The 115,343-nt window shown below is 62.2% G+C and carries 87 protein-coding genes and 1 tRNA gene (1 of these 88 running past the window's edge); 33 read left to right on the forward strand and 55 right to left on the reverse strand.

Annotated elements, in window-relative coordinates; all coding sequences use genetic code 11:
- Nucleotides 1-665: 665 nt before the first annotated feature.
- The 9 genes from JAO73_RS15730 to rpmH all read right to left on the reverse strand — a co-directional run bounded on the left by JAO73_RS15730 (nt 666) and on the right by rpmH (nt 9,210).
- Entirely contained in the window at nt 666-2,024 is a 1,359-nt protein-coding gene (locus JAO73_RS15730) for a serine hydrolase (RefSeq protein WP_317191234.1), read from the reverse strand.
- An 82-nt stretch (nt 2,025-2,106) separates the two neighbouring features.
- Nucleotides 2,107-3,375 (reverse strand): hypothetical protein, encoded by a 1,269-nt coding sequence (locus JAO73_RS15735; protein ID WP_198978106.1) that lies wholly within the window; start codon nt 3,373-3,375, stop codon nt 2,107-2,109.
- Between the two features lie 55 nt (nt 3,376-3,430).
- Nucleotides 3,431-4,771 (reverse strand): APC family permease, encoded by a 1,341-nt coding sequence (locus JAO73_RS15740; RefSeq protein ID WP_198978107.1) that lies wholly within the window; start codon nt 4,769-4,771, stop codon nt 3,431-3,433.
- A 137-nt stretch (nt 4,772-4,908) separates the two neighbouring features.
- Entirely contained in the window at nt 4,909-5,436 is a 528-nt protein-coding gene (locus JAO73_RS15745; RefSeq protein WP_198978108.1) for a DUF2480 family protein, read from the reverse strand.
- Between the two features lie 88 nt (nt 5,437-5,524).
- A complete protein-coding gene (gene tsaB, locus JAO73_RS15750; RefSeq protein ID WP_198978109.1) occupies nt 5,525-6,217 on the reverse strand; it encodes a tRNA (adenosine(37)-N6)-threonylcarbamoyltransferase complex dimerization subunit type 1 TsaB in 693 nt (230 codons plus the stop codon).
- Complete coding sequence (locus tag JAO73_RS15755) at nt 6,198-6,719, reverse strand: hypothetical protein (RefSeq protein ID WP_198978110.1); 522 nt, start codon at nt 6,717-6,719, stop codon at nt 6,198-6,200. Before JAO73_RS15755 ends, tsaB begins: the two co-directional genes overlap by 20 nt.
- 71 nt (nt 6,720-6,790) lie before the next feature.
- Entirely contained in the window at nt 6,791-8,485 is a 1,695-nt protein-coding gene (locus tag JAO73_RS15760; protein WP_190928469.1) for a S41 family peptidase, read from the reverse strand.
- Between the two features lie 25 nt (nt 8,486-8,510).
- Entirely contained in the window at nt 8,511-9,002 is a 492-nt protein-coding gene (locus tag JAO73_RS15765) for a ribonuclease P protein component (protein ID WP_198978111.1), read from the reverse strand.
- A gap of 49 nt (nt 9,003-9,051) precedes the next feature.
- Nucleotides 9,052-9,210, reverse strand: coding sequence for a 50S ribosomal protein L34 (gene rpmH / locus JAO73_RS15770; protein ID WP_190928465.1), 159 nt, complete (start codon nt 9,208-9,210; stop codon nt 9,052-9,054).
- A gap of 142 nt (nt 9,211-9,352) precedes the next feature.
- On the opposite strand from rpmH, the gene JAO73_RS15775 reads away from it, so the two are divergent.
- A complete protein-coding gene (locus JAO73_RS15775; protein WP_198978112.1) occupies nt 9,353-11,086 on the forward strand; it encodes a M61 family metallopeptidase in 1,734 nt (577 codons plus the stop codon).
- A gap of 70 nt (nt 11,087-11,156) precedes the next feature.
- On the opposite strand, the gene JAO73_RS15780 is transcribed toward JAO73_RS15775, so the two are convergent.
- The 3 genes from JAO73_RS15780 to JAO73_RS15790 form a co-directional block, all read right to left on the reverse strand.
- Nucleotides 11,157-11,429 (reverse strand): hypothetical protein, encoded by a 273-nt coding sequence (locus tag JAO73_RS15780; protein WP_198978113.1) that lies wholly within the window; start codon nt 11,427-11,429, stop codon nt 11,157-11,159.
- A gap of 101 nt (nt 11,430-11,530) precedes the next feature.
- Complete coding sequence (locus JAO73_RS15785) at nt 11,531-12,466, reverse strand: PfkB family carbohydrate kinase (protein WP_198978114.1); 936 nt, start codon at nt 12,464-12,466, stop codon at nt 11,531-11,533.
- Between the two features lie 111 nt (nt 12,467-12,577).
- Nucleotides 12,578-12,653, reverse strand: a tRNA-His gene (locus JAO73_RS15790).
- A gap of 236 nt (nt 12,654-12,889) precedes the next feature.
- Here JAO73_RS15790 and JAO73_RS15795 point away from each other — a divergent pair.
- Complete coding sequence (locus tag JAO73_RS15795) at nt 12,890-14,299, forward strand: DEAD/DEAH box helicase (RefSeq protein WP_198978115.1); 1,410 nt, start codon at nt 12,890-12,892, stop codon at nt 14,297-14,299.
- 87 nt (nt 14,300-14,386) lie between these two features.
- Here JAO73_RS15795 and JAO73_RS15800 read toward each other — a convergent pair whose 3' ends face one another.
- Nucleotides 14,387-14,839, reverse strand: coding sequence for a small multi-drug export protein (locus JAO73_RS15800; protein WP_198978116.1), 453 nt, complete (start codon nt 14,837-14,839; stop codon nt 14,387-14,389).
- Between the two features lie 121 nt (nt 14,840-14,960).
- Nucleotides 14,961-15,677 carry a uracil phosphoribosyltransferase gene (upp, locus tag JAO73_RS15805; RefSeq protein ID WP_198978117.1) on the reverse strand — a complete coding sequence of 239 codons (717 nt, stop codon included), beginning with the start codon at nt 15,675-15,677 and terminating at the stop codon, nt 14,961-14,963.
- A 258-nt stretch (nt 15,678-15,935) separates the two neighbouring features.
- On the opposite strand from upp, the gene JAO73_RS15810 reads away from it, so the two are divergent.
- The 6 genes from JAO73_RS15810 (at nt 15,936) to JAO73_RS15835 (ending at nt 23,540) form a co-directional block, all read left to right on the forward strand.
- Nucleotides 15,936-17,816 (forward strand): capsule assembly Wzi family protein, encoded by a 1,881-nt coding sequence (locus JAO73_RS15810; RefSeq protein WP_198978118.1) that lies wholly within the window; start codon nt 15,936-15,938, stop codon nt 17,814-17,816.
- A 6-nt stretch (nt 17,817-17,822) separates the two neighbouring features.
- Entirely contained in the window at nt 17,823-19,667 is a 1,845-nt protein-coding gene (locus JAO73_RS15815; protein WP_198978119.1) for an ABC transporter ATP-binding protein, read from the forward strand.
- 105 nt (nt 19,668-19,772) lie between these two features.
- Entirely contained in the window at nt 19,773-20,279 is a 507-nt protein-coding gene (locus JAO73_RS15820; RefSeq protein WP_198978120.1) for a hypothetical protein, read from the forward strand.
- Between the two features lie 16 nt (nt 20,280-20,295).
- On the forward strand, nt 20,296-20,883 hold the full coding sequence (gene lpcA, locus JAO73_RS15825; protein WP_198978121.1) for a D-sedoheptulose 7-phosphate isomerase: 588 nt from the start codon (nt 20,296-20,298) through the stop codon (nt 20,881-20,883).
- 80 nt (nt 20,884-20,963) lie between these two features.
- A complete protein-coding gene (locus JAO73_RS15830; RefSeq protein WP_198978122.1) occupies nt 20,964-22,499 on the forward strand; it encodes a YifB family Mg chelatase-like AAA ATPase in 1,536 nt (511 codons plus the stop codon).
- A gap of 6 nt (nt 22,500-22,505) precedes the next feature.
- Nucleotides 22,506-23,540 carry a quinone-dependent dihydroorotate dehydrogenase gene (locus JAO73_RS15835; RefSeq protein ID WP_198978123.1) on the forward strand — a complete coding sequence of 345 codons (1,035 nt, stop codon included), beginning with the start codon at nt 22,506-22,508 and terminating at the stop codon, nt 23,538-23,540.
- Here the strand turns inward: JAO73_RS15835 and JAO73_RS15840 are convergent.
- Nucleotides 23,482-24,168, reverse strand: a complete 687-nt coding sequence (locus JAO73_RS15840; protein ID WP_198978124.1) for a DUF2306 domain-containing protein — start codon at nt 24,166-24,168, stop codon at nt 23,482-23,484. The two genes, JAO73_RS15835 and JAO73_RS15840, sit on opposite strands and share 59 nt — an antisense overlap.
- A gap of 127 nt (nt 24,169-24,295) precedes the next feature.
- Nucleotides 24,296-25,420 carry an acyloxyacyl hydrolase gene (locus JAO73_RS15845; RefSeq protein WP_198978125.1) on the reverse strand — a complete coding sequence of 375 codons (1,125 nt, stop codon included), beginning with the start codon at nt 25,418-25,420 and terminating at the stop codon, nt 24,296-24,298.
- A gap of 179 nt (nt 25,421-25,599) precedes the next feature.
- Here JAO73_RS15845 and JAO73_RS15850 point away from each other — a divergent pair, with 179 nt between their 5' ends.
- The 5 genes from JAO73_RS15850 to JAO73_RS15870 all read left to right on the forward strand — a co-directional run bounded on the left by JAO73_RS15850 (nt 25,600) and on the right by JAO73_RS15870 (nt 29,343).
- Nucleotides 25,600-26,190, forward strand: coding sequence for a porin family protein (locus JAO73_RS15850; RefSeq protein WP_198978126.1), 591 nt, complete (start codon nt 25,600-25,602; stop codon nt 26,188-26,190).
- Between the two features lie 167 nt (nt 26,191-26,357).
- Nucleotides 26,358-26,939: a porin family protein gene (locus JAO73_RS15855; RefSeq protein WP_198978127.1), complete on the forward strand. Its 582-nt coding sequence runs from the start codon at nt 26,358-26,360 to the stop codon at nt 26,937-26,939.
- Nucleotides 26,940-27,060: 121 nt separating this feature from the next.
- Nucleotides 27,061-27,843, forward strand: a complete 783-nt coding sequence (locus JAO73_RS15860) for a porin family protein (RefSeq protein ID WP_198978128.1) — start codon at nt 27,061-27,063, stop codon at nt 27,841-27,843.
- Between the two features lie 181 nt (nt 27,844-28,024).
- Complete coding sequence (locus tag JAO73_RS15865) at nt 28,025-28,606, forward strand: porin family protein (RefSeq protein WP_198978129.1); 582 nt, start codon at nt 28,025-28,027, stop codon at nt 28,604-28,606.
- A gap of 143 nt (nt 28,607-28,749) precedes the next feature.
- A complete protein-coding gene (locus JAO73_RS15870; RefSeq protein WP_198978130.1) occupies nt 28,750-29,343 on the forward strand; it encodes a porin family protein in 594 nt (197 codons plus the stop codon).
- Between the two features lie 69 nt (nt 29,344-29,412).
- Here JAO73_RS15870 and JAO73_RS15875 read toward each other — a convergent pair whose 3' ends face one another.
- The 5 genes from JAO73_RS15875 to JAO73_RS15895 all read right to left on the reverse strand — a co-directional run bounded on the left by JAO73_RS15875 (nt 29,413) and on the right by JAO73_RS15895 (nt 38,629).
- Nucleotides 29,413-30,777 carry a dipeptidase gene (locus tag JAO73_RS15875; protein ID WP_198978131.1) on the reverse strand — a complete coding sequence of 455 codons (1,365 nt, stop codon included), beginning with the start codon at nt 30,775-30,777 and terminating at the stop codon, nt 29,413-29,415.
- Between the two features lie 62 nt (nt 30,778-30,839).
- A complete protein-coding gene (locus JAO73_RS15880; RefSeq protein ID WP_198978132.1) occupies nt 30,840-31,595 on the reverse strand; it encodes a hypothetical protein in 756 nt (251 codons plus the stop codon).
- Between the two features lie 65 nt (nt 31,596-31,660).
- Nucleotides 31,661-32,242: a hypothetical protein gene (locus tag JAO73_RS15885; RefSeq protein WP_198978133.1), complete on the reverse strand. Its 582-nt coding sequence runs from the start codon at nt 32,240-32,242 to the stop codon at nt 31,661-31,663.
- 51 nt (nt 32,243-32,293) lie between these two features.
- Nucleotides 32,294-32,938 carry a glycerol-3-phosphate 1-O-acyltransferase PlsY gene (gene plsY / locus JAO73_RS15890; RefSeq protein ID WP_198978134.1) on the reverse strand — a complete coding sequence of 215 codons (645 nt, stop codon included), beginning with the start codon at nt 32,936-32,938 and terminating at the stop codon, nt 32,294-32,296.
- A 141-nt stretch (nt 32,939-33,079) separates the two neighbouring features.
- On the reverse strand, nt 33,080-38,629 hold the full coding sequence (locus tag JAO73_RS15895) for a hypothetical protein (protein WP_198978135.1): 5,550 nt from the start codon (nt 38,627-38,629) through the stop codon (nt 33,080-33,082).
- A gap of 411 nt (nt 38,630-39,040) precedes the next feature.
- Here JAO73_RS15895 and JAO73_RS15900 point away from each other — a divergent pair, with 411 nt between their 5' ends.
- Nucleotides 39,041-40,081 carry a Gfo/Idh/MocA family oxidoreductase gene (locus JAO73_RS15900; RefSeq protein WP_198978136.1) on the forward strand — a complete coding sequence of 347 codons (1,041 nt, stop codon included), beginning with the start codon at nt 39,041-39,043 and terminating at the stop codon, nt 40,079-40,081.
- Nucleotides 40,082-40,096: 15 nt separating this feature from the next.
- Here the strand turns inward: JAO73_RS15900 and fbp are convergent, their stop codons facing one another.
- From fbp to JAO73_RS15985, 17 genes are all read right to left on the reverse strand, one after another.
- The gene (gene fbp, locus JAO73_RS15905; protein WP_198978137.1) at nt 40,097-41,110 is read right to left on the reverse strand and encodes a class 1 fructose-bisphosphatase; all 1,014 of its coding nucleotides are present in this window, start codon (nt 41,108-41,110) and stop codon (nt 40,097-40,099) included.
- Nucleotides 41,111-41,205: 95 nt separating this feature from the next.
- Complete coding sequence (locus JAO73_RS15910) at nt 41,206-41,670, reverse strand: nuclear transport factor 2 family protein (protein WP_198978138.1); 465 nt, start codon at nt 41,668-41,670, stop codon at nt 41,206-41,208.
- Between the two features lie 72 nt (nt 41,671-41,742).
- Nucleotides 41,743-43,107 (reverse strand): MFS transporter, encoded by a 1,365-nt coding sequence (locus JAO73_RS15915; protein ID WP_233169243.1) that lies wholly within the window; start codon nt 43,105-43,107, stop codon nt 41,743-41,745.
- A 72-nt stretch (nt 43,108-43,179) separates the two neighbouring features.
- A complete protein-coding gene (locus tag JAO73_RS15920; protein WP_198978139.1) occupies nt 43,180-43,836 on the reverse strand; it encodes a beta/alpha barrel domain-containing protein in 657 nt (218 codons plus the stop codon).
- Nucleotides 43,837-43,897: 61 nt separating this feature from the next.
- Nucleotides 43,898-44,908 (reverse strand): sugar kinase, encoded by a 1,011-nt coding sequence (locus tag JAO73_RS15925; protein ID WP_198978140.1) that lies wholly within the window; start codon nt 44,906-44,908, stop codon nt 43,898-43,900.
- A gap of 125 nt (nt 44,909-45,033) precedes the next feature.
- A complete protein-coding gene (uxaC, locus tag JAO73_RS15930; protein WP_198978141.1) occupies nt 45,034-46,467 on the reverse strand; it encodes a glucuronate isomerase in 1,434 nt (477 codons plus the stop codon).
- Nucleotides 46,468-46,719: 252 nt separating this feature from the next.
- Nucleotides 46,720-48,372, reverse strand: coding sequence for a UxaA family hydrolase (locus tag JAO73_RS15935; protein ID WP_198978142.1), 1,653 nt, complete (start codon nt 48,370-48,372; stop codon nt 46,720-46,722).
- Between the two features lie 26 nt (nt 48,373-48,398).
- A complete protein-coding gene (locus JAO73_RS15940; RefSeq protein WP_198978143.1) occupies nt 48,399-49,934 on the reverse strand; it encodes a tagaturonate reductase in 1,536 nt (511 codons plus the stop codon).
- Between the two features lie 63 nt (nt 49,935-49,997).
- The gene (gene pelA / locus JAO73_RS15945; RefSeq protein ID WP_198978144.1) at nt 49,998-51,125 is read right to left on the reverse strand and encodes a pectate lyase; all 1,128 of its coding nucleotides are present in this window, start codon (nt 51,123-51,125) and stop codon (nt 49,998-50,000) included.
- Nucleotides 51,126-51,193: 68 nt separating this feature from the next.
- Complete coding sequence (locus JAO73_RS15950) at nt 51,194-53,095, reverse strand: RagB/SusD family nutrient uptake outer membrane protein (RefSeq protein WP_198978145.1); 1,902 nt, start codon at nt 53,093-53,095, stop codon at nt 51,194-51,196.
- A 27-nt stretch (nt 53,096-53,122) separates the two neighbouring features.
- Nucleotides 53,123-56,410: a SusC/RagA family TonB-linked outer membrane protein gene (locus JAO73_RS15955; RefSeq protein WP_198978146.1), complete on the reverse strand. Its 3,288-nt coding sequence runs from the start codon at nt 56,408-56,410 to the stop codon at nt 53,123-53,125.
- A 38-nt stretch (nt 56,411-56,448) separates the two neighbouring features.
- Complete coding sequence (kduI, locus tag JAO73_RS15960; protein ID WP_198976350.1) at nt 56,449-57,279, reverse strand: 5-dehydro-4-deoxy-D-glucuronate isomerase; 831 nt, start codon at nt 57,277-57,279, stop codon at nt 56,449-56,451.
- Between the two features lie 87 nt (nt 57,280-57,366).
- Nucleotides 57,367-58,137: an SDR family oxidoreductase gene (locus JAO73_RS15965; protein ID WP_198978147.1), complete on the reverse strand. Its 771-nt coding sequence runs from the start codon at nt 58,135-58,137 to the stop codon at nt 57,367-57,369.
- Between the two features lie 503 nt (nt 58,138-58,640).
- Nucleotides 58,641-59,597 (reverse strand): pectinesterase family protein, encoded by a 957-nt coding sequence (locus JAO73_RS15970; RefSeq protein WP_198978148.1) that lies wholly within the window; start codon nt 59,595-59,597, stop codon nt 58,641-58,643.
- A 351-nt stretch (nt 59,598-59,948) separates the two neighbouring features.
- Nucleotides 59,949-61,640 carry a sodium/sugar symporter gene (locus tag JAO73_RS15975; protein ID WP_198978149.1) on the reverse strand — a complete coding sequence of 564 codons (1,692 nt, stop codon included), beginning with the start codon at nt 61,638-61,640 and terminating at the stop codon, nt 59,949-59,951.
- 253 nt (nt 61,641-61,893) lie between these two features.
- Complete coding sequence (locus JAO73_RS15980) at nt 61,894-63,822, reverse strand: glycoside hydrolase family 88/105 protein (RefSeq protein WP_198978150.1); 1,929 nt, start codon at nt 63,820-63,822, stop codon at nt 61,894-61,896.
- 149 nt (nt 63,823-63,971) lie between these two features.
- Entirely contained in the window at nt 63,972-66,335 is a 2,364-nt protein-coding gene (locus JAO73_RS15985) for a glycosyl hydrolase family 28 protein (RefSeq protein ID WP_198978151.1), read from the reverse strand.
- A 402-nt stretch (nt 66,336-66,737) separates the two neighbouring features.
- Here JAO73_RS15985 and JAO73_RS15990 point away from each other — a divergent pair, with 402 nt between their 5' ends.
- Nucleotides 66,738-67,751 carry a T9SS type A sorting domain-containing protein gene (locus JAO73_RS15990; RefSeq protein ID WP_198978152.1) on the forward strand — a complete coding sequence of 338 codons (1,014 nt, stop codon included), beginning with the start codon at nt 66,738-66,740 and terminating at the stop codon, nt 67,749-67,751.
- A gap of 271 nt (nt 67,752-68,022) precedes the next feature.
- Nucleotides 68,023-71,361 carry a pectinesterase family protein gene (locus JAO73_RS15995; protein WP_198978153.1) on the forward strand — a complete coding sequence of 1,113 codons (3,339 nt, stop codon included), beginning with the start codon at nt 68,023-68,025 and terminating at the stop codon, nt 71,359-71,361.
- Between the two features lie 101 nt (nt 71,362-71,462).
- On the opposite strand, the gene JAO73_RS16000 is transcribed toward JAO73_RS15995, so the two are convergent.
- Nucleotides 71,463-73,979, reverse strand: coding sequence for a TonB-dependent receptor plug domain-containing protein (locus tag JAO73_RS16000; RefSeq protein ID WP_198978154.1), 2,517 nt, complete (start codon nt 73,977-73,979; stop codon nt 71,463-71,465).
- A 378-nt stretch (nt 73,980-74,357) separates the two neighbouring features.
- Here JAO73_RS16000 and JAO73_RS16005 point away from each other — a divergent pair, with 378 nt between their 5' ends.
- Nucleotides 74,358-75,389: a LacI family DNA-binding transcriptional regulator gene (locus JAO73_RS16005; RefSeq protein WP_198978155.1), complete on the forward strand. Its 1,032-nt coding sequence runs from the start codon at nt 74,358-74,360 to the stop codon at nt 75,387-75,389.
- A gap of 107 nt (nt 75,390-75,496) precedes the next feature.
- Here JAO73_RS16005 and JAO73_RS16010 read toward each other — a convergent pair whose 3' ends face one another.
- The 6 genes from JAO73_RS16010 to uvrA form a co-directional block, all read right to left on the reverse strand.
- Nucleotides 75,497-77,266 carry a T9SS type A sorting domain-containing protein gene (locus JAO73_RS16010; RefSeq protein ID WP_198978156.1) on the reverse strand — a complete coding sequence of 590 codons (1,770 nt, stop codon included), beginning with the start codon at nt 77,264-77,266 and terminating at the stop codon, nt 75,497-75,499.
- 185 nt (nt 77,267-77,451) lie between these two features.
- Entirely contained in the window at nt 77,452-78,282 is an 831-nt protein-coding gene (prmA, locus tag JAO73_RS16015; RefSeq protein WP_198978157.1) for a 50S ribosomal protein L11 methyltransferase, read from the reverse strand.
- 81 nt (nt 78,283-78,363) lie between these two features.
- The gene (locus JAO73_RS16020; RefSeq protein ID WP_233169244.1) at nt 78,364-78,747 is read right to left on the reverse strand and encodes a 7(1) septoil knot domain-containing protein; all 384 of its coding nucleotides are present in this window, start codon (nt 78,745-78,747) and stop codon (nt 78,364-78,366) included.
- A 90-nt stretch (nt 78,748-78,837) separates the two neighbouring features.
- The gene (tpiA, locus tag JAO73_RS16025; RefSeq protein ID WP_198978158.1) at nt 78,838-79,605 is read right to left on the reverse strand and encodes a triose-phosphate isomerase; all 768 of its coding nucleotides are present in this window, start codon (nt 79,603-79,605) and stop codon (nt 78,838-78,840) included.
- A 68-nt stretch (nt 79,606-79,673) separates the two neighbouring features.
- The gene (locus JAO73_RS16030) at nt 79,674-80,555 is read right to left on the reverse strand and encodes a TspO-related membrane protein (protein WP_198978159.1); all 882 of its coding nucleotides are present in this window, start codon (nt 80,553-80,555) and stop codon (nt 79,674-79,676) included.
- 160 nt (nt 80,556-80,715) lie between these two features.
- Nucleotides 80,716-83,568, reverse strand: a complete 2,853-nt coding sequence (gene uvrA / locus JAO73_RS16035) for an excinuclease ABC subunit UvrA (RefSeq protein WP_198978160.1) — start codon at nt 83,566-83,568, stop codon at nt 80,716-80,718.
- A gap of 164 nt (nt 83,569-83,732) precedes the next feature.
- Between uvrA and JAO73_RS16040 the strand changes: the two genes are divergently transcribed.
- The 7 genes from JAO73_RS16040 to JAO73_RS16070 all read left to right on the forward strand — a co-directional run bounded on the left by JAO73_RS16040 (nt 83,733) and on the right by JAO73_RS16070 (nt 92,963).
- On the forward strand, nt 83,733-85,121 hold the full coding sequence (locus tag JAO73_RS16040) for an alpha/beta hydrolase family protein (protein ID WP_198978161.1): 1,389 nt from the start codon (nt 83,733-83,735) through the stop codon (nt 85,119-85,121).
- A gap of 174 nt (nt 85,122-85,295) precedes the next feature.
- Complete coding sequence (locus JAO73_RS16045; protein WP_198978162.1) at nt 85,296-86,771, forward strand: alpha/beta hydrolase family protein; 1,476 nt, start codon at nt 85,296-85,298, stop codon at nt 86,769-86,771.
- Nucleotides 86,772-86,968: 197 nt separating this feature from the next.
- A complete protein-coding gene (locus JAO73_RS16050) occupies nt 86,969-88,024 on the forward strand; it encodes a ComEA family DNA-binding protein (protein WP_198978163.1) in 1,056 nt (351 codons plus the stop codon).
- A 153-nt stretch (nt 88,025-88,177) separates the two neighbouring features.
- Complete coding sequence (locus JAO73_RS16055) at nt 88,178-88,813, forward strand: (2Fe-2S)-binding protein (protein WP_198978164.1); 636 nt, start codon at nt 88,178-88,180, stop codon at nt 88,811-88,813.
- Nucleotides 88,814-88,870: 57 nt separating this feature from the next.
- Nucleotides 88,871-89,854 (forward strand): FAD binding domain-containing protein, encoded by a 984-nt coding sequence (locus tag JAO73_RS16060; RefSeq protein ID WP_198978165.1) that lies wholly within the window; start codon nt 88,871-88,873, stop codon nt 89,852-89,854.
- A gap of 139 nt (nt 89,855-89,993) precedes the next feature.
- Entirely contained in the window at nt 89,994-92,327 is a 2,334-nt protein-coding gene (locus tag JAO73_RS16065; protein ID WP_198978166.1) for a xanthine dehydrogenase family protein molybdopterin-binding subunit, read from the forward strand.
- 3 nt (nt 92,328-92,330) lie between these two features.
- Nucleotides 92,331-92,963, forward strand: a complete 633-nt coding sequence (locus JAO73_RS16070) for a nucleotidyltransferase family protein (protein ID WP_198978167.1) — start codon at nt 92,331-92,333, stop codon at nt 92,961-92,963.
- A gap of 24 nt (nt 92,964-92,987) precedes the next feature.
- Here the strand turns inward: JAO73_RS16070 and JAO73_RS16075 are convergent, their stop codons facing one another.
- Entirely contained in the window at nt 92,988-94,262 is a 1,275-nt protein-coding gene (locus JAO73_RS16075; protein WP_198978168.1) for an MFS transporter, read from the reverse strand.
- 129 nt (nt 94,263-94,391) lie between these two features.
- Between JAO73_RS16075 and JAO73_RS16080 the strand changes: the two genes are divergently transcribed.
- From JAO73_RS16080 to nth, 3 genes are all read left to right on the forward strand, one after another.
- Nucleotides 94,392-94,796: a hypothetical protein gene (locus JAO73_RS16080; RefSeq protein WP_198978169.1), complete on the forward strand. Its 405-nt coding sequence runs from the start codon at nt 94,392-94,394 to the stop codon at nt 94,794-94,796.
- Nucleotides 94,797-95,087: 291 nt separating this feature from the next.
- Nucleotides 95,088-95,726, forward strand: coding sequence for an RNA polymerase sigma factor (locus tag JAO73_RS16085; protein WP_190928332.1), 639 nt, complete (start codon nt 95,088-95,090; stop codon nt 95,724-95,726).
- Nucleotides 95,727-96,103: 377 nt separating this feature from the next.
- Nucleotides 96,104-96,781, forward strand: a complete 678-nt coding sequence (gene nth, locus JAO73_RS16090) for an endonuclease III (protein WP_198978291.1) — start codon at nt 96,104-96,106, stop codon at nt 96,779-96,781.
- Nucleotides 96,782-96,891: 110 nt separating this feature from the next.
- Here nth and JAO73_RS16095 read toward each other — a convergent pair whose 3' ends face one another.
- Nucleotides 96,892-98,094, reverse strand: a complete 1,203-nt coding sequence (locus JAO73_RS16095) for a glycosyltransferase family 4 protein (RefSeq protein ID WP_198978170.1) — start codon at nt 98,092-98,094, stop codon at nt 96,892-96,894.
- A gap of 76 nt (nt 98,095-98,170) precedes the next feature.
- Nucleotides 98,171-99,196 carry a gliding motility protein GldB-related protein gene (locus tag JAO73_RS16100; protein ID WP_198978171.1) on the reverse strand — a complete coding sequence of 342 codons (1,026 nt, stop codon included), beginning with the start codon at nt 99,194-99,196 and terminating at the stop codon, nt 98,171-98,173.
- 79 nt (nt 99,197-99,275) lie between these two features.
- Here JAO73_RS16100 and JAO73_RS16105 point away from each other — a divergent pair, with 79 nt between their 5' ends.
- Nucleotides 99,276-99,959, forward strand: a complete 684-nt coding sequence (locus tag JAO73_RS16105; protein ID WP_198978172.1) for a porin family protein — start codon at nt 99,276-99,278, stop codon at nt 99,957-99,959.
- An 86-nt stretch (nt 99,960-100,045) separates the two neighbouring features.
- Here JAO73_RS16105 and JAO73_RS16110 read toward each other — a convergent pair whose 3' ends face one another.
- The 3 genes from JAO73_RS16110 to JAO73_RS16120 all read right to left on the reverse strand — a co-directional run bounded on the left by JAO73_RS16110 (nt 100,046) and on the right by JAO73_RS16120 (nt 103,403).
- Complete coding sequence (locus JAO73_RS16110; protein WP_198978173.1) at nt 100,046-101,653, reverse strand: Rne/Rng family ribonuclease; 1,608 nt, start codon at nt 101,651-101,653, stop codon at nt 100,046-100,048.
- A 341-nt stretch (nt 101,654-101,994) separates the two neighbouring features.
- Nucleotides 101,995-102,954, reverse strand: a complete 960-nt coding sequence (locus JAO73_RS16115) for a tetratricopeptide repeat protein (protein WP_198978174.1) — start codon at nt 102,952-102,954, stop codon at nt 101,995-101,997.
- A 140-nt stretch (nt 102,955-103,094) separates the two neighbouring features.
- On the reverse strand, nt 103,095-103,403 hold the full coding sequence (locus JAO73_RS16120; protein ID WP_190928317.1) for an HU family DNA-binding protein: 309 nt from the start codon (nt 103,401-103,403) through the stop codon (nt 103,095-103,097).
- 234 nt (nt 103,404-103,637) lie between these two features.
- On the opposite strand from JAO73_RS16120, the gene mutY reads away from it, so the two are divergent.
- The 4 genes from mutY (at nt 103,638) to recG (ending at nt 108,103) form a co-directional block, all read left to right on the forward strand.
- On the forward strand, nt 103,638-104,675 hold the full coding sequence (gene mutY, locus JAO73_RS16125) for an A/G-specific adenine glycosylase (protein ID WP_233169245.1): 1,038 nt from the start codon (nt 103,638-103,640) through the stop codon (nt 104,673-104,675).
- A 159-nt stretch (nt 104,676-104,834) separates the two neighbouring features.
- Complete coding sequence (locus JAO73_RS16130) at nt 104,835-105,263, forward strand: single-stranded DNA-binding protein (protein ID WP_198978176.1); 429 nt, start codon at nt 104,835-104,837, stop codon at nt 105,261-105,263.
- A gap of 144 nt (nt 105,264-105,407) precedes the next feature.
- Complete coding sequence (gene gldD / locus JAO73_RS16135; protein WP_317191235.1) at nt 105,408-105,992, forward strand: gliding motility lipoprotein GldD; 585 nt, start codon at nt 105,408-105,410, stop codon at nt 105,990-105,992.
- 11 nt (nt 105,993-106,003) lie between these two features.
- Nucleotides 106,004-108,103: an ATP-dependent DNA helicase RecG gene (recG, locus tag JAO73_RS16140; protein ID WP_190928310.1), complete on the forward strand. Its 2,100-nt coding sequence runs from the start codon at nt 106,004-106,006 to the stop codon at nt 108,101-108,103.
- A gap of 71 nt (nt 108,104-108,174) precedes the next feature.
- Here recG and JAO73_RS16145 read toward each other — a convergent pair whose 3' ends face one another.
- Nucleotides 108,175-108,402, reverse strand: a complete 228-nt coding sequence (locus JAO73_RS16145; protein ID WP_198978177.1) for a hypothetical protein — start codon at nt 108,400-108,402, stop codon at nt 108,175-108,177.
- Nucleotides 108,403-108,722: 320 nt separating this feature from the next.
- Here JAO73_RS16145 and JAO73_RS16150 point away from each other — a divergent pair, with 320 nt between their 5' ends.
- Nucleotides 108,723-110,195 (forward strand): hypothetical protein, encoded by a 1,473-nt coding sequence (locus tag JAO73_RS16150; RefSeq protein ID WP_198978178.1) that lies wholly within the window; start codon nt 108,723-108,725, stop codon nt 110,193-110,195.
- 71 nt (nt 110,196-110,266) lie between these two features.
- On the opposite strand, the gene JAO73_RS16155 is transcribed toward JAO73_RS16150, so the two are convergent.
- The 3 genes from JAO73_RS16155 to JAO73_RS16165 all read right to left on the reverse strand — a co-directional run.
- Nucleotides 110,267-112,057, reverse strand: a complete 1,791-nt coding sequence (locus JAO73_RS16155; RefSeq protein WP_198978179.1) for an acyl-CoA dehydrogenase FadE — start codon at nt 112,055-112,057, stop codon at nt 110,267-110,269.
- A 170-nt stretch (nt 112,058-112,227) separates the two neighbouring features.
- Nucleotides 112,228-113,412, reverse strand: a complete 1,185-nt coding sequence (locus JAO73_RS16160; RefSeq protein ID WP_198978180.1) for an acetyl-CoA C-acyltransferase — start codon at nt 113,410-113,412, stop codon at nt 112,228-112,230.
- 121 nt (nt 113,413-113,533) lie between these two features.
- Nucleotides 113,534-115,343, reverse strand: the 3' portion of a protein-coding gene (locus JAO73_RS16165; protein WP_198978181.1) for a 3-hydroxyacyl-CoA dehydrogenase/enoyl-CoA hydratase family protein. Its footprint extends 599 nt past the window's final position; 1,810 of the gene's 2,409 nt are visible here — the last part of the coding sequence; the start codon falls outside the window, past its right edge; it ends in the stop codon at nt 113,534-113,536.

Raw genomic sequence — 115,343 nt, forward strand, 5'->3', positions numbered from 1 at the left:
CATTGTAAAAATTTCTACACTCACCCGAAGATGAGCTGATGTCGAGTGCGAATCCGACCCGCTTTAACGAGCTATATGTATTCGTGTTACGCTTGTAATTTCACCGCACTTCTTGCGAAGCCGCGTCCTTACTATTTGTCTTTTCCAAACATTCAAAGAACGTGTGCAACACCCAGTTGGTGAAGCAGTGAGGCTTATTGTGAGCCTACTTTTCTTTTTTTTAAACCCCTTTCTTGCGATTGGGAGTGCAAAGGTAAGAGGAACCTTTGAATCGACAAGCAAAAGGTGAAAATTTTTATTTTTTCTTCTTCCGCTTTTCAAACTCTTTCCGCCTCCAATCGAAGCGGGGTGCAAAGGTAAGGCACTTTTTATGCTTTTGCAAGGCCTTACGAAAATTAATTTTTAGGACTTTGCGAAGCGGGCACGAGAGACGATACAAATACGGCAAGCGTGAAGTTCCGAACCTTTCAATTTTTCTACACAGCAGTTGTTGTGGCAGAACCCGTAGCCCTATTGGCGATTGGGAGTGCAAAAGTAGGAGGTTTTTTTTGGGATAGCAAGGGCTGTATAAAAACTTTTACTCGGGGCAACCGTAACCAAGCCGCTTTTTGTACGCCGGGGTATTTAATATCAAATACTTAGGATACCGGGCCTACTGCACAATTTTAGCGGGTGAGTTCAGAGATAAAGAATTCGGCGAGGTTCGGACGGTATAAGCGGGGGCGTTGGCCGTCGTATTGATGAATCTGACGGCCTAACTGGGCGAGAAAGGGCTGGCCTATGCTGTCGTATTCGTAAACGCCGTCGTTGATGATGCCGTCTTGGTTGACGTAGAGCACGGCGCTGAGGAGGAATTCGGACTGGTGGAGAGAATCGGCGAAGTAGGCAACATCGGCGAGGTAGCCGTGCGACATGCCGACGATGTTGTAGATGCGGAGGTTGGATTGGCGGGGAGTGGTGGGGTTGCGGCCGTAGTAGAGGTACTTCTTGTAGGCGTCGAAGTAGCGGGCAGGGCCGTAGGCGTGGAAGCCGGACTCGTGGGGTGTGGCGTGGAGGTAGCGGCGGAGGAAGGCGTAATCGGTGGGCGTGAGACGGAGCCGCTGGGCAGTGGGGACAGATTCGGGGAACAGAATGCTTTGGAGGAAGGAGGAGATATCGGCGAGCGGGAGATGATTGGCGGTGGTAAAATCGTAGGGTTCGGGGATGACGCGGCGGCCAGCTTGGTATGCGCGGCCTTTAAGGACGCGGCCGAGTGGGCTGCGGTAGGCGGTAGGGTTGTACTGGGCCGGTTGCTTATATAGAGTATCGCCGCGGGAGGTGTGAAAGCTGATGGGATTGGTGTGGCGGTTGGCGGCGGTGTCGCAGGGGGCAAAGCGGCGGGTGATGCGGGCACTGGGATGGCCGATTTCCTGGAGGCGCTGGTTGAGAGGACGCTGGCCGAGGAATTCGTAGAGGCGGTTGTAGGCGACGTTGTCGCTTACGAGGAGCATGCGCTTGATGTAGTTGCCAACGGTGGCGGCGCGGTCGCTGTCGGCAGGAGCCGCGAAGGGGACGGGGGTTTGGCAACGCCAGGCGGTGCCAGTGGCCATAATGGTGCGACGGGTTACCCCTGGCTTATTGAGGTCGTTGAGTTTTTCGAGAGAAAGAGCGACGACGGGAAGCTTGACTAAGCTGGCGGGGTTGAAGTATTGTCCGGGATTGAGGTGGTAAGTGTGGGGAGTGAAGCTGGGATGGTTCTGGGCGTCTCGGTTGATTTGGGTATAGATGATTTGGAGTTCGTATTGAGGATTGAGGGCGACGCGTTTTAACAGCGGGTTGGCTTTTAGAAGAGAGTCTAAAAGTGGAGAATCGTCTGGGGTCGACCTTATCGCCCGGACCTCCCTCCCGTGGCGAAAGGGAGCCAGCCGGATACTGGCAGCAGCTAAGGTTGTTATGGTTAGCAGGAATACCGTTCCTATTATATAGTATAGTGCGGAACGAGGCTGATGAGTTGCTTTCATAGGATGGTGCAGTCGTGCAGACATATTGATTACTCCGCCCTGGCTGTAAAACAAACAAGGCCGTGATGTTGCCACCACGGCCCTGTGGGCTGGTTTTATACGCAGATTAGTCGGCTAAGGGAACCAGACGTTTGGCGAGGAGGAGGTTGGAGTCGGTTTGGCGCCAGTTGTAACCGGTGCCGAACGGGAGAGGCTTGGGCGGGTGGATGGTGTCGTGGTAGGCGGCCGTCAGCTCGGGCTGGTATTGCTTGGCGAAAAGGTTGATGGGGCGGCGATAGGTGCCGTAATAGTTGAAGTGCCAAGCACCTTTTTGGAAATACTTCATGGCGATGCCGGAATCGTCTTGCAGGATGTAGCGGCTGCGGCGCAAGACGGTGCGGCGCACCTTGTTGAAATACGACTTGTGCATGAGGTAAGTGGCCGACTTCACGTAGGTGGTGAGGGGGCCGAGGTGCCGCACAAACTCCAGCGGGGCACTTTTGGAGCTCAGTTTCCAGTCGCTGAGGTCGGCGGAGAAGTAATAGACGGTTTTGGGCTGGCCGTCGGGGCCGCGCAGCTTCATTTCGACGCCGGGGATGGACTTAGGGTCGAGCGTCTGGGTAGTGTCCGTTGGGGCGTCCTGGAGTTGGCCGGTGGCGTTGAGCTGCACGGGGCGAATGGCCATGATTTGGTTGCCGGTGCGGGCAGCGAAAAGCATCATCAAGGGCAAAGCGCCATCTAGCTCAACAGACTTCAAATCCACCGCCATGTCGTTGGTGCGGAAAAAGCTGAAATTGAGCACCGACCAGAGGGAGGTTTTGACGGCGGGTAACAGCTTGGGGTTTTCGAGCGTGGCGCGGGCCGGGACGCTGCCGACGGGTTCGAGGCCCATGAGCACGTAGGTTTGGCTGGTGGGGAACATCGTGACGACGTTCAGGAAATCAGGGCCGCTGAAAGGGTAAAAGATGGTGGGACTGCTGGCGTGCACCGAATCGAGCTCGGTATTGGCCCACTGCGTCATGCGCGTGGTGTGGGTGGCGCGGTATTTCTCCCAGCTTTTGTCCTGGTCTTTGGCGAAGGCCTGCCAGGCAGGCGTGGCCGCCAGTTGGGTGAGGTTGCTGTGCTGGCTGGGCTGCAGGCCCCCGAGGAAAAGGGCCACGTCTTGCGCGTAGGCGGTATCGGGGGCGGTGGGCCGGTTGGGAGCAGGCGCCGCGACGGGGGCTTTGCCGTTGGCGCGGGGCGCGGCTGGCTTGGTGGGGTCGATGGCATCGGCCGTGGTGGCCATGGTTTCTTCCTTACCGGAAGTAGCATCAGTTTTGGGGTTCGACTCGGAGCAGGCGGAAAGCAAGAGCAGAGCGGCCGGCAGCAGCCGAAGCGCAACGGTGCGAAGGAGCATTATATAGTGTACACGTAAAAAGCAGCACTACTGGCTGCCGGATTGAAGCCGCAATTTACGGCAGCGCTTTGGCCCGGGGCGCGGCACTGGACCGCGTAGACCGCATCATGACGAAATACACCAGCAGGCCCGCCGCCAGCGTGTAAAGGCCATAGCGGGACTCTACCGGCTTGTCGCGCAGGATGAACAGCAAGGTCCAGCCGCTCAGGCACAAGAAAAGCAAGGGCGTGAGTGGGTAGCCCCAGGCCCGATACGGGCGGGCTAGTTCGGGCCGCCGCCAGCGCAGAATGAATAGCCCCAGCACCGTGAGAAAGGTGAACAAATTCAGCACGAAACCCGCGTAGACCAACACTTCCTTGAAGCCTGGCCGGAGAATGAAGGCCAGGGTAATGACGGTTTGGAGCAGCAGCGCGCGCACGGGAATGCCGGCGCGGCTTTTTGGCGCCAGGAAACGGAGGGCCGGAATATCTTCTCCCATGGTTTGCACGATGCGCGGCCCGGCCAAAATCATGGAACTGACCGTGGAAACCAACAGCGCCGCAATAATGCCGCTCATCAACCGTCCACCTACCGGGCCAAACAAGGACGTGGCGGCCACAAAACCGACTTCGACCTGGCCTTCCAACCCGGCCAGCGGCGTGGAGCGGAGAAACACGTAATTCAATCCTACATATAATAGGAGCACCACGGCGGTGCCGGCCAGCAGGATGCGCGAGAGGTTGCGCCTGGGATTTTCGATTTCGCCGGTGACGTACACGGCCGCGTTCCAGCCGGAGTAGGCGTAGCTCACATACACAAGGCTGACGGCAAACGCCGGGCTGAGTAGCGCGCGCCAGCCGGCAGCATCGGGCAGAAAACTGATGGGCTGCCCCTCCCCTACCACCACGCCCGCCCCAATGAACACCACCAGCACGCCCACCTTCAGGGCCGTGATGATGATTTGGAGGCGGCTGCCGACGCGGGTGCTGCTGCCGTGCACCAGCGTGAGCAGCAGCACCACGGCCACCGAAAGCCAGGTGGGCTGCAAGCCCGGCCACACGCTTTTGGCGTATTGGCCCAGGGCCAGCGCGGCCAGGGCAGTGGGCGCTGCAAAGCCCACCGTGGCCGAAACCCACCCCGAAAGGAAGCCCAGCGCGGGGTGGTAAATCTGGCTCAGATAGTGGTATTCGCCGCCCGAACGGGGCATGGCCGAGGCCAGCTCGGCGTAGCTCACGGCCCCGCAGAGGGCAATGAGGCCACCCACCAGCCACAGCATCAGCAGCGCAAAGCCGCTGTGAATGCCCATCACTTGGAAGCCTAGGCTGGTGAAGACGCCCGTGCCTACCATATTGGCCACCACAATGGCAACGCCGGTGAGGAAAGTAATTTTATAAGGAATGCGGGCAAGCTCGGGCATGGTGCAAAGATGCGAACCAATGCGGGAGGCCCAGCTTAGCTGTCCTGCTGGACGCAGTGAAGCACCTTATCACGTCCGAACAGGTCGTCCTGACGTGATAAGGTGCTTCACTGCGTTCAGCAGGACAGGCGGAGCAATTATTCCACTACGCTGGCGGCCTTCGGCTTTTTGTAGAGCGGCACGGTGCTGCACGGCTCGCCGTACATGATGCTGCTCGTGACCGGCAACAGCTTTTGCATGATGGCCACGTAGGCAAAAGTGGGCACGGGCTTGTCGCCGCAGCCTTTCACCACCACCTTGGCGTCGCGGTATTCTTCGGGATTGAGGGCGGCAATGGCTGCTTCAAAGAGCGACTGCTCCAAGGCGTCGAGGTTGCCGAACACATAGCGGTGGGCGTGGCCTTGCAGCTTGGTGGCGAGCAGCATGTAGGCCCAGGTGGGCACAATGGCGTCGGCCGAGCAGATAATAGCCACGTTCTTGCCGTCGTACTGCGCCCAGTCGTGGGTTTTGACGAACTCGCGGAAGTCCTTTTCGCGCAGCATGAGGCCGTGGAAGAGGTTGTCCTTGATGTCGTACACCACCCGCTCGCCAGGGTGGATGAATTCTTCCAGGTTTAGGGTAACAAGGCCTGAATTGGCCACGCGGTTGACGAAAAGGGGTTCCATAGTGTAGCGCGGACTTATAGTCCGCGATGATAAAGCATTTACAAACAGACTGCGCTTTCGGCCCATACGCGCGGACTACAAGTCTGCGCTACTTCGCTTTCGGCGTGGTGGTGTACACTTCTTTGAGGTAAAACGGTTCGTAATACGCCACGTCCTGAAATTCCTGCCGGTGAAAAGCGGCCACGCCCAGCTGCCCCACCGAAATCGCCGAGGGCTCAATCCCCGCCAGAAAACCCGCGTTGGAATGCTCCCCTAGCACTGCCCGAAATTTCGCCGCGCCGTGACCAAAGAACAACACGGAACGGTGGGCCAATTGTTCGGCCAGTGTATCGGCATCGAGCAGCAGCGGCGTGGGCGCCAGCACCTCCTGTCCCTCGTGCGTATAGATGGCGGCGTACACTTCCGTGCGCCGGGCATCCAACATGGGACAATACCAATAGTTTTTGGGGTGAGCGGTGCCTGCAGCCACCTGCGCCGCCAACGCTCGCAGCGTGCTCACGGCCACCAGCGGAATATCGAGCGCGAAGCACAGGCCCTTGGCCGCGGCCCCGCCAATGCGCAGGCCGGTGTAGGAACCGGGCCCGTCGCTCACGGCCACGGCGGAGAGGTCGGCCAGCCGGTGGCCGGTGTTTTCGAGCAACTGCTCAATTAAGACGGTGAGGTGGGTGGAGTGCGACTTATCCAGCCGCAGTTCGGACTGGCCGATGAGGGCGCCGTCGGCCACGCGGTGCAGGGCTACCGAGCAGACGGGGGAAGAAGTTTCAAGAGCGAGGATAATCAAGAGTGTCGGCTTGGATGGCGTTGTGAATGCGATTAAGGCGCGGTTGAACAAACCAGATTCCAATCGGCCAGAAGAATACTTGCAGCATCGTACCCGCGTACTGGCTAAATTCTGGTTCACTTCTGGTTTCAATAGCAACTAAAGCCACAGCTGGAAACCAAAACAGATGACCGATAGCAAAGAATAGATAAAAAATGGGAAGCGTAGCCAGTCCACTTACCTCCCATGTCCCATCGAAAACAATGGCAGTAATCGCATAAGCTATAATTACGACGAAGGCATCAACGAGAAACCAAGTAACGTTGTGATGAACTTTCCTTGGCAAATAATGAGACAAGGCATTGCCAAGCATAGCGTAGTAACCCACGTAGAGCACCAACAACACTAAGAAGACGCAGCCGGCTGTAATTGGGTCGGTTTGCAAAAAGGTGTAGATGAAATATCCGATGGCAAACGCCAAAAATATCTGCCAGTGCTTCGCCTTTAGTAGCCAGTCCGCCATAATCTATCCAACTTGTACCAAAAAAGCAGGCGCCTCTCAGCGCCTGCTTTTCCATTTAACGCAACTCAAAATTACTTCGTCCCCGCCGACTTGCGGGCGCTGGCGGCCTGTCCCGAGGGCTTCAGCAGCGCGGCGTAGCGGTTCGGGTCGTTCAACACGGCCACGGCGGCGATGATGTTAGGGTCATCGTCGAAGCCGGCTTCGGTGCGGCCCTTCTCGAAATAGTAGCGCGACACAATCTCCTGCTCCAGCAGCTCCTTGATTTCGGGCTTGAAGCGTTGCAGGTCGTTGGCCTTGTTCACGGTCACTTTCTTGCGGATGGCTTCGAGCTCCAGCTTCACGTCGTCGTAGTGCTTTTCTTCCTTCACCTTCTTGCTGAGGTCGGTGAGGGCCTTTTCGGCGTCGGTGCTGTAGCTGATGTTCTTGCCTTGCAAGAAGGCCACGAATTTTTGATACTCGGCATCGGTGAGCTTGAAGGCGCGGGCAGCCGGAATGCTGGCGTGCTCGGCGCGGTAGCGGGTGGCGTAGTCGAAAAGGTAGCTTTTCTGAAGCAGGATGCGGGTGATGTCGGCAATTTCGCGGTCCTGCACCTCAATGTCGGGCGCCACGCCGCCGCCGTCGTACACGGTGCGGCCGGCGGTGGTTTTAAAAGCCGTGCGCAGCGAATCCGGGAATTTGCCCAGCGTGCCGTCATCGGCGCGGTGCGCGTAGTCGATTTCCTGAATGCAGCGGCCGCTCGGGATGTAGTATTTGGCGGTCGTCACCTTCAGCTGCGAGTTGTAGCTGAGGGGACGGGTGGCCTGCACGAGCCCCTTGCCGAAGGTGCGCTCGCCCACGAGCACGGCGCGGTCGTAGTCCTGCAACACCCCCGACACGATTTCCGAGGCCGACGCCGAGCGGTTGCTTGTGATGATGGCAATCGGAATCTGGGTGTCGAGCGGCTGGTCCAGCGCTTTGTAGGTTTTGTTCCACTCCGTCACCTTGCCCTTGGTGCTCACTACGTCGAGGCCTTTGTCGATGAACAGGTTGGAGATGTTCACGGCCTCGTTCAACAGGCCGCCGGGGTTATCGCGGATGTCGAACACGATTTTCTTCGCGCCCTGCTCCTTGAGCTTGGTCACGGCGGCGCGCACTTCCTTACCCGCGTCCACCGTGAAGCCGCCCAGCTGGAAATAGCCCACGTCGCCGGAAATCATGCCGGTGTAGGGCACGTTGTCGACCTGAATTTTATCGCGGGTGATGTCGATTTCGATGGGCTTGTCCTGGCCGTAGCGCGTCACCATCAGCTTCACCATGGAGTTGGCCTGCCCCTTGAGGAGCTTGCTGATGTCGGCGTTCGACTTCTTATCGACCACCACGCCGTTGATGTCGAGGATTTCATCGCCGGGGAGCAAGCCGGCTTTTTGGGCCGGGTAGCCTTCGTAGGCGCTTTGCACCACGGTTTTGCCGTTGCGCTTCACCACCGAGGCCCCGATGCCGCCGTACTGCCCGGTGGTCATGGTGCGGAAATCTTCGATGTCGTCCTCTGGAATGTAGTTGGTGTAGGGGTCGAGCGAGCGCAGCATGGCGTCGATGCCGGTTTTCACCAGCTTGGCGGGCGTCACCTCGTCGACGTAATACGTGTTGACCTCCTTGAAGAGCGTGGCGAAAATGTCCAGGTTCTTCGCGATTTCGAAGTACCGCTCGTTATCCGAGCCGGCGCGAAAGGAAACCAGCCCCAGGGTGCTCAAGGCCAGGGTAGCGAGTAGCTTTTTGCGGATAGTCATACAGAACGGGTAGCGGCTGGCTAATCTACGGGGCCGACGGCGGAGCGGATGCTTCCACAGTCGTGCCCATCAAACGAAGGATACCGGAAATTAATTTTTTTTCCACCAGGGCCAGTGGACTTTTTTCCTTCCCCGTGAAGATAATACCTAGCAGAGCGACTTGGTGCCCGTTTGGTTGCTCCGTGAGCCGATATTTATTGAGCCGATACGCCTCCCGAATGAGCCGCTTCAGCCGGTTGCGGTCGACGGCCCGCTTGAAGGTGCGCTTGCTCACGCTGATGAGCACCTGCGGCGGGGCCGTGGTGGGCGCTTCGGTTTTTGTGTAGACGAAGCGCAGGGGGTAAACGCCAAAAGAGGAACTCTGCTTCCCAAAAAGCTCTTCGATGAGCTTCTTGCGGCACAGGTGTTCCTCTTTCGGAAAGGTATGGCGGCGCGAGCGCGGCGCGGTACCGGTGGCCTCATCCCCCGGCCCCTTCTCCGGGGGAGAAGGGGGACCAGGTGATTGTGGGTCTTGCATTTTCAGCAGTTAGCTAACAGCTATTAGCTAATGGCTAACAGCTTAATTCCTAGCGCTTGTGCTTGCCTTCGTCGGATACGGTGAGGCGCTTGCGGCCTTTGGCGCGACGACGGGCCAGTACGTTACGGCCGTTGGCAGTTTCCATGCGGCTGCGGAAGCCGTGCTTGTTGACGCGCTTGCGCTTCGAAGGTTGGAAGGTACGTTTCATATCAATGAATCTTAAAAAGACGAGTTTCGAGTTGGGCCGGCAAAGGTACGGGCTTCGGCTGGAAAAGACAAGGGCCTCAGCCACTTTTACGCAGCGCACGTTAGCGAGCCGTAGCTTTAGGCCGTTCTAACCCGTTTTGGCGATGATTCACTACCGCGTTTCCTACGAGAACCCGCTCACGTTTTACCTGCAGATTGAACTCACGCTGGACGTGGCCCCCGATGCGGCCGCGCCCCTGGAGCTGCAGCTGCCGGCCTGGCGCCCGGGCCGCTACGAGCTGCAGAACTTCGCCCAGAAAATTCAGAGAGTCGAGGTAGCGGACGCTGTTACCAACGAGCCCCTGCCCTACCGCAAGCTCACCAAAGACCGGTGGGAAGTGGCCTCTGCCGCCGGCCGCACGGTGCGGGTGCGCTACCATTTCTATGCCCACCAGATGGACGCCGGCGGCTCCTGGCTCGACGAGTCGCAGCTGTACCTGAACCCGGTGCAGGCGCTGATGTATGCCGAGGGCCGCCAGCAGGAGGCGTGCGAGCTGACATTGGTGCTCCCCGATGCGTGGCAAGTAGCTTGCGGCCTGCCCCAAACCGCTCCTAATACGCTGTCGGCGCAGAATTTTGACCAGCTTGCCGATTCGCCGCTCATTGCCAGCCTTACGCTGGCGCACCACGAGTACGAAGCCGGCGGCCTGCCTTTTCACGTGTGGGTGCAGGGCGAGGCCGACGTGAACTGGCCGCAGCTGCTACACGATTTCAAAGCGTTTTCGGAGGTGCAGCTGGAGCTGTTTGGGGGGTTTCCAGTGGCCGACTACCACTTCCTGAACCAGTTTCTGCCCTACAAGCACTACCACGGCGTGGAGCACAACAACTCCACGGTGATTACGCTGGGGCCGGCGGAGCTCATCATGAGCGAGGGGTTGTACAAGGAGTTACTAGGCGTGAGCTGCCACGAATTGTTTCATACCTGGAACATCAAGAGCATCCGGCCGGCCGAGATGCAGCCCTACGACTACAGCCGCGAGAACTACTTCCGCACCTGCTTCATCGCCGAGGGCATCACCACGTACTACGGCGAGTACCTGCTGGCCCGCAGCCACGTGCGCACGCCGGCGCAATATTTTGAAGAGTTGAACACCGTGCTGCGCAAGCACTACGACGATGCCGGCGGCGAAAACCTCTCCCTGGCCGACGCCAGCATGGACCTGTGGCTGGACGGCTACAAAAACGGCGTGCCCGACCGCAAGGTATCGGTGTACCACAAGGGCGCGCTGGCGGCGCTGATTTTGGATTTGACCTTGCGTCAGCTCTCGGGCCACGCGCGCAGCCTCGATGATGTGATGCGGCGCCTGTACGAGGAATTCGGCAAAACCGGCATCGGCTACACGGAGGACGACTACGTGCGCATTGTGAACGAAGTGGCCGGGCGCGACATGCACGCGTATTTCGACAAGTTCATTTACGGCACGGCGCCGTTGCAGGAGCCGCTCGACCGGGTATTGCACACCGTGGGTTGCCAGCTGCTGGTGGGCGAAAACGCCTCGGCCTCCGAAGGCCTTTTCGGGTTTAGAACCGTGGTGAAAAACGAGCGCACCGAAGTCACGGCCATTTGGCCCGGCTCGCCGGCCGCCGCGGCCCTGACCGTCGACGATGAAATAGTGGCCATCAACGGCCGGCGCGTCGACATGAACCTGCAGTCGCTGCTCAGCAGCGGCGCGGCAGAATTTGAGGTGAGCGTGTTTCGCCAAAACCGCTTGCTGACCGTGCGGCTAGCCGCCACGCCCGGCGTCAGCTTCGGCCAGCGCTACGCCATCGACAAGCTGGAGACGGCCGACGCCGCCCAGCAGCGCGGGTATCAGCAGTGGCTGGACTGGGAATTTTAGCCACTGTTGCCAACGCAAAAAGCCCCGCCATTTGCAATGGCGGGGCTTTTTGCGTTGGCATGCAGCGGGGTTAGTTCGCTTTTTTGCCGGGGCCTTTTTTCGCGCTGTTGGTGTCTATCGACATCGGGCTATTGCCTTGCGGGTTGCTGCGCGGCTTGTTGGCCTGGGTATGACGGGTTTCGTTGAAATTGCCGCCGGGCGTGTTGCCTTTGGTTTGGTTGCCCTGTTGGGTCAGGTCGCTCTGGTTCGGGTTTTGGTTCATCGTGCCGCCGGTTTTGGTGTTGGCGAACGGATTAACCGAAGTCTGCTCGTTGGTCAGGTCAGATTCTTTTTTGGTGGCCATGGCGTGGAAAGGAAAAGTGGATGGATAATCCTTGTACCCACACTGCCGCCAAAGAGTTGTCTGCCGCCGACAGCGGCGAGCCCACGAGCTATTTCCTGGCCCTAAACGTTGGCCACGGCCGCGGCCGGCACCACCTTCACCAGTTCAGCAAACTGGGCTTCGCGAGCTTCCACCTCCTCGTCGGTGAGGTTGAGCAGGCGCTCCGAGCCAAACTTCTCGACGCAGAACGAGGCCATGGCCGAACCGTGAATCACGGCGCGCTTCATGTTTTCGAAGCTGATGTCGTCGGTGGCGGCCAGGTGGCCAATGAAGCCGCCCGCAAACGTGTCGCCGGCGCCAGTGGGGTCGAATACTTCTTCCAGCGGCAGGGCCGGGGCGTAGAACACCTTGTTTTTGTGGAAGAGCAGCGCGCCGTGCTCGCCTTTCTTGATGATGAGGAACTTCGGGCCCATGGCCAGGATTTTCTTGGCGGCCTTCACCAGCGAGTACTCGCCGGAGAGCTGGCGGGCTTCTTCGTCGTTGATGCTGAGCACGTCCACCATTTCGATGGTGGCGATGAGTTCTTCGAGGGCAATGTCCATCCAGAAGTTCATCGTGTCCATCACAATCAGCTTGGGCCGGTTCACGAGGCGCTGAATGACGAGGCGCTGCACCTGCGGGGCCAGGTTGCCCAGCATGAGGTACTTGCAGTCCTGGTAGCTATCGGGAATGATGGGGTCGAAATCGGCCAGCACGTTGAGCTCGGTCACGAGCGTTTCGCGCGAGTTCAGGTCCTTGGAGTACTTGCCCGACCAGAAGAACGACTTCTCGCCCTGCTTTACCTGCAGGCCTTCGGTGTCGACGCCGTGCTCTTCCAGCAGCAGGATGTCGGACTGCGGAAAGTCGTCGCCCACCACGGCCACCAGCTTCACCGCTTTCAGCGAATAGGAAGCCGACAGGCTGATGTACGTAGCGGCGCCGCCGATGATTTTATCGGTTTTGCCGAAAGGCGTTTCGATGGCGTCGAACGCAACGCTGCCGATGACGAGAAGACTCATGGATGAAAAGTGTGGTGAGTAAAAACGGTCGAAATTAGCTCCGCATTAAAACGGTGTTAAAACAAGCAACAAAAAAGTCCCCGGATAATTCTCCGGGGACTCGTTTTTGGAGGGTAAATAATGGGGCTCGAACCCACGACCTTCGGAATCACAATCCGACGCTCTAACCAGCTGAGCTATATCTACCGTGTTTGTTTTGGTGGGGCAAAGATAGAAAAAGAAGCGGGAATCGACAAAAAAAGTTCTGCTGATGCGTTTGCTCTTTGTTCAGGGACATCGTGCGGAGTGCAGTCGAAGCCTCTCTACCGCAGTAGTAATCAAGACCGCTACAACGAGGCGGTGGAGAGGCTTCGGTTGCGCGCCGCATGACGTTCTTTTCTGATGCCGAAGGAAAACGCGCCACAAAAGCCCGACCTTTGCGGAATGGAACCCAACACTGCCCCGTCGTTCAACGATTTCAAGCTCAACAAACAATTGCTCTCGGCCGTGGCCGACGCTGGCTTCACCGAGCCCACGCCGGTGCAGCAGCAAACCATTCCGCTGCTGCTGGCGGGGCACGACGTGCTGGGCATTGCCCAAACCGGCACCGGCAAAACGGCCGCCTTCGGCCTGCCGCTGCTGATGAAGGTGAAATACGCCCAGGGCACCAACCCGCGGGCGCTGGTGCTGGCGCCCACGCGCGAGCTGGCCATGCAGATTGAGACCCATCTGAAGGCGCTGGCGGTGAATACCGACCTGCGCATTTTCGCCATTTACGGCGGCTTGGGGCCTAAAACGCAAATTGAAACCATTGCCCAGGGCCTCGATGTGCTGGTGGCCACGCCGGGCCGCCTGCTGGAAATTTACCTGAAAGGCGCCGTGCGGCTCACCGACCTGAAAACCTTCGTTATGGACGAGGCCGACAAGATGATGGACATGGGCTTCATGCCCCAGATTCGGCGCATTCTGGAAATTATTCCGCGCAAGCGGCAAAATGCGCTGTTCTCGGCCACCATGCCGGAGCGCGTGACCACGCTGAGCGAGGAATTCCTGGAATTTCCGGTGCGGGTGGAGGTGAGCCCGCCGGCCAAAACAGCCTCCACGGTGAGCCAGGTGCTGTACGAGGCGCCCAACCTGCTCACCAAAATCAACCTGCTGCACTACCTGCTGCACCGCGACGCCGAAACCATGACGCGGGTGCTGCTTTTCTGCCGCACCAAAGAGCACGCCGACCAAGTGGCCCACTTCCTGGAGCGCAAGGCGCCGGCCGGCGAGGTGCGCGTGATTCACGGCAACAAAGGCCAGAACGCCCGCATCAACAGCATGGACGCGTTTCGGGCCGGCGAGGTGCGCTACATGGTGGCCACCGACGTGGCCGCGCGCGGCATCGACGTGCCGCAGGTGACGCACGTCATCAACTTCGACGTGCCCATCGTGCACGACGACTACGTGCACCGCATCGGGCGCACGGGCCGGGCGCAGCACATCGGGGCGGCCATCACCTTCGCCAACGAGGCCGAAATGGTGCACATTGGCGAAATCGAGCAGCTCATCAACCAGCAGATTGAGCTACTGCCCCTGCCCGAGGAAGTGAAGGTAGAGGAAACGCCTTTTGAGGAAAAGCAGAAGATGGGCCGCGAGCTCGACGACCGCCGCAAAAAGCTGGACCCCGAGTTTAAGGGCGCTTTCCACGAGCGCAAAGAATGGATTAAGCCCGGCGTGACCATCGACAAGCGTACGGGCAAGCCCTTCGTGGAAGGCCAGAAAAAGAGCCGCAAGGGCGCCAAAGCCTTTGTGGGCAAGAAAGGCGGCTCGAACCCCGGCCTGAAGGCGCTGAAGCGGCGCGGGCGGTAAAGGAGTCAAGTTAATAAAAACCAGAACGTCATGCTTCTGCTGCGCTCAGCATGAAGTTCTTTCTTTCTCAATTGTCAATTCAGCCAGCTACTTGCCGTGGTGGAACAGGTGCCCGAAGTGCATGCTGGCGAAGGTGAGGGCCGAGCCCCAGAACACCGCGCTTAAAAACATGTGCAGCAGGATGCGCTGCCGCGGCACGCCCAGCAGCGTGGCGATGACCGTGCCGCCGATGGGCGACAGCAAAATGGGCGTGAGGAAGGCAATGCCGCCCATGCCAAACTTGCGGAACACCTTGATGATGTTGCGCGAGCGTTTGGTGAAAATGGGCTCGCGGCGCAGGCGTCGCTGCTTCTGCCGGTGTTGCATCCAGGCGCGGCCCACGCCGGAGAAGATGAACACGCTGGTCATCATGCCGGCCACGGTGAGGGCCAGCGTGGGCCAGAAGTGCAGCCCCATGGAAGTGCCGGCCAACGGGCCGCCCAAAAACTTCACCGTGCTCAACAAGAACACGGACGCGCATTTAACGGCGGGATGAAGCACGGGATGACGAAAGGCAGGCGGTGGAAGGGGCAACAAACGCGGGGTGGGCGCGTGGCAAAGATACCCATTTCGAAGAGCCGGGGTTCAAAAGCGTGGAAAGGATTTTGAACCCCGGCCGCCGCTACAGCTTGCTGCCGTAGCTCAGGTCGCCGGCGTCGCCGAGGCCGGGCACGATGTAGGCCTGCTCGTTCAGGCCTTCGTCGATGGCGGCCACCCAGAGGTTGGCTTCGGGTATTTCGCGGGCCACGTAGGCCAGGCCTTGGGGCGAGGCAATGACGGCCGCGATGTGCACTTGGCGCGGCGTGCCGAAGCGCAGCATGGCCCGGTACGTTTGCACGAGGCTTTTGCCGGTGGCCAGCATGGGGTCGGCCAGGATGAGGACCCGCTCGTCGAGGCTGGGGGCCGAGAGGTAGTCGACCTGCACCTGCACCTGGGCTGTGCCTTCGATACGGTAGGCGGCCACGAAGGCGCTGGGCGACTGGTCGAAATAATTCAGAAAGCCTTGGTGAAACGGCAGGCCGGCGCGCAGCACGGTGGCCAGGATGGGAAAATCGTGCAGGAGTTTGCCGCGGGTTTCGGCCAGTGGTGTCTGGATAGTCTGCTCGGTGTAGCTGAGGTGGGCGCTGATGCGGTAGGCAATGATTTCGCCCAGGCGCTGCAGGTTGCGGCGGAAGCGCAGGCTGTCCTTCTGCACCTCTTTGTCGCGCAGCTCGGCCAGGAAGTGGTTGGCAATGCTGGGCTCGGCGCACACCACGTGGATGTTGGCCTGCGCCTCGGTGGCGGCGGTACCCTGAAGGTCGGCGGGGCTGGCGGAAGTGGAAAGCGGGGATGTGGCCATGCGAAGAAGAATTGGGGAATGACGCTGGGAGACAGAGCCCGGCCGGGCCCCGAAGTTGGCACAAAAAGCGGCGGCGGGCAAGAAACCGCTGCCTAATTCGTCTTACGGCCGAGCACGTGTTGGGTGGCGCGAACCGGGCTGCCGCACAGGACCCTTCGCCCTTGCCAACGCCTTGCTGCGTAGGTTTGTTAAGAAATTACCGCCAGTGGCCAGTGTGTGGCCCCGCCGTTCCGCTTATCAGGCGTCCTATCTCTATTTATGCATAAATCTCTGCTGCTGTGCGCCGGATTGGCGCTATTGGCGGGCCCCGTGGCGGCCCAAACCGACCCCACTCCTCCGGCGCCGGCGCCCGCCTCCACCCCGGAAGCCAAATCGCCGTGGCTGGTGTTCGACCAGCCCGTGCCGCCCGTTGATACCCCGCCGGCGAAGGCCAGCAAAACCACCCAGGGCGCCAACTACGTGCCCCTGGACGTGAATACCTACCGGCTGATTGACCGGTACGCCATCAAGTTCGGGCCCGACTCGCTGAACGACCCGCACACCAGCGTGCGCCCCTACACGCGCGCCGCGGTGGCCCGGCTGGGCGAGCGTATGCTGTACGGCGACAGCGTCACGCGCTCGGGCGGCAGCCTCTCGCGCGCCGACCGTTTCAACGCCCAATACCTGCTGAAAGACAACTGGGCCAACAGCGCACGCGGCGCGGCCAGCAACCAAAGCCCGCAGCCGTTCCTCACGTACTTCTACCGTAATCAAACCGACCTCTACCACGTCGAGACCGAAGATTTTACGCTGCGCGTGAACCCGGTGCTGCTGCTCGAAGCCGGCAAGGACAGCGAGCTAAGCGGCCTGCGCTACGTGAACACCCGCGGCGTGCAGCTGGAAGGCACCATCGACCAGAAGCTAGGCTTCTACACCTTCCTAGCCGACAACCAGGAAGCCGTGCCGGGCTACGTGCAAACGCGCATTCAGCGCGACAACATTGTGCCGCACGAGGGCTTCTGGAAGTTTTATAAGAACAAGCCCGACCAGTACGACTTCTTCACGGCGCGGGGCGGCATCACCTACGCGGCCAGCAAGCACATCAACCTGCAACTGGCCCACGACCGCAACTTCATCGGCAACGGCTACCGCTCGCTCATTCTCTCCGACTACAGCACGCCGTATTTCTTCCTGAAAATCAACACGCGGGTTTGGAAATTTAATTACCAGAACCTGTTTGCCGAGCTCACGGCCCAGAAAGAGCAGGACGACCAAGTGTATCCCAAAAAGTACATGGCGCTGCACCACCTCAGCTTCGACGTGACGCCGAACTTCAACATCGGCGTGTTTGAGAGTACCATTCTGGGAGGGCGCGGCGTGGACAGCACCATCGTGAACGGCCGAATTGTGCGCCAGCGCAAAGGCTTTGAGCTGCAATACCTGAACCCCGTCATCTTCTACCGCGCGGTGGAACAGCAGGTGGGCTCGGCCGACAACGCCATTCTGGGCCTGGATTTCAAATGGAACATTGCGCACACGGCCCAACTCTACGGCCAGCTGGTGCTCGATGAGTTCAAAATCAGCGAAGTACGCGCCGGCAATGGCTGGTGGGGCAACAAGCAGGCTTTCCAGCTGGGCGGCAAGTACATCGACGTGGCCGGCCTGCGCAACCTCGACCTGCAGGTGGAGTTCAACTACGTGCGGCCCTACACCTATCAGCACGAAGACATGTACACCAGCTACCAGCACTACCAGCAGCCCCTCGCCCACCCCATGGGCGCCAACCTGGCCGAAATTCTGGGCGTGCTCAGCTACCAGCCGCTTCCCCGCCTCATGCTGGTGGGCAAAGCCTTTTACTCGGAGCAGGGATTGGACTTCATTAACGGGGACGTGACCGGCGGCAACTACGGCGGCAACGTGCTCAAATCCTACAACACCCGCGTGAGCGAATACGGCAACAAAACCGCCCAGGGCAACAAAAGTCGCCTGCTGCACGCCGATTTCACGGCCACGTACCAGCCCCGCCTCAACCTGTTTCTCGACGCCAAGCTCATTGCGCGCCACCAGACTTACTCGCTCACGCCCGACCTGAACGGTAACGAAGTGTATGCCTCTTTGGCCCTGCGCTGGAACATCGCGCAGCGCCTGCACGAATTTTAACAGGGTATGAAAACCTATTTGCGCATCCTGCAGTACGCGCGGCCGCTGATGTCTTTTCTGCCGCAGTATTTGCTCTACACGGTGCTGACCATCTTTTTCAGCATCGGCAACTTCACGCTGATTATTCCGCTGCTGAAAGTCCTGTTCGACAAAACGGACAAGGTGCCGCTGAAAGCGCCCGAATACTTGCCGCGCTTCAAGCCCACTATTCAGTGGGTCACGGACACGTTCAACTACTATTTCGCCGATGTGCTGACCACGCACGGCAAGATGGGGGCGCTGGCCTTTGTGTGCGGCGTGGTGGTGGCGTCGGTGCTCTTCAGCAACGTGTTTCGCTACCTGAGCCTGCGGCTGCTGGCCAAAGTGCGGGCCCGCGTCATCCGGAACCTGCGGCGCGACTTGTACCACCGCATCATTGGCTTGCAGCTGGGCTTCTTTTCGGGCGAGCGGAAGGGCGACTTGATGTCGCGCTTCACGGCCGACGTGCAGGAGGTGGAAACCTCGGTGGTGAACACCTTCACGGCCGTCATCAAGGAGCCGCTCACCATTGTGGCGTATTTCCTGGTGCTGTTTCACATCTCGGTGCCGCTCACGCTGTTCACGCTGGTGTTGCTGCCCATTTCCGGCGGCATCATTGCCACCATTGCCAAGCGGCTGCGCACCCAGGCCAAGCAAAGCCAGAAAACGCTGGGCACCATGCTGTCGGTGATTGACGAGACGCTGGGCGGCATCCGGGTTATCAAGGCCTTCAATGCCCAGGAATACATCAAGGGCAAGTTTGAAGAGGAAAACGACCAGTACGCCCGCACCTCGCGCAGCATCGACAACACCCGGGACTTGGCCTCGCCGTTTTCGGAGTTTGCGGGCGTGAGCGTGGTGGCCGGGCTGCTGTACTTCGGCGGCACGCTGATTTTGGGCGGGCAGTCGACGCTCGATGGCGAAACGTTTATCGGCTACGTCATCCTGTTTTCGCAGGTGCTCACGCCGGCCAAGGCCTTGTCCAGCTCCTTCGGCAACATCCAGCGCGGGCTGGTGGCCGGCGAGCGGGTGCTGAGCATCATCGACACGGAGCCAGCCATTCGCGACCGGCCCGACGCCGCGGTGCTGCCGCCCTTCGAGCGCGAAATCGAGTTCCACCACCTGAGCTTCAGCTACGGCGAAACGCCGGTGCTCCACGACATCAACCTGACCATCAAAAAAGGCCAGACGGTGGCCCTGGTGGGCGGCAGCGGCGGCGGCAAAAGCACGCTGGCCGACCTGCTGCCCCGCTTCTACGACCCCAGCGCGGGCCAGATTCTGATTGACGGCCACGACCTGCGCGCCTGCACGCTGCATTCGGTGCGCGACCAGATGGGCATCGTGACGCAGGAAAGCATCCTGTTCAACGACACCATTTTCAACAACATCCGCTTCAACACCGCCGCCACCGAGGCCGAGGTAATGGAAGCCGCCCGCATTGCCAACGCGCACGAATTCATTCAGGCCAGCCCCGAGGGCTACCAGACGGTGATTGGCGACCGGGGCTCGCGCCTTTCGGGCGGGCAGCGGCAGCGCCTGAGCATTGCGCGCGCCATCCTGCGCAACCCGCCCATTCTCATTCTCGACGAAGCCACTTCGGCCCTCGACACCGAAAGCGAGAAGCTGGTGCAGGAAGCTCTGCAGCGGCTGATGCAAAACCGCACCTCGCTCGTCATTGCTCACCGCCTGAGCACGGTGCAGCACGCCGACGAAATCGTGGTGCTGCAGCACGGCCGCATCGTGGAGCGCGGCACCCACGACGAGCTTATCCGGCGCGAGGGCGGCGTGTATCAGCGCCTGAGCTCGATGCAAACCAACGCGGCCCTGGTGTAGCCAGCGCGAAAGCCCGGCGTGCCGTTCTGGTTGTTTTCGCGTACAAGGCCAAAACCCGGCGTCCCGGAAAACCCTATCTTTCGCCTTAAACCAACCTTTTTCGCCATGCTCGCCCTCAAACGCATTGTTACCGTTGCCGTAATGGTTTACCTCTTGCTGGCGGTGTTGTTCGTTCTTGCCCCCGCCGTGCGCACGTCCGTGATGGGCATGGGCAGCGGCCTGTCGGCCCTGGAGCAGGAGCGCAGTTTCTATTACACCCTGTTTCTGATTGGGGCCGGCCTGCTGGCCCTGCACCTCATCACCGAAAACCTGGACAGCGTGCTGCTGCGCCGCTCGGTGAGCCAGCACGAAAACAAAATCAACGAGCTGAAAGCCAAGCTCTACGACCAGCAGCAGCGCGCCGTGCCGCCCGTGGGCGTGCCCAGCGCCCGCACCATCGACGGCCGGGTGAACACCGAGCACACCACCGTGCACCCCACCCAAAGCCAGGCCGCCGGCACCGCGAGCCTGACCGAAAACCGCACTTCCGACCACCTGCCCCAGCCCACCTTCCCGCAGAGCGACCCCAGCCTGACCAACACGCCTCCCGCCGAGCGCCCGCCGCTGGCCTAACCCCGAATACCTCCCCGTGCCCGATTCCGTTCTCTCCGACCTCATTCACGCCGAGCTCAGCGAGGCCCGCGCCGTGCTCGACCAGTTTCTGGCCGAGCCGGAAAACCTGGCCCGCATCGCCGCCGCCGCTGACGTCTTTGCCACCAGCCTGCGCCAGGGCGGCAAAGCCCTCACCTGCGGCAACGGCGGCAGCCTCTGCGACGCCCAGCACTTCGCCGAAGAGCTTTCGGGCCGCTACCGCAACGACCGCCGCGCCCTGGCCGCCATCGCCCTCACCGAAGCCTCGCACATGACCTGCGTGGCGAACGACTACGGTTTCGAGTTTGTGTTCAGCCGCTTTGTGCAGGCCCTGGGCCGGCCCGGCGACGTGCTGTTGGCCATCAGCACCAGCGGCAACTCGCCTAACATCCTGCGCGCGGCCGAGGCCGCCAAAGAGGCCGGCATGCAAGTGGTTTCGCTCACGGGCAAGGACGGCGGCCGGCTGGCCGGTCTTAGCGACGTGGAGATTCGTGTGCCGCACTTTGGGTATGCCGACCGCATTCAGGAGGTTCACATCAAAGTGATTCACATCCTGATTCTGCTGATTGAGAAGCTGGTGCTGTAGGACATTAGGCATGAAGTAGTAGGTTTGTAAGACGCATCTTTTTCAGCTTCTAAAGGCTAGACTCTTACTTTACCTCTACCATGCTTACCAAAACCTTCGGCTCGGCCGTGCAGGGTGTGAACGCCTACACCATCATCATTGAGGTGGTGGTTTCGGCCGGCACGGGGTTCAACGTGGTGGGCCTGCCCGACAACGCCATCAAGGAGAGCCAGCAGCGCATTGAGGCGGCGCTAAAGTTTCGCGGCTACCGCATGCCACGCACCAAAACCGTGGTGAACATGGCGCCGGCCGACATCCGCAAGGAAGGCGCGGCGTATGACCTGCCCATCGCGCTGGGCATTCTGCACGCCTCGCAGCAGCTGAACACGGAGCGCCTGCCGGAGTACATCATCATGGGCGAAATGGCGCTCGATGGCGAGCTGCGGCCCATCAAGGGCGTACTGCCCATTGCCATTCAGGCGCGGAAAGAAGGGTTTAAGGGCATCGTTCTGCCCAAAGAAAACGCGGAAGAGGCGGCTATTGTGAATAACCTCGACGTGATTTCGGTGGGCAGCATGCAGGAGGCCATCGACTTCTTCGAGGGCCGGCTTGACATCTCGCCTACGAAGGTGGACACGCGCGACCTGTTCCAGCACTCGGTGAACAAATACACGGCCGACTTTGCCGACGTGCAGGGCCAGGAAAACATCAAGCGGGCGCTGGAAATAGCGGCCGCCGGCGGCCACAACGTCATCATGATAGGCCCGCCCGGCGCCGGCAAAACCATGCTGGCCAAGCGCCTGCCCAGCATTTTGCCGCCCCTGAGCATGCAGGAAGCGCTGGAAACCACCAAAATCCACTCGGTGGCGGGCAAGCTGGGCGGCGGGGGCCTGCTGAGCACGCGGCCGTTTCGGAGCCCGCACCACACCATTTCAGACGTGGCACTGGTGGGCGGGGGCGGCAATCCCCAGCCCGGCGAAATCTCGCTGGCGCACAACGGCGTGCTGTTTCTGGACGAGTTACCCGAATTCAAGCGGACGGTGCTGGAGGTGATGCGCCAGCCGCTGGAAGAGCGCCGCGTCACCATTTCGCGCGCCAAGGTCAGCATTGAGTTTCCGGCCAATTTCATGCTCATAGCCAGCATGAACCCGTGCCCCTGCGGCTACTACAACCACCCCGAGAAGGAGTGCGTGTGCGGCCCCGGCGTGGTGCAGAAGTACCTAAACAAAGTATCCGGCCCGCTGCTCGACCGCATTGACCTGCACGTGGAAGTGACGCCCGTGACCTTCGACCAGATGACGGAAACCCGCAAGGCCGAAACCAGCGCCGACATTCAGCCGCGCGTCGACAAGGCCCGCGCGGTGCAGGAAACGCGCTTTGCCGACTACGGGGACATTCACTCCAACGCCATGATGCCGCCGCAGATGGTGAAGGACATTTGCGCCATTAGCGAGGAGGGCCGCACGCTGCTCAAAACGGCCATGGAGCGCCTCGGCCTCTCGGCCCGGGCCTACGACCGGATTCTGAAAGTGGCCCGCACCATTGCCGACCTCGCCGGCACCGACGACATTCACATTCAACACCTGGCCGAAGCCATTCAGTACCGGAGCCTCGACCGCGAAGGCTGGGCCGGATAAATTGCCATGTACAAAGCGCTGGTCAAACCCCTCCTCTTCAATCTCGACGCCGAGCGCGCCCACCACCTGGTTTTCGACAACCTGCGCCGCGCGGCCCGCGTGCCGGGCACTCAGGCCTTGTTGCGGGGGCTCTACGATTTTCAGCACCCCAGTTTAGCCCGCGAGGTGTTTGGGCTGAAATTCCCCAACCCGGTGGGCCTGGCGGCGGGCTTCGATAAAAACGCGGCCCTCACCGACGAGCTGGCCACGCTGGGCTTTGGCTTCGTGGAAATCGGGACGGTGACGCCGCGGCCGCAGCCCGGCAACCCGCAGCCCCGCCTGTTCCGGCTGCCGCAGGACGAGGCCCTCATCAACCGCATGGGCTTCAACAACGAAGGGGCCGCGGCCGTGGCCGCGCGGCTGGCTCGGCGCCGCAACCGGCAGCTCATCATCGGGGGCAACATTGGCAAGAACAAGGACACGCCCAACGAGCGCGCGGCAGAAGACTACGTGGCCTGCTTCGACGCCCTAGCGGAACTCGTCGATTATTTCGTGGTCAACGTGTCGTCGCCGAACACGCCCAACCTGCGCCAGCTGCAGGAAAAAAAGCCCCTGATTGAGCTGCTGCAGCAAGTGCAGGCCCGCAACCAGCGCCGCCCCGCGCCGCGCCCGCTGCTGCTGAAAATTGCGCCCGACCTCACCGACTCACAGCTGGACGACATTCTGGAAATAGCCCGCGAAACGCAGCTGAGCGGCGTGGTGGCCACCAACACCACCATCAGCCGCGACCAGCTGCACACCGACGGGCACTACGTGGCCTCGCTGGGGGCGGGGGGCCTGAGCGGGCGGCCGCTGCGGGCGCGGGCGACGGAAGTCATTCGCTACCTACACCAACAATCTGACGGGGCGCTGCCCATTGTCGGGGCGGGCGGCATCCACTCGGCGGCCGATGCCCAGGAAAAGCTGGCGGCGGGGGCCTCGCTCATCCAGCTCTACACCGGCTTCATTTACGAAGGGCCGGCGCTGGTGAGCCGGATAAACCGGAGCTTGGTGCCAGCTTGACCTTCTGCGCGCTCACGCGCCGCTGCCACCACGCAATGACTGGCACCCCCAGCAAGGTGGGCCAGAGAAAGTTGTACGGAAAGGGAATAAAGCGCAGGCTGGTGACGGAAAAGGCCGACACGGCCGCGATGTAGGAAGCCAGGAAGCCCGAAATGTGGTTGCGCAGCCACTGGATTTTGGTCCAGTGCCCGGCGTTGGCGTAGCCGCGCAGCTGCCGCGCGGCCGTCATGGCGCCTATGCCGCCAAACACGCCCACCGGAATGTTGCGGGCCACGAACGCATACCCCACCGTGCCCACGAACACCAGCAGGCCCACGCCGGCCACGGCCCAGTCGAACGGGGCCACTTTGGCGTCCCAGGCCAGGTGCTTGAGGTAGAGCGAGCGGTAGCCAAAAAACGCCATGTAGAGGCTAAACACCGCCGTGAGCAGCAAAAACAGGCTGTGAATGCGCTGGGCGCCCACCAGCGCCGTGATGCCAGCCACCGCCATGGCCCAGAAGAACACCCGCCCCCACCGGCGGTGGGCCGCGCCGCCCTTGCGCACGGCCAGCGCCACGGGCGCCACAAAAAAGCCAATAAACCCCGCCGTGATGTGCAGGTAGCGGTTGACCAGAAAGAAGGTGTCCATGGCAGTCGGCGCGGGCAATGATTCACCGCGGCCGAAAGATGGCAGGTGCTTCCTTCTGTACCTCAAAAAAACACTCCCAACTGTCCGATTCAACTACCGAAACGCCTTGCCCTGCAGATAAACTGCTTTACAGCTTTGCCCCCACTTTGAACTCTATCACGTCGGCGGCGCCGCGGTGAATCTTGAGGTCGATGGCACCGAACAGCAGGTTGGTGAAGTGGTACTTCAGGCCCAGGCGTTCGTAGTAGGGCGTGCTCGATTTGTAGGGCGCGTACACGTAGAAGCCCAGGTGCGAGTCGAACGCCAGGCGGCCGAACAGCAGCTCGTGGCCGATAAACACGCCTGCCTTTTTCACGTCGGGCTGTTTGAGGCCGGCGCGGGTGGTATCGTCGAGGGTGGCTTTCAGGCTGCGGTCGTTGAAGCCCTCCACGCCCAGCAGCAGGTTGGACTTGCGGTTCATGCGGCGGCCCACGGCCAGCGTCACCGAGTTCACGAGGTACTTCTGCTTGTCGCCTTCGGTGCGCTGCTTGAAGCCCAGGCTGGTGCTCACGTTGTAGAACATGTGGCCCACGTCTTCGGGCGCCGGCGCGTAGGGGTTCACCTGCACGGGGTGGCGCTGCTCGTGGTAGTTCAGCCCCAGCACCACCGAAGGCAGGTTCACGCCGAAGTTGGGCTTGGTGGTGGCGCCGTTGGAAAAGTGGTTCAGCCCCAGGCCGGCCAGCAGCGCCAGATGGGGCGTGAGGGCGTAGTCGTACTCAAACCGGAATTGCAGCGTGGCGTTGAGGGCCGAGCTGGCAATGGTGTTTTTGTGGTTGGTTTCCTGGTTGTAGGGGTTGGTGAGGTAAGCCAGCCCGGTGCCCAACCGGAAACTAAAATCGTGCTTCTCGCCCCGCGAAAACGACTTACTGATGTAGGGGCTGGCCGCAAAGGCGTAGCCCAGCACGGGGTTGTGAAAGTCGTAGTACGTGAGGGCCAAACCCACCTTCGGAAACTTGTACCAGCCGTGCCAGGGCGCGGCGCCGGTGGTTTGGCGCTGCAGGTTGATTTCGAACCCCGTGGGATGCGACGCCACCAAGTGCCGAATGGCGTAAGTGTGCGCCATGATGATGCTGCCCTGCGCGTAGGCCCCCACCACCAGCGGCATGCGCGGGGCTTCGGCCGGGGCGGCGGGCGCATCCTGCGCGTGCGCACCAAAGCCGCTCAGGCATAGGAAAACCGCCTGCTTCCAGCGGCGCAGGCATGGAGATGACAAAACCATAACACACGGTTGAAGCTCAAAAATAGCACCCCGCAGCACTCCACGGCCGAAAAGGCACAAAACGTACAGAATTTTGGCAACCTCTGGTCGCCGGCAACGGTATACGGCTCGGTTTACGGCTTACGTACGCCGCCTTTTCTCCCATTCCTTATTATCACTATCCCTTTGCCCTTATGAAAAAGCTCGCGCTTTCTCTTGCACTGCTGGCCGGTACCGCCGCTGCCGCCAACGCCCAGTCTACTCGCTTCGGCCTCAAAGCCGGCGTAAACTACACCACCTTCTCCGGCGATGGCGTAGAAGACGCCAAGTATAAGTTCGGCGCCGTGGGCGGCGTGGCCGCCAACTTCGGCTTCTCCGAGTCCCTGTCGCTCCAAACCGAGTTGCTCTACTCGCAGAAGGGCACCGAAATCAAAAACAGCGACTACAAATTCAAGCTCAACTACATCGAGCTGCCCATCATGTTCCGCTACACGCTGGCCGATGGCAATGGTCCCTTCCTGCAGGCCGGTCCGCAAATTGGCTACCTGGCCAAGGTGAAGCTCTCGGACGGTGACGGCAACGAAATCAAACTCGACAACGACGCCTACCAGAACATCGCCCTGGGCTACGTGGCCGCCGTGGGCTACCAGCTCGAGTCGGGCCTCAGCATTGAAGGCCGCTTCAACGGCGACATCAACAGCGTGGGCAAAGACAACGACGTGAACGACCAGCAGCGCAACCGGGTATTCTCGGTGCAGCTGGGCTACCTGTTCGGCGGCAAATAATTTCGCCTGCTTTTTTAGAAAAGGCCCGGTGTCCATGTGGACGCCGGGCCTTTTCTTTGCATAAGGAAACTAATGATGAAATTAATATAATTTGCTATTTCAATGAAGTTTCCCCGTAGCTTTGCGCCGCATTTTTAATTTCATTCTCACTTTTTTTCTCAGCAACAATGAAAAAAGTTATCCTTTCCCTGGCCCTGGTAGCCGGTATTTCTGCCACGGCTTCGGCTCAGGCTTCGTTCGGCGTGAAGGCCGGCGCTTCGCTCACCACCCTGGGTGGCCCCGATGCTTCGGGCTTCTCCAACAAGGTGGGCCTCAACGCTGGCGTGCTGGCCAACTTGGCCTTCGGCGATGCACTTTCGCTGCAGCCCGAAGTGCTGTTCTCGATGAAAGGCGCAGCTGATTCGGACAATTCGAAATACAAAATCAACCTCAACTACATCGACGTGCCGGTGATGCTGCAGTACAACGCCGACGGCCTGTTCTTCGAAGCTGGCCCGCAGGTGGGCTTCCTGGCCTCGGCCAAAGCCACCGACGGCACCAACGACGTGGACGTGAAAGACGGCCTGAACACCGTGGACTTCGGCTACGCCGTGGGCCTGGGCTACAAGCTCGAAACCGGTCCGATGATTGGCCTGCGCTACAACGGCGGCATCACCAGCATCGACAAAGAAGAAAGCGGCTCCACCGCAGCCAAGATTCGCAACAACGCGTTCCAGCTGTACGTGGGCTTCATGTTCGGCGGCAAATAAGCTTCCCGAAGCTCAACAGTGAAAACCCCGGCTTTGCGTGCAAGGCCGGGGTTTTTTGTGCCCTGCAAACGCCCTTGCCGTAGCTTCGTGACTTCATCAATACTTTCTCCTTTTCAACTTCATGAAATATACCCTTCTACCCCTGCTGCTGCTGCTGGGCGCTGGTTCAGCCGCGCAGGCCCAGAGCGGCCCCCGGTTTGGTCTGAAAGCAGGCGCCAACCTGGCCAGCTACACCGGCACCGACAACACGGCCACGACCAACAAATTCGGCCTCAACGCCGGCCTCACCCTCAACCTTGAGCTCACCGACCAGCTTTCGGTACAGCCGGAAGTGCTGTTTTCGCAGAAGGGCACCAAACTGAGCTACAACGAAGACAACAGCGACGTAACGGTGTTTCTGACCAACGGCAACGCCTTCGGCCGCAAGGGCTCGGGCACGTACAGCCAAACGCTGAACTACCTCGACGTGCCGGTGCTGCTGCGCTACAACGTGGGCCCGAGCGACGGCGCCGGTTTTTTCTTGGAAGCCGGCCCGCAGGTGAGCTTTCTGCTCTCGCAGCGCGGCGAGGTGAGCGGCGACAAAGCCACCGTGGTGCTGGCTGGCCCCACCCGCAACGACATCAACTCGCCCCGCACCAAACTGCCGTGCTTCACGGTCGACAACACCACCGCCGACATGAACACGACGACGTTTGGCTACGTGCTGGGCGTGGGCTACCGCTTCAGCAACGCGCTGAGCCTGAGCGCGCGCTACACCGGCGATTTCAGCCAGGCCTACAAGAGCGGCGAAGGCAAGGCCGAAGTCCTCAAGCCCTACCGCGACCCCAGCGTCAAGTTTACAAACCCAGAAGTGCGCAACTCGGCGTTTCAGGTGCAGGTGGGCTACGTGCTCAACGGCAACTAAGCCCCGCTTCGATTCTCCGTTTTGGCCCGGTGCTGCTTGCAGTGCCGGGCTTTTTTGTGCCCGTCGGCCGGCCCAAGGCGCGGCGCCCACAACCCTGGCAATGGGCGGCGAGTATACGGCACACGTGCACATAACTCACACATAATCAACTTCATCCAATCTTCATCTTTCCCCTTTCGTCATGAAAAAATGTCTCGTTACCCTTGCCCTGCTGGTGGGCGCTCTGGGGGCCGCCCGGGCGCAGCAGGCCACGTCCATTGGCCTCACCGTGGCGTATGGCCGCGACCGATTGCTGAGCAACAGCCAGTACACGTCGGTGAGCCACTCGGCCTACCAGGCCGGCCTTACGGCCAACGTGGGCCTCAGCGACAACTGGTCGTTTCACCCGGAGGTGCTGTACACGATGCGCTATTTCGACACCGCAAACGACGAAAACCTGAACCGCGACGTGAATTCCATCGACGTGCCGCTGCTGGCCCGCTACCGCGTGGGCGGGCTGTTTCTGGAGGCGGGCCCACAAGTTGGCTTCCCCATCAAGGCGGTGAATGAAGACGCGCAAAACGTGAAAAGCGAGCTGAACAGCGTGGTGCTGAACTACGTGGCGGGCGTGGGCTACCGCTTTGGGCAGGGCCCCTCGCTGGGCGTGCGCTACGACGGCGGGGCCTCCAACACCTTCAAGAAAGACGCGTCGACGGTGCTGGGCTCGGGCAGGTTTAAGTCGAGCACCGTGTGGCTGGTGTTGGCCTACTCGTTTGGCGGCTAAGTCCAAAACCGTGGGCCGCGGCGGTTACGAAAGCTCGGTTTCTATACCAGAAGCCGGGCTTTTGGCGTTAGCAGGTGGGCGGCGGAGGGCGCAGTGCGGAGCCCGGGCGTAGCTTTGCGACTCCTATCCATTCAGCAGAACTCATGAAGAAAATTGTTTCTACCCTGGCCCTGGTGGCCGGCCTGGCGGGTGCGGCGCAGGCCCAAAGCAACGTGTCGCTGGGCCTGAAGGCGGGCCCGTCGTACGCTTCGTATGTGGGCAAAGACACCGGCAACTTGGACGGTCTGTTCGGCTTCCACGCCGGCGCGTTTGCCAACATTGGCCTCAGTAGCCTCTTCGCGTTCCAGCCGGAAGTCATTTATTCGCAGAAGGGCACCAAGTACAAGGACGTGAGCGACGCCCGCACGCGGGTTTCCTACCTCGACGTGCCGTTGTCGTTTCACGTGAACGCCGACGGGCTGTTTTTTGAGGCCGGCCCGCAGGTGGGCTTCCTGCTCTCGGCCAAAAATGAGTTCGGCAACGTGAGCACCGACGTGAAAGACCAGCTCAACAGCGTCGACTTCGGCTACCTCGTGGGCCTGGGCTACCAGCGCAAAACCGGTCCCGGCATTGGCCTGCGCTACAACGGCGGGCTGACCAACCTGCCCAAGGAGGTGACGGTGGGCACCACCACGGTCCAGAACCGCGTCCGCAACAGCGTTTTCCAGCTGTACCTGACCTACTCGTTCGGAGGCTAACAGCGCGGTCATTTCAACGAAAAAGCCCGGCATCTGCGCAGATGCCGGGCTTTTTCGTTGGGAGGAATGTTACTGCGCCGCCGCGTAGTTGCGGTAGAAGTGCGGGATGGTTTCGATGCCCTTCAGGAAGTTGAACACCCCGAAATGCTCGTTGGGCGAGTGGATGGCATCGGAATCGAGCCCGAAGCCGAGCAGCACGGTGTCGAGGCCCAGCTCCGACTTGAACATGGCCACGATGGGAATTGAGCCGCCGCCGCGCGTGGGCACCGGGCGCTTGCCGAAGGTGGTTTCCATGGCGTCGGCGGCGGCGCGGTAGGCCACCGAGTTGGTGGGCGTCACCACGGGCTCGCCGCCGTGGTGGGGGCGCACCTCCACGGTCACGCCCTGGGGCGCGATGCTTTCGAAGTGCTTCCGGAACTTCTCGGTGATTTCGGCCGAGGTCTGGTGGGGCACCAGGCGCATGGAAATTTTGGCGTGGGCCTGCGAGGCGATGACGGTTTTGGCGCCCTCGCCGGTGTAGCCGCCCCAGATGCCGTTCACGTCGAGCGTGGGCCGGATGCTGGTGCGCTCCATGCTGCTGTAGCCCTTTTCGCCGTAGCTATCGGGCAGGCCGATGCTTTGCTTGAACTCCTCCTCCGAGAACGGTGCCTTGGCCATTTCGGCGCGCTCGTCGGCGCTCAGCTCGTCCACGTTGTCGTAGAAGCCGGGGATGGTGATGTGGCCGTTTTCGTCGTGCAGGCTGGCAATCATGGCGCACAGGGCGTTGATGGGGTTTTGCACGGCGCCGCCGTAGAGGCCGGAGTGCAGGTCGCGGTTGGGGCCGGTCACGGTCACTTCGTGGTAGCTCAGGCCGCGCAGGCCCACCTCGATGCTGGGCACGTCGTTGGCCAGAATGCCGGTGTCGGAAATGAGAATGACGTCGGCCTTGAGCTTTTCCTTGTTGGCTTTCACGAAGATTTCAAGGTTGTTGGAGCCGATTTCCTCCTCGCCCTCAAACATGAACTTGATGTTGCAGGGCACGCCGCCCTGGCCGTCGCGCATCATCATCTCGAAGGCTTTCACGTGCATGTATACCTGGCCTTTGTCGTCGCAGGCGCCGCGGGCGTAGATTTTCTCGTCCTTAATCACCGGCTCGAAGGGCGGCGAGGTCCACAGCTCGTAGGGGTCGGCGGGCTGCACGTCGTAGTGGCCGTACACCAGCACCGTTTTGGCGCCGGGGTTTGCCAGGTATTCGCCGTACACAATCGGATTGCCGGCCGTGGGGCAGATTTCTACATTTTGCACGCCGGCTTCTTCGAGGCGGGTTTTCAGGTAATCGGCGGCCCGCAGCACGTCGTCGTGAAACTTGGGGTCGGCCGACACGGACGGAATCCGGAGCCAGTCCATGAGCTCGTTGAGGAAGCGGGTTTGGTTATCGGCGAGGTACGTGGCCATGCGGGGCAAGAGTTAGGGGGTTGGGAATGCGGCGGTAAAAGTAACGGACGCCGAGCGCCCCACTAAAACGCCTTCTGGTAGAAATGTTCTTTGTCGAGCAGGGCGCCGATGGTTTGCACGGCGGCACGCATATCGGCCACGGACAGGCCCGTGTGGCCGGCCACGGTGCCATCGGACAGCACCTGCAGGGCCTTGCTTGCCTGAAAGTCCTCGGCGGTGGCGTTGCTGGCGCAGCTGCTCAAGCCTTGCTTCTCGGCTTCGGCGAAGCCGGCCAAGTCGAAGCGGTTGAGGTAGAGCACTACCTCCTGGCCCTGGTGGAAGTCAGGACTCTCGGCCACGTGCAGCCGCAAGGTGCCAACGGGCCCGTTCGCGGTTTTCACGCTGATGGTTGCGGAGCTAAGCTGGCCCTGCCACACTTCCATCACCTTGATTTTGTAGGTGGTATGAAAGCACGCACGGTGGCTGGAATCGCCCACTTCCTCGGTCACCACGCCGCGCACCACCCAGTCGGCAAACAGGGTCTGCTCGCGGTAGCCATACGACCCGTCGATGAGGATGCGGCGGTCCATCTGCAGCAGGTCAACTCCTTCGCGCCGCAGGGCCTTGGTTTTGGTCACGTCGAGGCGGTTGCGGTAGAAGAAGGTGGGCCGCGAGGTGTAGCCTTGTTTCTGAGCCGCCGCCAGGAAGCCGGCCTGGTGCCGGGCCGCTTCCGCTTCGGTGCGGAACGGCCCCACGGGCGCGGTTTGGGCCCGTAGCGCGACGTGGGTGGCAGCGGCCGTCAGGCAGGCGGCTAGTAGCAAGCAGGTTTGTGGTCGCATCCGGGATGGTTGTGGAGAGAGGATGCCGTAGTGATGCCGCGGCCGGCACTCGTGCACACGCAGGGCTACTGTTTCGCGTCCAGCACCCACGCTTGTATCATCTTCTCGCCTACTCGCCAAGCCGCGGGCCAGTCGGCTTCCGGCGCCTCAAACGTGAGCAGGTAGAGGGTGTCGGTTTTGGCGTTGGCCAGGGCCAGTTGGTACACGATGTGGGTAGCGGCCTCGGGCGGTGCCTCGCGGTAGCGCACCGTACGCTTGTAAAACGCGCCTTCTACCGTGGCATTCTTATCTAACTGGGTTTGGCCCGGGCCGAAGCCGGCACGCATCATCAGCAACTCGGCGTAATCGGCGGCGGGGCGACCGGTTTTGGCTTTGGCCTTGCGCACCACCTGCAACGAGAGTCCTTCCTGAAACTCGTCGTTTTCGCCGGTTTCTTCGGGCGTTAGGTAGTACGTGGGGGCGCCCTTTTCGCCCGTCACTTTATAGTACCAACCCGTTGGCAACGGCATTGCGGCCTTGATTTCGGGCAGCACCTGCCAGGTCCAGCCCGTCGGCGCCGGGCCCAGCGGCTCGTTGTATTTCTGCGCGGCAGCGGGCCACACAACGCACGACATGACCAGGGCAAACGCTACCAGAAAACGGGACATAGCTTAAAACTAACGGTGTCGACGGCGATTCATTCCCCAACGCACCTTTCCTTACTTCCGCCCAAACAACGGCACGCGGCTTTCGGTGCCGGCGCGCAGGCGGCCAATGTTGGCCCGGTGGGTGTAGATGAGCAGGGCCGCCAGCACGAAGCCGACGTATACCATGAACGGCTGCTGTGGCCGAAACTGGGGCAGCAACTGCAGCAGCGCGAAGCTCACGCCCGCCGTCATGGAAGCCAAGGACACGTAGCGGAACAGCAGCAGCATCACCACGAAAATGCCCATGCACACGCCCACCGTAGCCGGCGCCACGCCCAGCATCATGCCCAGGATGGTGGCCACGCCCTTGCCGCCCCGAAACTGCGCAAACACCGGGTAGATGTGCCCCACCACCGCCAGCACCCCGCAAGCCAGCTTGAAATACAGCTCGTGCTCGGGCACGATGGCGCCATAGGTCACCAGCAGCTTCGGCAGGAAATACGCCGCCACAAAACCCTTCAGTGCATCAATGAGCAGCACCGCCGAGCCGGCTTTGGGGCCCAGCACGCGGAAGGTGTTGGTGGCGCCGGCGTTGCCGGAGCCGTGCTCCCGAATGTCGGCCAGGTTGAAGAAGCGGCGACCCACCCACAGGGCCGTGGGAATAGAACCCAATAGGTAAGCCGCCAGCAGGGCGAGGGCAATGTAGAGGTAGTGCATGCGTGAGCGAGGATTGAAGCCATAAAGAACGTCATGCCGAGCTTGACGCAGCATCTCTACTGGAGTAGTAACTACTTACTCTCGCGCTAGAGATGCTGCGACAAGCTCGGCATGACGTCTTGTTTTAGCGACTGCCGCCTCCTAGCTGTCCCCAAAGGGGTCGTCGGCGGCTTTCTTCTTGCGCTTCTCTTCCTCCTTCTTCTTTTTCTCCTCTTCTTTTTTCAGCTTTTCGGCTTCCTTGGCCTGGCGCTCGGCTTCTTTCTTGGCCTGGGCGGGGTCGGGTTCGGCGGTGGGAGCGTCGGCGGCGGGTTCGGCGGCTTTTTCCTTGGTTTTGGTTTTCTCTTTTTTGGGTTCCTCGGCAGCCGGGGCGTCGGCGGCGGGTTCGGCGGCCTTGTCTTTGGCTTTGGCTTTTTCTTTCACCGGCGGGGCCGCGGCGGGCTCGTCAATGGTGCCATCGCCGAAGGGGTCGTTGTCCTTGGCCTTCTTCTTTTTCTTGGTCGACGCCGGGGCGTCTTCCGCGGGCTGCGAGCCCGGGTTGGCGTTGGGGTCCGATGCGCCAAAGGCGTCCTCGTTCTTGCCCTTCTTCTTTTTCTTCTTATCTTCAAACACGTCAAAATTGCCCGTCGGCACAGGAGCGGCCGGGCGGGCGGCCAGCTTGCCGGTCTTGCCCAGGAAATCTTTCTGGAAGTGTGCGCGGAAGGCGTCCACGTCGGAGAAATCGCCCAGGAACGTGCCGTAGCTGGTGGCCGTCTCGTAGTCGCCCTTCTGCTTGGCGCCAATTTCGGCGTCGAAGTTCTCGCTCGACGACTTGGCCTTGAGCAGGTTGTTGGCGTACTTCAGGTAGTACCAGGTCTGGGGCTCGGGCTCGAGGTAGACTTCCACTACTTCGGTGGCGTTTTCGCGGTGAATTTCTACGTAGCCGTTCACCAGCGCGTTCAGCGCCGTTTTGCCCACGCCGGCCAGGCCAATCTCGCCCACCGAGTACCAGGCGCGCTTTTTCTCGTTCCAGCGCAGGTTCACCTTGCTGAGCAGGATGGTGTGCGCCAGCTTGGGCGAGAGCTTGATGAGCGGGTCGGCGGCGCCGCGGTGGCCGGCGTAGCCCTCCACGCCCTTGTCGCCAATGAACTGGCCCAGTTTGTACAACTCGTTGGTGGAGCCGTCCTGCGCTTCGGCCGAGCCCTTGGTGACTCTGGCCAGCTCGGCGCCCATCACCTCCACAGCCTTGGGCGGCATGTTGATGTCGATGCCCAGCAGGGCGTCTACCGAGTAGCGGGCGCTGTCGGGGTTGGCCGTGCCCACGCCGCTGGCCACCATCTTGTAGTCTTTGGTGGAGTTGATGAACGTCATCGGCCCGCGGAAGCTGAGCGAGTTTGTCTCGTCGGTGTAGGTAAGGGCGGCGCCTTCGTAGGCGTTCACGTCGCTCAGGTCGCGGCGCGAAATGCTGTAGATGCCCTTCTTGTCGTCGTAGCGCAGCTCACCGTCCACCTTGAACACGGGCACATCGGTAGGGTTGGGCACCGTGGCGGCGTAAAGCGGGTACACCTTGTTGCTCTGGTCCGACACGAAGAGGCCGGTCACGAGCGGCGTGCCGTCCTCAGCCTTGATGTCTTTCAGGTTGAGGCTGAAATTCTTGGGGTCGATGGAATCCTTCACCGCAATCCACTCGGCCGATTTCCGGTCTTTGCCGAACTGCAGCTGCACCTGGCCGTCGAAGGCAAAGCCGCGACGCTGCGAGTTCAGCTGCACGTTGCCGCGGTAGCCGATGCGCGGCGTGAGCTGGAATTTGCTGTTGGCGTTCACCACGGCCGTGGCCAGGGTGGCGGGGCCCACTTCCTCATCGGTCAGGTCCGACTCCTTTTTGCGGCTCAACAGGCCTTTTTTGCCTTTGCCGGCGCCGGCCAATACGGCGCCGGGGTCGGGCTCGAAGTTGGAGAAGCGCAGGGCCACCGAGTCGCGGGCCGTCTTAAACGTGTATTCGGCGGTGCCCGTGAAGGCCACCTTCGACAGCACCTCGATGCTGCCCTTGCTCAGGCGGTGGAATTTGGCCAGCGAATCGAGCACCACCGTGGCGTTCTTAAACCGCCCAATTTTGCCGTTGGCACCAATGTTTACCTTGCCCGAATCCGGGTACACCCAGGCATCGGCGGCGGCGATGTAGGGCACGCCGCCCACCTTCATCTGGTACTTGGCCAGGTCATAGGTGGCCGTGGCGGCCTTGAACTTCAGGCCCTGCTGGTCGGGGTTGGTGGAGTAGAAATACGACTTGGTAGAGTCGGCATTAGCGGCCACGCGCAGCTTCACCTGCTTTTTCTTGAAGTCCCAGTGCCCGCCGCTCAGCGTGGTTTTGAACTTCGAATACGGCAGGTCGATGCTGGCTTTGCTGCCGTCTTCGCGCTTGAAGTCGGCGTAGCCTTTCTGCAGGTTGTAGTCGAACGCCACGTCGTTGGCCGTGAGGGCGGGCTTGTTGGCCTCGGCCGACTTCACGCTCAGCGAAGCCTTGCGGCCCGAGTAGCTGTCCGACTTGAAGGTGAACTCCGGCGACTTGATGAACGACTGCGGCCCGTCGAGGCGGCCGTCGCCGCCGGCGTTTTTGGGCGTCAGCAGGGCGGTGCCTTTGAAGTTGTAGGCCGTGGTGGTCTTGGTTTTGGGGTCGAGGGCCGAGTAGAGGCGAATGGCTTCGCCGCTGGCCGGCGTGGTCAGGTACATCGAGTCCTGGCGCACTTTCCAGTTCATGAGGTAGCCCGCGGGCAGGTTCATCTTCGGGATGTCGGCCCCGTCGGCCTTCTTGGCCGCGATGGCGCCGGTTTTGCCCACGGCCACCACCGAGTCGCGGTAGAACACGAAGCTGTTGGACGTGAACGTGCCGGACTGGTAGTTCACCTGGCCGTCGGCCTGCAGGCCCTTGCCGTCCATCTTCACCTTATTGAACACGCGGCCCCGGCCCTTATACAGCGGAAAGCCATCCTTGGGCACATCGTAGGTAAAGCCCAGCGAGCCATCGGGCTGCACCGTGAGCTTGGTTTTGATGTCGGGGATGATGCCGCCGCTGCGGAAGGTGCCGTCGAACCCGGCCGCCGCCTTGCCGATGCCGTTGAGCGAGTCGAGCTTAAACGGCGGAATGTCGAACACCAGCGTCGAGTCGTAAGCGCCCCCCAGCACGTCCTGCTTGCCGAAGTACACGTTGGCCCCGCTCTTGGAGTCGAAAGACGGGTACTGCGGTTTTTTCTTGCGGCCCGACTTGTTTTTGGGGTCGTTCAAATACAGGCGGCCGGTCGAGACTTTGCCTTTGTTGGTGAGGGCGAAGTCGGCCCGCTTGCCGGTGGGCTTGCCCTTGGCGTCCTTGGCCTCGCTGCGAATGACGATGGAATCAATCTTGGCCATGTCGACGTAGAACCCGTCGTAATCAAACTTGAACTCGCGCCCCTTGAAGCGCATGGCCGAAGCCACCACCGTGCCGCTGAAATCGATGTTGCGGTTCTTCTTGATGCGGATGATGGAGCTGTCCGGCTTCACAAACACCGTGGCCGAGTCGTCGGAGAAGTTGAACCGGTCCACGCCGCGCACCAGCAGCTCGTTGGTGTTCAGGTTGAGCGTGGCGTTGCGGCCCGAGCCCGACAAGGACTTGATGGCGATGTGGTCGTAGTCCTTCTTGTCGCGGGCCGAGGCCACGTAGTGGAAGCCTTTCGGCAGAATGGTTGCCTCGCCGGTCTGGGGCGCCCAGGCCACGTAGCCGTCGCGCGTGAGGCCGGCCGCGGCGCTGCGCATGTTGGCTTCGGAAGTTTGCAGGTCACGGGCCAGGTCGCTCACGTTGATGGTTTTGGCGTTGCCGTGGGCTTGGCTGTAGCCCACCAGCATTTGCAGCGGGTGCAGCCGGTTGATGCTCTTGAGCTGCTGGTAGCGGTTGTTGGTGAAGAACTCCTTGCTCTCAAAATCGGCCGACTGCTGGTTTTTCGACGACAGCACCTCGAAGTCGACCGTGGGCTGGCGCAGGTTCCAGGTCAGGGCCTGCGTCCGGATTTCCATCTGGTGGTAGGAGTCGCTGTAGGGCGTGTTCTTGTATAAGCCGTCCTCGCGCGACAGCTTCAGTTGCTGCTTGCCCTTGTTGTACTTGAGCTGCGCGCCGGGGTGCGTCACCGAGTCTTTGGCGCCCTGGTAGATGGTGATGGCCGCCCGGCTGGCCGTAATCAGCGAGTCGCCGAGCACATAGGCCCGCGACGCAGCCTTGAACTTGGGCTTGCCGTCGAGGCTCACCGTGAGGTTGGAGAGCGAGCCGTCGAGGGCCGCGCTCAGCACCCGGCTGCCCGCCATCGACAGGCCGCCGCGGTAGGCGATGTTGTCGCCCAGGCTCTTGATGCGGGCGTCGTTGGTGAGGGAAATGAAGCGCGGGTAGCCGTTGTCGGTCACGCCGGGCTTGCGGCGCACGGCCTTGTAGCTGAGGGCGCCCTTCACGGGGGCTTCCAGCAGGGCCGGATAGGTCAGCGTCACGGGCTGGGCCGTGAACTCCGGCTTGGTCATGTCGAAGTCGAAACCCGCCAGGTCGGCCGTCACCAGATTGGTTTTGATGGACCACACAAACTGCCCGCCCGTGGCAATGAAGCGATTAGAATTGGGCACAGCCGTGCCGCTCACCTTTTTCAAAAACACCGAGTCGCCGGCCGAGGCCATGAACAGGTCGGCATCCTTAATCACCAACACCGCGCCACGGGCCGGCGGCGCCAGGTATTCTTCATACGGCGTGGCCGACGGCGTGAAGCCGGTGGTGGGCGTTTCAAAGTCGGCCGCTTTGGCCGCTACTTCCGTGGCCGACGGCGTTTTCGTGGCGGCCGGGCTGGCTTTGGCGGCGGGCGCGGCTTTGGCCACCGGCTTTTTAGCGGGAGCTTTCTTTTTCACGGGCGCGCCCCAGCCGTCGTCGGCATCGCCCCAGCCCCCGCCCGAGGGCGACGACCACAGGTCGGCAGTGTCCCAGCCGCTGCTGCTGGCTTTTTTCTTCGGGGCCGGCTTGGGAGCGGCTTTGGCCACGGGCTTGGCGGCCGGCTTTTTGGCGGCCGGCTTGGGCGCAGCGGGCAGGGGCTCTTCTTTCACCACCGGGGCGGGCGCCCCAAAGTCGAGGTTGGAAACCGGGGCGTTGATGGGCGAGTACGCAAACGACACCGTGCCGCCCACGGCGCGCAGCGTGTTGTAGCCGGTTTTATAGAGGTAGCCGCCGTTGAAGAATCGGTTGGTGGCGGTGATGAATTTCTCGGTTTCGGTAGGAGCCTCTTTGTCCAAAGTCTGGCCCAGCACGTCGAGGTACTGGTCCATCTGCGCGTCGCTGAGCTTGGCCTTGGTGGCGCCGCCCACAATGGCCCCAAACAAGCTCTCGAAGTGCGGCCGGGGCCGGAAGTGCTTGGCCAGCATGGTTTGCGACAGCGCCACGATGCGCGCCTGCTGCGACGACGTGAGGCGGTTGCTGCCCCACAGCTCTTTGAGGCGGGCGGCGGTGGCCATGGCGGCGGCATTCTTGGTGCTGGCCATCATGCTCTGCACATCGGCGATGTACTGGAGCGGGTCGGTGGCCAGTTTGCCCACTTGGTAGCGCGGTGCGGCGGCAGAGGGCGTGCCCGGAGCCGGCGCTTTGGTCTGGGCCTGCGCGGCCGAATAGCTGCCCAGCGCCAGGCCCAACCACGCCGTTAGAATAAGATATGGCTTCATAAAGTCTGTTTTCTGTAGTAGTCGGCTTGCCGTGCAAGCCCGGGCCGCCCCGCAACGCCTAACGTGTTATTTCTCTGCCCCTGGTGTTGCAGTGCCCGAGTTCAACGACGCGACCACCGCCCACGGGCTGCTTTTCGAACGCAAACACCTGGCACGAAGGATAGTGCCCGGGCTTGCCCACAAAAACCCGGTACAAGTTAGGCAGAATCAAAAAATCAATCTACTACCCAATTACGTCAACCACCAATATTCACTGATTATCAACACTTCCACCTGTATTCGCCAGTGTCACGTCCTTGCCATAGTTCACTTTTGGCCGCGAAAAGCCGGTAGGGCCGGGCAGCGGCTTTCGGGGTTTCGAGTCTGGACCAAGCACCATCGGTTGCCGGCGCTGCGCTTTACATTTGGTGCATGAGCACCGCCCCCATTCGCACCGCCTTGCTGGCTTACGGCATGTCGGGCAAGCTTTTTCAGGCCCCCTTCCTTTCGGCCCACGCCGGCTTCGACCTGGTGGGCGTGGCCGAGCGCACCGAGCAGCGCATGCACCGCGACTACCCCGGCATCCGCAGCTACCCCAGCGTGGCCGAGCTGCTGGCCGACCCCAGTCTGGAGCTGGTGGTGGTGAACACGCCCAGCAATACCCACTTCGACCTGGCCAGCCAAGCCCTGCGCGCCGGCAAGCACGTGCTGCTCGAAAAGCCCGTGGCCACGTCCGTGACGCAGCTGCAGGAGCTGCTGGCATTGGCCCAACAGGCCGGCCGCCACTTGCTGGCCTACCACAACCGCCGCTGGGATACCGACTTTGGCGCCGTGCGCCGCGTGGTCGAAAGCGGACAGTTGGGCCAGCTCATCGAAGTGCATTTCCGCTTCGACCGCTACAAGCAGGCCCTCAATCCCAAGAAATTCAAGGAGGAAGTACTGCCCGGCAGCGGCCTGCTCTACGACTTGGGCCCCCACCTCATCGACCAGGCCATCGGCCTGTTTGGCCAGCCCTTGAGCTTCCATAAAACCGCGGGCCACTACCGCGCCGACACGCAGGTCGACGACTACTTCTCGCTGCACCTGCGCTACCCGCAGGGCCTGAACGTGTGGCTGACCTCCGGCCTGCTCATTGCCGACCCCGTTCCGGCCTACGTGCTCCACGGCACCCACGGCAGCTACCAAAAAGGCCGCACCGACCCGCAGGAAGCCCAGCTGCTGGCCGGCATGTCGCCGCTGGCTCCCGACTACGGCCGCGAAAAGCCCGGCGAGGAGGCCCGCCTCACCGTGGCCGGCCCCGACGGCACGCTGGCAACCCGGCCCGATGCCGCGGCGCCCGGCAACTACCTCGGCCTGTTCGACGCCGTCCACCAGACCATTCGGCACAACGCCCCCTACCCCATTCGGGCCGAGCAGCTGCTGTGGCAAAACGAGTTGCTGGAAGCGCCCGCGGCCTGGGATTTCCGGAAATAACCGCCTGCGCCTCCCCTACTGCGCGGCCACGACCTGGAGCTCCTGCACCAAATCGGCAGAGCCCACAAACAGGGGCGCGCGCTGGTGCAGGTCGGAAGTGGGGTGCACGTCGAGCACCACGTCGGCGCCGGTCACGGCCATGCCGCCGGCCTGCTCGATGAGGAAAGCCAGTGGGTAGCCTTCGTAGAGCAGGCGCAGCTTGCCTTCGGGCTTGGCCACAGTGGGCGGGTAGAGGTAAATGCCGCCCGTGAACAGGTTGCGGTGGTAGTCGGCCACCAGCGAGCCCACGTAGCGGGCCGTGAGGCGGCGCTCCTTGCAGGTGGTGAGGAAGGTGCGCACAAACTCCGGGTAGTCGAACCAGTTGCCTTCGTTGCAGGAAAACACCGGCCCCTGGCGCGGAATCTTGATGTCGGGGTGCGAGAGAAAGAATTCACCCAGCGAGTTTTCGTAGGTGAAGCCCGCCACGCCGTGCCCCGTGGTGTACACCAGCATGGTGCTGGAGCCGTACAGGATGTAGCCCGCCGCTACCTGGGCCCGGCCGCCCTGCAAAAAGTCCTCCTTGCGGGCCGGCCCGCCAATGCGCGACACGCGCCGGTAGATGCTGAAGATGGTGCCAATGCTCACGTTCACGTCGATGTTCGAGGAGCCGTCGAGCGGGTCGATGGCCACCACGTACTTGCCGTGGCGGTTGCCGGTTTCGATGATGTGCTCGTCTTCTTCCGAGAGCACGGCGCAGGCCTCGCCGCCATTGGTGAGGGCCCGAATGAAGCGGATGTTGGCTTCCATGTCGAGCTTTTGCTGGTGCTCGCCCTGCACGTTTTTCTCGCCCATGGCCCCGGTGATGCGCGACAGGCCCGCGCGGTTCACTTCACGGTTCACGATTTTGCCGGCCAGCGCGATGTCGCGCAGCAGCTGGCTCAGCTCGCCGGTGGCGTAGGCAAATTCGGCTTCTTTGCGCTTGATGTAGCGCTCCAGGGTGGTGCCAACGGGCGTGGCAAGCGTGTTTTCGGTGGCTTGAGCTTGGGACATGGAAGTCAGTTGACAGTTAACAGTGAGCAGTTAACAGGTTGTTTTTTCTTAGTGATTTCGATTGTTAACTGCTCACTGTTAACTGTTCACTGGCCTTAACTGGCTTGCTTCTGCGACTGCCACAGCACCACCTGCCAGCCTTGCTTGTTCTTCACTTGCACCACCACGTACTTGAGGTGCGACACGCTGGTGCTGCCGTCGGGCTTGAGAGGCGAGGTGATGAAGATGGAACCGTTCACGACGGCCGTTTTGCCGTCGTTGTAGGTGCGCACGTTCAGCTTTTCGACCTCAATTTTCCCGTATTGACTTTTGCCGTCCTTGATGCTTTGGATGTACTCGGCCTTGGTGTTTTCGTGGCCGTCGCCGTGCGTGTACACCAAGTCATCGGCAAAAGCTTTTTCGAGGAAAGCATAATCCTTCTTCACTTGCGCCTCAAAGCGCTGACGCTCCAAGGCTTCAATCTCCTTTACCAGGGCCGCAGCTTTGGGGCTGGGTGCTTGGGCAAGGGCAAACAAAGGCAGGGCCAGCAGGAGTGCCAGCAGCAAAGGCCGCGTTTTCATATCCAAAATGAGGTTGATGGGAAGCCAACGCGGCGCGGCACTTCTCGGTACCGCGCCGGGTCGACAAGATTGTTATTCGTCGTCGAGCTTGATGGGCTCCATGCGCGGCACCAGCGTGAACATCAGCACCCAGGCCAGCAGGTAGGCCGCACCGCAGATGAAGAACATGATGTAGTAGGCCTTGTCAATCTGCCCGATGCTCTCGAAGTGCACAAACATGCGCTTCTGCACCAGGGCGGTGAGGGCAATGCCGCCCAGGCCGCCCGCCATCCCGCCGATGCCCGTCACCGAACCCACGGCCCGCTTCGGGAACATGTCCGACACGGTGGTGAAGATGTTGGCGCTCCACGCCTGGTGAGCCGCCGCCGCAATGCCGATGACCAGCACCGCCAGCCACATATTCATGCCGCCCAGCCACTGCGCAAACACGATGGGAAACACGCAGAAAGCAATGACCAGCATGGCCGTTTTGCGGGCCTGAAACGCCGGCATGCCGCGCCGGATGAAGCCCAGCGGCAGGTAGCCGCCGCCCACGCTGCCGATGCTCGACAGAATGTACACGGCCGCCACCGGCAGGGCAATGTCGGTGCCCTTCAGGCCGTATTGCTTGCCCAGGAAATCGGGCAACCAGAACAGGTAGAACCACCAGATGGGGTCGGTGAGGAACTTGCCAATGACGAAGGCCCAGGTTTGGCGGAAGGTGAGCAACTTGCCCCACGACGCCTTCGGCTTTTCCTCGGTCACGCCTTCCTCGGGCAGGCCCACGGGAATGTCGGCGTTGATGTAATCAAACTCAGCCTTCGACAGCCGCGCGTGCTTGGCCGGCGTTTCGTAGAAATACATCCAGAGCACCAGCCACACAAAACCCAGCGCGCCCGTGATGAGGAAGGCCCACTTCCAGCCAATGGTTTCGGCAATCAGCGGCACGGTGAGCGGCGCCACGATGGCGCCCACGTTGGAGCCCGAGTTGAAGATGCCCGTGGCCAGGGCCCGCTCCCGCTGCGGAAACCACTCGGCCGTGGTTTTGATGGCGGCCGGGAAGTTGCCCGCCTCCGTGATGCCCAGAAAGCCCCGCGCAATGCCGAAGCCAAACGTGCTGCTCACCAAGGCGTGGCCCATGGCCGCCACGCTCCACAGGGCCGTGGAGAGGGCGTAGCCCAGCTTCGTGCCCAGCTTGTCGATGATGCGGCCGGCACCCACCATGCCCACGGCATAGGCCAGCTTGAAGGCAATTTCGATGTTGGCGTAGTCGCCCGCGTTCCAGTGGAACTCCGTTTCGAGGTAAGGCTTCAGCAGCGAGATAACGGCCCGGTCGAGGTAGTTGATGGTGGTGGCAAAGAACACCAGGGCGCAAATGGTCCAGCGAAATTTGCCCATCACGGCGTTGGCCGTGGCCAGTGGAGATTCAGGCGGCGCCTGAGCGGAAGTTGGATTCATCGAGTTCGGGAATTTGAAACCAGGGCACTACTCGGAAACTACCCGGTGGCGCGCTCAACGCGCCACCGGAAACTATTTTTTCAGGGCGTCGACCACCTGCATCAGCTGGCCGATGCTGGCCGAGAGGGCCGCGGGGTCGTCGGCATTTTTGAAGAGCTGCGAGCCCATGCCCACGGCATTCACCCCGGCGCCAAACCAGGCGCTGAGGCTGGCTTCGGTGGGCTCCACGCCGCCCGTCACCATGAGCTTGATGTGGGGCATGGGGCCGCGCAGGGCCTTCACGTAGTCGGGGCCCACCACGTTGCCGGGGAAAATCTTCACCACGGCCGCGCCGAACTGGCTGGCGTGGTAGATTTCGGTGGGCGTCATGGCGCCGGGCAGCCACGGAACGTTGCGGGTGCGGCACACGTCGGCCACCTCGGCGGTGGCCACGGGCTGCACCACAAACTCGGCGCCGGCGGCAATGAACTGCGCGGCTTCTTCGGCCTTGTAGATGGTGCCGATGCCCAGAACCATATCCGGGCACTGCTCGGCCACGAAGGCCTGCAGCTGCTCAAACACCTCCAGCGCCTTTTCGCCCCGATTCACAAACTCAAACACGCGAATGCCGCCGGCGTAGCAGGCCTGCAGAATGCGCTGGGCATAGGCCACGTCGGCGTGGTAGAACACGGGCACCACCGGGTAGCGGAGCAGCGTGGCAAGGGTTTCGTCGGCGGAGTGTCGGGGCATGGAAAAAAATTAGAACGTCATGCTGAGCGCAGCGAAGCAGCTCGCTCGTTGACATTGAATATTAGCGCAATAAGCGGCCGCTGGTGTTGCCTTTCATGATTTCTTCCACTTCGGCCACCGTCACCAGGTTCACGTCGCCGTGCACGGTGTGCTTCAGGGCCGAGGCGGCCACCCCGAAGGTAAGCGCCTGCTGAGGGTTATTGTACGCCAGCGAGCCGTAGATGAAGCCGGCCATGAAGGCGTCGCCCCCGCCAATGCGGTCGACGATGGGGTTGATGTCGTAGGTGACGGTTTCGAGAAACTGTTGGCCGTCGTAGTAAATGCCTTTGAGGCCGTTGTGTGAGGCGCTGTGTGTTTTGCGGCGCGTGGTGATGACTTGCTTGATTTGCGGAAACCGCGCCATCACCTGCCGGGCCACCGACACGAACTTATTGTCGGTGCCGGGCTCGGGCACGATGCCGAACAGGTCGTCGGCGTCGTTTTCGGAGCATACCACGATGTCGCAGCCCTCCACCAACTCCGACATCACGGACTGGGCCGTTTGGCCGTACTGCCACAGGTTGCGGCGGTAATTCACGTCGGCCGACACGGTGATGCCCAGGCTGCGTGCGGCGGCAATGGCCTGGCGGGTGGCCTCGGCCGAGCTGGCCGAAATGGCGGGCGTGATGCCCGTCCAGTGCAGCCAACCGGCATCTTTCAGGATTTCATCCCAGTTGAAAGCGGCCGGGTCGAGGTGGGCAAAGGCCGAATTGGCGCGGTCGTACACCACCTTGCTGGGGCGCATCCCCGCCCCTACTTCCAGAAAATACAGCCCGAGACGGTCGCCTTGGTACACAGTAGCATCCATGTTCACGCCCAGGGCCCGAAACTGCTGAGCGGCGGCGTGGCCCAGGTCATTGGCCGGAAAGCAGGTGACGTGGGCGGCCGGCACCCCAAAACCAGCCAGCGAGGCGCCCACGTTGGCGTCGCCGCCGCCGTAGGTAATTTCGAGGCTTTGCGTTTGGGCGAACCGGTAGTTCAGCGGCGGCGACAGCCGCATCATGATTTCGCCGAACGTGACAACTTGCTTCATTCTTCGGGATTTTGGAACGAGGTAGAGACGCAACATGTTGCGTCTCGTCGTTGCTGAGTTTATGTGTGATGCGTGGTTCGGCGCGGCGCTGGTCGTTCAACGACGAGACGCAACATGTTGCGTCTCTACGCCGTTACGGCCGCGGCTTCCACCACTTTGCCAAAGCCAAAGTACTCCTTGGCGTTGCCGTAGCAGATGTTTTGCACCGTGCGGCCCAGCAAATCCATATCCGCGGGCAGCTCGCCGTTTTCTACGTCGTTGCCCAGCAGGTTGCAGAGCACGCGGCGGAAATACTCGTGGCGCGGGTACGAGAGGAAGCTGCGCGAGTCGGTGAGCATGCCCACGAAACGCGAGAGCAGGCCCATGTTGCTCAAGGCATTGAGCTGCTTCTCCATGCCGTCCTTCTGGTCGAGGAACCACCAGCCGGAGCCAAACTGAATTTTGCCCGCCACCGAACCGTCGTTGAAATTGCCAATCATCGTGGCAATCAGCTCGTTGTCGGCCGGGTTGAGGTTGTAGATGATGGTTTTCGCCAGCTTGTCCTGCCCGTCGAGGCGGTCGAGGAAGGTGGAGAGGGCACGGCCCTGCGAGAAGTCGCCGATGCTGTCCCAGCCGGTGTCGGGGCCCAGCTCGCGGAGCATGCGCGAGTTGTTGTTGCGCAGGGCACCGATGTGGTACTGCTGCGTCCAGCCCTTCTCCCAGTCCAGCACGGCCAGCAACACCAGCATGGCCGATTTAAATTTTAGCACCTCTTCGGACGTCAGCTCGGCGCCGCCGCGCACCTTCGAGAAAATGGCGTCGATTTCTGCCTCAGTGTAGTCGGCGGCATAAATCTGCTCCAAACCGTGGTCCGACAGGCGGCAGCCCACGCTGGCGAAGAAATCATGGCGCAGGCGCAGGGCCTTTTCCAGGCCGGCAAACGTGCGAATGTCCACTTCGGCCGCCGCGCCCAGCTTGTCGAGGTACTGGTTGTAAGCAGCGGCTGACTCCGGCGCCATCGCCTTGTCGGCGCGGAAAGTGGGCAGCACGTTCACGGCAAAGCCCGAAGCGGCCAGGGCCTGGTGGTGCTCCAGCGCGTCGGCGGGGTCGTCGGTGGTGCACAGGGTTTCCACGTTCATCTTGCGCAGCAGGCCCTGCACCGAAAACTCTGGGGTTTGCAGCTTGGCATTGCACTCGTCGTAGATGCGGCGGGCGCTATCTTTGTTCAGCAGCTCCGTGATGCCGAAGTAGCGGCGCAGCTCCAGGTGCGTCCAGTGGTAGAGCGGGTTGCGCAGGGTGTAGGGCACGGTTTCGGCCCATTTCTCAAACTTTTCCCAGTCCGAGGCGTCGCCAGTGATGTAGCGCTCGGGGATGCCGTTGGCCCGCATGGCGCGCCACTTGTAGTGGTCGCCGTAGAGCCAAATTTGCGTGATGTTGTCGAACTGCTTGTCTTCGGCTATCTGGTCGGGCAGCAGGTGGTTGTGATAATCGATGATGGGCATCTGCTTGGCGTACTCGTGGTAGAGCGTGCTGGCCGTGGCCGTTTGCAGCAGGAAATCGTCGGAAAGAAATGGCTTCATAGTCAACTAAAGATGCCCGGACGACGCCCGGATAGGTGCTACTATTTCAGGAATCGAAGGTAGTCTGTCAATACAGCGCCAACCTTCATGCAGCCTCCTGATTTGGCTATTTATTAGCGAAAACGGTTGCGTAAAAAAATTGCATTTGTCATCCTGAGCGTAGCGAGGGACCTTATCACGTTGGAGCAAATCGTTCTGGCTTGATAAGGTCCTTCGCTACGCTCAGGATGACAGACGGAGCATATGACCAGCCTACAAGCTCACCCCGCGCTTCCACGGAATGAAGTCGGTTTGGTCGTGGCGCACGGCGGCCACTTCTTCGCCGCTGGCCACCCGGATAACGTAGTCGAGAATGCGCTCGCCGGCCTGCTCAATGGTTTCCTCGCCGTCAATCACCGTTCCGGTGTTCACGTCGATGATGTCGGGCATGCGCTTGGCGAGGGCCGTGTTGCTGGCCACCTTGATGACCGGCGCGATGGGGTTGCCGGTGGGCGTGCCCAGGCCGGTGGTGAACAGCACGATGTTGGCGCCCGAGCCCACCTCAGCGGTGGTCGATTCCACGTCGTTGCCGGGGGTGCAGAGCAGGTTCAGGCCGGGCTTGGTCACGGGTTCTGGGTAGTCGAGCACGGCCACCACGGGCGAGGAACCACCCTTGCGGGCCGCGCCGGCCGATTTCATGGCGTCCGTAATCAGGCCGTCGCGGATGTTGCCGGGCGAGGGGTTCATGTCGAAGCCCGAACCCACGGCCACGGCCGAGTCGCCGTAGGCCTTCATCAGGCTGCTGAACCGCTCGGCCACGGCGGGCTCCACGCTGCGGTCCACCAGTTCCTGCTCCACGCCGCACAGCTCCGGGAACTCCGCCAGAATAACCGAGCCGCCCAGCGCCACCAGCATGTCGGAGACGTGGCCCAGGGCCGGGTTGGCCGAGATGCCGGAGAAGCCGTCGGAGCCGCCGCACTCCAGGCCAATGTTCAGGGCCTTAAGAGGCGCGGGCTCGCGGCGGGCCTGGTTGGCAATCATCAGGCCGGCGAACGTTTGGCGCAGGGCCGTGCTGATGAGATTTTCCTCGGTGCCCAGCTTCTGCTGGTCAAGAATGTAGAGCGGCTTGCTGAAATTGGGGTCGCGCTTGGCGATTTCCTCCTGCAGCATGCTGGCCTGGGCGTTCTGGCAGCCCAGGCTCAGCACCGTGGCGCCGGCCACGTTGGGGTGGGTGATGTAGCCGGCCAGCAGGCCGCACAGCGTCTGGGCATCCTGCCGGATGCCGCCGCAGCCGCCTTCGTGCGACAGGAAGCGGATGCCGTCCACGTTGGGGAACGGGCGCGAACTCTGGGCCACGTCCTCCCCGGCCGCCAGGTCGGCGCTCAGGATTTCTTCTACCGATTTGCCGGCTTGCAGCAGGCTGAGCAGCTTGCGGGTTTCGGGCTGGTAGTTTTTGCGGCGCTCGTAGCCGAGGTCGGTAATCAGGGCGTCTTTCAGCACCTGGATGTTGCGGTTTTCGCAGAACACCAGCGGAATCACCAGCCAGTAGTTGGCGGTGCCCACGCGGCCGTCGGCGCGGTGGTAGCCCAGGAAGGTGCGGTCTTGCCAGGCCGACACGTCGGGGGCCTGCCAGGCGGCGCGCTGGTGGCCGTGCTCGTCGTAGCTGTTGGTGGCGTGCTGCATGTTGGCCGTGGTGAGACGGCCGCCGGGGCGAATGGCTTCCTTGGCTTTGCCCACCAACACGCCGTACATCGTCACGGGCTCGCCCGGGCTCAGGCCCAGGGGCGCGAGCTTGTGCTTGGCCGGAATGGCTTCGGCGGTGGTCACGTAGCCGCCTTCCCAAGGCACTTCGGTGCCAACGGGCAGGTCGACGAGGGCAACGAGGACGTTATCGGCAGGGTGGATGCGGGCAACTTGGTGTTTCATAGCAATCAGACTCAAAACGGCCAATACTAATTAGCCAAGGCTGTTTTTTTGGTGAAAAACGCGGCCAGGGTTTCGGAGGCGCCCCCGTCCAGCAGCTGGTTCAGGTAATGGGTCACGGCCTCGGCGAAGCCGGGCAGGCGGGTGAGGTCATGGCCCCACAGCACGGTGTTGCGCAGGGCCGTGGTGGTCAGCTCCTCGGGCGAGAGGCGGGCCCACAGGTCGGCAAAGTAGCCGGCGCGGTCGTCCATGATGGTGTAGGGCTCGCCGTTGGCTTCCCCTTTTCCAACGCCCGGCGCCGAAGCCGTGTTGCGCATAAACAGCAGGTAGGCCGCAAAGCCCAGCGCCATGTAGTGCGGCACGGCGTGGTGCGTCTGGTAGTAGTGCAGCAGCGTGGGCACGTTGCGCATCTGCATTTTGGCGGTGCCCTGCATGGCAATGGCCAGCCAACGGTGTTCCAGATAGGGGTTGCGGAAACGGTCGAGCACCTGCGTGCCGAAGCGCTGGCCCACTTTCTCGTCTACCTGGTACGGGATGCCGGGCAGCAAATCGGCCAGCATCAGGTTGTGGATGAAGCGCGCCAGGTCGTCGTTGTCGAGGGCTTCGCGCACGGTGGTGCAGCCCACCAGGTGGGCCAGGGCGTAGCTCAGCGTGTGCGTGCCGTTGAGCAGGCGCAGCTTCAGCTCGCGGAACAGGGTAATGTCGGGCCGGATGACCACGCCCTTGGCCGCGGAGTGGAACGAGAGCACCTCGCGCACTTTTTCGCCGCCTTCAATGGCCCAGAGCGCATAGGCTTCGCTCATGGTCAGCAGCTCGTCTTTGTAGCCCAGTTCCTCCTGCAATTGGGCATAGAGGGCCGGCTCGGGGCGGCCGGGCACAATGCGGTCGACTAGCGTATTGCAGAAATGGTTGGCGGCTTCGAGCCAGTCGATGAAGCCGCTGCCCAGGTCGTTGCGGTGGGCCAGTTCCAGCACAATGGCTTCCAGCTTGCGCCCGTTGTCCGGAATCAGCTCGGTGGGCACAATCACCAGCCCGCAGTTCACGTCGCCGTGGAAGGCTTGGAAGCGCGCGTAGAGCACGGCCAGCAGCTTGCCCGGAAACGACGAAGGCGGCGTGAGGTGAATGTCTTCGTTCACCAACTGAATGCCCACTTCGGTGGTGTTCGAAATCACCACCTGCAGGTCGGGGCTGGCGGCAAACTTTAGCACTTCGGCCCACTGGCTTTTGGCCGAGAGCACGCGGCTGATGCTGGCGCACACCACGTTTTCTTCCACCGGCTTGCCGTCTTCCACGCCGCGCACGCACACCGTGTACAGGTTGTTTTGGCGCTCAAACGCCGTGGCGTCGCCGCCGTCGGTGCTTTTCACCACCACCACACGGCCGTTGAACACGCCCTGCCGGTTGGCCTCGTCAATCATGAAATCGGGCAGGCCGCGCAGCAGCACGCCGGTGCCGAATTGCAGCACCTTCTCGGGCAGGTCAAACAGGTTCTGGGCGGGCCAGGCCACGGCGGCGCCACCCGAAGCCGGGGCGGCCAAAGCCAGCGGTTGATTCAAAGTGTCCATCGGAATGGAATTGGAATAAAGACGGAGTGAATAAATAGGGCGTAACGAAGCTAGAGCTGCCCCTTAGGGCTTCTCTCCCGTACTCACCCGTTTCTGCCAAGCGGGATAATCCTTTTCGAGGAGCTTGGCGGGCCAGGTGCCGGCGTAGAGGTAGCCGGCGCGCCGCTCATTTTCAATCTCGCTGAGCTGGTAGTGCACTTTGCTGTCGCGCCCTACGTAAATCGGGCGGTCGGTATCGAGTTCGTAAAAGCGGGCCCAAAGGGTGGCGCCGGCCTCGGGCACTATCACCCGGTCGCGGCCGGTCGGCTCGCCGGGGGCCGCTATCTCCTTCATGGTGTAGCCGGTCAGCTTCACTTTCTGAAACCAGGCCACCGCGCTTTCGATGGCTTTGCGCACGGCCGGCGAAGGCTTCTCCACGCCCATCAGAAACCGCACGATTTCCACCGACTCGTCGCCGCTCAGCGAGGCTAGTTCGAAAGCGCGGGCTTTGGCCGGCTGCAGGGTCTTCTCGTCGTACTGCGCGCACCAGGCCGTGGGCTGGCCCTGGCGCACGTACTGCGTTTTCAGAATGCAGTCGATACCGCGCTCCACGGCGGCCTTGGCCTGGGGCACCAGCGCCGCGTCGAGGCCGTTGTACGGGGCCTTTTGCTGCCCTACTTCGCGCAGCACCTGCAGCACGCGCACCATGGCGTTGTCATTGTAGGTAATCTGGTGGCGGTAGTTGCTGAAATCGGGGTAGTACTGCGGAAAGCCGCCGTTGGCGTACTGCATTTTCAGCAGGTAGCGAATGCCGTTTTCGGCGCCCTGGCGGTAAGCCGGGTTGTTGGTTTTCTGGTAGGCTTGGGCCAGGTAAATGATTTCGCGCGAGGTCGCGTTGTTATCAATCGTGGCGTCGTTGCGGTCTTTGTCGGCCAGCGTGCGGGTGCGGTCGGCAGCGCTCATGGCGTGCTTGTAGTCCACCTTGGCGCTGCCCACGGCTTTGGGCCAGCCGCCCACGGCGCGTTGGTACACCAGTATTTTTTCGGCCGTGCTATCCTGCAGCGCGGCCTGGGGCTGCGCCACGGGGTTGGCCGTGGTGGCGGGGTCGGCGCCGGGAGTGCTCACGGTCTCGGCGGTGAGCGTTTGGCGGGCGCACGAGGTGCCCACGGCCGTAACCGCCAGCCCGCTAAAAAGCAGCAATAATCGAAGCATGGTGTAGCCGGAGAGGGAATTTTCCCGGCGGCGGGCCCGGACGTTTCCGTTCCCGCCGCCGAGGATGCTTAGTAGCCGAAGTTTTGCTTCAGGGCCGGGTCGGCGCTGATGGTGGCCTGCGGGATGGGCAGCAGCTCCTTGCCTTTGTTGGGCTGGTACTCAGCCGCCAAACCCGAGCCAACGCTGGTCACGCTGGTGGTGGCGCCGGGCAGCGTGTACACCGTGCCCGAGGGCTTGGTGTTGGCCACGTAGCTCGCGTCGATGGCCTGGCGCCAGTTCACGCGGGTGGTGCCGGCCGGGGCCGTGTTGGGCGTGGGCGAAGGCCGGTAGAACGAGCGCACCCACTGAATGGGCTGCACTGCCAGCGAGGGGCCGGTGGGCGTGCGGTAGTACTGGTACAGGGGCACGTTCTGGTAGGGCGGCAGGCCCTGGGCCATTTTCTCGATGTTGGTCTTTACTTCGGCAATTTTGGTCTCGAACAGGTTCCAGCGCAGCAGGTCGTACTTGCGGATGCCTTCGCCGCCGAACTCGATGTACCGCTCGTTCACGATGGCGTTGAAGAAGCTGGCCTTGCTGGCCAAGCTGAAGCCGGCCTGCGCCAGCGTGGAAGTGGCCAGGGCGCGGTTGCCGCCAAAGCCGCGGGTACGCACTTCCATAAAGGCGTCTTGAGCAGCCTGGGTGGGAGTGCTATTGAGCTCGTTGTCGGCCTCAGCAAACATGAGCAGCACGTCGGCGAAGCGGATGATGGGCCAGTTGTAGTCGAGGTAGTTCACCGAGCCCGTCACGGGCGGGATGTGCCAGTCGCGGCGCCATTTGCCATCGGTGGCCGAGTTCAGGGCCACGCCAATCTGGAAGGTGCCGGTGCTGGCAATGCCGTAGGTGGTGATGGTTACGTCGCGGCGCGTGTCGGTCGAATCGAACGCGTAGAAGTAGGGCGGCGCGATGGTGACGGCGCCCTGCGTCGAGCCGTAGATGCTGGATGGGTTTTGCAGGCGCGGGCCGTTGTAGTAGCCCAGCTTGCTGCCCGAAGCGCCCGTGGCCGTGCCCATGCCCACCTGGAACATGATTTCGTTCGACGACTCATTGCGCAGTTCGTTCATGCTTTTGAACACCTCCAGGAAGCTCGGGTTCAGGTTGTGCTCCAGGCGGGCCGTGGGGGTCATCAGCTCCTGGCACTCCTGGCGGGCAATGCGGTAGTAGTCGAGGTAGTCGGCCGGGCGCGTCATCTGGTTGCCCTGCAGCGAGTAGCCGCCGCGGTAGAGGGCAATGCGGGCGCGCAGCGCCTTGGCAGCGCCTTTGGTGATGCGCTCGTTGGCCGCACCGGCCTGCGAGCGCCAGGGCAGCAGGTTTTCGGCCACCAGCAGGTCGTCCACCAGTTGTTTCAGGGTGGCGTTGCTGTTGGAATTGGGCAGGTTGAAATCCTGGCCCGACACGGCCGGCGTGAACTGCACGGGCACGTTTCCCCAGTTGCGCACCAGCTCGAACAGGTACTGGGCGCGCAGGGTGAGGGCTTCGCCGTGCAGGCGCTTCAGGGCGGCGATGTCGGTGGCGCTGCCGCCGGTGTAGAGCGCCATTTTCGGAATCTGGTCGATGCAGATGTTGGAGCGCTCCACGCCCTGGTACAGCTGGTTCCAGGGGTTGTTGATTTCGGTGTTGTTGGGCAGCGCCGTGTAGCGAGCAATGCTGCGGCGGGCGCCGTCGGCGGCCCCGGCCGAGCCAATCAGCTCGTCCGAATCCAGCGGGTAGTACATGCTGATGCGCGTGCCGTAGCCGTTGTCGCCCGACAGCGGGTCGTAGGCGCCAATGACGGCCGCCGTGGCACCGCTCACGCTGCTGAACGTGTACTCGGTGGTGTTCAGCGCCAGGGGCTCCACTTCGAGGTAGTCTTTGCACGAAGACAGCAGCCCGCCAGCACCGGCCAGGACCACCGCGGCCAGTGCAACCCGGCCAAAAGAATGAAACGATTTCATATAGTTGAGGCGAAAAACGGGTGGGAATTAAAGCGACAGGTTCACGCCGAAGAGCAAGGCGCGGCTGCGGGGGTAGGCGGCGTAGTCCACGCCCGGCGTGAGCGGGGTGGCGCGGCGGGTGTTCACCTCCGGGTCGTAGCCCGTGTATTTGGTGAAGGTGTACACGTTGTTGGCCGTGAGGTAGAAGCGCAGGCTCTGAATCTTGGCGCGGCCGGTCAGTGCCTTGGGCAGGGTGTAGCCCACGGTGATGTTGTTCACGCGCAGGAACGAGCCGTCTTCCACGGCCCAGGAGTGGAACACCAGGTTGCGGGTGGGCGTCCAGATGTTGGCGTTCTGGTTCACTTCGTTCAGGCGGGCAATGGTGGTGATGGGCGAGCCGTCGGCCTCGATGATGCGGTAGCGGTTGCCCATGATGCCCAGCACGTTGTTGAAGGCCGTGTTGGCGGTGTTCGAGGTGAACTCAATCTTGTTGGCGTTGTACACGTCGTTGCCCAGCACGAAGTTCAGGAACACGCTGGCGTCGAAGCCTTTGAAGGTAAACTGCTGGTTCAGGCCGCCCACCATTTTGGGGTTGGCGTTGCCGATGACCGTTTGGTCGTTGGCGTCAATCTTGCCGTCGCCGTTCAGGTCCTTCAGCTTTAGCAGGCCGGGGCGATAGGCAGTTTCGCCGATGAGGCCCAGGTTGTCCACGAACTTGATGTCGGTGCGGGGCGTCCAGGAGGTGGCAATGCTGCTGGTGCTGGTGGTGGGGGGCACGTAGCCCGAGAAGTCGTTGGCGGTCAGGTAGCCGTCGGTCACGTAGCCGTACATCTCGCCCACGGGCCGGCCCACGCGGGCCAGGTAGTCCTGGGTGAGGGCGGTGCCGCCCCAGCCCGACGTGATGCCGAGGATTTGCTGCTGGTCGCCGCCGAGGCTCTCGATGCGGCCGCGGTTGAACGAGGCGTTGGCCGTGGCCGTCCAGCTGAAGTTTTCGTTGCGGACGATGTTGCCGGTCAGCTGCAATTCGAGGCCTTTGTTCGAGGTCGAGCCCACGTTTTGCAGCTGCGTGGTGTAGCCCAGGAAGGCCGGCACCGGCTTGTTCAGCAGCAGGTCGCTGGTGGTGTTGTAGTACGCATCAGCCGTGAACTGCACGCGGTTGTCGAGCAGGGCCAGGTCGATGCCGATGTTGCGGGTCGTGGTCGATTCCCAGATGAGGTTGGGGTTTGCCAAACCGGTGGCTGCCGAGCCCAGCACCAGGGTGTGGTTCAGCGCATAAGGGGCGCTGCCAGCCTGGAACAGTTGGTTGTAGAGGAAATCGTTGATGCGGTTGTTGCCGGCCTGGCCGTAGCTCAGGCGCAGTTTCAGGTCCGTGATGGTGGGGATGTCCTTGAAGAACTCCTCACGCGAAATGCGCCACGCGGCCGAAGCGCCGGGGAAGAAGCCCAGCTTCTTGCCGGGCGGGAACTTCGACGAGCCATCGACGCGGAAAGTACCCGTGAACAGGTACTTGTCGTCGTAGGAGTAAGTCAGACGACCAAAGCCCGAGAGCTGGCGGTAGTCGGCCGGAATGCTCGTTTGGGGCAGCACGGGCTGGGCCGTCTGGCCGGCCGGAATCACGCCTTGGTTGATGTTGGCCAGCGCCCGCTCGGCCGTGATTTCCAACGGCAGGAAGTTGGTCTGAATGAAAATCTGGTCGGCCCGCTGCTGATAGATTTCTTCGCCCAGCAGCACGCCGCCCGAGTGCTTGCCGCTCTTGAAGCTGTAGTCCAGCACGTTCGAGTTGTTGAGCGTGGCCTGCTTGGTGGCCGTCAGCGTGGCGAAGGGCAGGTTGGAGTAGCCGCCGGCGGGCGAGCGCAGCGTGGGCGAATACCGGCCGTTGAACGTGCCCAGGTTGATGTCGGTGATGTCGAAACCGGCCGTGGTGCGGAACGTCAGGCCTTTCACGATTTCATAAGAAGCGTTGGCGCCGATGTTGATGGTGCGGCGCTTGTCGTTGCGGTACTCGCTGTCGATGGTCACGATGGGGTTCACCAGGCCCGAGAAGTCGGCCACGTCCGAGTCGAACACGGCCGGGTCGGGCACGAAGCCGTCGGGACGGGGCACCAGCAGCGGCTGGTACTGCACGGCGTTGCGCAGGCGCGAGGTAGTGTTCGAACCCGTGGTGGACGTGCCGGCGCCCAAAGTGCCCTGGTCGTTGTAGCGAGCATTCAGGCCGATGCGGAATTTGTCGCTGGCCTTGGTGTCGAAGCGGAAGTTGAGGAGGTTGCGCGAGTAGTCCGAGCCGCGCTGAATGCCCTGCTCGTCGTTGCGGGTGAGGCTGAGCGAGTAGGTGGTGCCCTTGGCGCCGCCAGCCACCGATACGTTGTGCGTCTGCTGGAACGCGTCGCGGCCGAACACCTCGTCCTGCCAGTTCACAAAAGGAGCATTACGGGCGCGCAGCAGCGTGTCGCTGTTGAAATTGGTGCTGCCGTACAGGCTCTTGAACGTGGACAGACCGCCCGAGGTGTTGCCAATCACGCGCGAACGCTCGTACTCGTAATTCAGGAAATCGTCGGGCTTCAGCACGTCCAGGGTCTTGGCAATGCGGCGCACGCCCACGAAGCCGTTGTAGCTCACCACCGTACGGCCTTCGCTGCCCTTCTTGGTGGTGATGATGATAACGCCGTTGGCGCCGCGGGCGCCGTAGATGGCCGTGGCCGACGCATCCTTCAGCACGTCGACCGAGGCAATGTCCTGCGGGGCAATCACGCTCAGCGCGTTTTCAATCTGAATGCCGTCGACCACGTACAGCGGCGAGTTATCCTGCGTGATGGAGCCGCCGCCGCGCACGCGCACCTGCACGTTGAGGTTGCCGGGGGTGCCTTCGGCGCTGGTCAGCTGCACGCCGGCCAGGCGGCCGGTCAGGGCTTCCGCGGCCGAGTTTACGGGCACGTCCTTGATTTGCTGCGCGCTCACCGACGACACCGAGCCGGTGACGTCGCGGCGCTGCACCTCCTGGTAACCAATCACCACCACGTCTTCGAGCTGCTTGCTATCGGCAGCCAGCGTTACGTTGATGGTGGTTTGGTCACCCACGGTTACTTCTTTCGAGGTGTAACCCACAAAGCTGAACCGCAGCTTGGCCGTGGCGGCGCTGGCGGCAGGAAGCGTGAGGCTGTAGTCGCCGTTTACGCCCGTAGAGGCGCCATTGGTGGTGCCTTCCACGAGCACGGTCACGCCCGGGAGGGCTTCGCCCTCTGCCGACTTCACGACGCCCTGCACTTGGCGGCTTTGGGCCATGGCAAGCCCGATGCTCCCGAAGAACAGGAGCCAGACCAGGAGAAAATGTTTTTTCATGAGTGAAAAAATTGGGGTGGGAGTTTTTTAAAAGCTTGCTAGCGCAGTGCGTCGAGGGGCACGGCGTCCATGTCGGTGTATTCGCGGTTTTCGCCGGCCATGCCCCAGACGAAGGCGTAGTGGCTCGAGCCGCAGCCGGTGTGGATGGACCACGGCGGCGAGAGAATGGCCTGCTCGGTGCTCACCCACAGCGGGCGGGTTTCGGTGGGCTCGCCCAGCAGGTGCAGCACGCGCTGGCCTTGGGGCAGGTTGAAGTAGAGGTAGGCCTCCATCCGGCGGTCGTGGGTGTGGCTCGGCATCGTGTTCCACACCGAACCCACCTTGAGTTGCGTGAGGCCCATCACCAACTGGCAGCTTTGGATGCCTTCCTGGTAGATGTATTTGTAGATGGTGCGCTCGTTGGCCGTTTCCCGGGCGCCCATTTCCACGGGCGTGGCCTCGGCCTGGGTGCGGCGCGCGGTGGGGTGCGCCGCGTGGGCCGGGGCCGAGAGCAGGTAAAACTTGGCCGGCTCGGCCGCGTCCGCGCTGGCAAACGCCACTTCTTTCGCGCCCAGGCCCACGTAGAGGCAGTCCTGGTGGCCCAGCTCGTACACCGTGCCGTCCACCGTGATGGTGCCGGCACCGCCCACGTTCAGGGCGCCCAGTTCGCGGCGCTCCAAGAAGAAGTTGGCCTTGAGCGACTCGGGGCAGGGCAGCGTGAGCGCCGCGCCGGTGGGCTGGGCCCCGCCCACTATCAGGCGGTCGTAGTGCGTGTAGGTCAGCTCGATGGCGCCGGCCGTGAAGATGTTCTCAATCAGAAAGTGCTCGCGCAGGCCGCTCGTGTTCAGGGCAGCGGTTTCGCGGGGGCCGATGGCAAAGCGTTGGGTCATATTTCAGTGAGCAGTGAGCCGTGAGTAGTGAACAGTTTTTCAGAAGACAATCAAGCAAAATTGCTCGCTGATAACCGTTAACTGATGTTACCGCCCCATCCAGCCGCCGTCGACGGTGAGGATGGTGCCGTGCACGTAGTCGCTGGCCGCCGAGGCCAGGAACACGGCCGGGCCGGCGTAGTCGGTGGGCAGGGCCCAGCGGCCGGCCGGGATGCGGGCGAGGATGGCAGCGCTGCGCTCTTCGTCCTGGCGCAGGGCGGCGGTGTTGTCGGTGGCCACGTAGCCGGGCGCGATGGCGTTCACGTTCACGCCGCGGCCGGCCCACTCGTTGGCCAGGGCCTTCACCAGGCTGCCCACACCGCCCTTGCTGGCGGCGTAGCTCGGCACGTTGATGCCGCCCTGAAAGGTGAGCAGCGAGGCCGTGAAGACGATTTTGCCCGAGCCGTTGTGCAGCATCTGGCCGCCGATGGCGCGGGCCAGGCGGAAGGGCGCGTCGAGGTTGATGCTCAGCACGGCGTCCCAGTCCTCGTCGGAGTGCTCGGCGGCCGGCGCGCGGCGGATGATGCCGGCGTTGTTGAACAGGATGTCGATAACCGGAAAATCAGCCTGTACCTGCTTGATGAAGGCCTGCAGCTCTTCCAGCTTGCCGAAATCGGCCTGGTAGCCTTTGTATTCGCGGCCCAGGGCCTGCACGGCCAGCTCCGTTTCGCCGCCCTTGGGCATGTGAATGGACACGCCGATGATGTCGGCGCCAGCCTCGGCCAGGCCCAGGGCAATGGCTTGTCCGATACCACGGTCGCAGCCCGTCACGAGGGCACGCTTACCAGCCAAGCTAAACGCAGAAGAGAATGCAGTCATACAAAAGGGACAATGCGGAGAAGAATGAAAGAGGAGTTTGGATGGTTTTCGGCGGTTGGCGCCGGTCCTGCTTCATAAATATTTCATGGCAAGCAGGCCAAAAGCAAGAGTTGGACAATCTATTTTTGTGCAATCGTTGCCGGGAACGATGCCATACCGGTACCGGCCTCCCACATCCTGCCTAAAAACGCGCGTAAAGCCGCAAAATCAGCCACTCCTGCCCTAGCGCAGCACCAGTCCGTTTTGATAATCAAAATTGAACTTTATCAATAAAACCGCCGCTGTCTATTTCCTGACTATTTGCTACCCGGGGCTGGCTCTGCTTCCTTTTCCTACTGTGCCGCGGTGCGCGTCCCGCGTCCACACGGGCTCGGCCCTGGTAGTGGTGTAGCCCGCCCAACTCCGCCTTTAGAAGGCAGCCAGTGGGTGAGGCCGTACGCAACAGGCCCCGCTGACGCGCCGGAGCGCACCAACGGGGCCTGTTGTGAAACAACGGAGGGCGGCTACTCGCCGGCCAGCGGGTTCCAGTTGCCCAGCACGGCTTCGCGGGTGTAGAAGGCGGCCTGCTGGGGCGTGAGCTGGCGGCTCCACAGGATGCGGGCCTTGGGGGCCGCGCCTTCGCCGGTCGATTTGTACTCGGCAAAAAAGGCGTCCTGCTTGTTGCTTTCCTTGCCCCAGTGGTCCCAGCCTTTGGGCTTGATGATGTTGCTCAGCTCGCAGTTGAGCAGCACGGTTTTGCCAAAGGGCTTCCAGGGGCGGGCGATGAAGTAGGACTGGGGCGGCGCTTCGCCGCCAATCTTGCAGCGCTGCAGCACGATGCCGTAGCGGATGCTATCCGGGGTGGAGGCGGCGATGATGACCGTGCCACCCGTTTTGCAAAACAGCGTGCATTCCTCGAAGTACGCCGTGGCCGAGCCCAGAATGTAGTCGGTGGTGCCCTCGATGTAGCAGTTTTTGTAGTACTGGCGGCTGCCGTAGCCGTACACGTACAGCGTGTCGCGGAAGCCCAGGAAGCGGCAGTTTACGAACTTGGCGCGGTCGCCATACACCCACATGGCGGGGCCCTGGCCCACGGTGCCGGCGGTGTTTTCGAAGGTGATGTTTTCGGCCGAAAAGTCGTTGCCGAACACCCGGAACGTGGAGGCTTCCGACGTGCCCAGGGGCTCGCCGTTGGCGGGGGTGCGGCCGTTGTAGTCGTCGTAGGTGAGGATGGTGGTGTTCAGGTCTTCCCCCATCAGCTTCACAAAAGTCTGCTTCTTGGCCAGGTTCAGCTTTTCCTTGTAGATGCCCTTGCGGATGAAGATGATGATGGGCGTTTTGTTGTTGAGCGGCACGGCGTCGAGGGCGGCCTGCACGGTGCGGAAATTGCCGGAGCCGTCTTGCGCCACCACCACGGTTTTGGTTTGGGCCAGGCCGGCAAAACTGGTCAGCAACAGCAGAAATAGTAGAACTTTGGACATGAGGGATGGGTGGGGGTGGAGAGAAACAAACCCGAAGCAGGTAGCCGCAGTGGGTAACGCGAATTTAGGTTGACATTATCAACCAGTCCTAATTAATAATAGCCCAATTACCCTCTTTTACACTTTTACTACAAAATAAACCAATTTAGCTTCGGTCAATACCGCTTTTCCGACGCTTCACACACGGCTGTTTTGCCCAAGGCACACGGCAGCATTACCACCAAAAGCATTTTGGATTTTCACTTTGGCGTCCGACGTGTTTGCCGCTAGCTTGGTGCAACCCGAAAACGAAGTGGCCCGCCGGCGTTTGCCAGCGGGCCACTTCGGTAGTGCATGCGGCGTTCCCCTCCCCTACCAGTAAATGGTGTAGAGCGTGGTGAGGATGGCCACGATGGCTATGGCGCCGATGGCAAAGCCGGGCGTGGTTTTGAACATGCTGCGGTCCACTTCCAGGCCGTTGGTTTTCACGCCGCGGCTGGTTTCAAACAGGCTGATGAGCACCATCATGACCACGCAGATGACGAACACGAAGCCCATGCGGTCAAGGAACGGAATTTCGTACACGCCATCGGCATTCGGCACGGCGAAGCCCAGCGGCGCCAGGAATTTCAGGTCCACGTAATTCGGCAGGAACTTGAACATTACCGACAGCAGGAAGCCGCCCACGGTGGCAAACAGGGCCGCCGTGGAGGTGGTGCGCTTCCAGAAGAAGCCCAGGATGAACATGGCGAAGATGCCCGGCGACACAAAGCCGGTGTACTCCTGAATGTACTGGAAGCCGCCCTTCTTGTCGATGCCCAGGTGCGGCGCAATCAGCACGCCCAGCACCATGGCCACCACCACGGTGATTTTGCCCACGTTCACCAGCTTCTTTTCCGACGCTTCGGGGTTGATGACCTTCTTGTACACGTCGAGCGTGAAGATGGTGGCAATGGAGTTGGCTTTGCCGGCCAGCGAAGCCACCACGGCAGCCGTGAGGGCGGCGAAGGACAGGCCTTTCAAGCCCACGGGCAGAATGTTGAGCAGCACCGGGTAGGCGCGGTCGGGGTTGAGGTCGGCACCGGCGCCAAACTCGGCGGCGCCAAACACGTCCTGCTTGTAGAGCACGTAGGCGGCAATGCCGGGCAGCACCACAATCACGGGCATGAGCAGCTTGAGGAACGCCGCGAACAGGATGCCGCCGCGGGCCGTGGGCAGGTCGGCGCCCAGCGCGCGCTGGGTGATGTACTGGTTGCAGCCCCAGTAGTTGAGGTTCACAATCCACATGCCGCCGAGCAGCACCGTGAGGCCGGGCAGGTCGATGAAATTGGGGTTGTCCTTCTTGAAAATCATCTGGAAATGGTCGCCGGCGTTCTGCGTCATCAGGTTGAAGCCATTGATGACGCCCGAAGAGCCGTAGTGCTCGGCCACCAGGTTCAGGGCCAGGTAGGTGGTGGCCAGGCCGCCCAGAATGAGGAAGAACACCTGAATCACGTCGGTGAAGCCAATCACCTTCATGCCGCCCAGCGTGATGATGACGGCAAACGCGGCCAGCGCATACAGGCAGAAATCAAGGTTGAGGCCGGCAATGCTGCTGATGGCAATGGCGCCGAGGTATAGAATCGACGTCAGGTTGACCACCACGTAGAGAGCCAGCCAGAAAATGGCCATAATCATGGCCACCGTGCCGTTGTACCGCTGGTTGAGGAACTGCGGCATGGTGAAAATGTGGTTCTTCAGATACACCGGAATGAAGAACACGGCCACGATGACCAGCGTGATGGCCGCCATCCACTCGTAGGTGGCAATGGCGAGGCCCATCTTGAAGCCCGAACCCGACATGCCCACAAACTGCTCGGCTGAGATGTTGGAGGCGATGAGCGAGGAGCCGATGGCCCACCACGTGAGCGAGCCTTCGGCGAGGAAGTAGTCTTTAGAGTCGCCCTCCAGGGTGCCGTCGTGGCCGGTTTTGCGACGATATACCCAGATGCCGTAGCCGGACACGATGAGGAAGTAGACGAAGAATACGATGTAGTCAATCGTATCGAGGGCGTGCTTGTTCATTGAAAGAAGAGAGGGAATTAGGACGATGCGCGCGCCGACGCTTGCGGGCGCAAGGCTGGCGAAGCTATGGAAAGGTAATGTTGCGGTAAAAAAACGGCTTCTGAAAGGAAAATCTTGGTTTTACTTCCGTAATCGTTCTCGAAACCGATACCGATAGGTGCCGCACGCAAGTGAGGCCCCACTTCCCTGCGCTCCAAAACAAAGCCGGCCGGGAGATTCCCGGCCGGTTTGCCTATGCGTTTTTTTTGCGGCCCTATTTACTCAGCAGCCAGGTGGCCAAATCCTTGCCCGCCTGAAAGTTCTGGAACGACGCCGGAATCTTGCGGCCGTCTACGTACTCGTTGTACAGCCACGGGTCGCCGAGCAGGAATACGCGGCCCTTGCCCAGCGTGGCCGTGGCCATGATGACCTTGCCGTTGTTGGTCACCAGCGGCTTGGCCGGGCTCGTGGGCGCCAGCACCGACAGCTCTTTCACGTAAGCCGTGGCGGCGTGCTTAAACACAGACTTGCCCGAGGTCAAGTCCACTTTGCCCTGCTCGAACTGGCTGCCCTGCACCATGTTCACGCTCTGGTCGGTGAACTGCACGCCGAAGTTTTTGGCCAGTTCGTTGAAGTGCTTGATTTCGCAGTTGGCGGTGTCGTTGGCCAGCAGCACGAGGGTGCCGCCGCCCTTCACCCATTCGGTAATCACCTTGCTGTCGGCGGGCTGCACGTAGTTGGGCTTGGGCGACTCTTTACGGGAGTCCGGGTCGACGATAATGTAAACGCTCAGCGGTTTGAGGCTGGCGGCCGTGGGCGCCGCGGGCACGGCCACCGTTTTGGCGCCCAGCTCGCGGAACTGGTTGCCCCACAGCCAGAAGCCGCCGTGCTGGCGCTCTTCCCAGGTGTAGTGCCACTGCTCCTGCTCGCCCGTCACGGGGCTTTTGCGCACCTCGTGGTTGAAGTAGTAGTCCAGGCCCACGGTTTTGCCCTGGCCGACCTTGTCTTCGGCCGCTATTTCCATCTCGGTGCTGGCCAGGATGAACGGGCCTACGCCTTTGAGGTCGTTTTTGCGTAGCGGCTCGCTCAGGTAATAATCGTAGGAGCCGTCGCGGTACGGCTTGCCGCCCAGGCCGCCCACGCTCACCGTGCCGTTGAAGGCCAGGGCGCCATCGGCCTCGGTGGCCACGAAGGTTTTTAGCAAGCCCTCGTAGCCTTTGCGGGCCACGTCGGCGTACTTTTTATCGAGGTAGCCTTTGCGGGCGCCCTTGGCCAGCGCATACACAAACATGCTGCTGCCCGAGGCCTCGGCGTAGTTGCCTTTGCGGCCTTCCTGCGTCATCACCAGGCTCCAAGTGCCGGTTTTGGGGTCCTGGTACTTGGCCAGCGCGGGCGCCAGGCGCTGCAGGGCTTTGATGAGGGCCGGGCGCTGCGGGTGGTTGGCGGGGAAATAGTCGAGCACGTCGACCAAAGCCATGCTGTACCAGCCAATGCCGCGGTCCCAGAAATTGGGGCTCTGGCCGGTGGTTTTGTTGGCCCAGGCCTGCTCCTTGCTTTCGTCGTAGCCGTGGTAGAGCAGGCCGGTTTTGGCATCGACGAGGTGCTTCTCAATCAGCGCAAACTGCTTGGCCACGTCGTCGAAGCCAGCGGGCTGGTTGAAGACCTGGCTGTATTCGGCGTAGAACGGCTCGGCCATGTACAGGCCGTCGAGCCACATCTGGTTGGTGTAGATTTTCTTGTGCCAGAAGCCGCCCTCCTTGGTGCGCGGCTGACCATCGAGCTGCTTGCGCAAGTACTGCGCGGCCTTAATGTACTTGTCGTTGCCGGGCAACGACACCTGGCCCAGCAGCAGCAGCGCGTGGCCGGTGGTCATGTTGTCGAGGTTGTAGTCTTCCTGCTTGTAGGTCCGGATGCTGCCGTCCTTCTGCACAAACTGGTCGAGGTCCTTCTGAATGTAGGTGAAGTACTTGGCGTCGCCGGTGCGCTGCCACACGCGCTCCAAGGCGCGCATCATCAGGCCCTGCTCGTAGTCCCAGCGGGCAAACTTGTTTTTGCCGATGACGATGGAGTCCGGGTGCCAGCCGATGAAGGCATCGGCCATGCGCTGCGAGTACGGCTTGATGCCAGCCGTTTGGGCGCCGGCGGTTTCGCTGAGCAGCGCCAGTCCCAGCAGCGGCAGGAAAAACGAGGAGTTGAATTTCATAAGGATGGTTTTTATGCAAATGAAACGTCATGCTGAGCGAAGTCGAAGCATCTCTACCGCGTGAGCAATCGGATTTACTGCCGCAGTAGAGATGCTTCGACTTCGCTCAGCATGACGTTCTTTCTCTGTTGTCCGTCAATAGTGTACTGCTAGCGCTGGGCGGTGATGACGGTTTTCTTCGCCACCTTGTCGCCGAGCTGCACGTCCTTTTTGGCCTTTTTGGTGTCGGTGTTGGTCAGGCGGATGTCCTTGCTGCGGTCGCCGGTCACGCGGAGCAGCAGCTCGGCACCGTTGGCGTAGCGAATGCCGTCCAGCGCCAGGTTACGGCTGTTCTGCACTTCCATCACGGGCGCGGTGTCGGTGGAAAGCAGGCTCACGTTTTTCAGGCGAATGTTCTCCGCCTCCTGGCAAACGAGGCCCTTCTTGCTTTCCAGCACGGCGTTCTCAATGCTGATGTCCTTGATGCTCATCTCGGGCAGGCCGCGCACCAGAATGCCGGTGGTGGCGCCCTTGCAAGTCACGTTTTTGATGCGGAAGGTTTTGAACTGCGGGGTGCCTTCGTTCAGCGGCATCGGGGCGATGACGGGCGGCGCGGTGCTTTCGCCGGCCATGGGCACGGGGTCTTTGGCGGCGTAGTACATGTCGAAGAGGATGGCCTCGCCGGCGATGTCGGTCATGTCCACGCCGTCCACGAAGATGTTCTCGACCACGCCGCCGCGGCCGCGGGCCGTTTTGAAGCGCAGGCCCACGTCGGTGCCCATGAAGGTGCAGTTGCTCACGTAGATGTTGCGGGCGCCGCCCGACATTTCGGAGCCAATCACGAAGCCGCCGTGGGCGTGGTACACCTTGGTGTCGCGCACAATGAAGTTTTCGGTGGGCACGCCGCGCTTGCGGCCCTGCTCGTCGCGGCCCGATTTGATGCAAATGCCGTCGTCGCCCACGTCAAAGGTGCAGCCCTCCACCACGCCGTTGCGGCACGATTCCAGGTCCAGGGCGTCGGTGTTCTGGCCGTACCAGGGGTTTTTGGCCGTCACGCCGCGCAGGGTGATGTTTTCGCACAGCAGCGGGTGAATGGTCCAGGCCGGCGAGTTCTGAATGGTGAAACCCTGCAGCAGAATCTGCTTGCAGCGCGTGAGGCTGAGCATGTTGGGCCGCAGGTAGTCGCGCACGTCGTCGAAGTCGGCCGGGTTCAGGCTCTTGCGGGCCTTGCCCTCAGCGGCCAGCAGGTTGCCCTTCATCGACGCCGCCGACGGGTACCACATGTCCTTCTTCTCCGAGAGCACGCCGCCCGAGGCCACCAGCTTCTGCCACTGCGTTTCGTTGAGCTTACTCTTCTTCACGGGGCGCCAGGCGTCGCCGGCCCCGTCGAAGGTGCCGCTGCCGGTGATGGCAATGTTGGTCAGGTCGACGCCCGAAATGGGGGCTTGGCTCCGGATGGCGTCCTCCCCTTCCCAGGTGGTTTTGATGAGCGGGTACTGGCTGCGGTCGGCCGTGAACTGCACCAGCGCGCCTTTGGCCAGGTGCAGGTTCACGTTGTTTTTCAGGGTGATGGGGCCCGTCAGCCACAGGCCGCGGGGCACCAGCACGGTGCCGCCGTTGGCGGTGCAGGCGTCGATGGCTTTGCGGAAGGCTTCCGTGTTGAGGGTTTGGCCGTCGGCCACGGCACCGTACTTGGTCAGGTTGAAGGTATCCTTTTTGAATACCGGCTCCAGCACCACCGGCAGGTCGGCGGCCAGCTTGCCCTCGAACGGCGTGTGGCTGAGGTGGCTGGCCAGCCCGAGGTGCTGGGCCTGCACGTCCTGCGCCACCAGTTGGGCCACGCGGGTGGCGCCGTATTCCGAAAAGTGGGTGTTGTCGTTTTTGGCCGGCGGCACGGGGTTGGGCTGGTAGTAGCCGTTCTGGTAGCTCCAGAACAGCGGGCGCGTGCCCTGCTCGCCCATGGCCGAGTACATGGCCCAGCTTTTCTCGTGCAAGTCAATGAGGGGCACTTTCTGGGCTTTGGCCACCTCGCGCACCACGGCGGGGTATTCGCCGTGGTCGTCCTTGCGCTTGCCGGCGTCGTCGAAGTAGCGCCGGCCCACGGGCGTGAGCAGCACGGGGTTGGCGCCTTTCTGCTTGGCTTCCTGCACAAACTTGGTGAGTAGTTGGCGGTAGAGCGTCTGGGCCGGGGCCGAGCGCACGCTGTCCTCCGCCTTCGAATCGTTGTGGCCGAACTGGATGAACACCCAGTCGCCGGGCTTCAGGCCTTCGAGCACCTTGGCCCAGCGGCCTTCGCGCAGAAAGCTTTTGGTGCTGCGCCCGTTCACGGCCGTGTTGCGGATGACCACCTGGTTATCGAAATACTGCCCAAACTCCATGCCCCAGCCGCGCTCGGGCTTAGAGAGGTCGGGCTTGTCGGACATGGTAGAATCGCCGACCAGGAAAATCTGCGTTTGGGGTTCGGCGGCGGGCCGGAAGCCTACCGTGAGGCCGGTGGCCAGACCGGCCAGCAGCACCGTCAGAGTTGCTTTCATGGAAATTTGAGAAAGGAGATGAGCTCGGCGCAACGGCCCGGAGCGGGGAGTGCGGGCAGGGTTGCCCTAACAATATTAGCCCCGTTCTCAACCGGCAAGGCCCTGCTTTCGGTCGGGAAACCCCTTTTTTTTGCGCAATCGTTGCCGGGAACGTTCTCATGCCCGGCTTCTCCGGCACGTAAGGCCCGGCCGTTAGCTTCTGGCCCTGGTACCCGCCCGCCGTCACCAAAATGCTTCGGTTTCCGGCAACGATTGCGCAATTAAAGTCAACCCAAAGCTTGGGTTTTGCGGTAAGAAGAAGCCAGCTTGCATGAGTAAAGGCTTACTTACGTGCTGTTAGCAAGGCTTTTTGCACTTCTCGCGCTCTAAATTTCATTCTTCACCTTTTCACTTACAATTACAATGAAAAATCATCTACTCTCTGCTCTCCTGCTGCTAGGTGGCTTGGGCCTGGCGGAAACCGCCGCGGCGCAAACCCCGGTATTTGTACAATGGCCGCTGAAGCGCAACGCTTCCGACAGCGCCGCCGTGCGTTCGGCTGGCGTCACGCCCGGCACTCCCGCGTTCCGAAAGCTGACGTTGTCCAACGGCTTGGTGCCCACTGGCGCCGCAGCCTACGCGCCCTATTCCAGCCTCGGCCAAGCCTTTGGCGTGAACGCCGACGGCAGCGGCTGGAGCTCCACGGCGCCCTCTACGGGCCCGGGCGGTTCGCCACGCCGCGTGTTTTATGAGCAGTTCTCGTTCACGGCCACGTCTGCCGTGCAGGTCGATTCGCTCTTGTTCAGCGCCGCGGTGGTGAGCTCGGCAGCCGGCCGGGTGGCGGTGGTGTATTCGCGCAGCAATTTCACCACCGACTCGACCGACGTGAGCGGCGGCAAAGGCCCCTCGGGCGTGCTGGCCAGCACCGCCAACGCCACTTTCGGCGTGAACTCCAGCGGCGTAGCCACCGCCACGGCCAACAACCCCGCCGTGCTGCCGCAGTTCGACCCCACCGTGAACCGCACCTTCCGCCTGGCCCTGAACGGGGCCACGGGCCTGGCCATCCCCTCGGGCCAAACCTTCACCGTGCGCATGTACTTCGGCGCGGCCAGCACCGGCATTGGTCGCTACGTGCTGCTGCGCAACGTGACGCTGAAGAGCAAGCAGGTGGCCCTGGCCGCCCGCACCGCCGTGCAAACCAACCTGAACGTGTACCCCAACCCGGCCCAAAACCAGCTGAGTGTGCCCCACACCGCCGCCAGCCGCGACGCCCGCGTGACGGTGTTTAGCGTGACCGGCGCCAAAGTGGCCAGCGTTGCCGCGCAGCCCGGCACCACCGAAACGGCCGTCGACCTGAGCAGCCTGACCAAAGGCCTGTACCTGGTAGAGTACGCCGACGGCACGCAGCGCAGCAGCGCCCGCATTGTGAAAGAATAACTGGCAGAGAACCAGCTTCAGTGAAAGCGCCCCCGGCTGGTCCGGGGGCGCTTTTTTGTTGGTAATGAGATGCGTGCGGCGTGCGCGGCAGGCCGGCGATGGCTTTGCGAAGACGCTTGTGCGCAGCCCATCCCCGAGCGGGCGCCGGTGCCCGCCTATCGGCATCGTTGCCGGGAACGATTGCACAAATAAAAACGCTGAAATCGGCGCATTTGGCGGGTTTGGGAGCTTAATATTGAGTGAACACCCACTCAACACCAAACCCTTTTCTATGCTACAGCTGTACCGAACTCGCTTTACCTGGCCGCGCCCGGCTGCCCGCTTCTGGGCCCTGCTGGGCTTTTTGCTGCTGGCTTTTAGCTACCAGACATTTGCGTTTGACCTGACCGTGGCCAAGGACGGCACCGGCAACTACACCACCGTGCAGGCCGCCATCGACGCCGCACCCACGGGCCGCACCGCGCCGTTCACCATTTACATCAAAAACGGGCGTTATAAGGAGTTGGTGACCGTGCCGGCCAACAAGCCGTTCATTCAACTGATTGGCGAGAGCGTGGGCAGCACCGTGATTACCTACAACAACTCGGCCGGCACCATTGTGGGCGGCGTGGCACTGGGCACCCAGAACTCGGCCTCGGTGACCATCAACGCCACCGACTTCTCGGCCATGAACCTGACGTTCGAGAACTCGTTTGGCGAGTCGGCCTCCAACGGGCAGGCCGTGGCCATTTTGGTAAACAACGACCGGGCGGCGTTTCGCAACTGCCGTTTCCTGGGCAACCAAGACACCATGTACCTGAAGGGCAACGGCACCCCGCGCCAGTACTTCCTGAACTGCTACGTTGAGGGCAACACCGACTTCATTTTCGGCAGCGCCATCGCCCTGTTTGAGAACTGCAACATCTACGCGAAGAACAAGGCCACGGCCAGCGTTTCCTACATTGCCGTGCCCAACACGCCGGCCGGCCAGGCCTACGGGCTGGTGTTCAAGAACTGCAACGTGACCGGGCACTCGGTAGCCGGCGGCACCACCTACGACCTGGGCCGCCCCTGGCAGGCCAATCCCAAAGCAGCCTTCCTGAACTGCAACCTCAACACGCCGCTCATCTTGGCCGAAGGCTGGTCGCCGACCAGCTCGGCCGGCACGGCCACCATCCGCGACTCGTACTTCGTGGAGTACCAGAACACCCACTTCAACGGCCGGCCCATCAACGTGAGCAGCCGGGTGCTGTCGGGCCAGGCCCTGACGCCCGCGCAGCCGTCGTCGCAGCTCACAGCCGCTGAGGCCGCCACCTACACCAAGGCCAACATCCTGGGCACCTGGGACCCCTGCTCGCTGATTGACTGCGTGACGCCGTTTGTGAAATCGGTGGTGGTGAACAACTTCCGGGGCGTGAAGGGCGCCACCGCGTCGGCCTTCACCTGGAACACCAGCTGGCCCATCAGCGGCGACGTGCTGAGCGTGTACCGCGCCACGGCCACGCCGCCCACGCCCCTCGGCGCCTTCGCCGTGGTGAATTCCCAGACCGAGCCGAACGACACCACGTTCAACTACTCGTATTCTGATGCCGTGCCGGCCTCGGGCAGCCTCTACAAATACTTTGTGCGCGGCAGCAACGCCGTACGCCAGATTTCGTCGGACACCGTGACCATCAGCAGCGCCCCCACCATCGTGACGACGGGCGCGTTGGGCAACTTCACCCAGCAGCTGGGCACGGGCTCGCCGGCCCAGAGCATCAGCGTGTCGGGCACCGATTTGACCAGCGCCGTGACCGTGACGGCTTCGGCCAACTACCAGGTGTCGCTCACTTCGGGCGGCACGTTTGCCAGCAGCGTGACCCTCACGCCCACCGCCGGCACCCTGGCCAGCACGCCGGTGTACATTCGCCTGAATGCTACCACGGCCGGCCCCTACACCGGCACCGTGACCCTGACCAGCACCAACGCCACCAACGTGGTGGTGAGCCTGAACGGCACCGCCATTGTGGCGCCCACCATCACCTCGAACGTGGTGCAGTGGTGGCCGCTGCGCGTGAACAACTCCGATAGCGTGCAGGTGCGCAGCAGCCGCCTCACGGCCACCACGCCCACCTTGCGCCGCCTGTACCTGTCGAACGGCACGACGCTGGCCACCATCCCGGCTTACTCGAACCAGTTCGGCCAGGCCTTCGGCGCCAGCGCGACCGGCGACGGGCAGTGGAGCACCGCCGCCGGCGGACCCGGCGGCACCCTCAGCCGCCTCTACTACGAGCAATTCACGGTGAGCGTGGCGGCAGGTGCCCCCACCATGCGCATCGACTCGGTGTTGTTCAACTCGGCGTTTTATAACACCAGCTCCAACACCAAAATGGCCATTGTGTACTCGCTGAACGGTTTCAGCTCGCCAGCCGACTCCACGGAGATTACGGGAGTGAGCGGCCCGGGCGGCGCGCAGCCGCTCACGGCCAGCGGCAGCTTCAATAGCTCGTTTCCGCTGCTGAACCAGACTTCCGGCAACACCAACCTCTACCGCGTGGCCCTCAAAGGCCCCAGCACGGCCAACCCCAGCGGCGGCGTGACCGTGGCCGCCGGCCAAACCCTGACCGTGCGCTTGTACTACGCCTGCGGCAGCACCGGCGTCCCGCGCTACGCCCTGCTCAAAAACCTGCGCTTCAAAGGCGACGTGGCCCCGCTGCCGGTGACGGTGCTGGAGCAATGGCCCCTGCGCGTGAACAACACCGACAGCGCCCAAGTGCGCAGCAGCCGCATCGTGGCCACCACGCCCACGCTGCGCCGCCTGTACTTGTCGAACGGCACGACGCTGGCCACCATCCCGGCCTATTCGAACCAGTTCGGCCAGGCCTTCGGCGCCAGCGCGGCCGGCGACGGGCAGTGGAGCACCGCCGCCGGCGGACCCGGCGGCACCCTCAGCCGCATTTACTACGAGCAGTTCACGCTGGCCGTAGCCCCCAGCTCAGCGGTGCGCGTCGATACCCTGCTGTTCAATGCGGCGTTTTACAACACCAGCTCCAACACCAAAATGGCGGTGGTGTACTCGCTCAACGGCTTTGGCTCGCCGGCCGACTCTACGGAAATCGTGGCCGCCTACGGCCCCGGCGGCCTCCAGGCGCTCAGCGCCAGCGGTAATTTCAACAACTCGTTTCCGCTGCTGAACCAGACGGCCGGCAACCCCAACACCTACCGTGTGGTGCTGCGCAACGGCGGCGTGAGCCTGGCTGGCGGCCAAACGCTGAGCGTGCGCCTATACTTCGCTTGCGGCAGCACCGGCGTTCCGCGCTACGCCCTGCTCAAAAACGTGCGTTTCAAGGGCACGGCCGGAGTCGTGACGGGCACCACGCCGGCCCAACGGCTGAGCGCCCAGCTTCAACTGTTCCCCAACCCGGCTTCGGGCTCGTTCTGGGTGCAGCTGCCGGCACTGGGCAGCAAAGCAGCTGTATCGGCGGCCCTCATCAACACCCTGGGCCAGACGGTGCGGACCCAGCAATTGAAAACTGCAGCCGGCCAGCCCATCGAAGCCGAGGTTGACGTGCGCGGCCTGGCGGCCGGCGTCTACACCTTGCGCCTGAATGTGGGTGGTACGCCCGTAACGCGCAAAGTGGTGGTGGAGTAATCCATCCGTCACGCTCAACAAAAAAGCTCCGGCCAATGTGGCCGGAGCTTTTTTGTTTGGGGTTGAGTCTGATTTTCAGCCCGCTATCAATTGCTAATGAATCACTTGCCGCGCACCACCATGGTGCCCGCGCCCTGAGCCGGTACGCCCTCCAGGCTCACGCCCTCGGCCACGGCTTGGAAAGTGCCGCCGCCGTCGGCGGTGAAGAAGTGAAGTTCGGCTTCGCCTTTGGCGTTGGTGCGCACCGTGGGGTTCCAGTAGAGGGTGCTGGTGCGGGGGTCGGCGGGCGGGTTGGTGAGCAGGGCGTTGTAGCGCGGCTGGTAGAACTCGCGGGCCGCATAGAAGCCGGGCAGCCTCACAGTGGCAATGCCAGGCGCCGGGTTTTTGTCGGGGCCTTTGTAGTTGGGGTTGGCGCGCTTGGTATACACGGCAATGGCACCGCCGCTGCTCCCGAAAATGGCCGCCTCCGCGCCCTTGAACACCTCCACGGCCTCCACGTCGGAAGAGTTCACGTTGCTGATGGCGTCGATGTCAACTTTTATCCCATCGAGAATGAAAAGGGGCGTGCCGCTGCCCCGAATTTGGGCCGACATGGTGGGCGGGGCGCCGCTGATGGTGAGACCGGCCACCCGACCCTGCAAAAACTGCAGAATGTTGATGCTGGTGTTGGCGGTGGGGTCGTTGGCGAAGTCGATGACGGTGCCGCCGGTGGCGCCGTACATGCGGCGGGGGTCGTCGCGGGGCACGGCGGCGCGCTTGGCCGTCACGGACACGTTGCCCAGGTTGATGTTGCGAATGGCCTTTTCGGGGTGCAGGTCCAGCTCGGCGGCCTGGGCCTGCCGGCTGCGGCGCACAAAGGTGGTCACCGCGGCCGGCGCGGCCGAAAGCTGCGGCAGTTGGGGCAGCGGCTGGTTGCCGGTGGGCGGGCCCGTGTCGGGCTTGATGAGCACGTTGGTGCCGCCCTGCGCCCGGCGGGCCTGAAGGGTGATGATGGCCGTGTCGCGCACCGGAATGCCGATGAAGCTGAATCGCCCCTGCGCGTCGGTGGTGGCCGTGATGATGTTGCGCTCCGGGCGGGTTTGCAGGAAAGTCAGCTGGCTGTTGGGAATGGGGCGGTTGCCGTTCTGGCTCACCACCTGGCCCGTGAGCGAGAGGGCCGTTTCGGGCGAGAAGGTGAGGGGCGGCTTTTGGCCCGCCAGCACTTCTTTCCACACAAACCGCCGCCAGCCCTGGGTTAGCAGCAGGTCGTCGAGGGCCTGCGCGGTGGCGGCCGACTGGTTGCGGAAATAATAGCCCGGGTTTTCCACGTAGCCCGTCAGGTCCGACGTCAGCAGCAGGTTCGAGGCAATGGTTTCGGCGTTGGGGTCGAGGGCACTGAGGGCGGCGTCGCTCACGGCCACCGAGAAGTTGGTGGCCACGGGCTGCCCGGCGGCATCGGTCACGCGCACGTTGAGCTGCACGGGGGCGTGCGGGCGGTAGCTGGGCTGGTCGGGCGTGAGGGTGATTTTCAGCCCCGGCGCACCTTTTTGCACAAACGCCAGCCGCTCGCACTGCGGCGCGCCCTGCGCGTCAAACAGCGTGAAGTGCACAATGCCCGTGGGATAGTTCTTCTTGGGCATACGCCAGGTGGCGGGAGCTTCGGGCGACACAGGCCGCGGGCCCGGGTAGGCCACCACGCCGCGCACCTGGGTCATGAGCTGAATGGGGCCCGGCGCCGGCGCGCCGGCGGCCCCGCGGTAGCGCCCTTCCACCAAAAACTCGGTGGCATTCTCCACCACGTGCAGGGTGTAGCCGCTGGGCTGCACGGCGGGCAGGAGGTAGTCGGCGGTGCTGCCGTCGGGCAGCGCGACGCGGGCGTGGTAGCGCTGCCCCGTGCCCGGCACAAAGGCGAACCGGCCCATGCCCCCGTGCCGGCTGCTGAAGGCCGCCAGCACCACCTTGTTCTGGGCGTCGAGGATTTGCCCGCGCACGTCGAGGCCGCGGCCGGTGGCGTCGGTGGCTTTGCAGGCCACCACGGCCGGCAGGCCTTCCACGAGGTAGCCGCCTTCGGGGAAAAACTGCACGTCGGGCCGGTTGGCGCTGGCAGCGGTGGCCTTGCCCTTGCTGCCGGTGGCGGCGGGTGCCTGGGGCACGTCGGGGGGGCTCAGGGGCGAGGCGGGCCACACGTTGAGGCGGCGGCTGTACACGAACTGGTCGCCGGCGTTGCGCATCCAGTTGGTGTAGGCGCGCAGCACGTAGGTGCCGGCGGCCAGCGAGTCGGCAATGTCGAGGTCGCCGTAGGCGCGGCCGCCGCGCAGCTGCAGCGTGCGGCGGGCCACCACTTGGTGCTGGGCCGATACCAAATCGACGTGCAGCACCTGGCTGAGCGAGTCGAGCCGGTGCTGCGAGGCATCCACCACATAGGCGCTGAACCAAATGGTTTCGCCGGTGGCGTATACGGGCCGGTCGAGGTGCAGGTAGGCTTTCTCGCCGCGGGCGGCGGCGTAGTAGTCGCTCACCTGCCGGGCGATGCGCTGCAGCGGAGTTTCGTCGGTGGGCCGGGGCCGAAAAGCCATCAGGGCCACGCCGGTGGCTACCCCGGCGGCCAGAACGGCTTTGGGCACGCGCATTTTTTTCATGGTTGCTTGCTGTCGTGAAGAAACGGCTCCGCCAATGGGACCACCGCGAGATTACAACACAAAGATGGCGACGCCGTGAAGCAGGGCGGCATTCGGGCCGGGGCGCAGCGCGTCTTTCTGGTGCCGCTGCACCCTCCAGGAGGGAAAGTGGCCGTTTTTAGGCAGATTTTCGCTACTCTTGTAATAGATTTGGGTCGGTGAAGGCTTCCCCCAAGGACAAACCGCAAGGCCAGTAGCCCGACTTGTGCAGCGCCGCGAAGCGGCCGGCTAACGGGGACTGCGCTGGCCGGAACCTTTCGGGACGCTCATCCGGTCCGTTACCTGGGCCGGCGGGTGCATCGCCCGTCACCGTTACTTTCACTACCAACCCCGAAGCGTTTGGACCCGGTCACCATCAAGGACATAGCGCACGCCCTCAACCTGTCGACCTCGACGGTGTCGCGGGCGCTGCGCGACAGCTACGAAATCAGCCCCGAAACCAAGCGGCTGGTGATGGAGTACGCCGAGCGCATCAACTACCGCCCCAACCCCATTGCCCTCAGCCTGAAGGGCAGCAGCAGCAAGGCCCTGGGCGTCATCGTACCCCAGATTGCGAACAACTTCTTTTCGCAGGCCATCAACGGCATCGAGGCCATTGCCTACAACCGCGGCTACCACGTCATCATTTTCCAGACGCACGAGAGCTACGAGCGCGAAGTGGCCAACGTGCAACAGGCCGTGTCGCGCCGCGTCGACGGCTTGCTGCTCTCGCTCAGCAGCGAAACCTCGGACGTGAAGCACCTCAAGGCCCTCATCGACCAGGGCATGCCGCTGGTGCTGTTCGACCGCGTGGCGGGCGAGCTCGACGTGACCCAGGTGGTGGCCGACAACTTTGGCGGGGCCTACGCCGCCACTTCGCACCTGCTCCAAACCGGCCGGCGGCGCATTGCCCACCTCACCATTCCGCCCTACCTCAGCATCACGCAGGAGCGCCTGGCGGGCTACCGCGCCGCCCTGGAGCAGTATGGCGTGCCGTTCGATGAAAACCTGGTGCGCTACGGCACTTTCGGCCCCGACGAGGCCGGGCCCCTCGTGGACGAGCTGCTGGCCCTCTCCCCGCCCCCGGACGCGTTTTTCACGGCCAGCGACCGGCTGGCGCTGGGCTGCTTGGCCGCCCTGCGCCAGCGCGGCGTCGATGTGCCCGGCCAGGTGGCGCTGCTCAGCTTCACCAATTCCCAGTCGGCTCACCTGCTCAACCCGCCCCTGAGCACCGTGACCCAGCCGGCCCAGGAAATTGGCCAGCTTGCCGCCGAGCGCCTCATCGAGCTCATTGAGCGCAAGCACAAAAGCACCGGCCCCAGCACCATGAAGCTGCCGACGACGCTGGTGGTGCGTGAATCGTCGGCGCCTCAGCCCAAGCTGGTTAGTTAGTTGAGTTAAAAGTGGAGAGTTAAAAGGGAAAAGCCCGCCTGAATCGTCAGGCGGGCTTTTCCCTTTTAACTCTCCACTTTTAATTCTTGACCTTTAACTCAGCAATGTTACTCGTGCGTGCACTTGGCCGTCAGGCTCACGTTGGCATCGGTGTACACCACTAGGTAGTTGCCTTTGGCCAACGAGCCCAGGTTCACCGGCGTGGCCACGCCACCGGCGGCGGGCTTGAACGAGGCCACGCGCTGGCCCACGAAGTTGTAGACCGCGAGGCTGGCGTCGGCGCTGGCGCGGGGGTGCTCCACGGTCAGCTGCTCGGCGGCGGGGTTGGGAAACAGCTGCAAAGGCTGCGATACCGCGCCGCTGGCTTTGGTGCCCGAAATCACGGCCACGAAGCTGTTGAGGTAGTTTTCGAGGTTGGTGTAGCCGTTGGCGGCAATGAACTGGCGGTCGGCCGGGTTCAGGGGCGCGAGGCCGTTGTTGAGCTCGTACGCGTCGGGCATGCCGTCGTGGTCGGAGTCGACGGGCGCCGCGCCGCAGCTCAGCACGGGCCAGGCCACTATCGAGGTGCTGATGGGCGTTTTGGCCGGAAAGCCGCCCTGCACGTCGATGATGGCGCCGGTGCGGTTTTGCACGTCCTGCACAATGCGCTGGTCCAGCGGGTCGCGCACCGGCAAGCTGCAGCCCGCGCCCTGCAGCACCGAGGCGTAGGCATCGGTGGCCGTCTGGGTATTGAGCGGGGCAATGTTGAAGGGGGTTGCCACCTTCGACAGTGCAGTATCGGCGGCGGTGCCGCCGTTCATGGACACCCCTTTCCAGTTGGCGGCGGTCACCGTGGGGTTGCTATCCACGTAGTTGCCAGCGATGTAGAGCTGCGGATAAGGCAACACCGGGGCAGAGGTTTGCTTGTAGGCCTGGAACACCCGCGAGCGGTTGGTGGTGCTGGTGCCGGAGTTGGGGCCGTACTTGTAGTAGTTGTTCACCATGTTGTAGTTCCCGCCTTCGCCGCCGTACGCATTGGCACCGGTGCCCCAGTTGTAGATGACGTTGTTGCGGAAATCGCAGTTTTCCGAACCGATGGCGGCCCCGTAGCGCGTGCCGTTCCAGCGCGGCGTGCGGCTCACGCAGTGCGCAAACAGGTTGTGGTGGAACGAGGCGCGCCGGCCGCCCCAAATGCCGCCGTAGCCGTGGCGCTCGTAGTCGGTGTCGCCCGTCTCGAAGTGGTAGGAGTAGTTCAGCGGCTCCGAAATGATGTTCCACTGCAAGGTCATGGAGTCGGTGGTGGCGCCGTAGAACGTGAAGGCCTCGTCCATGCTCCAGCTCATGGTGCAATGGTCGATGAGGATGTTTTTGCGCTCGGTGCCGCTCAGCGCGTCCTCGTCGCCGTTGCCGTTCACCATGCCAATGTTGGTTTGCTGCGGGTAGGCATCGCCGGTGCGGAAGCGCATGAAGCGAATAATCACGTTGTTGCCGTTCACCTGCACCTGGCGGTCGGCTAGGCAGATGCCGTCGCCGGGCGCGGTTTGGCCGGCCAGGGTGGTGTTGGCCGGAATGTTGAGCCGGGCGGTGAGGTGAATGGTGCCGCATACCCGAAATACCACGGTGCGGTAAGGCGCCACCGTGGCCGATTGGCTAAGGGCATAGCGCAGGGTACCGGGCGTGTTGGTGTCGGCCAGGCTGGTCACTTCATACACCGTGGTGGGCACCGAAGACTTGCCCCGGCCACCGGTAACGAAGCGGCCGGCGCCCTCCGCGCCCGGAAAGGCCAGCTGCTGCGCCTGCGCTGCGGAGCTTGCCAGCCCGCTTACCGCGGCCAGCAGGCCCAGGCCCAGGCGAGCCCGGGAGATGGATGAAAGGAGTTGAGAGGAAAAGAAATTCATGGCGAACAGTTGGGAGTCAAGCGGGAAAAACCGGCGCGGCACCATCGCAAAACGGTTCCAGAGTCCAGCAATTCCCATCTAAATATTACGCCCCAACCGCCCGCTAACTACCGCCTGCCGCGTTTTTATTCGCGCAATCGTTGCCGGGAACGATGCCATTCCCGGCCCTTCACCCAACCCTCATGCTACTCCTTCTCGAAAATGGCCGACACCCAGCTGCGCAGGGTGCGGTGGCGTTGGTAGCGCAGGCCGTGCTTGCTGGCTTCGGCCTGAATTTTCGGCAGGTCCTCTTCGTAGAAGCCGCTGAACAAGATGGGCCGGCCGCTGGGCAGCAGGCGGGCGTACTCGTGCATGTCTTCGAGCAGCACGTTGCGGTTGATGTTGGCCAGAATCAGGTCGAACGGCTCCTCGTTGGCCAGCGTCTCCACGCCGCCCAGGCGGCACTCAATGTTGTGGCACTGGTTTTCGGCGGCGTTGTCGCGGGCGTTTTCCACGGTCCAGGGCTCGGTATCCACGGCCAGCACCTGACGGGCGCCCAGCATCTCGGCCATGATGGCCAGAATGCCGGTGCCGGTGCCCATGTCGAGCACGCGCAGGCCCTTGTGGTCCACTTCAAGCTGGTTTTCAATCATTAAAGCCGTCGTTTCGTGGTGGCCTGTGCCGAAGGACATGCGCGGCATAATCACGATGTCGTAGTCGACGCCGGCCGGCTCCGGGTGGAAAGGCGCGCGCACCGACACCCGCTCGGCAATGATGAGCGGCTGAAAGTTCTTCTCCCACTCGGCGTTCCAGTTCTGCCGCGTGATGACGCGGTGCGAGTGGTTCAGGTCGCCAATGCCGGAGTAGCGGGCCATGATTTCCTCCACCGCGTCGGGGTTGAACGCGTCCTCAGTGGTATAGGCGCAAAAGCCCGCGTCGTTGTCCTCAAAGGTGTCGAAGCCTACTTCGGCCAGCTCGGCCACCAGAATGTCGGCCAGCTCGCGTGGCGCCTCAACGGTTAGTTCAATAAAATCCATTTGCTTGAATGCGGAAAGAAGCATGCGGAAGGAGGAATCGCCGAGTGGCTTTTAATTCCTCCTTCCGCATGCTTCTTCCAGTTAATTTTTGCAGCCGGCAAACGACCGCACTTTGGTGTAATGAATGCTAAAATCGGCCCGGCTGCGGTCCGTCACCACCAGCAGCACATAGTCGGCAAAGTCGCGGGCAGGGGCATCGGCCCACAGGCCGGCTTTGTCGGCAAATAATTTGTTGCTTTCCTTGAAAACGAGGACGTCGGCGAAGGCCTCCTCGGGCTCTACGTACACCGTGCCGTGGCAGTAGCCACGGCGGGCGGGGTCGGTTTCGAGGTACACCGAGCCGAAGATTTTGCAGGGCTCCAGCGGGCCGACGGCCGGCGCGTGGGCGGCCACTGCCGGCACCGACACCGTCGGCTGAGCCGAACCCAGGGCCAAAGCCGCCGTCAACAGAAAAGAAAAGAACATAAGCGGGCAGCAGGAAAGTGAGCGGAATAACGCGGCAGGCCTTTGTGAACCAACCCGCCGGCGCCATCCAACAACGGTGCCAGGCCGGGCTTAAAACGACTGAATGATGGCCGTGAAGTCGGCCGCTTTCAGCGAAGCGCCGCCAATCAGTCCGCCGTCGACGTCGGGCTGGGCAAACAGCTCGCGCGCGTTCTGGGCATTGGCCGAGCCGCCGTAGAGAATGGTGGTGTTGAGGGCGGCCTGGGCGTCGTAGGCGCGGGCAATGCGCTCCCGAATGAAGGCGTGCACCTCCTGCGCCTGCGCGCTGGTGGCCGTGCGGCCCGTGCCGATGGCCCAAATGGGCTCGTAGGCGATGGTGACCTGGGCAAACTCCTCGTTTGAGAGGTGAAACAACCCATCGGTGAGCTGCTTGCCGATGAAGTCGAAGGTCTCGTCGGCCTCGCGGGTGTCCAGCGACTCGCCCACGCAGAAGATGGGTTTCAGGCCTGCGGCCAGGGCGGCTTTCAGCTTCTGGCTCAGCAGCTCGTCGGTTTCGCCGAAGTACTGGCGGCGCTCCGAGTGGCCCAGGATGACGTACTCACAGCCCACCGAAGCCAGCAGCTTGGCCGACACCTCGCCGGTGAAAGCGCCGCTTTCTTTCTGGTGGCAATTTTGGGCCCCCAAGTGGAAACTATCGCCTTGCGGCAAGGCCTGGCCCACGCCGTGCAGCAGCGGAAACGGCGGGCACACCACCACCTGTGGGCCCTGGGCGCCCACGCCGCCGTTCCCGGCCAGCCGGGCAATTTCTTCTACCAGGGCCAGGGCCTCAGGGTAGGTCAGGTTCATTTTCCAGTTGCCGGCAACGAGGTTTTGGCGCATGAGTAGCAGGGCGAATTAAGTGGGAGTTTCGCCGCAAAGCTACGGGCCAAACCGCTGGCCGGCCCCCCCTACTCCTCGACCCGGGCCGCCTTGCGGGCCGCAATCTCGGCTTCGATGGCCGCAGCGGCTTCGTCGCGCAGCTGCCAGGGCGTTTTGCGGCCGCCCAGGCGCGAAAGCACCACCCCGCCAATGGCCACGGCCGTGGCCGCAGCCAGGGCGGCCCACCCCAGTTCGGGTATTTCGCGCAAGCGCGCCACCCAAATGGCCACCAGCGCCCACGCCACCACCAGCGGAAATATCATGTCGCGAAACGCCCGGCTGATGGTGAAGCCCAACCCAACCAGCACCACAAACAACAAGATGGCAAACACCAACGAAAGCCCTTCGGCAGTTTGCCAGCCCAGCAGCCGCAAGCCGATGGTGATGTTGATGGCCGAAGCCACGGAAATCCAACCCAAAAACAGCGAAAATGGCACGCCGGCCAGCGCCGGGGCGGCATCGGCGAAAATGCGGCGGCGGGCCCGGCCATACGTCACGACGAGGCAGGCAAGCAGAAGCAGCATCACGCCCACGCTGGGCAAAATCAACTCGTAGGCAAACACCACCACCCACGCGCTGGTGGCCACGCACGCCAGGGTAAGCGGCCGGGCCACGGCATCCGGAAACGACAAGCTGCGCTGATGCGGCAACAGTTGCCACACCGAATACACCAGCAGGCTCAGAAAAATCAGGCCCCAAATGCTGAACGCATACCCGGCCGGCGTGAGCAGCGTGGGGTACTTGGCCGACACCTGCCCCATGGTCTGGCCATTGAAGGGGTGGGTGTTGGAATAGTAGTTGAGGAAAATGGTGCCCCAAATGGCCAGGGCGGTCAGCCAGCGCCAGGCCCGGCCCATGGCCGTGGCATGTGGTGCTGCGTAGTGGTCGGGAACGACGGTGGGGGCGGGCATATGCGAACGGGGGTGGGGCTCAACTACCTACGCACCTACTGGGCGGGATGGATTAGGCGCAAGGCTTCTCAGGCGGCGCGCCGTGCGCATCGGTTCCGTACGCTAAATCGGAAGGAACCGCCGCTCCCTTGCTCACGGGCAGCCGCTTGAGACCACAACGTTACACTTTCTCGGCCAAAAACCGAGCAGTGTGATTGGTATCTTTCAGTTTTACCATGTCTTCGGGGGTGCCTTCGAAGAGCAGATGCCCCCCGTTGAGGCCACCCTCGGGCCCGAGGTCGATGAGCCAGTCGGCGCACTTGATGATGTCGACGTTGTGCTCAATGATGAGCACGGAGTTGCCCTGCTCCACCAGCGCGTTCAGGGCCGTGAGCAGCTTGCTGATGTCGTGGAAGTGCAGGCCGGTGCTGGGCTCGTCGAAGATGAACAGAATTTTATCCTGCTGAAGCGTAGCGCCTTTGGTGAGAAACGAAGCCAGCTTCACGCGCTGGGCCTCGCCGCCCGAAAGGGTGTTGGCCGACTGCCCCAAGCGGATGTAGCCTAGGCCCACGTCTTCGAGCGGCTTGAGGCGCTCGGCAACTTTGGGCTGAGAGTGGAAAAACTGCACGGCGTCGGTCACGGTCATTTCCAGTACCTCGTCGATGCCTTTTTCCTGGAATTTAATTTCCAGAATGTCCTGCTTGAATTTGTGGCCGCCGCAGCCTTCGCAGGTCAAATAAATGTCGGCCATGAACTGCATCTCAATTTTTACTTGTCCCTCGCCCTGACACACTTCGCAGCGCCCACCGTCGACGTTAAACGAGAAGTGCGAGGGCTTGAGGCCGCGCGCCTTGGCCAGCGGCTGCTCCGAGAACAGGGTCCGAATCTGGTCGTAGGCCTTCACGTAGGTGACGGGGTTGGAGCGCGACGACTTGCCGATGGGGTTCTGGTCCACGAACTCGACGTGCGTCACCTGCCCGTTCACGCCGGTGAGGCGGTCGAACTTGCCGGTGCTTTCGCCCGCGCCGCCACCCAGCATCTTCATCAGGGCCGGGGCCAAGATGCGCTTGATGAGCGTGGACTTGCCCGAGCCCGACACGCCCGTGACCACCGTCATCACGCCCAGCGGAATCTTCACGCTCACGTTTTTGAGGTTGTTTTCGCGGGCGCCGGTCAGTTCCAAGGCGTTGCGCCAAGGGCGGCGCACCTTGGGCACGGGCACCTCCATTTTGCCGCTCAGGTACTTGCCGGTATAGGTTTCGGTGTCCTGCAGCAGCTGCTCCATGGTGCCCTGAAACATGAGGTTGCCGCCACCGCTGCCGGCTTCGGGGCCGATGTCGATAATCTGGTCGGCGGCCTCCATCATTTTCTCCTCGTGCTCCACCACCACCACGGTGTTGCCGAGCTGCTGCAACGAGCGCAACACGCCGATAAGCTGCTCAGCGTCCTTGGGGTGCAGGCCAATGCTGGGCTCGTCGAGCACGTACATCGAGCCCACCAGCGCCGAGCCCAGCGACGTGGCCAGCGAGATGCGCTGGCTCTCGCCGCCGCTCAGCGTGTTGCTCAGGCGGTTCAGGGTGAGGTAGCCCAGGCCCACGCGGTTGAGGTAGCCGAGACGGTTGGTGATTTCCGTCACGAGGCGCTCGGCCACTTTGGCGTCGTGCTCGCTCAGGCTCATGTTCTGGAAGAAAGCCAGCGCGTCGGAGATGGGCAGCAGCACGATATCGGCAATGCTGCGGCCGTCGATGCGCACGTACTGGGCGTCTTTGCGCAGGCGGGTGCCGCGGCAGTCGGGGCAGGTGGTGCGGCCCCGGTAGCGGCTTTGCAGCACCCGGTACTGGATTTTGTGGGTTTGCTCGCTCACCCACTTGAAGTAGGCGTCCAGGCCCTGGAAGTACTTGTTGCCGGTCCAGAGCAGGCGCTGCTCGGCCTGGCTGAGCTCGTTGTAGGGCCGGTGAATGGGGAAGTCGAAGCGGATGCCGTTTTTCAGCAGCGGCTTCAGCCACTCGCCCTGCTTCTCGGTGCGCCACGGCGCGATGGCGCCCTCGTACACGGTCATGCTCTTGTCCGGAATGACCAGGTCCTCATCGATGCCCAGCACCGAGCCGAAGCCTTCGCAGGTCTGGCAGGCGCCGTAGGGGTTGTTGAAGGAGAAAAAGTTAACACTGGGCTCCTCGAAGGTGATGCCGTCAAGCTCGAACTTGTCGGAAAACGTGCGGGTTTCGGCCTCGCGGTCGGCGCCCGACATTTGCACCAGGCAAGTGCCGTGGCCTTCGAAAAACGCGGTTTGCACCGAGTCGGAGAGGCGGAAAAGCAGGTCTTCGTCGTCGGGGCGCAGCACGGCGCGGTCAATCATGATGAAGACGTCGCCCGTCACTTCGGGCTGGCCTTCGGCAATCAGGTCTTCGATTTGCGAGGTTTCGCCGTTCACCACCACGCGGCTGTAGCCCTTTTGCAGGAGCAAATCCAGCTCCTTGCTCATGGCGCGCGTGGGGTCGGGGCGGTGCAGCGGGGCCAGTATCATGGCGCGGGTGCCCTCGGGCTGCGCGGCCAGAAAATCGACCACATCGGCCACGTTGTCCTTGCGCACCTGCTCGCCGCTGACGGGCGAAAACGTTTTGCCCACCCGCGCAAACAGCAGCTTGAGGTAGTCGTAAATCTCGGTGCTGGTGCCCACCGTCGAGCGGTTGTTCTTGATGCTGACCTTCTGCTCGATGGCAATGGCCGGTGAAATCCCGCGGATGTAGTCCACATCGGGCTTGTCCATGCGGCCCAGAAACTGGCGGGCGTAGCTGCTCAGGCTTTCCACGTACATGCGCTGGCCTTCAGCATACAAGGTATCGAAGGCCAGGCTGGATTTACCCGAGCCCGACAGACCCGTCACGACGATGAACTGGTTGCGCGGCAGGGCCACGCTGAGGTTTTTGAGGTTGTGAACCCGGGCGTTTTTGATAAGGATGAATTCGCGCGGGTCGAGGTGGTCAATGGCGTTGTCGGACGGCGCCGAAACTTGCAAAGCGTCTTTTTTGGGCATAAACGAACTAACAGCGAGGAGGGGCCGGAAGGTTTCGGCCGCGGGCATTTGCTGCGGTTACGAAGGTACGGCCGCGCGGGAGGGGAATATTTTTCCGCATCATGAAAATCCGCCTGAGCGGCGTCGTAGCATTGTCTTACCGTTCACTGCTTTTCCTCTTCTTCATGCCCACGCTTACCCGCTTCCTCCTCGGCGCCGCTGCGCTGCTCAGCAGCTTCGGTGCCTGCGCCCAGACGGCCCGCCCCAGCCTCACCGGCGACTGGAACGGCGCGCTGGGCCCCATCGACTTCATCCTGCACCTCACCGACCCGGCCGCCGGGCCGCGCACGGCCACGCTCGACATCCCGGCCCAAAACGCCAAGGGCCTGCCCCTGCAATTCACCGCCCCCGGCGACAGCGTGTACCTGCGCCTCGCCCAGCCCGAAGCCCGCTTTGCCGGCCGCCGCTCGGCCGACGGCCAGCAGCTGCTGGGCGAATGGCAGCAGGGGCTGCGCGCCTTTCCGCTCACGCTGGCCCGGGGCGCCGCCAATGCCAAGCCCGCTCTGCGCCGCCCCCAAACGCCGCAACCGCCCTTCCCCTACCAGTTGGCCGACATTACGTTCAGAAACGAGAAGGCCGGCGTGACGCTGGCCGGCACTTACACCGTGCCGGCCGACAAGAGCCCCTTCCCGGCGGTGGTGCTGCTCACCGGCTCGGGCCCCGAAGACCGCAACGAAACCATCTTCGGCCATCAGCCCTTCGCGGTGCTGGCCGACTACCTCACCCGGCGCGGGGTGGCCGTGCTGCGCTTCGACGACCGCGGCGTGGGCCAGAGCGGCGGCACCCAACAAAACATGACCAGCGCCGACTACGCCACCGACGCCCAGGCCGCCCTGGCCTGGCTGCGGGCTCAGCCGGGCATTCGCAAAAACCAGGTGGGCGTGCTGGGCCACAGCGAGGGCGGCACGGCAGCTATTGGGGCGGCCATTCAGCCGGCGGGGCCCGATTTTCTGGTGCTGCTGGCGGCGCCCGGCATTCCGGGCGATGAACTGATTGTGCAGCAGTCGCTGGCCCTCACCCGCCTGCAAACGACGGATGCCGCGCAGCTGGCCGCCGTCGAAAAACAACAGCGGGCCATGACGCAGATTATTCAGAAAACGGCCGACGACGCCCAGGCCCGCGCCCAGCTCACGGCCCTCTACAACCCCACCAATGCCCCGGAAATAAAGGCCGCCCTCGAGCCGCAGCTGGCCACCATGGTGTCGCCCTTCTACCGCCACCTGCTGGCCGACCGCCCGGCCCAAACGCTGGCCAAGGTGCGCTGCCCGGTGCTGGCCCTCGGCGGCAGCAAGGATTTGCAGGTGCCCGCCACCCGCAACCTGGCCGCAACGGCGGCCGCCCTCAAAGCCGGCGGCAACCGCGACGCGACCACCAAAGAGCTGCCCGGCCTGAACCATCTTTTTCAAACCGCCACCACCGGGGGCATCGGCGAATACGGCATCATCGAGGAAACCTTTTCGCCCGCCGCCTTGCAGCTTATTGCCGATTGGATTGGCCAGCATACCAATAAGTAAGCCCCAACTGCTGTTCAGAAGTACTGCCCCACGGCCCGGCCCCCAGGTTGGGCCGCATTGTTAATAGGCTTTGCATTAGTTGTTTTTTTATTGGCGAGACTATCCTTTTTCTGTACTTTTCAGGCTTGAATTACGTAAGACGTTATTAGAGCCACGTTATAATAGTCTGATTCCATGATAAGATTTTTACTTGCCGCCATTTTTCTTGTTGCCTCCACGCTGAGCGCCGCCGCGACAGCCCCGCCCACCGCGGCAGCTCCGCTCAACGGCCAGTGGAAGGGTCCGCTAAAGCTGCTCGGCGGCCAGATTACGGTGGTCATCACCATCGTGCCGCTCACCAACGGCACCTACTACGGCGCCCTCGACGCGCCCCAGCAGCGCATCAGCCGCATGCCCGTCGACGTGAACCTGAAAGGCACCGACCTCACCCTGCGCATTGAGCAGGCCGGCAGCAGCTTTGTGGGCAAGGTGCTGGAAGGCGGCGCCAAGCTCAGCGGCACCTGGACGCAGCCGGGCGTGAAATCGGCCATGGTGCTCACGCGCAGCCTGGCCGGCGCGGCGCCCACCAAGCTGCGCATTGCCCCGCCCTACCGCGAATCGCAGGTCAGCTTCCAGAACCCTGGCACCCGGCAGAAGCTGGGCGGCACCCTCACCGTGCCGGCCGGCGAAGGACCGTTCCCGGCCGTGGTGCTGCTCTCCGACTCGGGCCCGCAAAACCGCGACGTGGAGGTGACCGGCTACCGCATGTTTGGCCAGTTGGCCGACTACCTCACCCGCCACGGCATTGCCGTGCTGCGCTTCGACGACCGGGGCGTGGGCCAGAGCGGCGGCGTGTACGCCAACGCCACCACCGCCGACCTCGTGGGCGATGCCCAGGCGGCGCTGGCGTATATGCGCACGCGGCCGCTCATTGCGGCGGGCCGCGTGGGCCTGCTCGGGCACGGCGAAGGCGCCAACGTGGCCCTGCTCACGGCCGCCGCGCCGGGCCGGGCACCGGCGTTTGTGGTGTCGCTGGCCGGCTACGGGCAGCCGGGCTACAACGTGCTGCTGCGCCAGCAGGGCGAAATCATGCGCCTGATTGGGGCCGACCCCGCCCAAGTGAAAGCCGCCCAGGACGTGTACCAGCGCACGGTGAGCGTGATTCGCCAAACGCCCGACGACGCGGCGGCCCGTGCCAAAGTGGTGAGCCTGCTGAGCGGCGCCAACACGGGCTTCGACGCCGCCATGGCCCGCGCCCGCGCCGTGCAGCTCACCTCGCCCTGGGCCCGCTATTTCTTCGATTTCGACCCGCAGGTGCAGCTTGCCAAGGTGCAGAGCCCGGTGCTGCTGCTCAACGGCACGGCCGACCTGCAGGTATCGGCCCGCCGCAACATGACGCTGCTGCACCGCGGCCTGCGCCGCGCCCACCGCGACGTGACCTCGGTGCGCCTCGATGGCGTGAACCACTTGTTTCAGCCCTCGCCGGCCCAATGGCCGCTGGTGAATGGCCAGCAGCAAGCCACGTTCTCGCCCATTGCGCTGAAGAAAATTCAGGACTGGGTGGCGCTCGAAACCAAAGCCCCGGCCATCCCGGTGCACGCGCCGGCCAAGCGGCCGGCCACGGAGCCCAAGGTGGCTAAGTCGGCCGCCACGGCCCGCCCCCGCGGCTAAGCCCCGGCTGTCAGGCCCAACCGTGCAGCCCGGCCGATGAGCAAACCCTTGCCCGTCGGCCGGGCTGCGTGGCAAACGGCTTGGCGTATGGGTTTTTGGCTTATACTTGCTTCTGCTTTTCCGGCCGCGGGCTAGGGCGTTTTGCCGGAAGTTCTTTCTCTCTTCTACCTCATTCGCGCCCTTCGTGGGCACCTTCCATGGCCGCTCCGCCGCCTTCGCCCCGCCCCCGCTGGTCCTGGGACGACTCGCGCCCCATGCGCTGGGTGCGCCGCTCCTTCGGCTATTCGCGCGGCGAGGCCAGGGGCCTGATGGGCCTGTTGGGCCTCATGCTCCTCACCGTCGTGGCGCCCATCCTGCTTCGGCCCGAGCTGCCCGTGTACTTGCCCGAAGCCGACCAAAAGGGCGTCGACGAGTTGGCTGCGCAGCTCAAAGACCACCGCACCGTGGAGCAAGGCTTTGCTTCGCGCTACCCTCGGCGCGAGTTCCGAAAATTTGAGCGCCGCGGCCCGCGCTACCCGGCCGTGCCACGGGTGCGCCTCAGCCCCTTCGACCCCAACGCCCTTACGGCCGAAGGCTGGGAAGCGCGGGGCGTGCCGCACTTTGTGGCCGCCCGCCTCGTGAAGTACCGCGAGGCCGCCGGCGGCTTCAAAGCCAAGGCGCAGGTGAAGAAGATGTATGGGCTCGATGACTCGGTGTTTCAGCGGTTGGCGCCGTTTATGCAACTGCCCGATGAAGCGCCCAAGCGCGACTACGCGGCCAGCCGGCCCGGCCCCGATGGCAAATTCCCCCCCTTCGCCGCCGGCGCCCCTGCTGCCTCCAAATTTCCCCGCAAGCCCCGCCACCTCCAGCCCTTCGACCTCAACCAGGCCGACACCACCCAACTGATGCAGATTCGCGGCATTGGTGCGGGGCGGGCCAAGTGGGTGGTGAAGTACCGCAACCAACTGGGCGGCTACCTGCGCGAAGACCAACTGGACGAGGTATTTGTGCTGCGCGACGCCCCCGACCTGCGCGACAGCCTCAAGAAATACACTTATGTCGCGCCTGGCTTCGCGCCCAAAACCGTGAACGTGAATACGGCCACCTTCGATGAGCTGTATTTGCAGCCCTACATCGGCAAGCCGCGGGCACGGGTCATTGTGGCTTATCGGCAGCAGCACGGTCCTTTTAAATCGGTGGAAGACTTGAAGCAGCTGCCTACTCTAAAGCCCGCTGATTGGGAAAAGATGCGCCCCTACGTGCGCTGCGAATAAGGCGAGCACGGGGAGCGCAGCCGATTGAGAAGCCAAAGGCGAGCCGGCGCAAAAACCAGTTCACCGAGCGGAGCATCTATATATTCCAACACGCTTTCTGCCAACCATTACGCCTTCAATCTAGTATTATCAGTCCGGCTAACCCCCTGCGCCATGACTGATGATTTGACCCCTGCCACCGGCAACGGCTTGGCGGCCTCCGACGACGGCCGCCGCACCTTTATCAAGCAAGCCTCTGGACTGCTGGGACTGGCTTTGGCTCCGCCCTTGGTGGGCCAGGCCGAGCGGCTCACGGCAATGGCCAAAAAGGTGGAGGGCGTGAGCGAGATGCGCCTGAAAGTCAACGGTGCCTTGCGCACCATCAAGGCTGAGCCGCGGGTGAGCTTGCTCGACGCCCTGCGTGAACACCTCGACCTCACCGGCTCGAAAAAAGGGTGCGACCACGGCCAGTGCGGCGCCTGCACCGTGCTGGTCGACGGCCGCCGCGTAAACAGTTGCCTCACCCTAGCCGTGATGGCGCAGGGCAAAGAAATAACGACCGTGGAAGGACTGGCCAAAGGCGAAGAGCTGCACCCGCTGCAGCAGGCGTTCCTCGACCACGACGGTTTCCAGTGCGGCTACTGCACGCCGGGCCAGCTCATGTCGGGGGTGGCGTGCCTGAAGGAGGGCCACGCCAAGACCGACGGCGACGTGCGCGAGTGGATGAGCGGCAACCTGTGCCGCTGCGGGGCCTATCCCAATATCGTGGCCGCCATCCGTGAGGTAGAAAAGAGCGGTTTTAAGGGGTAAAACGTCACGTCGAGCGTCGCCGAGACATGACGTTCTTTCTGTAATCAGAATCGAGTTATGAACAACTTTTCCTACCTCTCCACCACCACGGCCAAAGACGCCACGGCCGCCGTCACCGGCACCAAAGGCGCGGCTTTTATAGCCGGCGGCACCACGGTGCTCGATTTGATGAAGCTGAACGTGGAAAACCACACCGAACTGGTCGACATCAACCTGGTGCCCTTCAAAGGCATCGAGCAGACAGCCGACGGCTTGCGCATTGGGGCGCTGGAGCGCATGAGCGACGTGGGCGAGCACCCGCTGGTGGTACAGAACTACCCCGTCATTTCCCAATCGTTGTTGCAAGCGGCCTCGCCGCAGCTGCGCAACATGGCCAGCATCGGCGGCAATTTGCTCCAACGCACGCGCTGTGGGTATTTCCGCGACGTTGCTTTTCCCTGCAACAAGCGCAACCCGGGCTCCGGGTGCCCAGCCCAGGAGGGCGAGAACCGCAATCTGGCCATTTTGGGCGGCAGCAAGGCTTGCATTGCCACCCACCCCGGCGACCTGGGCGTGGCCTTGGCGGCGCTGGATGCGGTGCTGCTGCTCGAAAATGCGAAAGGCAAGCAGCGCCGCGTGCCGCTGGTCGATTTCCACGTGGTGCCGGGCAACACGCCCCAGCGCGAAACCGTGCTGGAACCCGGCGAGCTTATCGTGTCGGTAACGGTGCCAGCGGCGGCCCACGCCCGCAAGTCGATGTACCTGAAAGTGCGTGACCGGGCTTCGTACGCTTTTGCGCTGGCCTCGGCCGCCGTGGGGCTCGATGTGCAGGGCGGGCAAATTCGGACGGCGCGGGTGGCGCTGGGTGGCGTGGGCACCAAGCCCTGGCGGTCGGTAGCGGCCGAGAAAATTCTGACCGGCGCCCCCGCCACCGAGGCCACGTTTCGGGCCGCCGCCGCCGCGGCCGTGCGCGACGCCCAACCCCGCGAACAAAACCGCTTCAAAGTAGAGCTGGCGCAAAACACGCTGGTGCGGGCACTGCTGGAATTATCGGCCGCGTAGAAAGGCCGTCGTGCAGAGCGCAGCGAAGCATCTCGCGTGCCGCCACTAATCAAAATTGAAGAAGTGCTACCCCAAGCGAGATGCTTCGCTGCGCTCTGCACGACGGCCTGGTAGGTCGTCCTAATCAATCCCAACGGTCATGGAACACGAACCCGCTTTTTTCGAAACTTCGCCCACGCCCGGCGTGGTGGGCAAGCCGCTAAACCGCGTGGACGGCCGCGACAAAGTGATGGGCAAGGCGCGGTATTCGGCCGAGTACCCGTTGCCGGGCCTCACCTACGGGGTGCTCAAGACCAGCGACGTTGCCAAGGGGCGCATTCGGAGCATCGACGCCAGCGCGGCGCTGAAGGAGCCCGGGGTGCTGGCCGTGTTCACGCACCTCAACCTGCCCAAGCCCGCCAAAACGCCCAACGACGCCGAAGGCAAAAAAGCCATCGGTGCGCCCATGGGCTTCTTGCCGCTGACCTCGGACGTCATTCACTACGCCGGCCAGCCCGTGGCCCTGGTGGTGGCCGACACGTTTGAGCGCGCTACCCAAGCCGCTGCTTTGGTGCGCGTGAGCTACGCCGCCGAGCAGCCCATTGCCGCCTACACCGACAAACGGGCGCAGCACTTCAACCCCGAGAAAATTCAGGACGGCAAGGCCGACGGCTACACCCGCCGCGGCGATGCCCAGGCCGCCATGGCCGCCGCGCCCGTGCAGCTCACAGCCGTGTACACGCACGCCATCAACCACCACAACCCCATGGAGCCGGGCGCCACCACGGCCATTTGGGAAGCGCCCGACCGGCTGACGGTGTACGAATCGACCCAGGGCGTGACGCGCACGCAGAAGTCCCTGTCGGCCTACCTGGGCTTGCCCCAAGACCAGGTGCGGGTCGTGACGAAGTACCTCGGCGGCGGCTTTGGCTGCAAAGGTTCGTGCTGGCCTCACACCGTGCTCACGGCCCTGGCGGCCAAGGGCGTGGGCCGGCCGGTGAAGCTGGTGCTGAGCCGCAAGCAGCAGTTCACGAGCATGGGCCACCGCGAAGACCAGACCCAAACCCTGCGCCTGGGCGCCACCAAAGAAGGCAAGCTGCTGGCCCTCATCCACGAAAAAACGTCCACTACTTCGCCCTGGGACAACTACGCCGAGGCCAACAGCAAAATCATCAATCTGCTGTACGACTGTCCCACGTTTGAGTCGCACTACGAGCTGGCGCGCGCCAATGTGATGACCTCCACCTTCACCCGGGCCCCTGGCGAGGCACCGGGCTCGTTCGCCATTGAGTGCTCCATGGACGACTTGGCTTATCAATTGGGCCTCGACCCTATTGAAATTCGCCTGCGGAACTACGCCGAGAAAGACCCGAGCACGGGCCAGCCCTGGAGCAGCAAGAGCCTGCGGCAGTGCTATGCCCGCGGCGCCGAATTGTTTGGCTGGAGCAAGCGCAACCCCAAAGCCGGCGTGACGAAAAATGGCCGCTTGCTGGTGGGATACGGCATGGCCACGGCCAGCTACCCGGTGCACAACTCGCAGGGCACGGCCCGCGTGCGCCTCTACGCCGACGGCCACGCCGTGGTGCAGGCCGGCGCCACCGACCTCGGCACCGGTACCTACACCGTGATGACGCAAGTAGCCGCCGACTCGCTGGGCCTGGCGCCCGACAAAGTCCGCTTCGAACTAGGTGATACCAAGCTGCCCACCGCCCCCAATTCGGGCGGCTCGGTGGCGGCCGGCACGGTGTCGTCGTCGGTGTACATGGCGGCCCAGGACGTGTGGGAGAGGCTGACCAAAGTGGCCATCAAGGACCCGAAGTCGCCGCTATTCAAGGCCAAGGCCGAAGACGTAACTGCCGAGAACGGCCGCCTGCAGTTGAAAAAAGACGCCGGCAAAGGCGAGCATTTCATGGCCCTAATGAAGCGCGCCGGACTGGACGACGTGGAGGGCAGCGGCCAGGGCAAGTACGGCGCCGGCTACGAAACCGGCCGCCCCAGCAACCCCGCCGGCCCCCAGAACAACACGGAGTCGGAAGCCAAGCACTCCATGCACTCCTTCGGCGCCCACTTCTGCGAGGTGCAGGTCGACCCCGACCTGGGCACCGTGCGCGTCACGCGTTGGGTGAGCGTGCACGGCGCCGGTCGAATTCTCAACGCCAAGACGGCTCGCAGCCAGATTATCGGCGGCAGCATTTTCGGCATCGGCGCGGCCCTGATGGAAGCCACCGCCCGCGACCCGCACTACGCCCGCTACACCAACGCCGACCTCGGCGATTATCACATCCCGGTGAACACTGACATTCCGGACATGACCGTGGAATTCATCGACGAGCACGACCCTTATATCAACGCCATGGGCGTGAAGGGCATCGGCGAAATTTCGATGGTGGGCGTATCGGCCGCCGTGGCCAACGCCGTGTTCCACGCCACCGGCAAGCGCGTGCGCGACCTGCCCATCACCCCCGATAAGATTTTGGGCACAAAATCCGTTTAGGCAATGGCTGCCCCTGAGTCCACCACCAGCGCCACTGCTTCGGCTGCCACCGAGCCGGTGGCGCTGGTACTGTTAGCCGCCGGCGCCTCCACCCGCATGGGGCGCCCCAAGCAGCTCCTCTCCTACCGCGGCCGCACGCTGCTGCGCCACGCTGCCGAAACGGCCATAGCCAGCGGCTGCACGCCCATTGTGCTGGTGACGGGTGCCGTGCGCGAGGCGTTGGCCGCCGAGGTAGCGGACCTGCCCGTGCAGGTGGTGCACAACCCCGATTGGGAAACCGGCATGGCGTCCTCCATCCGCGCGGGCCTGGCAGCAGCTCAGCCAGCCGAGCCAGCGGCGGTGCTCATCATGCTCAGCGACCAGCCTCACCTGACGCCGGAGCTGCTGCGGGAGCTGGTGCAGCGGCAGCGCCAAGCCCAGGCGCCTATTGCGGCGGCGGCCTACGGCGACGCGCTGGGCGTGCCCGCCGTGTTCGACCGGGCCTTGTTTTCTCAGCTTATGGAGCTGCGTGGCCAGGCCGGCGCCGGCCGCCTCATTGCCAGCTACGGGCCCGCCGTGGAGCGCATTGCGTTTCCGGCGGGTTTGCTTGATGTAGACACGCCGGAGCAATACGCCGCGCTGCTGCAGAACGGGTAGCGCCACGGCAGCAAGCCCCCGCACCTACTTCGTGCCCGATTCCAGCTTGCGCAGCTTGTCGGCCTTCCAGGTGGTGATGGCCACCACCAGCAGCGTCATCAGCCCGCCAAACACCACCGAGCGCACCGTGCCCAGCAGCCGGGCCGCCGTGCCGCTCTCAAACGCGCCAATTTCGTTGCTGGAACCAATGAAAATGTTGTTCACCGCCGACACCCGGCCCTTCATGTACTCGGGCGTGTAGACGTGAATGAGCGTGGAGCGCACAATCACAGAAACCGAATCGAACACACCTGTGAGGAACAACAGAAACAACGACAGGAAGAAGTTGCGCGAGAGTGCGAAGGCAATAGTGGCCAGCCCAAAGCCCGCCACCGCCCACAGCAGCTTCAGACCGGCCTTGCGCTTGAGTGGGTAATACGTGAGAAAAATGGCCATCAGCACCGAACCAATGGCAGGAGCCGCTTCCAGCTGCCCGAAGCCGCGCGCGCCCACCTTCAGGATGTCGGAAGCAAACACCGGCAGCAGCGCCACGGCCCCGCCAAACAGCACGGCAAACATGTCCAGCGACAGCGCCGCCAGCACCAACTGGTTGCCGAAAATGAAACGCAGGCCGCTCAGCACGCTGTCTTTCAAACTCAGGCGTTCGCCTTCCGTGGGCGGCAGCGGCCGGTCGGCAATGCGCGCAAACTGCACCAGGCCCAGCGCCAGCAGCCCCAACGCCACGGCGTAGGACCAGGCCACGCCCAGCGGCTCGATGAGAAAGCCGCCCAGTGCCGGCCCCAGCACCGCCGAGGCCTGGTAGGTAGTGCTGTTCCAGGTAATGGCGTTGGGCAGCAGCGCGCGGTCGGGCAGCAGCTGCGGCATAAACGAGAATAGCGCCGGGCCCATGAAGCCCCGCGCCAGGCCGCTCACAAAAATCACCGCATACAGTGGCAGCGTGTAAAGCGCGCCTTTCGCCAGCAGCCCGATGCCGTAGGGGCTAGCCAGGGCCGCTAGGGCCGCCGCGCACAGCACCAGCACCGCCAAGGCCATCACCACAATGCGCTTGCGCCGCACCGTATCGGCCACGTAGCCGGCGTAGAGCGACACCACGATGCTGGGAATGGCCTCCGACAGCCCGATGAGGCCCAGCGCCAGCGGGTCGCCGGTGAGGTGGTAAATCTGCCAGCTCACGACCAGCCCCTGCACCCGCGTAGCCACCGTGAGCAGGGTGCGGGTCGACACCAGGCGGCGGAAATCGGGCACGCGCAGGGCCGCGTAGGGGTCGTGAGCCGGGGCAGAATCAGCAGAAGGCAGCATAAGCAACGTCGAAAAGGCCAGTACGGCAGCCGCGGGCAAAGGTAGGCCCAGGCGGGCCGCAGGGTTAGGTCCAGCCGCGGGATTCGCCTATCTTGGAGCTTCTCTCGCACCGCTTGTTTTGCCCGGTTCATGTCCGCCTTTGGCTTGGAAATAACGCCCCGCCCCGACCTGCCGGCCATCGTGGCCCGCTGGCAGCGCGAAATCAGCGCGTCCGAACTGCAGGCCGGCTATTTCGCCATTCTGGAAGCCGCCGATGCTTTTGCCTGCTGGCGTTGGCTGCTCGACCTGCGCCGCCGCGACGAGCTGGTGTCGGCCGAACTCACGCACTGGATGAACGCCGACTTCTTCCCGCTGCTTCCGGGCCGCTACTCAGCGCCAGTGCGCCTGGCGTTTCTGGTGTCGCCGCTGCGCGCGCTGCAGGAGCAGTCGGCCAGCTCCGTGGCGGCCATCAGCGCCACCACGCGCCCCCACCACGGCTACCTTACCGCCTTATTCACGGAGGAAGCCGCTGCTTATCAGTGGTTAGCGCAGTAACCAAAGACTTTGGCGAATAAATACTTATTTTTTGAAACTTTTTTTAGATTTTTTATTCCACAATTCTGCGCCAGCAACGCGTAGATGAAGTTTTGCGGAAGGTTGCTTCGTTTTTCTTACAGAATTTTGGCTTTTTTTCTTTTTCGACTCTTGCGCATGTGGTTTTCGTCGCTCTACATTTGGAACGATTCTAGCGGGTAAAAACCCGACTCCCGGTCGCTCCCCAATTTTTTTCTCGGTAACTGCATACTATGGCCTAAAGCTCTACGTTCCCTTATTCCGTAGCCCTTTATGGACCTCTTGCAACCGAGCGACTCCGCGCTCATCTCGCTCTACCTGGCCGGCCAGGAATCCGCCTTCGCTATCCTGCTGGAGCGGCATCGCAGTCGTGTGTTCACGACCATCCTCCTCATCGTGCGCGACGAGGACGTGGCCGAGGACCTGTTGCAGGACACGTTCATCAAGGCCATTCACACTCTCAAAGGGGGCCGCTACAACGAAGAGGGCAAGTTTGCCCCCTGGATTTGCCGCATTGCCCACAATTTGGCCATCGACTCGTTCCGCCGCGGCAAGCGAACGCCCCACGTCAGCCTCAGCGACAACGACCGGCTGACCAACACTCTCACCCTCGCCGACGACGGCCCGGACGATATCCTGGCCCGCGAGGAAACCCACACCCGCCTGCGGGCGTTAATCCAGGAGCTGCCCGCCGCCCAAAAGGAGGTGCTGCTGATGCGCCATTACGGCGACATGAGCTTCCAGGAGATTGCCGACGCGACCGGTGTGAGCATCAACACGGCCCTGGGCCGCATGCGCTACGCGCTGATAAACCTGCGGAAGAAAATGACCGCACATTCCCTGCACGATTATGATTCAAACCTTACCCCATTCGACACTGCTCCAGTATGTGTACAACGAATTGCCTCCTGAAAGGCAGCGCGAGGTAGAGGAGGCGTTGCAGCACGACCCGGAACTGGCAGCCACGTGCGCCGACCTCCTTTTGGCCCAGCGGGCACTCGACGGCGTTCGCCGCGAGCCGCGGGCCCACACCTCCGAGGCCATTTTGCGCTACTCGCGCACTTTTTTAGCCAAATCTTAAGTCCGTTCAACTTTTTGTGGCAGCCGCTGCAGCCCCTGCGCTGGAGCCGAAAACACCAGTAGTTGACGCCCTATGCCCGGTCATGCTGGGCGCAGCCGAAGCATCTTTACCGCAACACTAAATCCAAGCAAAAGGAATAGTATTGCGGTAGAGATGCTTCGGCTGCGCTCAGCATGACCGTTTTTCTTTGTGTATTCTTGCCTTGCTCATGCGCCGCGCCGACCGATTTCAGTACTTCCTCGACTACTTCACCACCAACTTTCCGGAGCCCAAAACCGAACTGGTGTACGGCAACCCGTATGAGCTGATTGTGGCGGTGGTGCTCAGCGCCCAGTGCACCGACAAGCGCGTGAACCAAGTGATGCCGCCCCTGCTGGCGCAGTTTCCCACGGCCGCGCACCTTGGGGCCGCCTCCGCCGATGACATCTTTCCGTTCATCAGCAGCATTTCCTACCCCAACAACAAGGCCAAGCACCTGGCCGGCCTAGGCCGCATGCTCACCGAGGACTTTGGCGGCGAAGTGCCCAGCCAGATTGACGAGCTGCAGCGCCTGCCCGGCGTGGGCCGCAAAACGGCCAACGTGGTGGCGTCCGTTATCTACAACCAACCCGCCATGGCGGTCGATACACACGTGTTTCGCGTCTCACACCGCATCGGCTTGGTGCCCAAAACGGCTACCACGCCCCTGGCCGTGGAGAAAGCACTGGTGCGTTACATCCCCATCGAGCTGATTAACCGGGCGCACCACTGGCTCATTTTGCACGGGCGCTACATCTGCGTGGCGCGCTCGCCCAAGTGCAGCGTTTGCCCACTGGCGACTAGTTGCGCCTATTTTGATAAGCATTTTGGCAAAGCTGCAGCCTACGTGCCTATTCCAGAACGATAAGCTGCGAAGTAAGTGAGTGACTACAGAGTGGCTATTTGCTGCTTATTTGGTACACAAAGTTCAATTGAAAGCACAACGCGGTACAAAAGCTACTGGGTTCAGCACAAACACTACCCCGCAGCCTGTTCCAAAATCTGCTGCACGGCTGTGGCCAGTTGTATGCGGTCGAAGGATTCTATTGCTAAGCGGCGGCCCTGCTCCCCGGCGCGGAGCAGCGCGCTGGGCTGGGCCAGCAATTCGCGCAGCTTGGCGGCCAACGCCAGAGCATCGCCCGCCGGCACGTACCAGCCGCAGGCGTGCTGCTCCACCAGTTTTTTGGTCCAGCCCCGGTTGGTCACGATGACCGGCGTGCCCACGGCCAGCGAATCGTAGAGCTTAGCCGGGGAGTTGGCATCCAGCACCGGCAAGTTGAGGAACGACACCACCGAAACATCGGCCAGCGCAAACCAGCCGAACACTTCGTGCCGCGGCAACCCGCCCGCCAGCCGAATGCGCCCCGGCCAACGCGCCGCCGCCGCCGCAATCAGCGGCTCATAAAACCCGTGGCCCAGAAACAGCCACACCACGTCGCGGCCTTCCGCAGCCATTGCCTCAGCCGCAGCCACCAGCGTCGGCATGTCGTTGGCTCGCCCAAAGGTGCCCGCGTAGAGAATGACCTGCTTGCCGGTCAGGCCTTGCTCCTGCCGCAGCCGGGCAACGGCCGCGGACGTGGCCCGGGCCGCCAGCGCCAAGTCGGTGCCGTTGAGCACGGTGGTTACTTTTTCGGGGGCGATGCCCAGGTCCGTCACGTAGCGCGTCATGTCGGGCGAGAGCGGCAGCACGGCGCGGGCGCTTTGGTACAGCGCTTTTTCCAGCCGATAAAGCTGCTGCCGGGCCAGCGCAGTGGGCACCGCCCCCATGGCAATGGGGAACGACGGCCACAAATCCTGCACTTCAAACACCCACGGCACCCGCCGCCAGCGCGCCACCCGCGCCGCCGCCCAGGCCGCCGTGAGCGGCGTGCTGATGCCCCAAATCACGTCGGGCCTGTCAATTTTCAGCCCTTCGCGCACGGCCCAGGCGGCGTACTGCGCAAAGGCCACGACCCGCCGGGCGGGCCCCATTCTGTTCTCATAGGGCACGTTGGCCTCCCGGATTTCCACTCCAGGCGGCACCCAGGCAAATTCGTGGGTCAGCTGTTGGCTGCGCCAGGCCGGCGTGGTCAGCAGCGTTACCCGGTGCGTTTTGGCCATGTGCGCCAGCAACGTGTAGTGTCGGCTGGTGGCCGGGCAATCGGGGCTGGTGTGGTACTGGCTGAAAACGGCTATGTGCATGAGCGGTGAGGTGGTGAAATGGTGAGGTAGTGAGTTGAGCGAATTTCTCCTACTCGCCGCCCCACCTCTTCTCCACTCACTTGTTCATAGGCCGATAGTGCGACTCGTTTAGAATGCGCTGAGCGTTTTTCTCAGCCATGAGGCGGCCCAGGGTCACGTCGGGGTGCAGCGACACGTACTTGCGGATGATTTGCAGACCCACCCACTGCCCCACGCGGCCGGGGCAGGTTTTGTCGATTTCGGGCACGTTGGGCCGCTCACCCACGTACTTCTGCAGCAGGAAAGGCGTGGTCGAGTACAGCAGGTTCTTTTCCAGAAAATGGCCCCACACGCGCGGCTCGTTGGCCTCCAGCCCTATCATTTCGCGCCGCGTGTAGCCCATCAGCAGCGAGTCGGGCGTGCAGGGCAGCATCTGGCTGGCGAAGTAGAGCGACTTGCCGGCGTGCACCATGGCGTCGAGCATGGTATTGGCCGTGAGTTCGTGGCGGTTGTACTTGCTCGACACGTCCTGGGCCAGCAGCGGCATGAGGCCGGCCGGCGTGTAGCGGCGCAGCATGTACTGCGGCAGGTCGGGGCGCTTGCTGGCCTTGGGGCCCACAAACCAGTCCAGGCTCATTACCAGCAGGCTGTCGTTCACGTAAATGTCCTTGGCTAGAAAACCGCTCACGTAGGTAGTGGTGGGCGGAACCCGGAAATCGGGAAAGTAATGATGCACCCGCCGAAACATTTCGCCCAAGTCGTGCCGCAGGGCCGCGCTGTCGGGGAAGGCCGCTGCCGTTTCGCGTCCCAGCTGCTGCAGGGCGGCGTTGGTGGCCAGCTGCGTCAGGCCGTTGGCCAGCTGTTTTTCGTTGGCCGGCTGGCGCTGCAGGTAGTACCGCGCAAAAGCCGGGTGGGCGTTCAAAAACTGTTCGGCATCGGCCGGCGTTTTGATGGCGAAAAACGGCTGCTCCAGGCGTTGCACCTTCACGGGCACTGTGGGCGCGTCGGCCGCCGCGTCGGCGCGGCAGCCTTCGGCCGGCCCCCCGTTGCAGGCCGCAAGGCCAAGGGCTCCAACTAAAAACAGGGGCAGCCAGCGCCGCCAGGCGAAATTATTCGTGTTCACGCTCGTTACTTTGAAGTAAAATTAGCCAAAACCTGCCGGCAGTCGGTAGTTTCCATCCGCAGTAGCCCTATCTGTACGCATGAAAAAAATATTGCTCGCCGCCCTGGCCCTCGCGGCATCCATTGGCACGGCCTCGGCCCAGGTCGAAATTGGCCTTAAAGTGTCGCCCTCCATCACCAGCCTGCGCGCTGAATCGACCTCCGCCAACGCTTTCAAGAGCGACGGCAGCCAGCTCGGCTTCGGCGGGGGCCTGGTTGTCGACTACTTCTTCGGCGAAAACTACGCTTTCAGCACCGGCCTGCTGCTCACCGGCAAAGGCGGCACCATTGCCTACAACGACATCAACAACGGCTCGAATACGCCGGTAGTGGTGAAACCCAAAATTGGCATTCAGTACCTCGAGCTGCCCGTCACGGTGAAGCTCTTCACGAATGAAATTGCGTCGGCCACCCGCCTTTACTTCCAGGTCGGCGGCTCCCTCAACGTGCCCATCGGCACCCGCATCAACGGCAGCAAGTTCTACACCGACCCCGGCACCGGCACCGAAGTAAAAGCCGGCGACTACGTGTATTTCATCGATGCCGATGCGCTGGTGGGTGCCGGCGTAGAGTACCAAATGGGCAAAAGCACCAAGCTGTTTGCCGGCCTCAGCTACCACCGCGGCCTGGTCGACATCGACCATTACTTCGAAAGCAAGCGCGGCTTCAAGGACGTGACCATCAAAAACAGCAGCGTCGCGCTGGATTTGGGCATCAAGTTCTAAGTATCCGCTTCCACAACTTTAAGACACAAAAAGCCCCGGCTTCGCTCGAAGCCGGGGCTTTTTGTTGGCATCTGATTACCCTGTTCTCAGTCCTCGATTTCTACCTCGCGGTCCTGCAAGCGGCTCATGGCGGCGGCCGACGAGCGCAGCTGAATTTCCTCACCCCGCTCGTCTTCGATGCGGTAGTCGGTGAGGCCCAGGCTACTGTCTTTTACCACTTTCACCCATTTGTAGTACTTAAGGTACCACTTCATCTGGCGCGAAACCAGTCCTTTGGTGTAGTACGCGTGCAGGAACGGGTGCACCGACAGCGTGAGGCCCGACTGGTTCTGGTTCACCAGCAGGTCATCGATGCTGTTGTCGATGTCGTCCGTCACCTGAATGGAGGCCGAAATCTTGCCCGTGCCGCCGCAGGTGGGGCACACCTCGCCGGTCACGATGTTCTCGGCCGGCCGCACCCGCTGGCGGGTGATTTGCAGCAGGCCAAACTTGGTGATGGGCAGCACCGTGAACTTGGCCTTGTCGTGCTTCATCACGTCGCGCACGGCGTCTTCCACCTTTTTGCGGCTTTCGGCCGAGCGCATGTCGATGAAGTCGACCACGATGATGCCGCCCATATCGCGCAGGCGCAGCTGCCGGGCCACTTCCTTAGCCGCCAGCATGTTAATCATAAGGGCCGTCGCTTCCTGGTCGTTTTCCTGGTTGCTCTTGCTGCCCGAGTTCACGTCGATGACGTGCAGCGCCTCGGTGTGCTCGATGACGAGGTAGCCGCCGCCGGGCACGGTCACAGTCTTGCCAAACAGCGTCTTTAGCTGCTTCTCGATGCCGGTTTGCTCGAAAATCTTGATTTTCGAGTTGTGCAGTTTCAGCAAGCCGAGCTTGTCGGGCGCAATTTTCTGGAGATAGTCACGCATCTCCTCGTACATGGCCGGCGCGTCGACCATGATGCTGTCGAACGACTCGTTCAGCATGTCGCGGAGCATCGACGACGTGCGGCCGAGTTCGCCCAGCACCTTGTCGTTGGGCTTGGCGGTGCGCAGCGTGGCATGCAGCTGCTCCCATTTGGCCACCATGTCCTGCATGTCCTTGTCCAGCTCGGCCACTTCGCGCCCCTCCGCCACGGTGCGAATGATGACACCAAAGTTTTCGGGCTTGATACTGGCAATGAGCCGCTTGAGCCGGTCACGCTCGGCTTTGCTCACTATCTTCTTGCTCACGCTGATGGTATTCGAAAACGGCATCAGCACGAGGTAACGGCCCGCCATCGAAATGTCGGTGCTCACGCGAGGGCCCTTCGTTGAGATGGGCTCTTTGATAATCTGGACAACAATCTGCTGCCCTTTCTTGAACACGTTTTCGGCCTTGCCCACTTTGTCGAGCGGGGGCTCAAACGTAAATTTTTCTAGTCCGGCGGTGGCGGCGCGGCCGCTTTGAACCGTCCGGGCCCACTTCGTGAAGGAGTTGTATTGTTCCCCGAGGTCGCCGTAGTGCAGAAACGCGTCTTTTTCGTAGCCAATGTCCACAAAAGCCGCGTTCAGGCCGGGCATCACCTTTTTCACGGTGCCCAGGAAGATGTCGCCTACTGAGTAATTGGTGTCGTTGCGGTCGAAATGGTATTCAATCAACCGCTTGTCTTGCAACAACGCAATTCGCTCGCCTTCCTGAGTAGAATTAATGACTAATTCATTACTCAAAGCCTTGATTATGTTAAAGTAACCTCATTAGCAGCTGTCTTAGCACTACCCCGAAACCGGCAAAGGGAAGCCAGAACCATAAGTTCTGGCTTCCCTCGCGAGCCACGGGAAAAGCGCCCAGCGCGGCCACACCCAGGAGGCTACGTGAGAGATAGACGGCTGGCTCCCTTCCCGTTAGGAAAACTGCCGGCCGTCGCTACGCCCCGTGAGGCTTACTTCTTCTTGTGGCGGTTCTTGCGCAGGCGCTTCTTGCGCTTGTGGGTGGCAATCTTATGACGCTTTCTTTTTTTACCGCAGGGCATGATGCTTGGGGGTTAAGTTGGTGATTGTTTGTGTCGTGTCTATTTCAGCTTTGCAATTTCTTCGTCAACCGAAGCGGCCAGAGCGGGGTCGTTGCTCAGGCCCTTGGCGGCCAGAAACGCTTGTTTGGCTTCCTCCTTGGCGCCGGTGCGGGCCAAAGTTACGCCGAGGTAAAACTGCCCGTTCACGTTTTTCGGATTGACTTTCACCAAATCCTTGAAACGCTGCACGGCTTTGTCGTACTGGTTGCTTTGCACCGCCAAAATGCCCATGTTGTAGAGGGCTTTCTCGTTGCGCGGGTCGGCTTCCAGCACTTCGCGCAGGAGCGAAATGCCCTGCACGGGGTTTTCGGAGGCCATGTAGGCCATGCCGAGGTTGGTTTTGGCGTCGAGGTTGCCGGGTTGCTCCTTCAGCACCTTGGCATACAGTTCCCGGGCTTTGCCCCCGAGCAGTTTCACCCGCTCGTCGGAAGCCGCAAAGCTAAACGCTTGGAAGTAGGCATCGGCCGCCTGCTGCCAGTTGGCAGCGGTGGGCTTGGCTAAGGCCACTTGCTCCAGGTAGTAGCCGGCGCTGTCGAACCGCTCCACGCCGTTGTAGCGGCGGGCCAGGGTGGTGGCCACCGCCGCTTTGGTAGCGGGCGTGGCGGCCTGGTACTCCTTCAGCAGACGGCTGATTTCCTGGCGCTGAGCGGCCGTGGCCGTGGTGTGCGGCGCCACGGCATCGGCCGAGGCGCTGTGATTGTGGCCGTCATCGTCGGAATGGGCACCGCCGTTGTCCGTCGCCGTAGCCGGCACCGGCCCCGAGGAAGCTTCGGTTTTGGAGCCGTTGGTGTTGGGGCCGCCGCCGTCGCGGGTGGCCGTTGCGGCGGCGTCCTTGCTCAATTCCGAACGGCTTTCCTTGGGCTTTACGATGCCCTTGGGCAACGCAAAAAGTCCTCCTACCAGCACGAGTGCGGCAGCGAGGACAACCAATTGATGGGAAGCTGAACGGGTAGTGGCCATAGGCTGAAAAAAGCCGGCCGCCGGGGCTTTCCCTTGCGGGAAAGACACCGGCGGCGCGGCCGGCAATCATTTCAGGAATAAGTGCGAAAGGATGAGTAATTGGAGGCTACTCCCTATTTCGCGCTTGCTACCGTTAAAAACTAGGCTTTGGCCGCGGTGGCTTTTACCTTCTTGCTGTTTTTGATTTTGGCCACGAAGGTCTTCGACGGCTTGAAGCTCGGGATGTAGTGCTCCTCGATGATGAGCGACGTATTCTTCGAGATGTTGCGGGCCACTTTCCGGGCGCGCTTCTTGTTAACGAACGAGCCGAAGCCGCGCACATAGATGTTGTTGCCTTCCGTCATGGAATCTTTCACGACTTTGAAGAAAGCCTCAACAGTCATCAATACATCTGCTTTCTCGATGCCGGTCTTGGTGGAGATTTCGGCGATTACCTCAGCTTTAGTCACGTTGGTATGGTACTTAGGTGGTTGAAAAAATTACGTTTTTAGGCAAGAAAATCCCGAATTCCAGCGTAAGCCTTTGCCTGGTAGGCGGTTCGCCCTTGAATTGGGGCCACAAAGGTAACCCCATTTTTTTGTTTTACCAATCTACCCTCCGAAACAAAGGCTGGGTCCAATTTATTCTCTTTCAAAATTTTGACGAAACTTCCCTCGCGCCCTTCCTTCCTGGCGTCTGCCCTTTTGGCCTGGTATCCGCGGCACCACCGCGACCTGCCCTGGCGCCACACCCGCGACCCCTACGCTATATGGCTATCTGAGGTAATACTGCAGCAAACCCGTGTGGCTCAGGGCCTCCCCTACTACGAAACCTTTCTGGCCGCCTACCCTACCGTGCAGGACATGGCCGCCGCGCCCGAGGCCGAAGTGCTGCGCTACTGGCAGGGCCTGGGCTACTATTCCCGGGCCCGCAACATGCACCGCACGGCCCAGCAAGTGGTGGCCGAGCACGGCGGCAAGTTTCCGGACACGTATGCCGAGCTCATCAAGTTGCGCGGCGTGGGACCGTACACAGCCGCGGCCATTGCCTCTTTTGCTTTCGATGAGGCCGTGGCCGTGCTCGACGGCAATGTGTACCGGGTGCTGGCCCGCATTTTCGGGCTGCATTCCGACATTGCTGCCCCCAGCTCGCGCAAGGAGTTCCAAGCCGTGGCCGACCAGCACATACCGGCTACGGCACCCGCCGACTTCAACCAGGCCATCATGGAGTTTGGGGCCATTCAGTGCACGCCGGCCAAGCCCGACTGCCTGTTCTGCCCCCTGCAAAGCCAATGCTGGGCGTTTAATCATGGCCAAGTGGCGTTGCTGCCCGTGAAGAGCAAGGCCAAGGCGGCGCGCACGCGCTACTTCCACTACTTCGTGCTGCGCCACGGCGACCTGACCTACCTACGGGAGCGCCGCGAGAAAGACATCTGGCAGGGCCTCTACGACTTTGCCATGGCCGAAACGGTAGAGCCCGACTTGCCGGCCACTGAACTGGTGCGCCACCTCGACGCGCTCGGAGCCGACCTCGACACCAGCCAGGCGGCCGAGCCCACCTCGGCCTACCGGCACGTGCTCAGCCATCAGAAGCTGGAAGCCCGGTTCCATCCAATGGCGCTGACCCAGCCGCTGCCCGAAACCACGCTGCGTGATTTGGGCCTGCGGGCTTATTCTGCTGCCGAGATTGAGGCATTGCCCAAGCCCAAGCTCATCGCCAACTACTGCAGCCAGCATTTGTAGAGGGAGAATTGTTGCCTGGATTCTCGTTCCCAATGCAATTAGCTTTTACAGCAAAATATTTTAGCAAAATAGTAGCAGAATAAGATTTAAGTTCTTATCTTTAAGGCAAGAAATGGCCGGGTGGCCCTTTTGATTCTGTATTTCCTAACGTGCAATAATATGGCCGGAGTGAACAAAGTGATTTTGGTAGGCAACTTGGGCAAAGACCCCGAGGTGCGTCATTTGGAAGGCGGCGTGAGCGTGGCTCACTTCACCCTCGCTACCAACGAGTATTACAAGGACAAGCAAGGCACCCGCGTGGAGCGCACCGAGTGGCACAACATCTCGGCGTGGCGCGGCTTGGCCGACATGGCTGACAAGTTCCTCAAAAAAGGCCAGCAAGTGTACATCGAAGGCAAGCTGCGCACTCGCCAGTACCAGGATAAGGACCAGCAAACGCGCTACATCACCGAAATCATCGCCGACGAGATTTCGATGCTGGGCGGCCGGCCACAGGGCAGCAATGGTGCTGCCGGGGAAGCCAGCGGCGCTGCCGAGGCGCCGCAGACCTTCCGGCAGGAGCCGGAGTTGGACCAACTGCCTTTCTAATCAGTGGCGTTGTGATTTTTAAGAAAAGCCCCGGCACTCGCTCGGGGCTTTTTTCGTTGCCTTCGGCACAAGCCACCGGTTACCTTTGAAGCTTGAGGCGCGCACCGGGGTTGGGCGCGGCCGTTTATCAACCTATTCTACGTGGTGTCGAACCTGAAAAAACTTCCGGGCCTGGTGGCGCTGGCGCTGCTGGCGGCTTGTTCGTCGGCGCCGGACTTCACGCCCAAGCCCAAGGGCTACAACCGCATCGACCTGCCGCCGCACCGCTACCAGGAGCTGCCGGGCAACCATCCGTACTCCTTTGAATACTCAAAAGAGGCTGTGATTAAGCGCGACTCCTCGTATATGGCCCAGCCGCACTGGCTGAACGTGTATTACCCCAAGCTGCACGCCAACGTGCAGATTACCTACATGGATGTGCAGCGCGACCGGCGCCTCTATAATAAGATGATGGAGGACGCCCGCAAGCTTACGGGCAAGCACGAAATCAAGGCCACGGCCATTGACGAGCGGATTCTGAAAACGCCCAGCGGCATGCGCGCTTCGGTGTTTGAATTGCAGGGCGAAGTGCCGAGCCAGTTCCAGTTTTACACCACCGACAGCACCCACCACTTCCTGCGCGGCGCGCTGTACTTCAAAACGGCGACGGCGAACGACTCGCTGGCGCCGGTGATTGAGTACGTGAAGACGGACATGGTGCGGATGCTCAACACGCTGAAGTATAAGTAGAGGAGCGAAGAATGAGTAACTTCTTCAATACCCGGCTGGAGTTCTTACGGTCGGTGGGCAGCACGCAGCGGGCGCAGCTGCTGGGCAAAGAGCTGGGCCTCTTCACCTACGGCGACCTGATTCAGCGCTACCCCTTCCGGTACCTGGACCGCACGCAGGTGTACGCCATTGCCGATTTGCACGACGACCTGCCTTACGTGCAGGTGAAGGGCATGCTGCGCGGCAAGGAGCTGATTGGCGAAGGGCCCAAACAACGGCTGGTGGCCAAGGTGGGCGACGGCACCGGCGAACTGGAAGTGGTGTGGTTCAAGGGCGTGAAGTGGGTGCAGCAATACACCAAAAACAACCAGGAGTACATCGTTTTTGGCAAGCCGACCATGTTCAACGGCCGCCCGCAGATGGCGCACCCGGAGCTGGAAGAAGTGAGCGAGAACAAGCCGGGCCAGAGCTTTCTGCAGCCGGTGTATAACACATCGGAGAAGCTCAAAAACTACCACCGCGTCGACAGCAAGGCCATCATGCGCATGGTGGCCGAGCTACTGAAGCTGGCCCAGTCGCACATTACGGAGTCGCTGTCTCCGGCGCTGGTGCAGCAGTACGGGCTGATGCCCAAGGCGCAGGCATTGCAGCAAATTCACTTCCCGCAAAGCCCCGAGCTACTGGCGGCGGCTAAGTTCCGGCTGAAATTTGAAGAGCTGTTCTACGTGCAGCTGAAGCTGCTGCGGCAGCGCGACCAACGCAAGGTGACGCTGGCCGGGCAGATTTTTAACCAAGTGCCAACGCTGGTGGATTTCTACAAAAACCACCTCACTTTCGACCTCACCGGCGCACAGAAGCGGGTTATTCACGACATCTACAAGGACTTCTGCGCCGGCCAGCAGATGAACCGCTTGCTGCAAGGCGACGTGGGCTCGGGCAAAACCATCGTGGCCTTCATCGCCATGCTGATGGCGGCCGACAACGGTGCCCAAAGCTGCATGATGGCCCCCACCGAAATTCTGGCCGACCAGCATTACGTGGGCCTAAAAGTGTATGCCGATGCGCTGGGCATCAAGCTGGGCAAGCTGACGGGCAGCACGCCCACCCGCGAGCGCCGCGTGCTGCACGAGGAGCTGCGCAACGGCACCATGCACATGCTGGTGGGCACTCACGCGCTGCTCGAAGACGTGGTGCAGTTTAAGAACCTGGGGCTGACCATCATGGACGAGCAGCACCGCTTCGGGGTGGCCCAGCGCTCCAAGCTGTGGCAGAAGAACCCCCACGTCATCCCGCACGTGCTGGTGATGACGGCCACGCCCATCCCGCGCACGCTGGCCATGACGCTGTACGGCGACCTCGACGTGAGCGTGATTGACGAGTTGCCGGCCGGCCGCAAGCCCATCGTGACGGTGCACCGCTACGACGCCAACCGGCTGAAGGTGTTCGAGTTCATCCGCGACCAAGTGAAGCTGGGCCGCCAGATATACATCGTGTACCCGCTGATTGAAGAGTCGGAAACGATGGACTACAAGGACCTGACTGATGGCTACGAGAGCGTGGCCCGGGCCTTTCCGGAATTTCAAATCAGCATCGTGCACGGCCGCATGAAAGCCGAGGAGAAAGACTTCGAGATGCAGCGCTTCATCAAGCGCGAAACCCAGATTATGGTGGCCACCACCGTTATCGAAGTGGGCGTGAACGTGCCCAATGCCTCGGTGATGGTGATTGAAAGCGCCGAGCGGTTTGGCCTTTCGCAGTTGCACCAGCTACGCGGACGCGTCGGCCGCGGCGCCGACCAGAGCTACTGCATCCTGATGACGGGCTTCAAGCTGAGCAAAGACGCCCGCACCCGCCTCGAAACGATGGTGCGGACCAACAACGGCTTCGAGATTGCCGACATCGACCTGAAGCTGCGCGGCCCCGGCGACCTGATGGGCACCCAGCAAAGCGGCGTGCTCGACTTGCTCATTGCCGACCTTTCCAAAGACGGCCGCATCCTGAGCGAAAGCCGGGCGGCGGCTCAGGCCCTGCTGGCCGAAGACCCCAACCTAGTGCACCCCGACAACCTCAACATTCGGCGTCACATCGAGAGCTTACCCGCTACGGCGGTGAACTGGAGCCGCATCAGCTAGTTAAATCACAGTTGCGCTTGGCCCACGGGCAAAAAAAAACGACTTCTGAGAAAGTCGCTGAAAGTATTCGGCTAGAACATTTCGGTAATAAAACCGCTGCCGCTTTGCTGCGGTCGCTGCTCTCGCGTGGGCTTCACGGGCTCGGAAGTGAGCACTTGGTGCACCAGTACTACCGAAGAAGTATCGGGACGGGTTTGAGCGGCAACAGGCTGGGCGGCAGTAACGGGAGTAGTGGTTTTAGCAAACTTGCCTCCTACAATGAGGGCTGATAAGAGGGAAAACTTAAGCAGAGATTTCATAATAACTATATATAACAGCGGGGTCAAAAGTACGACGCAACTTGGATTCAGTCAAGTACTTCGTCGGAATGTCTTGTTGAGCGTGGCTGAAAAAAAGCGTACAAAGCGGACAGGCGGGCCCTGAGGCAGAAATTTCGATGAGGAAATTTGCTTACACAAAGGAAACGGGTTCCCAATACGAAGTCGTTGCGAACAGGTTATGCTTTGGCGAACATTTTTTTTCGATGGGGTCAAGATTAGGGCTTCGGCCAATAAAAACCTGGTCGCAAGCGCCGGAATGGCTACTTTTGGAAGCCCTGATGGGCCATATTTCTTTTCTTATGATGCAATCGCACTTCAAATATATTCTGCGTCGGGCTTGGCTGCTGGGCGCGCTGGGCTGGGCCGTTACCAATAATGATGCCGCAGCGCAGAAGGTGAAGTCGGCCCCGTTCAGCTACCTGCCCGAGCAGGGCTCCGACCGCTACGACATGCGCGTGCCCACCAAAACGCTGCCCTTGGCCGACGGCTCCGGCTTCGTCATTCTGGCTCACCAGAGCGCCGGCGGCTACTCCGTGGAGCGCTACGACGCCGACCTGAAAAAGCAGTGGAGCACCACCATTCCCATTACGCCCGGCGAAACCCTCGAAGCCTTTGGACGCGGCTCGAAGCAGGCGCTGGTGGTGCTGCACCACAAGGACGACGCCGGTCAGAACCTGGCCGTAGTGGCCGTGAACCTGCAAAACGGCCAGCGCAGCCCCGCCAAAGTGGTGATGAGTGTGTCGCCCCGCGACCGGCGCCCCGGCGTCTCCATCTCGCCCAACGGCAGCCGGCTGCTGGCCTTCCGCTACCTCACCTACGGCCAGCAGGTGAAGAGCATTGCGGCCACGCTGTTTGACCAGGATTTGCTGAAACTAGAAGACAAAACCTACGATTTCCGTGACCTGGGCGATTTCTTCTCGCCGGCCGTGCACGTGGCCAACGACGGCACGCAGTACGTGACGCTGGTGAGCGACGGCATGAAGAAACTAACCGTGCGCCGCTACCTGGCCGGCCCGGCCTCGGAGGTGAAGGTGCTGGGCGTGCCCGTGGGCGGCGTGTTTGGCGGGCGCACGGTGACCGTGCGCGACACCAAATTCACGGTGCTGGGCGATGGCAGCCTCTACGCCGCCGCCCTGTGCGCCGACTACGCCACCGGCGAGTACTACAGCTTGAAAGTGGTGAAATACGACTTCAGCGGTAGTGGCGACATGAAATTTTCGCCGGAGTTCCGCTTCACGCCCGCTTACTTGGCCGAAGTGAGCAAAGCCAGCGGCCTCGACGTGAAGCGCCTCGACGACGTGTACCTGACCGACCTGCTGCTGAGCGCCGACAAGCAACTGGTGGTCATCGCCGAAAAGCATTTTGAGGAAGGCGGCAGCGAAGCCCCGGTGCACGCCCGCGAGCTGCACATGTTTGGCTACAACGAGTTTGGCGCGCCCACCTGGCACAGCATCGTGGCCAAAGACCAAGTGGCCCCGGCCGTGGATGCCTACACCGGCATTGGCTTCCGCGCCGCCATCTTCGGCAACACGCTGCAGCTGCTGACCCTGGAAAACCTGAACAAGAAATCGGACCTCTACCTGCGCCGCGTAAACACCCAAACCGGCGTGGTGGGCCCGCCCGAACGCCTCAAGCTGAACGTGGCCGACGACCAGCAGCTGGCCTACGTGAAGGACTTCACCACCTGGCTGGGCGAAAAAACCATCATCGGCGTGAGCCGGCCGAGCAAGAAGTCAGCGGCGCTTCAGCTGGAGAAAATAGCGGTGAAATAGCTCTCGCCCGACCACAGAAAAGGCCGCTCCTGGTTCAGGAGCGGCCTTTTTTTATTCGCTGTGCTCGTGGCTTAGAACACGTATTCGTTGGCTTCGATGAGCTTGGCGGCCACGCGGCGGCGGGCTTCCTTCACGTTCACCAGCTCGGCTTTGGTGAAGCGCTTCAGGCCCATGAGCAGCAGGCGCTGCTCATCGCCCTCGGCCATGCTGCCGATGGCGTCTTTGCCGGCTTTCTCTACCAAATCCACGGCGTCGGCCAGGTACACGCGGGCCATGTCGGCCTGGGCGGCCACGGCCTCCTCGCCTTTCAGCGATGCTTCCTTCTCCACGCGCAGCAGGGTACTTTCGGCGATGTAGGTTTTGATGGCCATGTCGGCGATGTTCATCAGCAATTCCTGCTCTTTGGCCAGGGTGGCGGTGAACTTCTGCACGGCCGAGCCAGCCACCATCAGAATGGCTTTCTTCAGGTTGGCAATGGTTTTCATCTCCTTGCTGAACAGGCCGGTTTCCTCGTCCTGGCTCATGCTCGGGATGCTCATCAGCTCCTGCTGCACGGCCTGGGCCGGGCCCATCAGGTCGATTTCGCCCTTCAGGCCCTTCTTCAGAATCATGTCAACGGCCAGCAGGCGGTTGATTTCGTTGGTGCCCTCGAAAATGCGGTTGATGCGCGAGTCCCGGTAAGCGCGGTCCATCGGGTAGTCGGCCGAGAAGCCGTAGCCACCATACACCTGCACGCCTTCGTCTACCACGTAGTCCAGCACTTCCGAGCCTTCCACTTTCAGAATGGCGCACTCCACGGCAAACTCGCGGGCGGCGCCCAGCAGGGCCTCGTTGGCCCCTTTGCCTTCGGCCATGAGCTTCTGCTCCATGCGATAGATGTCGTCGCCGGCGCGGTAGATGGCCGATTCGACGGCGTACATGCGGATGGCCTGCTGGGCCAGCTTGTGGCGAATAGCGCCAAACTTACTGATGGGCAGCTTGAACTGCACCCGCTCGTTGGCGTATTTGATGCTCTGATTAGCCGCGCCTTTGGCACCGCCCAGGCAAGCCGCCGCCAGCTTGATGCGGCCGATGTTCAGCACGTTGAAGGCGATGAGGTGGCCTTTGCCAATCTCACCCAGAATGTTCTCCTTCGGCACCAGCGCGTCGGTCAGGAACACTTGGCGCGTCGACGAGCCCTTGATGCCCATTTTGTGCTCCTCGTTGCCGAGGCTTAGGCCGGGCGTGTTTTTCTCCACAATGAAGCCCGTGAACTGCTCGCCGTCAATCTTGGCAAACACGATGAACACGTCGGCGAAACCAGCGTTGGTAATCCACATTTTCTGGCCGTTCAGCACGTAGTGCGTGCCTTCGGCGTTCAGCACGGCTTTGGTCTTGGCACCCAGGGCGTCGGAACCGGAGCCGGGCTCGGTGAGGCAGTAGGCGCCCATCAGCTCGCCGCTGGTGAGGCCGGGCAGGTACTTGGCCTTCTGCTCGTCGTTGCCGAAGTACAGAATGGGCAGCATGGCGATACCCGTGTGGGCCGCAAACGCCACCGGGAACGAGTGGCCGCCGCCCACGCCCTCGGTCACGCGCAGGGCCGTGGGGAAGTCCATGTCGAGCCCGCCGTATTGCTCCGGAATGCTCACGCCGAACAGGCCGAGCTGGCCGGCCTTCTCCATAAGGCCGCGCATCAGGCCCTCCTCGTGGTTGTCGAGGCGGTCGAGCAGCGGCGACACTTCCGTTTGCACGAAGTCCAGACAGGTCTGGTACATCATGTTCTGCTCTTCGGTAAAGTCAGCCGGCGTGAAGACGCTCTGCGCATCGGTCGGCTTGATGATGAACTCGCCGCCTTTCAGGCTGGCATTCTGCGTTACTTCCATGACGGTTGAGTTGGATATTGAAGGTTAAAAGTGTTCGGCACGCCTACTATTTTGAGAAACAACGGGGCAGCCGATTTAGTGTTGCAAGATATGAAAAAATGTTAGGCGTGCCGAGTATTTACTGAAAAGAAAACCCCGGCGTTCGGGGTTTTCTTTTCAGTAAATACTCGCTACTTCAGCAGCTCGTAGATGCCGGCGACGCCCTGGCCGCCGCCCACGCAGGCCGTGACCATGCCATACTTCTTGCCGCGCTCGCGCAGCTCGTCGAAGAGCTGGATGCTGAGCTTGGCGCCGGAGCAGCCCAGCGGGTGACCCAGAGCGATGGCGCCGCCGTTCACGTTCAGCTTCTCAGGGTCGATGCCCAGCTCGCGCACCACGGCGATGGACTGCGAGGCAAAGGCTTCGTTCAGCTCAATCAGGTCGATGTCGTCGAGCTTGAGGCCGGCTTGCTTGAGCACTTTCGGCACGGCCTTGATGGGGCCCATGCCCATGATGCGCGGGTCCACGCCTTCGGAGGCGTAGTTCACCATGCGGGCAATGGGCTCCAGGTTCAGCTCCTTCACCATGCGCTCCGACATCACCAGCACGAAGGCCGCGCCGTCGGAGGTTTGGGAGGAGTTGCCGGCGGTCACGGTGCCGTTGGCGGCGAACACGGGGCGCAGCCGGGCAAGGGCTTCTACCGAGGTGTCGGCGCGGGGACCTTCGTCGGTGTCCACCACATAGGAGCGGTTTTTCTTCTTGCCGGTGGCCTGGTCGAGGTAGGTTTCCTCCACGGTCACGGGCACAATCTGCTTCTTGAACTTGCCGCCTTCGATGGCCTTAATGGCCTTCTGGTGCGAGCTGTACGAGAATTCGTCCTGGTCCTGGCGGCTGATTTTATAGTCGTTGGCCACGGCTTCGGCGGTGAGGCCCATGCCCATGTAGTAATCGGGGTGCTGCATGGCCAGCTTGTAGTTGGGCACGGTTTTCCAGCCCACGGTGGGCACCATGCTCATGCTTTCGGTGCCGCCCGCGATGATGCAGTCGGCCATGCCAGCCGAGATTTTTCCCACGGCCATGGCAATGGTTTCGACGCCGGAGCCGCAGTAGCGGTTCACGATGAGGCCGGGCACGTTGATGGGCAGCGCTAGCAGCGAAATGAGGCGGCCCATTTGCAGGCCTTGCTCGGCCTCCGGCACGGCATTGCCGACGATGACGTCGTCGATGCGCGTGGGGTCGAGGGCCGGCACCTGGGCCACGAGGTGCTTGATAACGGTGGCCGCGAGGTCGTCGGGCCGGGTGAAACGGAAGCCGCCGCGCGGGGCTTTACCCACGGCGGTGCGGTATCCGGCAACGATATATGCAGTCTGGTTCATGTTGTTTGAAATGTCATCCTGAGCGCAGCGAAGGACCTTATCAATCCTCAACTGCTAGGGGTTATGAACCTAACAAAGGCAGCTATGATAAGATGCCGCCCCCGTTAGCATGACAATTTGATTAGTTGCGCAGCGGCTTGCCAGTGGTCAGAATGCTCTGAATGCGCTCCAGGGTCTTGCGCTCGCCGCAGAGGCTGAGGAAGGCTTCGCGCTCCAAGTCCAGCAGGTACTGCTCGCTCACTTCGGTGGGCGAGGACAGGTCACCGCCGCACATCACGTAGGCCAGTTTGTCGGCAATGAGCTGGTCGTGGGTCGAGATGTAGTTGCCTTGCTGCATGGCGTACACGCCGGTTTTGAACATGGCCAGTGCGCCTTTGCCGTGCACTTTGATGTTGGTTTTCGGCGTGGGCTGGGTGTAGCCGGCATCGGCCAGCTCCAGCGCGGCAGCTTTGGCGGCGGCGATGACGCGGTTGCTGTTGACTACGATTTCGTCGCCGCGGCGCAGGAAGCCCAGGTCGAAGGCTTCGGCGGCCGAGGTTGAGACTTTGGCCGTGCTGATGGTCATGTAGGTGTTGCGGAGCAGGTTGAATTCCGGCTCGCCTTCTTCGTACTTGGCGGCCGTGCGCAGGGTCATTTCCTTGGTGCCGCCGCCGCCGGGAATCAGGCCCACGCCGAATTCCACGAGGCCGATGTAGGATTCGGCCGCGGCTACCACGCGGTCGCAGTGCAGGTTCAGCTCGCAGCCGCCGCCCAGTGTGAGGCCATGCGGGGCACCCACCACCGGAATGCTGCTGTAGCGCATCCGCATCATGGCGTTCTGGAACTGCGAAATCATCAGGTTCAACTCATCGAATTCCTGCTCCAGGGCCTGCATGTACACGAGGCCGAGGTTGGCGCCGGCTGAGAACTGCGGGGCGTCATTGCCCACCACGAGGCCGCGGTAGCTTTTTTCGGCCATGTCCACGCCGCGCAGCAAGCCTTCGATGACGTCCTGGCCCAGCGCGTTCATCTTGGAGTGGAACTCCACGTTCAGGATGCCGTCGCCGAGGTCGACCACCGAGGCGCCGGAGTTTTTCCAGAGCACCTTGCCGCTGGCGCGTAGGTTGTCGAGGATGATGAAGTTCTCTACGCCCGGAATGGCCTGGTAGCTCTTCGATTCGATGTCGTAGAACTGGCGCGCGCCGCTGGCGTCCACCTTGTAGAAGGTCGGGTTGCCGGCGGCCAGCATTTCTTCTATCCACGGCGCCACGTTGCGGCCAGCTGCTTTGGCCAGGTCGATGCCGGCTTGCAGGCCCAGGGCGTCCCAGGTTTCGAACGGGCCCATTTCCCAGCCGAAGCCGGCGCGCAGGGCGTCGTCAATCTTGTACAGCTGGTCGGAGATTTCCGGCACGCGGTTGCTCACGTAGGCAAACAGGCTGCCGAAACTCAGGCGGTAGAATTCGCCGGCTTTGTCTTTCCCTCCTACTAGTACTTTGAACCGGTCGGCCAGCTTGTCGATGCTCTTGGTCAGCTCCAGCGTGGCGAATTTCACCTTCTGGCTCGGCTTGTATTCCAGCGTGTTGAGGTCCAGCGCGTGAATTTCCGACTTGCCGCCTTCGCCCTTCACTTTCTTATAGAAACCCTGGCCGGTTTTGTCGCCCAGCCACTTGCTCTCGCCCATCTTCTTCACGAAATCGGGCAGCATGAATACGTCCTTCGCCTCGTCGTTGGGCAGGCCCTGGGCCAGGCCGTTGGCCACGTTGATTGTCGTATCAAGGCCCACCACGTCGGAAGTGCGCAGGGTGGCCGACTTCGCGTGGCCAATCACCGGGCCGGTCAGCTTGTCGGTTTCTTCCACGGTCAAACCCAGCTTTTGCATGGTCTGCATGGCGTCGAGCAGGGCGAACACGCCCACGCGGTTGGCAATGAAGCCGGGTGTGTCCTTGGCCAAA

Origin of the sequence: Hymenobacter miniatus (assembly GCF_016427455.1) — a bacterium.
In the GTDB taxonomy this organism is placed as follows: Bacteria; Bacteroidota; Bacteroidia; order Cytophagales; family Hymenobacteraceae; genus Hymenobacter; species Hymenobacter armeniacus.

Excerpts from the sequence above, each read along its gene's own strand:
- JAO73_RS16160 (WP_198978180.1), bottom strand. The coding sequence starts at position 113,412 with ATGAACCAGACTGCATATATCGTTGCCGGATACCGCACCGCCGTGGGT.
- JAO73_RS15990 (WP_198978152.1), top strand. The coding sequence starts at position 66,738 with ATGAAAAATCATCTACTCTCTGCTCTCCTGCTGCTAGGTGGCTTGGGC.
- JAO73_RS15775 (WP_198978112.1), top strand. The coding sequence starts at position 9,353 with ATGATTCACTACCGCGTTTCCTACGAGAACCCGCTCACGTTTTACCTG.
- JAO73_RS16095 (WP_198978170.1), bottom strand. The coding sequence starts at position 98,094 with ATGCACATAGCCGTTTTCAGCCAGTACCACACCAGCCCCGATTGCCCG.
- JAO73_RS15765 (WP_198978111.1), bottom strand. The coding sequence starts at position 9,002 with ATGCAAGACCCACAATCACCTGGTCCCCCTTCTCCCCCGGAGAAGGGG.
- JAO73_RS16040 (WP_198978161.1), top strand. The coding sequence starts at position 83,733 with ATGCCCACGCTTACCCGCTTCCTCCTCGGCGCCGCTGCGCTGCTCAGC.
- pelA (WP_198978144.1), bottom strand. The coding sequence starts at position 51,125 with ATGCTTCGATTATTGCTGCTTTTTAGCGGGCTGGCGGTTACGGCCGTG.
- JAO73_RS15885 (WP_198978133.1), bottom strand. The coding sequence starts at position 32,242 with ATGTCCCGTTTTCTGGTAGCGTTTGCCCTGGTCATGTCGTGCGTTGTG.
- JAO73_RS15860 (WP_198978128.1), top strand. The coding sequence starts at position 27,061 with ATGAAATATACCCTTCTACCCCTGCTGCTGCTGCTGGGCGCTGGTTCA.
- JAO73_RS15820 (WP_198978120.1), top strand. The coding sequence starts at position 19,773 with ATGCTCGCCCTCAAACGCATTGTTACCGTTGCCGTAATGGTTTACCTC.
- JAO73_RS16050 (WP_198978163.1), top strand. The coding sequence starts at position 86,969 with ATGGCCGCTCCGCCGCCTTCGCCCCGCCCCCGCTGGTCCTGGGACGAC.
- JAO73_RS15840 (WP_198978124.1), bottom strand. The coding sequence starts at position 24,168 with ATGGACACCTTCTTTCTGGTCAACCGCTACCTGCACATCACGGCGGGG.
- JAO73_RS16045 (WP_198978162.1), top strand. The coding sequence starts at position 85,296 with ATGATAAGATTTTTACTTGCCGCCATTTTTCTTGTTGCCTCCACGCTG.
- JAO73_RS15880 (WP_198978132.1), bottom strand. The coding sequence starts at position 31,595 with ATGCGACCACAAACCTGCTTGCTACTAGCCGCCTGCCTGACGGCCGCT.
- JAO73_RS15875 (WP_198978131.1), bottom strand. The coding sequence starts at position 30,777 with ATGGCCACGTACCTCGCCGATAACCAAACCCGCTTCCTCAACGAGCTC.
- upp (WP_198978117.1), bottom strand. The coding sequence starts at position 15,677 with ATGGCCACATCCCCGCTTTCCACTTCCGCCAGCCCCGCCGACCTTCAG.
- plsY (WP_198978134.1), bottom strand. The coding sequence starts at position 32,938 with ATGCACTACCTCTACATTGCCCTCGCCCTGCTGGCGGCTTACCTATTG.
- JAO73_RS15980 (WP_198978150.1), bottom strand. The coding sequence starts at position 63,822 with ATGAAATTCAACTCCTCGTTTTTCCTGCCGCTGCTGGGACTGGCGCTG.
- JAO73_RS15910 (WP_198978138.1), bottom strand. The coding sequence starts at position 41,670 with ATGAAAACGCGGCCTTTGCTGCTGGCACTCCTGCTGGCCCTGCCTTTG.
- prmA (WP_198978157.1), bottom strand. The coding sequence starts at position 78,282 with ATGGATTTTATTGAACTAACCGTTGAGGCGCCACGCGAGCTGGCCGAC.
- rpmH (WP_190928465.1), bottom strand. The coding sequence starts at position 9,210 with ATGAAACGTACCTTCCAACCTTCGAAGCGCAAGCGCGTCAACAAGCAC.
- uxaC (WP_198978141.1), bottom strand. The coding sequence starts at position 46,467 with ATGAAGCCATTTCTTTCCGACGATTTCCTGCTGCAAACGGCCACGGCC.
- JAO73_RS15965 (WP_198978147.1), bottom strand. The coding sequence starts at position 58,137 with ATGACTGCATTCTCTTCTGCGTTTAGCTTGGCTGGTAAGCGTGCCCTC.
- recG (WP_190928310.1), top strand. The coding sequence starts at position 106,004 with ATGAGTAACTTCTTCAATACCCGGCTGGAGTTCTTACGGTCGGTGGGC.
- JAO73_RS15920 (WP_198978139.1), bottom strand. The coding sequence starts at position 43,836 with ATGCCCCGACACTCCGCCGACGAAACCCTTGCCACGCTGCTCCGCTAC.
- JAO73_RS15780 (WP_198978113.1), bottom strand. The coding sequence starts at position 11,429 with ATGGCCACCAAAAAAGAATCTGACCTGACCAACGAGCAGACTTCGGTT.
- JAO73_RS16085 (WP_190928332.1), top strand. The coding sequence starts at position 95,088 with ATGGACCTCTTGCAACCGAGCGACTCCGCGCTCATCTCGCTCTACCTG.
- JAO73_RS16010 (WP_198978156.1), bottom strand. The coding sequence starts at position 77,266 with ATGAATTTCTTTTCCTCTCAACTCCTTTCATCCATCTCCCGGGCTCGC.
- kduI (WP_198976350.1), bottom strand. The coding sequence starts at position 57,279 with ATGACCCAACGCTTTGCCATCGGCCCCCGCGAAACCGCTGCCCTGAAC.
- JAO73_RS15760 (WP_190928469.1), bottom strand. The coding sequence starts at position 8,485 with ATGACTATCCGCAAAAAGCTACTCGCTACCCTGGCCTTGAGCACCCTG.
- JAO73_RS15740 (WP_198978107.1), bottom strand. The coding sequence starts at position 4,771 with ATGCCCGAGCTTGCCCGCATTCCTTATAAAATTACTTTCCTCACCGGC.
- JAO73_RS15870 (WP_198978130.1), top strand. The coding sequence starts at position 28,750 with ATGAAGAAAATTGTTTCTACCCTGGCCCTGGTGGCCGGCCTGGCGGGT.
- JAO73_RS15815 (WP_198978119.1), top strand. The coding sequence starts at position 17,823 with ATGAAAACCTATTTGCGCATCCTGCAGTACGCGCGGCCGCTGATGTCT.
- JAO73_RS15985 (WP_198978151.1), bottom strand. The coding sequence starts at position 66,335 with ATGAAAGCAACTCTGACGGTGCTGCTGGCCGGTCTGGCCACCGGCCTC.
- JAO73_RS16055 (WP_198978164.1), top strand. The coding sequence starts at position 88,178 with ATGACTGATGATTTGACCCCTGCCACCGGCAACGGCTTGGCGGCCTCC.
- JAO73_RS15940 (WP_198978143.1), bottom strand. The coding sequence starts at position 49,934 with ATGGACACTTTGAATCAACCGCTGGCTTTGGCCGCCCCGGCTTCGGGT.
- uvrA (WP_198978160.1), bottom strand. The coding sequence starts at position 83,568 with ATGCCCAAAAAAGACGCTTTGCAAGTTTCGGCGCCGTCCGACAACGCC.
- JAO73_RS16105 (WP_198978172.1), top strand. The coding sequence starts at position 99,276 with ATGAAAAAAATATTGCTCGCCGCCCTGGCCCTCGCGGCATCCATTGGC.
- JAO73_RS15785 (WP_198978114.1), bottom strand. The coding sequence starts at position 12,466 with ATGAGTCTTCTCGTCATCGGCAGCGTTGCGTTCGACGCCATCGAAACG.
- JAO73_RS16065 (WP_198978166.1), top strand. The coding sequence starts at position 89,994 with ATGGAACACGAACCCGCTTTTTTCGAAACTTCGCCCACGCCCGGCGTG.
- JAO73_RS15900 (WP_198978136.1), top strand. The coding sequence starts at position 39,041 with ATGAGCACCGCCCCCATTCGCACCGCCTTGCTGGCTTACGGCATGTCG.
- JAO73_RS15735 (WP_198978106.1), bottom strand. The coding sequence starts at position 3,375 with ATGCTCCTTCGCACCGTTGCGCTTCGGCTGCTGCCGGCCGCTCTGCTC.
- JAO73_RS16155 (WP_198978179.1), bottom strand. The coding sequence starts at position 112,057 with ATGGAAGTAACGCAGAATGCCAGCCTGAAAGGCGGCGAGTTCATCATC.
- JAO73_RS16070 (WP_198978167.1), top strand. The coding sequence starts at position 92,331 with ATGGCTGCCCCTGAGTCCACCACCAGCGCCACTGCTTCGGCTGCCACC.
- fbp (WP_198978137.1), bottom strand. The coding sequence starts at position 41,110 with ATGTCCCAAGCTCAAGCCACCGAAAACACGCTTGCCACGCCCGTTGGC.
- tpiA (WP_198978158.1), bottom strand. The coding sequence starts at position 79,605 with ATGCGCCAAAACCTCGTTGCCGGCAACTGGAAAATGAACCTGACCTAC.
- JAO73_RS16130 (WP_198978176.1), top strand. The coding sequence starts at position 104,835 with ATGGCCGGAGTGAACAAAGTGATTTTGGTAGGCAACTTGGGCAAAGAC.
- JAO73_RS15755 (WP_198978110.1), bottom strand. The coding sequence starts at position 6,719 with ATGGCGGACTGGCTACTAAAGGCGAAGCACTGGCAGATATTTTTGGCG.
- JAO73_RS16115 (WP_198978174.1), bottom strand. The coding sequence starts at position 102,954 with ATGGCCACTACCCGTTCAGCTTCCCATCAATTGGTTGTCCTCGCTGCC.
- JAO73_RS15925 (WP_198978140.1), bottom strand. The coding sequence starts at position 44,908 with ATGAAGCAAGTTGTCACGTTCGGCGAAATCATGATGCGGCTGTCGCCG.
- JAO73_RS15830 (WP_198978122.1), top strand. The coding sequence starts at position 20,964 with ATGCTTACCAAAACCTTCGGCTCGGCCGTGCAGGGTGTGAACGCCTAC.
- JAO73_RS16030 (WP_198978159.1), bottom strand. The coding sequence starts at position 80,555 with ATGCCCGCCCCCACCGTCGTTCCCGACCACTACGCAGCACCACATGCC.
- JAO73_RS15835 (WP_198978123.1), top strand. The coding sequence starts at position 22,506 with ATGTACAAAGCGCTGGTCAAACCCCTCCTCTTCAATCTCGACGCCGAG.
- JAO73_RS15935 (WP_198978142.1), bottom strand. The coding sequence starts at position 48,372 with ATGAAACACCAAGTTGCCCGCATCCACCCTGCCGATAACGTCCTCGTT.
- JAO73_RS16075 (WP_198978168.1), bottom strand. The coding sequence starts at position 94,262 with ATGCTGCCTTCTGCTGATTCTGCCCCGGCTCACGACCCCTACGCGGCC.
- nth (WP_198978291.1), top strand. The coding sequence starts at position 96,104 with ATGCGCCGCGCCGACCGATTTCAGTACTTCCTCGACTACTTCACCACC.
- JAO73_RS15850 (WP_198978126.1), top strand. The coding sequence starts at position 25,600 with ATGAAAAAGCTCGCGCTTTCTCTTGCACTGCTGGCCGGTACCGCCGCT.
- JAO73_RS16000 (WP_198978154.1), bottom strand. The coding sequence starts at position 73,979 with ATGAAAAAAATGCGCGTGCCCAAAGCCGTTCTGGCCGCCGGGGTAGCC.
- JAO73_RS16145 (WP_198978177.1), bottom strand. The coding sequence starts at position 108,402 with ATGAAATCTCTGCTTAAGTTTTCCCTCTTATCAGCCCTCATTGTAGGA.
- JAO73_RS16020 (WP_233169244.1), bottom strand. The coding sequence starts at position 78,747 with ATGTTCTTTTCTTTTCTGTTGACGGCGGCTTTGGCCCTGGGTTCGGCT.
- JAO73_RS16080 (WP_198978169.1), top strand. The coding sequence starts at position 94,392 with ATGTCCGCCTTTGGCTTGGAAATAACGCCCCGCCCCGACCTGCCGGCC.
- JAO73_RS15950 (WP_198978145.1), bottom strand. The coding sequence starts at position 53,095 with ATGAAATCGTTTCATTCTTTTGGCCGGGTTGCACTGGCCGCGGTGGTC.
- JAO73_RS15955 (WP_198978146.1), bottom strand. The coding sequence starts at position 56,410 with ATGAAAAAACATTTTCTCCTGGTCTGGCTCCTGTTCTTCGGGAGCATC.
- JAO73_RS15915 (WP_233169243.1), bottom strand. The coding sequence starts at position 43,107 with ATGAATCCAACTTCCGCTCAGGCGCCGCCTGAATCTCCACTGGCCACG.
- JAO73_RS15795 (WP_198978115.1), top strand. The coding sequence starts at position 12,890 with ATGGAACCCAACACTGCCCCGTCGTTCAACGATTTCAAGCTCAACAAA.
- JAO73_RS15975 (WP_198978149.1), bottom strand. The coding sequence starts at position 61,640 with ATGAACAAGCACGCCCTCGATACGATTGACTACATCGTATTCTTCGTC.
- JAO73_RS15865 (WP_198978129.1), top strand. The coding sequence starts at position 28,025 with ATGAAAAAATGTCTCGTTACCCTTGCCCTGCTGGTGGGCGCTCTGGGG.
- JAO73_RS15855 (WP_198978127.1), top strand. The coding sequence starts at position 26,358 with ATGAAAAAAGTTATCCTTTCCCTGGCCCTGGTAGCCGGTATTTCTGCC.
- JAO73_RS15745 (WP_198978108.1), bottom strand. The coding sequence starts at position 5,436 with ATGGAACCCCTTTTCGTCAACCGCGTGGCCAATTCAGGCCTTGTTACC.
- JAO73_RS15970 (WP_198978148.1), bottom strand. The coding sequence starts at position 59,597 with ATGTCCAAAGTTCTACTATTTCTGCTGTTGCTGACCAGTTTTGCCGGC.
- JAO73_RS15810 (WP_198978118.1), top strand. The coding sequence starts at position 15,936 with ATGCATAAATCTCTGCTGCTGTGCGCCGGATTGGCGCTATTGGCGGGC.
- JAO73_RS16150 (WP_198978178.1), top strand. The coding sequence starts at position 108,723 with ATGATGCAATCGCACTTCAAATATATTCTGCGTCGGGCTTGGCTGCTG.
- JAO73_RS16060 (WP_198978165.1), top strand. The coding sequence starts at position 88,871 with ATGAACAACTTTTCCTACCTCTCCACCACCACGGCCAAAGACGCCACG.
- JAO73_RS15730 (WP_317191234.1), bottom strand. The coding sequence starts at position 2,024 with ATGTCTGCACGACTGCACCATCCTATGAAAGCAACTCATCAGCCTCGT.
- JAO73_RS15995 (WP_198978153.1), top strand. The coding sequence starts at position 68,023 with ATGCTACAGCTGTACCGAACTCGCTTTACCTGGCCGCGCCCGGCTGCC.
- JAO73_RS15895 (WP_198978135.1), bottom strand. The coding sequence starts at position 38,629 with ATGAAGCCATATCTTATTCTAACGGCGTGGTTGGGCCTGGCGCTGGGC.